Annotated in this window: 103 protein-coding genes, 1 tRNA gene and 1 other RNA gene (2 of these 105 only partly in view); 66 read left to right on the forward strand and 39 right to left on the reverse strand. The window is 67.4% G+C overall.

Going from position 1 to position 112940, the window contains the following annotated elements:
- Both ACAD63_RS03525 and ACAD63_RS03530 read left to right on the forward strand, forming a co-directional pair.
- On the forward strand, positions 1 to 741 hold the 3' portion of the coding sequence (locus ACAD63_RS03525; RefSeq protein ID WP_434033426.1) for a tripartite tricarboxylate transporter substrate binding protein. Its footprint begins 255 nt before the window's first position; the window shows 741 of its 996 coding nt (coding positions 256-996); its start codon lies off the left edge, out of view; it ends in the stop codon at positions 739 to 741.
- Positions 742 to 788: 47 nt separating this feature from the next.
- Entirely contained in the window at positions 789 to 1637 is an 849-nt protein-coding gene (locus ACAD63_RS03530) for a VOC family protein (protein ID WP_434033427.1), read from the forward strand.
- A 54-nt stretch (positions 1638 to 1691) separates the two neighbouring features.
- Here the strand turns inward: ACAD63_RS03530 and dut are convergent, their stop codons facing one another.
- From dut to ACAD63_RS03555, 5 genes are all read right to left on the reverse strand, one after another.
- Positions 1692 to 2186, reverse strand: a complete 495-nt coding sequence (gene dut / locus ACAD63_RS03535; protein ID WP_133092229.1) for a dUTP diphosphatase — start codon at positions 2184 to 2186, stop codon at positions 1692 to 1694.
- A 30-nt stretch (positions 2187 to 2216) separates the two neighbouring features.
- Positions 2217 to 3419: a bifunctional phosphopantothenoylcysteine decarboxylase/phosphopantothenate--cysteine ligase CoaBC gene (gene coaBC / locus ACAD63_RS03540; RefSeq protein ID WP_434033428.1), complete on the reverse strand. Its 1203-nt coding sequence runs from the start codon at positions 3417 to 3419 to the stop codon at positions 2217 to 2219.
- A gap of 122 nt (positions 3420 to 3541) precedes the next feature.
- Entirely contained in the window at positions 3542 to 4072 is a 531-nt protein-coding gene (lspA, locus tag ACAD63_RS03545; protein WP_135705873.1) for a signal peptidase II, read from the reverse strand.
- Positions 4072 to 6972, reverse strand: a complete 2901-nt coding sequence (gene ileS / locus ACAD63_RS03550; protein ID WP_133092226.1) for an isoleucine--tRNA ligase — start codon at positions 6970 to 6972, stop codon at positions 4072 to 4074. The genes lspA and ileS overlap by 1 nt, the downstream gene beginning before the upstream one ends.
- 114 nt (positions 6973 to 7086) lie before the next feature.
- On the reverse strand, positions 7087 to 8082 hold the full coding sequence (locus ACAD63_RS03555; protein ID WP_133092225.1) for a bifunctional riboflavin kinase/FAD synthetase: 996 nt from the start codon (positions 8080 to 8082) through the stop codon (positions 7087 to 7089).
- A 286-nt stretch (positions 8083 to 8368) separates the two neighbouring features.
- Between ACAD63_RS03555 and ACAD63_RS03560 the strand changes: the two genes are divergently transcribed.
- Positions 8369 to 10171 carry an ATP-binding protein gene (locus tag ACAD63_RS03560; protein WP_434033961.1) on the forward strand — a complete coding sequence of 601 codons (1803 nt, stop codon included), beginning with the start codon at positions 8369 to 8371 and terminating at the stop codon, positions 10169 to 10171.
- A gap of 24 nt (positions 10172 to 10195) precedes the next feature.
- Here the strand turns inward: ACAD63_RS03560 and ACAD63_RS03565 are convergent, their stop codons facing one another.
- Positions 10196 to 10855, reverse strand: coding sequence for a response regulator (locus ACAD63_RS03565; protein WP_133092223.1), 660 nt, complete (start codon positions 10853 to 10855; stop codon positions 10196 to 10198).
- Between the two features lie 266 nt (positions 10856 to 11121).
- Between ACAD63_RS03565 and purN the strand changes: the two genes are divergently transcribed.
- From purN to nadC, 6 genes are all read left to right on the forward strand, one after another.
- Positions 11122 to 11790: a phosphoribosylglycinamide formyltransferase gene (gene purN, locus ACAD63_RS03570; protein WP_195431920.1), complete on the forward strand. Its 669-nt coding sequence runs from the start codon at positions 11122 to 11124 to the stop codon at positions 11788 to 11790.
- Positions 11787 to 13199, forward strand: a complete 1413-nt coding sequence (locus ACAD63_RS03575) for an RsmB/NOP family class I SAM-dependent RNA methyltransferase (RefSeq protein WP_133092221.1) — start codon at positions 11787 to 11789, stop codon at positions 13197 to 13199. The genes purN and ACAD63_RS03575 overlap by 4 nt, the downstream gene beginning before the upstream one ends.
- Before the next feature lie 57 nt (positions 13200 to 13256).
- Complete coding sequence (locus tag ACAD63_RS03580; RefSeq protein WP_133092220.1) at positions 13257 to 14648, forward strand: mechanosensitive ion channel family protein; 1392 nt, start codon at positions 13257 to 13259, stop codon at positions 14646 to 14648.
- Between the two features lie 391 nt (positions 14649 to 15039).
- The gene (locus tag ACAD63_RS03585) at positions 15040 to 16230 is read left to right on the forward strand and encodes a DesA family fatty acid desaturase (RefSeq protein ID WP_133092219.1); all 1191 of its coding nucleotides are present in this window, start codon (positions 15040 to 15042) and stop codon (positions 16228 to 16230) included.
- Between the two features lie 126 nt (positions 16231 to 16356).
- A complete protein-coding gene (nadA, locus tag ACAD63_RS03590) occupies positions 16357 to 17511 on the forward strand; it encodes a quinolinate synthase NadA (RefSeq protein WP_195431918.1) in 1155 nt (384 codons plus the stop codon).
- The gene (nadC, locus tag ACAD63_RS03595; protein WP_133092217.1) at positions 17508 to 18371 is read left to right on the forward strand and encodes a carboxylating nicotinate-nucleotide diphosphorylase; all 864 of its coding nucleotides are present in this window, start codon (positions 17508 to 17510) and stop codon (positions 18369 to 18371) included. The genes nadA and nadC overlap by 4 nt, the downstream gene beginning before the upstream one ends.
- Positions 18372 to 18445: 74 nt before the next feature.
- Here the strand turns inward: nadC and nadB are convergent, their stop codons facing one another.
- From nadB to radC, 4 genes are all read right to left on the reverse strand, one after another.
- Positions 18446 to 20038 carry an L-aspartate oxidase gene (gene nadB / locus ACAD63_RS03600; RefSeq protein ID WP_135705867.1) on the reverse strand — a complete coding sequence of 531 codons (1593 nt, stop codon included), beginning with the start codon at positions 20036 to 20038 and terminating at the stop codon, positions 18446 to 18448.
- A gap of 266 nt (positions 20039 to 20304) precedes the next feature.
- On the reverse strand, positions 20305 to 20475 hold the full coding sequence (rpmG, locus tag ACAD63_RS03605) for a 50S ribosomal protein L33 (protein WP_010814980.1): 171 nt from the start codon (positions 20473 to 20475) through the stop codon (positions 20305 to 20307).
- Positions 20476 to 20488: 13 nt separating this feature from the next.
- Positions 20489 to 20722 carry a 50S ribosomal protein L28 gene (gene rpmB / locus ACAD63_RS03610; protein WP_006575661.1) on the reverse strand — a complete coding sequence of 78 codons (234 nt, stop codon included), beginning with the start codon at positions 20720 to 20722 and terminating at the stop codon, positions 20489 to 20491.
- 189 nt (positions 20723 to 20911) lie between these two features.
- Positions 20912 to 21598, reverse strand: coding sequence for a RadC family protein (radC, locus tag ACAD63_RS03615; RefSeq protein ID WP_133092215.1), 687 nt, complete (start codon positions 21596 to 21598; stop codon positions 20912 to 20914).
- Positions 21599 to 21717: 119 nt separating this feature from the next.
- Here radC and ACAD63_RS03620 point away from each other — a divergent pair, with 119 nt between their 5' ends.
- From ACAD63_RS03620 to ACAD63_RS03650, 7 genes are all read left to right on the forward strand, one after another.
- On the forward strand, positions 21718 to 22206 hold the full coding sequence (locus ACAD63_RS03620) for an FKBP-type peptidyl-prolyl cis-trans isomerase (protein ID WP_133092214.1): 489 nt from the start codon (positions 21718 to 21720) through the stop codon (positions 22204 to 22206).
- Between the two features lie 37 nt (positions 22207 to 22243).
- Positions 22244 to 23209, forward strand: a complete 966-nt coding sequence (gene ispH / locus ACAD63_RS03625; protein WP_133092213.1) for a 4-hydroxy-3-methylbut-2-enyl diphosphate reductase — start codon at positions 22244 to 22246, stop codon at positions 23207 to 23209.
- A 586-nt stretch (positions 23210 to 23795) separates the two neighbouring features.
- Complete coding sequence (locus ACAD63_RS03630) at positions 23796 to 24998, forward strand: branched-chain amino acid ABC transporter substrate-binding protein (RefSeq protein ID WP_133092212.1); 1203 nt, start codon at positions 23796 to 23798, stop codon at positions 24996 to 24998.
- A gap of 216 nt (positions 24999 to 25214) precedes the next feature.
- Positions 25215 to 26150 (forward strand): branched-chain amino acid ABC transporter permease, encoded by a 936-nt coding sequence (locus ACAD63_RS03635; RefSeq protein WP_135705865.1) that lies wholly within the window; start codon positions 25215 to 25217, stop codon positions 26148 to 26150.
- Between the two features lie 13 nt (positions 26151 to 26163).
- Positions 26164 to 27321, forward strand: coding sequence for an ABC transporter permease subunit (locus ACAD63_RS03640; protein WP_133092210.1), 1158 nt, complete (start codon positions 26164 to 26166; stop codon positions 27319 to 27321).
- Positions 27322 to 27334: 13 nt separating this feature from the next.
- Positions 27335 to 28111 carry an ABC transporter ATP-binding protein gene (locus ACAD63_RS03645; RefSeq protein ID WP_133092209.1) on the forward strand — a complete coding sequence of 259 codons (777 nt, stop codon included), beginning with the start codon at positions 27335 to 27337 and terminating at the stop codon, positions 28109 to 28111.
- Between the two features lie 32 nt (positions 28112 to 28143).
- Entirely contained in the window at positions 28144 to 28860 is a 717-nt protein-coding gene (locus ACAD63_RS03650; RefSeq protein ID WP_195431914.1) for an ABC transporter ATP-binding protein, read from the forward strand.
- A 276-nt stretch (positions 28861 to 29136) separates the two neighbouring features.
- On the opposite strand, the gene ACAD63_RS03655 is transcribed toward ACAD63_RS03650, so the two are convergent.
- Together ACAD63_RS03655 and ACAD63_RS03660 are read right to left on the reverse strand one after the other, a co-directional pair.
- Entirely contained in the window at positions 29137 to 30324 is a 1188-nt protein-coding gene (locus tag ACAD63_RS03655) for an acetylornithine transaminase (RefSeq protein ID WP_133092207.1), read from the reverse strand.
- 293 nt (positions 30325 to 30617) lie between these two features.
- Complete coding sequence (locus ACAD63_RS03660) at positions 30618 to 31685, reverse strand: CDP-6-deoxy-delta-3,4-glucoseen reductase (protein ID WP_135705864.1); 1068 nt, start codon at positions 31683 to 31685, stop codon at positions 30618 to 30620.
- 9 nt (positions 31686 to 31694) lie between these two features.
- Here ACAD63_RS03660 and ACAD63_RS03665 point away from each other — a divergent pair, with 9 nt between their 5' ends.
- The 11 genes from ACAD63_RS03665 to hutG all read left to right on the forward strand — a co-directional run bounded on the left by ACAD63_RS03665 (position 31695) and on the right by hutG (position 43947).
- On the forward strand, positions 31695 to 32699 hold the full coding sequence (locus tag ACAD63_RS03665; protein WP_195431912.1) for an NAD-dependent epimerase/dehydratase family protein: 1005 nt from the start codon (positions 31695 to 31697) through the stop codon (positions 32697 to 32699).
- Positions 32700 to 33067: 368 nt separating this feature from the next.
- On the forward strand, positions 33068 to 34003 hold the full coding sequence (locus tag ACAD63_RS03670; protein ID WP_371702380.1) for an ABC transporter substrate-binding protein: 936 nt from the start codon (positions 33068 to 33070) through the stop codon (positions 34001 to 34003).
- 30 nt (positions 34004 to 34033) lie between these two features.
- Entirely contained in the window at positions 34034 to 34894 is an 861-nt protein-coding gene (locus tag ACAD63_RS03675; RefSeq protein ID WP_133092204.1) for an ABC transporter permease, read from the forward strand.
- On the forward strand, positions 34891 to 35670 hold the full coding sequence (locus ACAD63_RS03680) for an ABC transporter ATP-binding protein (RefSeq protein ID WP_133092203.1): 780 nt from the start codon (positions 34891 to 34893) through the stop codon (positions 35668 to 35670). The genes ACAD63_RS03675 and ACAD63_RS03680 overlap by 4 nt, the downstream gene beginning before the upstream one ends.
- A gap of 6 nt (positions 35671 to 35676) precedes the next feature.
- Positions 35677 to 36435 (forward strand): histidine utilization repressor, encoded by a 759-nt coding sequence (gene hutC / locus ACAD63_RS03685; RefSeq protein WP_029046008.1) that lies wholly within the window; start codon positions 35677 to 35679, stop codon positions 36433 to 36435.
- Positions 36436 to 36498: 63 nt separating this feature from the next.
- Positions 36499 to 38073, forward strand: a complete 1575-nt coding sequence (hutH, locus tag ACAD63_RS03690; protein ID WP_133092202.1) for a histidine ammonia-lyase — start codon at positions 36499 to 36501, stop codon at positions 38071 to 38073.
- Between the two features lie 40 nt (positions 38074 to 38113).
- Positions 38114 to 39814 (forward strand): urocanate hydratase, encoded by a 1701-nt coding sequence (gene hutU / locus ACAD63_RS03695; protein ID WP_133092201.1) that lies wholly within the window; start codon positions 38114 to 38116, stop codon positions 39812 to 39814.
- A complete protein-coding gene (locus tag ACAD63_RS03700) occupies positions 39811 to 40404 on the forward strand; it encodes a HutD/Ves family protein (protein ID WP_135705861.1) in 594 nt (197 codons plus the stop codon). The genes hutU and ACAD63_RS03700 overlap by 4 nt, the downstream gene beginning before the upstream one ends.
- Positions 40401 to 41675: an imidazolonepropionase gene (gene hutI, locus ACAD63_RS03705; RefSeq protein ID WP_434033429.1), complete on the forward strand. Its 1275-nt coding sequence runs from the start codon at positions 40401 to 40403 to the stop codon at positions 41673 to 41675. Before ACAD63_RS03700 ends, hutI begins: the two co-directional genes overlap by 4 nt.
- Positions 41672 to 43078, forward strand: coding sequence for a formimidoylglutamate deiminase (locus tag ACAD63_RS03710; protein WP_135705859.1), 1407 nt, complete (start codon positions 41672 to 41674; stop codon positions 43076 to 43078). The genes hutI and ACAD63_RS03710 overlap by 4 nt, the downstream gene beginning before the upstream one ends.
- 53 nt (positions 43079 to 43131) lie before the next feature.
- Entirely contained in the window at positions 43132 to 43947 is an 816-nt protein-coding gene (gene hutG, locus ACAD63_RS03715; RefSeq protein WP_133092197.1) for an N-formylglutamate deformylase, read from the forward strand.
- A 31-nt stretch (positions 43948 to 43978) separates the two neighbouring features.
- Here hutG and ACAD63_RS03720 read toward each other — a convergent pair whose 3' ends face one another.
- Positions 43979 to 44722, reverse strand: coding sequence for a M48 family metallopeptidase (locus tag ACAD63_RS03720; RefSeq protein WP_133092196.1), 744 nt, complete (start codon positions 44720 to 44722; stop codon positions 43979 to 43981).
- Between the two features lie 169 nt (positions 44723 to 44891).
- Between ACAD63_RS03720 and ACAD63_RS03725 the strand changes: the two genes are divergently transcribed.
- Complete coding sequence (locus ACAD63_RS03725) at positions 44892 to 45080, forward strand: BrnA antitoxin family protein (RefSeq protein WP_434033430.1); 189 nt, start codon at positions 44892 to 44894, stop codon at positions 45078 to 45080.
- Positions 45081 to 45135: 55 nt separating this feature from the next.
- Here ACAD63_RS03725 and ACAD63_RS03730 read toward each other — a convergent pair.
- Positions 45136 to 45220, reverse strand: a tRNA-Leu gene (locus tag ACAD63_RS03730).
- A 197-nt stretch (positions 45221 to 45417) separates the two neighbouring features.
- On the opposite strand from ACAD63_RS03730, the gene ACAD63_RS03735 reads away from it, so the two are divergent.
- The gene (locus ACAD63_RS03735; protein WP_434033431.1) at positions 45418 to 46344 is read left to right on the forward strand and encodes an alpha/beta hydrolase; all 927 of its coding nucleotides are present in this window, start codon (positions 45418 to 45420) and stop codon (positions 46342 to 46344) included.
- A gap of 31 nt (positions 46345 to 46375) precedes the next feature.
- Here the strand turns inward: ACAD63_RS03735 and ACAD63_RS03740 are convergent, their stop codons facing one another.
- The 4 genes from ACAD63_RS03740 to ACAD63_RS03755 form a co-directional block, all read right to left on the reverse strand.
- Positions 46376 to 47260: an NAD(P)-dependent oxidoreductase gene (locus ACAD63_RS03740; RefSeq protein ID WP_434033432.1), complete on the reverse strand. Its 885-nt coding sequence runs from the start codon at positions 47258 to 47260 to the stop codon at positions 46376 to 46378.
- Positions 47261 to 47305: 45 nt separating this feature from the next.
- Positions 47306 to 48475, reverse strand: coding sequence for an ABC transporter substrate-binding protein (locus tag ACAD63_RS03745; RefSeq protein WP_133092192.1), 1170 nt, complete (start codon positions 48473 to 48475; stop codon positions 47306 to 47308).
- Between the two features lie 65 nt (positions 48476 to 48540).
- On the reverse strand, positions 48541 to 49704 hold the full coding sequence (locus tag ACAD63_RS03750; protein ID WP_135705856.1) for a methyltransferase: 1164 nt from the start codon (positions 49702 to 49704) through the stop codon (positions 48541 to 48543).
- A 111-nt stretch (positions 49705 to 49815) separates the two neighbouring features.
- Positions 49816 to 50757 carry a CysB family HTH-type transcriptional regulator gene (locus ACAD63_RS03755; RefSeq protein WP_135705854.1) on the reverse strand — a complete coding sequence of 314 codons (942 nt, stop codon included), beginning with the start codon at positions 50755 to 50757 and terminating at the stop codon, positions 49816 to 49818.
- Between the two features lie 165 nt (positions 50758 to 50922).
- Between ACAD63_RS03755 and ACAD63_RS03760 the strand changes: the two genes are divergently transcribed.
- The 7 genes from ACAD63_RS03760 to cobA are packed head-to-tail and all read left to right on the forward strand — an operon-like array spanning position 50923 to position 57967.
- Positions 50923 to 51696: a sulfite exporter TauE/SafE family protein gene (locus ACAD63_RS03760; protein ID WP_133092189.1), complete on the forward strand. Its 774-nt coding sequence runs from the start codon at positions 50923 to 50925 to the stop codon at positions 51694 to 51696.
- Positions 51697 to 51724: 28 nt separating this feature from the next.
- Positions 51725 to 53407 (forward strand): nitrite/sulfite reductase, encoded by a 1683-nt coding sequence (locus tag ACAD63_RS03765; RefSeq protein WP_133092188.1) that lies wholly within the window; start codon positions 51725 to 51727, stop codon positions 53405 to 53407.
- Between the two features lie 18 nt (positions 53408 to 53425).
- Positions 53426 to 54022, forward strand: a complete 597-nt coding sequence (locus tag ACAD63_RS03770) for a DUF934 domain-containing protein (protein WP_434033433.1) — start codon at positions 53426 to 53428, stop codon at positions 54020 to 54022.
- The gene (locus tag ACAD63_RS03775; protein WP_133092186.1) at positions 54019 to 54822 is read left to right on the forward strand and encodes a phosphoadenylyl-sulfate reductase; all 804 of its coding nucleotides are present in this window, start codon (positions 54019 to 54021) and stop codon (positions 54820 to 54822) included. Before ACAD63_RS03770 ends, ACAD63_RS03775 begins: the two co-directional genes overlap by 4 nt.
- A gap of 13 nt (positions 54823 to 54835) precedes the next feature.
- Positions 54836 to 55801, forward strand: coding sequence for a sulfate adenylyltransferase subunit CysD (gene cysD / locus ACAD63_RS03780; protein WP_133092185.1), 966 nt, complete (start codon positions 54836 to 54838; stop codon positions 55799 to 55801).
- A gap of 21 nt (positions 55802 to 55822) precedes the next feature.
- Positions 55823 to 57127, forward strand: coding sequence for a sulfate adenylyltransferase subunit 1 (locus tag ACAD63_RS03785; protein WP_133092184.1), 1305 nt, complete (start codon positions 55823 to 55825; stop codon positions 57125 to 57127).
- A 39-nt stretch (positions 57128 to 57166) separates the two neighbouring features.
- Positions 57167 to 57967, forward strand: coding sequence for a uroporphyrinogen-III C-methyltransferase (cobA, locus tag ACAD63_RS03790; protein WP_133092183.1), 801 nt, complete (start codon positions 57167 to 57169; stop codon positions 57965 to 57967).
- An 85-nt stretch (positions 57968 to 58052) separates the two neighbouring features.
- Here the strand turns inward: cobA and ACAD63_RS03795 are convergent, their stop codons facing one another.
- Genes ACAD63_RS03795 through lptF form a run of 3 tightly spaced genes read right to left on the reverse strand, consistent with a single transcriptional unit; the run spans position 58053 to position 60753 of the window.
- Entirely contained in the window at positions 58053 to 58451 is a 399-nt protein-coding gene (locus tag ACAD63_RS03795; protein WP_133092182.1) for a sirohydrochlorin chelatase, read from the reverse strand.
- 8 nt (positions 58452 to 58459) lie between these two features.
- The gene (gene lptG / locus ACAD63_RS03800) at positions 58460 to 59629 is read right to left on the reverse strand and encodes an LPS export ABC transporter permease LptG (protein ID WP_133092181.1); all 1170 of its coding nucleotides are present in this window, start codon (positions 59627 to 59629) and stop codon (positions 58460 to 58462) included.
- The gene (lptF, locus tag ACAD63_RS03805) at positions 59626 to 60753 is read right to left on the reverse strand and encodes an LPS export ABC transporter permease LptF (RefSeq protein WP_133092180.1); all 1128 of its coding nucleotides are present in this window, start codon (positions 60751 to 60753) and stop codon (positions 59626 to 59628) included. Before lptF ends, lptG begins: the two co-directional genes overlap by 4 nt.
- Before the next feature lie 187 nt (positions 60754 to 60940).
- Here lptF and ACAD63_RS03810 point away from each other — a divergent pair, with 187 nt between their 5' ends.
- From ACAD63_RS03810 to ACAD63_RS03820, 3 genes are read left to right on the forward strand one after another with little or no spacing between them, the layout of a single operon-like run.
- Entirely contained in the window at positions 60941 to 62479 is a 1539-nt protein-coding gene (locus tag ACAD63_RS03810) for a leucyl aminopeptidase (protein WP_133092179.1), read from the forward strand.
- A gap of 43 nt (positions 62480 to 62522) precedes the next feature.
- On the forward strand, positions 62523 to 62957 hold the full coding sequence (locus tag ACAD63_RS03815) for a DNA polymerase III subunit chi (RefSeq protein ID WP_434033434.1): 435 nt from the start codon (positions 62523 to 62525) through the stop codon (positions 62955 to 62957).
- Positions 62954 to 63442, forward strand: coding sequence for a hypothetical protein (locus ACAD63_RS03820; RefSeq protein WP_135705846.1), 489 nt, complete (start codon positions 62954 to 62956; stop codon positions 63440 to 63442). The genes ACAD63_RS03815 and ACAD63_RS03820 overlap by 4 nt, the downstream gene beginning before the upstream one ends.
- A gap of 100 nt (positions 63443 to 63542) precedes the next feature.
- Here ACAD63_RS03820 and ilvD read toward each other — a convergent pair whose 3' ends face one another.
- Positions 63543 to 65216 carry a dihydroxy-acid dehydratase gene (gene ilvD / locus ACAD63_RS03825; RefSeq protein WP_195427233.1) on the reverse strand — a complete coding sequence of 558 codons (1674 nt, stop codon included), beginning with the start codon at positions 65214 to 65216 and terminating at the stop codon, positions 63543 to 63545.
- 150 nt (positions 65217 to 65366) lie between these two features.
- Between ilvD and ACAD63_RS03830 the strand changes: the two genes are divergently transcribed.
- Positions 65367 to 66317, forward strand: coding sequence for a LysR family transcriptional regulator (locus ACAD63_RS03830; protein WP_434033435.1), 951 nt, complete (start codon positions 65367 to 65369; stop codon positions 66315 to 66317).
- Positions 66318 to 66358: 41 nt separating this feature from the next.
- Positions 66359 to 67177: a prolipoprotein diacylglyceryl transferase gene (gene lgt, locus ACAD63_RS03835; RefSeq protein ID WP_133092174.1), complete on the forward strand. Its 819-nt coding sequence runs from the start codon at positions 66359 to 66361 to the stop codon at positions 67175 to 67177.
- 19 nt (positions 67178 to 67196) lie between these two features.
- On the opposite strand, the gene ACAD63_RS03840 is transcribed toward lgt, so the two are convergent.
- Positions 67197 to 68249, reverse strand: coding sequence for a M48 family metallopeptidase (locus ACAD63_RS03840; RefSeq protein ID WP_133092173.1), 1053 nt, complete (start codon positions 68247 to 68249; stop codon positions 67197 to 67199).
- A 26-nt stretch (positions 68250 to 68275) separates the two neighbouring features.
- Positions 68276 to 69364: a YjgN family protein gene (locus ACAD63_RS03845; RefSeq protein WP_135705839.1), complete on the reverse strand. Its 1089-nt coding sequence runs from the start codon at positions 69362 to 69364 to the stop codon at positions 68276 to 68278.
- A gap of 805 nt (positions 69365 to 70169) precedes the next feature.
- On the opposite strand from ACAD63_RS03845, the gene ACAD63_RS03850 reads away from it, so the two are divergent.
- The 5 genes from ACAD63_RS03850 (at position 70170) to ACAD63_RS03870 (ending at position 76107) form a co-directional block, all read left to right on the forward strand.
- Positions 70170 to 70877, forward strand: coding sequence for a GntR family transcriptional regulator (locus ACAD63_RS03850; RefSeq protein WP_133092171.1), 708 nt, complete (start codon positions 70170 to 70172; stop codon positions 70875 to 70877).
- 76 nt (positions 70878 to 70953) lie between these two features.
- Positions 70954 to 72453, forward strand: a complete 1500-nt coding sequence (locus ACAD63_RS03855) for a malonyl-CoA decarboxylase domain-containing protein (protein WP_135705837.1) — start codon at positions 70954 to 70956, stop codon at positions 72451 to 72453.
- Between the two features lie 150 nt (positions 72454 to 72603).
- Positions 72604 to 73617, forward strand: coding sequence for a Bug family tripartite tricarboxylate transporter substrate binding protein (locus ACAD63_RS03860; protein WP_135705835.1), 1014 nt, complete (start codon positions 72604 to 72606; stop codon positions 73615 to 73617).
- 44 nt (positions 73618 to 73661) lie between these two features.
- On the forward strand, positions 73662 to 74444 hold the full coding sequence (locus ACAD63_RS03865) for an enoyl-CoA hydratase/isomerase family protein (protein ID WP_133092168.1): 783 nt from the start codon (positions 73662 to 73664) through the stop codon (positions 74442 to 74444).
- 109 nt (positions 74445 to 74553) lie between these two features.
- Positions 74554 to 76107: a malonate--CoA ligase gene (locus tag ACAD63_RS03870; RefSeq protein WP_434033436.1), complete on the forward strand. Its 1554-nt coding sequence runs from the start codon at positions 74554 to 74556 to the stop codon at positions 76105 to 76107.
- A gap of 65 nt (positions 76108 to 76172) precedes the next feature.
- Here ACAD63_RS03870 and ACAD63_RS03875 read toward each other — a convergent pair whose 3' ends face one another.
- From ACAD63_RS03875 to ACAD63_RS03900, 6 genes are all read right to left on the reverse strand, one after another.
- Positions 76173 to 76871, reverse strand: a complete 699-nt coding sequence (locus ACAD63_RS03875) for an SIMPL domain-containing protein (protein WP_135705832.1) — start codon at positions 76869 to 76871, stop codon at positions 76173 to 76175.
- 94 nt (positions 76872 to 76965) lie between these two features.
- Complete coding sequence (locus ACAD63_RS03880) at positions 76966 to 77790, reverse strand: sulfite exporter TauE/SafE family protein (protein WP_135705830.1); 825 nt, start codon at positions 77788 to 77790, stop codon at positions 76966 to 76968.
- A 17-nt stretch (positions 77791 to 77807) separates the two neighbouring features.
- The gene (locus ACAD63_RS03885) at positions 77808 to 78248 is read right to left on the reverse strand and encodes an EVE domain-containing protein (protein ID WP_133092377.1); all 441 of its coding nucleotides are present in this window, start codon (positions 78246 to 78248) and stop codon (positions 77808 to 77810) included.
- A 141-nt stretch (positions 78249 to 78389) separates the two neighbouring features.
- Positions 78390 to 78607: non-coding RNA, 6S RNA (ssrS, locus tag ACAD63_RS03890), on the reverse strand.
- Between the two features lie 304 nt (positions 78608 to 78911).
- Entirely contained in the window at positions 78912 to 79244 is a 333-nt protein-coding gene (locus ACAD63_RS03895; RefSeq protein WP_029046048.1) for a cell division protein ZapA, read from the reverse strand.
- Positions 79241 to 79552, reverse strand: coding sequence for a hypothetical protein (locus ACAD63_RS03900; RefSeq protein ID WP_133092164.1), 312 nt, complete (start codon positions 79550 to 79552; stop codon positions 79241 to 79243). Before ACAD63_RS03900 ends, ACAD63_RS03895 begins: the two co-directional genes overlap by 4 nt.
- Positions 79553 to 80132: 580 nt before the next feature.
- Here ACAD63_RS03900 and ACAD63_RS03905 point away from each other — a divergent pair.
- From ACAD63_RS03905 to ACAD63_RS03935, 7 genes are read left to right on the forward strand one after another with little or no spacing between them, the layout of a single operon-like run.
- On the forward strand, positions 80133 to 82043 hold the full coding sequence (locus tag ACAD63_RS03905) for a TonB-dependent receptor domain-containing protein (protein ID WP_135705828.1): 1911 nt from the start codon (positions 80133 to 80135) through the stop codon (positions 82041 to 82043).
- A gap of 15 nt (positions 82044 to 82058) precedes the next feature.
- Entirely contained in the window at positions 82059 to 83066 is a 1008-nt protein-coding gene (locus ACAD63_RS03910) for a FecCD family ABC transporter permease (RefSeq protein ID WP_135705826.1), read from the forward strand.
- A complete protein-coding gene (locus ACAD63_RS03915) occupies positions 83063 to 83911 on the forward strand; it encodes an ABC transporter ATP-binding protein (protein WP_434033437.1) in 849 nt (282 codons plus the stop codon). Before ACAD63_RS03910 ends, ACAD63_RS03915 begins: the two co-directional genes overlap by 4 nt.
- On the forward strand, positions 83908 to 84540 hold the full coding sequence (gene cobO, locus ACAD63_RS03920; RefSeq protein WP_434033438.1) for a cob(I)yrinic acid a,c-diamide adenosyltransferase: 633 nt from the start codon (positions 83908 to 83910) through the stop codon (positions 84538 to 84540). The genes ACAD63_RS03915 and cobO overlap by 4 nt, the downstream gene beginning before the upstream one ends.
- Before the next feature lie 44 nt (positions 84541 to 84584).
- Positions 84585 to 85625 (forward strand): nicotinate-nucleotide--dimethylbenzimidazole phosphoribosyltransferase, encoded by a 1041-nt coding sequence (gene cobT / locus ACAD63_RS03925; protein ID WP_135705820.1) that lies wholly within the window; start codon positions 84585 to 84587, stop codon positions 85623 to 85625.
- The gene (locus ACAD63_RS03930) at positions 85622 to 86437 is read left to right on the forward strand and encodes an adenosylcobinamide-GDP ribazoletransferase (protein WP_133092158.1); all 816 of its coding nucleotides are present in this window, start codon (positions 85622 to 85624) and stop codon (positions 86435 to 86437) included. The genes cobT and ACAD63_RS03930 overlap by 4 nt, the downstream gene beginning before the upstream one ends.
- Positions 86422 to 87009: a histidine phosphatase family protein gene (locus ACAD63_RS03935; protein ID WP_135705817.1), complete on the forward strand. Its 588-nt coding sequence runs from the start codon at positions 86422 to 86424 to the stop codon at positions 87007 to 87009. The genes ACAD63_RS03930 and ACAD63_RS03935 overlap by 16 nt, the downstream gene beginning before the upstream one ends.
- A 15-nt stretch (positions 87010 to 87024) precedes the next feature.
- On the opposite strand, the gene ACAD63_RS03940 is transcribed toward ACAD63_RS03935, so the two are convergent.
- Genes ACAD63_RS03940 through cobU form a run of 4 tightly spaced genes read right to left on the reverse strand, consistent with a single transcriptional unit; the run spans position 87025 to position 90598 of the window.
- Positions 87025 to 87939 (reverse strand): cobalamin-binding protein, encoded by a 915-nt coding sequence (locus ACAD63_RS03940; RefSeq protein WP_434033439.1) that lies wholly within the window; start codon positions 87937 to 87939, stop codon positions 87025 to 87027.
- A 9-nt stretch (positions 87940 to 87948) separates the two neighbouring features.
- On the reverse strand, positions 87949 to 88968 hold the full coding sequence (gene cobD / locus ACAD63_RS03945; RefSeq protein ID WP_434033440.1) for a threonine-phosphate decarboxylase CobD: 1020 nt from the start codon (positions 88966 to 88968) through the stop codon (positions 87949 to 87951).
- The gene (gene cbiB / locus ACAD63_RS03950) at positions 88965 to 89939 is read right to left on the reverse strand and encodes an adenosylcobinamide-phosphate synthase CbiB (RefSeq protein ID WP_133092154.1); all 975 of its coding nucleotides are present in this window, start codon (positions 89937 to 89939) and stop codon (positions 88965 to 88967) included. Before cbiB ends, cobD begins: the two co-directional genes overlap by 4 nt.
- A complete protein-coding gene (gene cobU, locus ACAD63_RS03955; protein ID WP_135705812.1) occupies positions 89933 to 90598 on the reverse strand; it encodes a bifunctional adenosylcobinamide kinase/adenosylcobinamide-phosphate guanylyltransferase in 666 nt (221 codons plus the stop codon). Before cobU ends, cbiB begins: the two co-directional genes overlap by 7 nt.
- A gap of 72 nt (positions 90599 to 90670) precedes the next feature.
- Between cobU and ACAD63_RS03960 the strand changes: the two genes are divergently transcribed.
- Together ACAD63_RS03960 and ACAD63_RS03965 are read left to right on the forward strand one after the other, a co-directional pair.
- A complete protein-coding gene (locus ACAD63_RS03960) occupies positions 90671 to 92179 on the forward strand; it encodes a cobyric acid synthase (protein ID WP_434033441.1) in 1509 nt (502 codons plus the stop codon).
- A gap of 155 nt (positions 92180 to 92334) precedes the next feature.
- Positions 92335 to 93528, forward strand: coding sequence for a PepSY-associated TM helix domain-containing protein (locus tag ACAD63_RS03965; protein WP_135705808.1), 1194 nt, complete (start codon positions 92335 to 92337; stop codon positions 93526 to 93528).
- Between the two features lie 56 nt (positions 93529 to 93584).
- Here the strand turns inward: ACAD63_RS03965 and panC are convergent, their stop codons facing one another.
- From panC to ACAD63_RS03980, 3 genes are all read right to left on the reverse strand, one after another.
- Entirely contained in the window at positions 93585 to 94433 is an 849-nt protein-coding gene (gene panC, locus ACAD63_RS03970; protein ID WP_135705806.1) for a pantoate--beta-alanine ligase, read from the reverse strand.
- A gap of 179 nt (positions 94434 to 94612) precedes the next feature.
- Complete coding sequence (locus ACAD63_RS03975) at positions 94613 to 95503, reverse strand: segregation and condensation protein A (protein WP_133092504.1); 891 nt, start codon at positions 95501 to 95503, stop codon at positions 94613 to 94615.
- 28 nt (positions 95504 to 95531) lie between these two features.
- Complete coding sequence (locus tag ACAD63_RS03980) at positions 95532 to 95723, reverse strand: DUF3460 family protein (protein WP_029046065.1); 192 nt, start codon at positions 95721 to 95723, stop codon at positions 95532 to 95534.
- A 248-nt stretch (positions 95724 to 95971) separates the two neighbouring features.
- Between ACAD63_RS03980 and ACAD63_RS03985 the strand changes: the two genes are divergently transcribed.
- The 3 genes from ACAD63_RS03985 to bamE are packed head-to-tail and all read left to right on the forward strand — an operon-like array spanning position 95972 to position 102540.
- Complete coding sequence (locus tag ACAD63_RS03985) at positions 95972 to 97789, forward strand: autotransporter assembly complex protein TamA (RefSeq protein WP_434033442.1); 1818 nt, start codon at positions 95972 to 95974, stop codon at positions 97787 to 97789.
- A gap of 28 nt (positions 97790 to 97817) precedes the next feature.
- Positions 97818 to 101933, forward strand: coding sequence for a translocation/assembly module TamB domain-containing protein (locus tag ACAD63_RS03990; protein WP_434033443.1), 4116 nt, complete (start codon positions 97818 to 97820; stop codon positions 101931 to 101933).
- Between the two features lie 58 nt (positions 101934 to 101991).
- On the forward strand, positions 101992 to 102540 hold the full coding sequence (gene bamE / locus ACAD63_RS03995) for an outer membrane protein assembly factor BamE domain-containing protein (RefSeq protein WP_133092501.1): 549 nt from the start codon (positions 101992 to 101994) through the stop codon (positions 102538 to 102540).
- Positions 102541 to 102607: 67 nt separating this feature from the next.
- On the opposite strand, the gene metG is transcribed toward bamE, so the two are convergent.
- Entirely contained in the window at positions 102608 to 104668 is a 2061-nt protein-coding gene (gene metG / locus ACAD63_RS04000; protein ID WP_434033444.1) for a methionine--tRNA ligase, read from the reverse strand.
- Positions 104669 to 104967: 299 nt separating this feature from the next.
- Positions 104968 to 105606: an OmpA family protein gene (locus ACAD63_RS04005; RefSeq protein WP_133092499.1), complete on the reverse strand. Its 639-nt coding sequence runs from the start codon at positions 105604 to 105606 to the stop codon at positions 104968 to 104970.
- A 362-nt stretch (positions 105607 to 105968) separates the two neighbouring features.
- On the opposite strand from ACAD63_RS04005, the gene ACAD63_RS04010 reads away from it, so the two are divergent.
- The 8 genes from ACAD63_RS04010 to ACAD63_RS04045 form a co-directional block, all read left to right on the forward strand.
- A complete protein-coding gene (locus ACAD63_RS04010) occupies positions 105969 to 107141 on the forward strand; it encodes an RNA-guided endonuclease InsQ/TnpB family protein (RefSeq protein ID WP_434033445.1) in 1173 nt (390 codons plus the stop codon).
- Positions 107125 to 108213 carry an iron-sulfur cluster carrier protein ApbC gene (apbC, locus tag ACAD63_RS04015; protein WP_434033446.1) on the forward strand — a complete coding sequence of 363 codons (1089 nt, stop codon included), beginning with the start codon at positions 107125 to 107127 and terminating at the stop codon, positions 108211 to 108213. Before ACAD63_RS04010 ends, apbC begins: the two co-directional genes overlap by 17 nt.
- A 26-nt stretch (positions 108214 to 108239) precedes the next feature.
- A complete protein-coding gene (locus ACAD63_RS04020) occupies positions 108240 to 108788 on the forward strand; it encodes a DUF3305 domain-containing protein (RefSeq protein ID WP_434033447.1) in 549 nt (182 codons plus the stop codon).
- A gap of 22 nt (positions 108789 to 108810) precedes the next feature.
- Positions 108811 to 109446, forward strand: a complete 636-nt coding sequence (locus tag ACAD63_RS04025; RefSeq protein ID WP_434033448.1) for a DUF3306 domain-containing protein — start codon at positions 108811 to 108813, stop codon at positions 109444 to 109446.
- Between the two features lie 99 nt (positions 109447 to 109545).
- Positions 109546 to 111771, forward strand: coding sequence for a 4Fe-4S binding protein (locus ACAD63_RS04030; protein WP_434033449.1), 2226 nt, complete (start codon positions 109546 to 109548; stop codon positions 111769 to 111771).
- Positions 111772 to 111798: 27 nt separating this feature from the next.
- On the forward strand, positions 111799 to 112431 hold the full coding sequence (locus ACAD63_RS04035; protein WP_135705793.1) for a TorD/DmsD family molecular chaperone: 633 nt from the start codon (positions 111799 to 111801) through the stop codon (positions 112429 to 112431).
- 123 nt (positions 112432 to 112554) lie between these two features.
- A complete protein-coding gene (locus tag ACAD63_RS04040) occupies positions 112555 to 112770 on the forward strand; it encodes a formate dehydrogenase (RefSeq protein ID WP_063240102.1) in 216 nt (71 codons plus the stop codon).
- A 69-nt stretch (positions 112771 to 112839) separates the two neighbouring features.
- Positions 112840 to 112940: the 5' end (the start) of a molybdopterin-dependent oxidoreductase gene (locus ACAD63_RS04045; RefSeq protein ID WP_195427250.1), read on the forward strand. The gene runs 2938 nt beyond the window's last position; only the first 101 of its 3039 coding nucleotides appear in the window; its start codon is at positions 112840 to 112842; its stop codon lies beyond the right edge, outside the window.

Raw genomic sequence — 112940 nt, forward strand, 5'->3', positions numbered from 1 at the left:
AGCACCGTGGCGCGCGCCAGGCCTGACGGCAGCACGTTGCTGATGGCCTTCGATACGCACGCCATCAACCCGTTTGCCTACAAGCAGCTGCCCTACGACACCTTCCACGATTTCACGCCGATCTCGCAGCTGGTGCGCTTTCCGCTGGTCATCGCCGCCAATCCCTCGCTGACGGCCGCCAATGTGCGCGAACTGGTGGCATTGGCCAAGGCCAAGCCCGACAGCGTGCGCTATGCCTCGTCCGGCATCGGCAGCCTGAACCAGCTTGCAGCCGAGGCGCTGGCGACCGAAGCCGGCATGCACATGCTCCACGTGCCCTACAAGGGCGGCGGCCCGGCCGTGCAGGCGGTGCTGGCCAATGAGGTCGATCTCTTTTTCAGCAGCTATGCCGCGGTACAAGCGCATGTGGCCGCGCGGACCATCAAGGTGCTGGGCGTGACCGGCACCAGCCGCCTGCGCCAGTTGCCGCAGGTGCCGACCGTGGCCGAGCAGGGGCTCAAGGGTTTTGAAGCTTATTCCTGGATCGGCGTGTTCGGGCCCGCCAACCTGGCCGCGGCAACGGTCACGCGGATCCACCAGGCGCTGGTCGAGTCGCTGCGCCAGCCGCGGGTGGTCGATGCGCTGGCCGCGCAGGGCTTCGAGATCGTCGGCGGCAGCCCGGCCGACCTCGGCAAGCTGGTGCGCCAGGAGCACGACAAGTGGCAGGCCGTGGCGCGCAAGGCCAATATCCAGTTCGAATGACGGCGGCCGGCGCAGGCGCGCCCGCCGCACAGACCGAGGTGATGTCGATGGCAAGCCAAGCGGAAATGTTTGACCATGCGGTGGTGGTGTGTCCCGACCTCGATGCGGGGGCGCAGGCCTGGCAACGGCTCGGCTTTACGCTGACGCCGCGCGGCTACCACACGCTGGGTTCGCAGAACCATTGCATCATGTTGGGGCACGACTACGTCGAGCTGCTGCACGTCACAGCGCCCACCCCCAGCCGCCAGTACTACTGGGACGCGCAGGCGCGCGGCGGCGGCTGCGCGGCAATGTCGTGCAAGAGCGACGACGCCTTCGGCACCGCCGCACGGCTGCGTGCGTCGGGCTGGTACACCTCGGATCCGATCGAGTTCTCGCGCCCGGTGCGGCTGGACGACGGCAGCGAACATCCCGCCACCTTCCGCGTGACCGCGCTCGACGATGCCCCGGGCGCGCGCTATTTCGTCTGCGAGCACCGCACGCCCGAGCTGCTGTGGCGGCCGGAATGGATGTCGCACGCCAACGGCGCCGACAGCATCGCGACCATGTTCCTGGTGGTGGCCCCCGCGCTGGTCGATGCCGCGGCGCGGGCCTATGCGGAACTGACCGGCGGCGAGCTGACGCAGCTGAGCGAGCACGTCAGCAGCCTGGCGCTGGATGACGCCGCGCTAGTGGTCAGCACGCCGCAGGCGCTGGCCTCGGCGACCGGCACGGCGCATGTGCACAGGGAGGTGCCGGGATACGCCGCGATGCGCCTGCGTACCGGCGACCTGGCCGCGGCGCGCGCGCTCTGGCGCAACGCCGGCGTGCCGACCCTCGACCTCGGCCCGCGCGAAACGCTGGTGCCGGCCGAGGCGGCCGGCGGCGTGGCGTTGCTGTTCGAACAGCGCAGCTGAAATGCAAACTGGCGCCACAGGGCGCCAGTCTTCCTTTGCCAGCGTGAATGAGCGTCAGGCCTTGGCGTGATGCACCCCGGTCGAGCCGAAGCCACCGGCGCCGCGCTCGCTGTCTTCGCTGAACTCGTCCACCGTCGTGAAGACCGGCCGCAGCACCGGCACGAACATCATCTGCGCGATGCGCTCGCCCGGCTGGATCACGATCGGCTCGGTGCCCGGCGCGTTGCGGTTCCACACGCTGACCATGATCTGGCCCTGGTAGTCGGCATCGATCACGCCGATCGAGTTGCCCAGCACCAGGCCTTTCTTGTGGCCGAGGCCCGAGCGCGGCACGATGGTCGCGGCCATGTAGGGGTTGCCCATGTGCACGGCGATGCCGGCCGGCACTAATTGCGCGGGCGTGCCCGGGGCGATCGACACCGGCGTGTCGACGCAGGCATGCAGGTCGATGGCGGCGGCCATTTCACTCTGGTAGGCAGGCAGGCCCCATTCGTTCAGGCGGGCATCGAGCACCTTGATTTCGACGGTGGGGTTCAGAGGCTGGGTCATAGACAATCTCGGGAAAATTCGTTTCAACAATCAGGGACGCGCCCGCCCGGGCAGGCGTTGGCCGATTGCGGCAACGAGCTGGCGCGCCAGCGACAGCTTGTCGGCGCGCGGCAGCCGCGTCATGCCGGCGGCATCGAACAGCACGATCTCGTTGTCGTCCAGGCCAAAGGTATGGTGGCCGATATTGCCGACCAGCAGCGGCACGCCCTTGCGCTGGCGCTTCTGTTCGCCGTACTGCTCCAGGTTTTCGCTTTCGGCCGCGAAACCGACGCAGTAGGGCGCATCCGTGCGCGCCGCCACGGTGGCGAGGATGTCCGGGTTCTGCACGAACTGCAGCGTGGGCGTGTCGGTGTCGTTGGCCTTCTTCAGCTTCTGCCGGGCCACTTCGGCGGGGCGCCAGTCGGCCACCGCGGCCACCGCGACGAAGACGTCGGCGCCGGGCAGCTGTGCCAGCACTGCATCATGCATCTGCTGCGCGCTGCGCACATCGGTGCGCACCACGCCGCGCGGCGTCGGCAGGCTGGTCGGCCCGGCCACCAGCAGCACTTCGGCGCCGGCCTCGCGCGCCGCGCGCGCGATCGAGAAGCCCATCTTGCCCGACGACAGGTTGGTGATGCCGCGCACCGGGTCGATTGCCTCGAAGGTCGGCCCGGCGGTGATCAGCACGCGCTTGCCTTGCAGCGGCTTGGGCTGGAAGAAGGCGATGATGTCGTCGAGCAGTTCTTCGGGCTCGAGCATGCGGCCGTCGCCGACCTCGCCGCAGGCCTGGTCGCCGCTGCCCGGCCCCAGGATGGTCACGCCGTCGGCGCGCAGCTGCGCGGCATTGCGCTGGGTTGCCGGCGCTGCCCACATCTGGCGGTTCATCGCCGGCGCCACCAGCAGCGGGCAGTCGCGCGCGATGCACAGCGTGCTCAGCAGGTCGTCGCACAGGCCGTTGGCCAGGCGCGCCATGAAGTCGGTGGAAGCGGGTGCGATGACAATGGCGTCGGCCTCGCGCGAGAGGTCGATATGCGCCATGTTGTTGTCGATGCGGGCGTCCCACTGCGACAGGAACACCGGGCGGCCGGACAGCGCCTGCATCGTCACCGGGGTAATGAAGTGGGTCGCCGCCTCGGTCATGGCCACCTGCACGGTGGCGCCGGCCTTGGTCAGCAGGCGGACCAGCTCGGCCGACTTGTAGCAGGCGATGCCGCCGGTCAGGCCGAGAACGATGTGCTTGCCGCGCAAATCCATGGTGGGGAACCTGGCTGGGGGGAAAGGGAAATGATACCGGGGAAGCCGGCTGGAGGTTTGCTTCCCAAGATGGTTTGCTCCCCTCTCCCGCCCGGCGGGAGAGGGGAACACAATCCGGCAGTTCAGTGCTTCCGCACCCGCCGCAACTCATCCACGATCAGCAGCACCGCGCCGACCGTGATCGCGCAGTCCGCGACATTGAAGGCCGGCCAGTGATACCGGCCCGCGTAGAAATCCAGGAAGTCGACCACGTGCCCGTAGACCACGCGATCGATCACGTTGCCGACCGCGCCGCCCAGGATCAGCGACACGGCGAAGCAGAACAACCGCTGCCCGGTATGCCGATACAGCAGCCACACGATGAACGCCCCGACCACGAGGCCCAGTCCGGTAAAGAACCAGCGCTGCCAGCCGCCGGCGTCGGCCAGGAAGCTGAATGCCGCGCCCTTGTTGTAGACCAGCACCAGGTTGAAGAAGCTCGTGACCGGGCGCGACTCACCGTAAGTGAAGCTGCGCACGATGACGATCTTGAAGAACTGGTCAAGCAGCACCACCAGCAGTGCGAACGCCAGCCACAGCAGCGGCGTGGTGTTGCCCGCGGCCTTGCTGCCGCGGCGCGCCGGCCGGGCGGATCGGGACGTGGTCGATGCCATCAGGCGTGGCTCCTGTGTTCACCGGCGCCGAACAGGTTGCTGTCGCAGCGGCCGCAGAGGGTGGGGTGGTCCGGGTTGTGGCCGACATCGGCGCGGTAGTGCCAGCAGCGCTCGCACTTGGCATGTGCCGACGGCGTTACCGTCACCAGCAGGTCGCCGGCTTCGGGCGCGGCGGTGACCTTGGCCGACGATGTCAGCAGCACGAAGCGCAGGTCGTCGCCCAGGCTCTGCAGCGCCTGCAGCACCGGGCCGCCGGCCTGGATGGTCAGCTCCGCCTGCAGCGACGAGCCGATCTCGCCTTCGACGCGCACCGCTTCCAGTTGCTTGGTGACTTCGGCGCGCACTTCGCGCAGCGTATGCCATTTCTGCAGCAGGTCATCGGCGTCGTCCATTTCCGGCACCGGGTAGTAGGTGCTGGTGAAGATGGTGTCGGTGTGCTCGGTGCCGTGGACAAAGACCTGCCACGCTTCCTCGGCGGTGAACGACAGGAACGGCGCCATCCAGTGCAGCATCGCCTGGGTGATGTGGTACAGCGCGTTCTGCGCCGCGCGGCGGGCCTTGGAGTCCGCCGCCGTGGTGTAGAGGCGGTCCTTCAGCACGTCAAGGTAGAAGCCGCCCAGGTCTTCCGAGCAGAAGGTCTGCAGCTTGGCCACCACCGGGTGGAATTCGTAGGCCTCGTAGTGCGACAGCACTTCCTTCTGCAGCCGGTCGGTCAGCGCGACGGCGTAGCGGTCGATCTCCAGCCATTCCGACGCCGGCAGCGCGTGCTTGCCGTGGTCGTAGTCGGACAGGTTCGACAGCAGGAAGCGCAGCGTGTTGCGGATGCGGCGATAGCTTTCCACCACGCGCTTGAGGATCTCGTCCGAGATCGACAACTCGCCCGAGTAGTCGGTCGAGGCCACCCACAGCCGGATGATCTCGGCGCCCATCTTGTTGGAGATGTCCTGCGGCGACACGGTGTTGCCGACCGACTTGGACATCTTGCGGCCCTCGCCGTCGACGGTGAAGCCGTGCGTCAGCAGCGCCTTGTACGGCGGCTTGCCGTACAGCATCGACGCGGTCAGCAGCGACGAATGGAACCAGCCGCGGTGCTGGTCGGAGCCTTCCAGGTAGAGGTCGGCAAGGCGGCCTTCGGCTGTGTCGGCGGCCGGGTCGTACAGGTCGTCGCGGTGCGAGCCGCGGACCACGGTCCAGTGCGTGGTGCCGGAGTCGAACCAGACGTCGAGCGTGTCGCGGTTCTTTTCGTACTGGCTGGCTTCGTCGCCCAGCAGTTCGGCCGGATCCAGCGTCTGCCAGGCTTCGATGCCTTGCTGCTCGACGCGTTTGGCGATGGCTTCCAGCAGTTCAGGCGTGCGCGGATGCAGCGCGCCGGTTTCCTTGTGCACGAAGAAGGCCATCGGCACGCCCCACTGGCGCTGGCGCGACAGCGTCCAGTCCGGCCGGTTGGCGATCATGTTGTGCAGGCGCTGCTTGCCCCACGCCGGGTAGAACTCGGTGGCATCGATGCCGGCCAGCGCGGTCTCGCGCAGGGTCGGCACGGGCTTGCCGTTCTCCTCGGTCGGATCCACGTCCATGCCCGCAAACCACTGCGAGGTGGCGCGGTAGATGATCGGCGTCTTGTGACGCCAGCAGTGCATGTAGCTGTGGGTGTACTTGTGCGAGTTGAACAGGTTGCCCGATTCCTGCAACGCGTCGACGATCTTGGGGTTGGCATCCCAGATCGACAGCCCGCCGAACAGCGGCAGCGTGCCGGCGTAGACGCCGTTGCCCATCACCGGGCTGATGATGTCGCTGTCGGGCATCCCGTGCGCCTTGCACGACTGGAAGTCTTCCACGCCATAGGCGGGCGCCGAGTGGACGATGCCCGAGCCGGTGTCGGTGGTGACGTAGTCGCCCAGGTAGACCGGCGACAGGCGGTCATATCCCGCGTCCATCTTGGCCAGCGGGTGGTGGAAGCGGATTTCCGACAGCGCGGCGCCGGTTGCGGTGGCGATGACCTTGCCTTCCAGCGCGTAGACCTTCAGCTGCTCCTCGACGCGCTCGGTGGCCAGGATCAGGTAGCCGCGCGGCGTGTCGACCAGCGCGTATTCCACTTCGGGGTGCACGTTCAGCGCCTGGTTGCTCGGGATGGTCCACGGCGTGGTGGTCCAGATCACGATCCAGCCGGGCTTGGCGTTGATCTGGTCGAACGGCACCTTGAAGGCGTGCGCCAGCTTGTCGGCCTCGGCAAACGGGAAGCCCACGTCGATCGACAGGTCGACCTTGTCCTTGTACTCGACTTCGGCCTCGGCCAGCGCCGAGCCGCAGTCGAAGCACCAGTTCACCGGCTTCAGGCCGCGGAACACGTAGCCCTTTTCCATGATCTTGCCGAGCGCGCGCAATTCGTCCGCCTCGTTGCTGTAGTTCATGGTCAGGTAGGGGTGGTCCCAGTCGCCCAGCACGCCCAGGCGCTCGAAGTCCACCATCTGGCGCTTGATCTGCTCGGTGGCGTACGCGCGCGCCTTGGCCTGGACTTCCTGCACCGGCAGGCCCTTGCCGAATTTCTTCTCGATCTGGATCTCGATCGGCATGCCATGGCAGTCCCAGCCCGGCACGTAGACGGCGTCGAGCCCGCTCAGGCCGCGCGCCTTGATGATCATGTCCTTGAGCACCTTGTTCACGGCGTGGCCGATGTGGATATCGCCGTTGGCATACGGCGGGCCGTCATGCAGCACGAACTTCTTCGCGCCCTTGCGCGCCGCGCGGATCTTCTTGTAGAGCTGCTTCTCCTGCCACTGCTTGACCCACTGCGGCTCGCGCTTGGGCAGGTCGCCACGCATGGGGAAGGGCGTGTCGAGCAGGTTGACGGGATACTTGTTTTTCTGGTTCTGATCGGACTTGGCGCGTTTGTCGTCGGACATTTCGATTCTCGGAGCAATTCGTTTGGCGCGCGGCCGGCAGCAGGCCGGGGCGCGCGCGGGAAGACTGGGCGGGGCATGCGAACCGGGCCCGCGCACACTGGCGGGCGCCGGCCGCTAGCTAATTCGGTCGGTGGCGGAGGTAGCGAAGTCGCGGCCGCCGGTGCCCTCGGCAGCGCCGGGCGCGGTCAGGCCGAAGAACCCGCGCGCGTCGGCGCTGTCCTTGGCGATCGCGGCGGTCAGGTCTTCCAGGTTGTCGAAGCGCGCCTCGTCGCGCAGCTTCTTCATGAATTCGACCCGTACCAGCTTGCCGTACAGGCTTTCATTGAAGTCAAAGAGGTGGACTTCCAGCAGCACGCGGCCGGCGTCCTCGATGGTCGGGCGCACGCCGATGCTGGCCACGCCGGGCAGCGGGTGGTCGGCAATGCCGTGCACCTGCACCACGAAGATGCCGTTGACCGCCGGGCGCTTGTGCGAGATGCGCAGGTTCAGCGTCGGGAAGCCCAGGTCGCGGCCCAGCTTGCGGCCGTGGATCACGTGGCCGCTGATGGCATAGCCGTGGCCCAGCAGGCGCCGCGCGTGCTCGAGGTCGCCATCGGCCAGGGCCTGGCGCACCGCCGAGCTGGAAATGCGGATGCCGCCCTCGGAGACCGAGCCCATCTGCTCGACGTCGAAGCCGAACCGGTGCCCGGCGTCCTGCAGGTAGGCGAAGTCGCCCGCGCGCCTGGCGCCGAAGCGGAAGTCGTCGCCGACCAGCAGCCAGCGCGTGTGCAGGCCGTGCCACAGCACGTTTTCAACGAATTCCTGCGGGGACTGGCTGGCAAAGTGGGCGTTGAAGTGCTCGACCACGACGCGGTCCACGCCGTTGCGGCGCAGGCTTTCCAGCTTGTCGCGCAGCAGCGCGATGCGGGTGGGCGCCTTGTCCGGGGTGAAGAACTCGCGCGGATGCGGCTCGAACGTCATCACGCACAGCGGCAGGCCGCGCGCGTCCGCCGCCGCGCGCGCGCGCGCAAGCAGCGACTGGTGGCCGCGATGCACACCGTCGAAATTGCCGATGGTGAGCGCGCAGGGCGCCCGGCTCTCGGCGTTGGGCAGGCCGCGGAAGACTTTCACGGGGACGGCGGGAAATGTTTCGGGTAAAGCGGGCATTATAAGGCGAATGGGTCGGCTTGCCGCTGCCTGCGCCCCCATGTGCGCTAAGCTGCTGTTTTTGTGCTGCATCCGCCTACCCCGGCATGGCGCGATACGGCAAAAGGCGGCATGATATGCACCACTTGTGTGTCACGCCGACGTCACATGCAGCCAAAACGCGCGCGACACGACATTTCTTGCCGCTTTTTCTCGCCTTGCGCCTGCCATCTCAAGCCAGCCACATTTGAACGCGCTGCCCAACCGGTTCCTGTCCCGGCTTCTCCCCCGGCTTCGGCCCCATATACTGCCGCAATCGAGCGGTGAGCTTGACGTCGAGACCCGCGCCAAGCTGATGGCCATCGTGCACAAGAATGCGCCGACCGCCATCGTCGCTTCCGTGCTGCTGCCGGCGCTGACCACGCTGGGATTCTGGGGCGAAGTCAGCCACGCCGCACTGCTGGGTTGGTGCGCGATCATGCTGCTGCTGACCGCGGGCGGCCTGTGGTTCCATGTCGGCTACCAGCGCGACGGGGCCTCGATGAGCCGTTCCGCGCATACGCGCAGGTGGTGGAACAACATGCGCGTGCTGGCGCTGCTGACCGGGGTAACCTGGGGCAGCTCGGCACTGCTGCATTTGTATACGGACTCGGTGGTCTTCTCCAGCGTGCTGTACCTGCTGACGCTGGGCGTGCTGGCCGGCGGCGCGGTATCGCAGGCCCCGGTGCCGTCCAACCTGGTGTACGCCGGCGTGCCGATCCTGGTGCCCAGCATCCTGATGGCGGAGTTCGCCTTCCCCGGCCATGGCGCTTATGTACAGGGCCTGCTGGGGATCTACGCGCTGATGCTGTCGCGCCATGCCTTCAACCTGCAGCTCACGCTGGTCCGCGCGATCCAGCTCGAGGGTGACAGCCGCCGGCTGGCCAAGCAGTTCCAGGAAGAAAAGGAGCGCGCGCTGCATGCCAGCGAAGAAAAATCGCGCTTCCTCGCCGCCGCCAGCCATGACCTGCGCCAGCCGGTGCATGCGCTGGTGATGCTGGTTGAAGCGCTGCGCGCGCGCAACCAGTCGTCGTCGCTGCATCCGCTGGTGGAGCAGGTGGCGGCGGGCACGCAGACCATCGACCTGCTGTTCCGCTCGCTGCTGGACCTGTCCAAGCTGGAAGGGCGCAAGGTCCTGCCGACGCTGGAGCCGTGCGAGCTGGGCGCGCTGATCCGCGACGTGATGAGCCAGTTTGCCGCCGACGCCCGCGAAAGCGGCCTGATGCTGACGCCGCGCGTGCCCGACGAACTGTACGCGATGGCCGAGCCGGTGCTGCTGCGCCGCGCGCTGTTCAACCTGGTGCAGAACGCGTTGCGCTATACCCAGCGCGGCGGCGTGCTGGTGACCGCGCGCCAGCGCCGCAAGCACGTGCGGCTGGAGGTGTGGGACACCGGCGCCGGCGTCACGCCCGAGCACCTGCCCGATATCTTCTCGCCGTACTACCAGGTCAACAACCCGCAGCGCGACCCGTCTCAGGGCCTCGGCCTCGGCCTGGCGATCTTCAAGGAGTGCGTGCGGCTGATGCGCGGCACCTATGGCGTGCGCTCGGTGCCGGGCAAGGGCTCGGTGTTCTGGTTCGCCCTGGCCCCGGTGCCGGCCGAGACCGTCGCCAGCGTGCGCGAGATGCGTGCCATGGCGCAGGCCCAGGAAGCCAAGCCCGACCGGCTGCAGGGCACGGTGCTGGTGGTCGACGACGACAGCCAGATCCGCAAGGCGTGGATCGCGTTGATGGAGGCGTGGGGCATCCACGTGGCCTGCGCCGCGCACGGCGCCGAGGCCGACAAGCTGTTTGCCAAGGGCCTGCGCCCGGACATCATCTTCTGCGACCTGCGGCTGCCGGGCAGCGAGAACGGCCTGGACCTGCTGGAGCGCTGGCAGAACACGCAGCCGCAGGCGCGCAGCGCGCTGCTGACCGGCGACCTGAAATCGGCCGCGCTGGCGGCGGCGGAAGAGGCGGGGTATTTCGTGCTGCCCAAGCCGGTGGACCCGGCGTCGCTGCGGATGCTGCTGCGGCGCTGGCTGCGCCCGGCTTAGGCTGGGGAGGGCAGGCGCGGCGCCTTACTGGCGCAGGCGGAACCGTTCCATCCGCGACATCACCTGCATCCGGGTACGCACGCCCAGGCGTTGCAGGATCGCCGAGACATGCTCCTTGACCGTGTTCTCGGTCAGCCCGAGCCGGCGCGCGATCACCTTGTTCGGCAGGCCTTCGAGCACCAGGGCCAGCACGGACCCCTGGCGCGGCGTCAGGCCCAGCTCGGCCGGCGTAACCGGGATGCCGTGCGCGGGGCCAAACGACTGGGCCCGCCCGTTCAGGGCTTCATCGGTAGGGAAGGAGGTGTCACCCGCCAGCACCTTGCGCACCGCGGCGGTGAAGGCATTGGCATCGAGATGCTTGCCGACGAAGCCGCATGCCGACAGCGCACGGGCGCGGCCGACGATTTCGGGCGTGGCTTCTGCGGACATGAAGATAAAGCGCGCCCCGGGGATCACGGTCTTGAACGACTGCATGGCATCGAAGCCGGTGCCGTCGTTCAGCCAGATATCGAGCAGCACAATATCCGGGCGCAGCCCCTGCTGCAGGCTCGCCAGGGCTTCTCGGGCACTGCCGGCGGCGTGTACCGCGACATCCGGCATGACTTCGGCAAGGAAGGCCGTGGTGCCTGACAAGGCCATAGGATGATCATCGACCACCAACAACGTCGGTGCAGCGTTCGACATGCGAGTTCCCGTCTAATTTCCCGTTTCGTCCTTGTTGTCACCCGCTCGCTTGGAGCACTGTGTCGTGAAAAACCTGCACAGGATTGGCGCGTGGACGTAGCGCCCACTCTAGCAGAGGGGGCGAAGCGTCACAATCCATCAATCGGGGGTATACGGCGCCATCGTCACATGTTAGAGGCATTGCAACTTGTCCGGATCTGGTGAATTAAGTACCTAATGGGTTCGCTTTACCGGAGTTTAGTGCCTCGCCTTGGTAGAATTGCGCGATGAAAAAAATTGTCATCTTGATTTCCGGGCGTGGCTCCAACATGGAAGCCATCGTTCGTGCCTGCGCGGGCGGCGGTTGGCCGGCGCGCGTGGCAGCGGTGCTGTCGAACCGGCCCGATGCCGCCGGGCTGCAGTTCGCGCAGCAGCAAGGCATTGCCACCGGCGTGGTCGACCATCGCCAGTTTCCCGACCGCGCCTCGTTTGATGCCGCGATGGCCGAGGCCATCGATGCCCACGCCCCCGACCTGGTGGTGCTGGCCGGCTTCATGCGCATCCTGACGCCGGGTTTTGTCGACCGCTATGCGGGCCGGCTGCTGAATATCCACCCGTCGCTGCTGCCGTGCTTCCCGGGGCTGAACACCCACAAGCAAGCGCTGGACGCCGGCGTCAAGCTGCACGGCGCCACCGTGCACTTCGTTACCCCGGAACTCGACCATGGTCCGATCGTGATCCAGGCTGCACTTGATGTGCTGCCCACCGACACGCCCGAAAGCCTGGCCGAGCGCCTGCTCGACTGCGAGCACCAGATCTATCCCCGCGCCGTCCGCTGGTTCGTCGAGGACCGCCTGCGACTGCAGGACGGCGTGGTCAACGTTATCAACCCGGCCGAGCCGCAATTGCTGATGGCCATCTCCGCCCATACCCGGGCGGCAGGAGTCGAGGCATGAGCCGCAACCAGGCAGGAACCCGTCCCACCCGTAGCGAGGGCCACGCGCCGCCGCGCGGCAAGAGCAAGGGCAAGGGCAGCCCCATCCGCAAGCCCGCCAACGGCAATGCCGTCCGCGACGGCGCGCCGCGCATGCACGGCGGGCTGCACGCCTCGCATATCCAGCATATCGACCGCCTGCTTGGCAAGGTCATGCTGTTCGCCCGCCCGGCCGATGCCGTGGTGAGCTATTACTTCCGCGAGAACAGCAAGCTGGGCCATCGCGAGCGCGGCATCATCGCCGAGGCCATCTATGCGGTGCTGCGCCGGCGCGTGGAGTTCGCGCAGTTTGCGGAAAGCGGCACCGGCGCCAGCTCGCGCCGCCTGGCGCTGCTGGGCCTGGCGGCCACGCTCGGACGCGACGTGCTGACGCCGTTCCTGCACCCCGAAGAGGCCGAATGGCTGGACCGCCTGACCACGATCGAGCGTTCCAGCCTGGCCCCGCGCGTGCGCACCAATCTGCCCGAATGGCTGTACGACGAGCTGGTGCGCCGCCATGGCGAAGAATTTACCGCGGCACTGGGCGATGCCTGGCTGCGCCCGGCGCCGCTTGACCTGCGCGTCAACCTGGGCAAGACCAGCCGCGATGCGGCGCTGGCCGAGCTGCAATCCGCCGGCCTGGGCGCCGAGCCGACGCCGATGGCGCCCGCCGGCATCCGCATGACCGGCAAGCCCGCGCTGAACCAGCTGCCAATCTTTGTCAACGGCCTGGTCGAGGTGCAGGACGAAGGCAGCCAGCTGCTGTGCAACCTGGTGGCGCCAAAGCGTGGCGAGATGGTGGTCGACTTCTGTGCCGGCGCGGGTGGCAAGACCTTGGCGCTGGGCGCCGCGATGCGCTCCACCGGCCGGTTGTACGCCTTCGACGTGTCGGAAAAGCGCCTGGCCAACCTGAAGCCCCGCCTGGCGCGCAGCGGCCTGTCCAACGTCCATCCGGTCCTGATCGACTCCGAACGCGACGCCAAGATCAAGCGCCTGGCCGGCAAGGTCGACCGGGTGCTGGTGGACGCGCCGTGCAGCGGGCTGGGAACGCTGCGGCGCAACCCCGACCTGAAGTGGCGCCAGACGCCGGAATCGGTGCTGGAGCTGACTGCCAAGCAGAGCGCTATCCTTGAGTCGGCGGCGCGCCTGGTCAAGGGCGGCGGCCGCGTGGTCTACGCCACGTGCTCCGTGCTCGAAGCCGAAAACGAGGCCATCGTGCGCGATTTCCTCGCCGCGCACCCCAACTTCCGCCTGGTTCCGGCCAGCGAGGTGCTGGCCGACCAGAAGATCGAAGTGCCCGCGTTGCCTCAGGATAGCGGCATGTTCGCGCTGTATCCGCATCTGCACCAGACCGACGGCTTCTTTGCCGCGGTGCTGGAACGCACCAGCTGACGCCTGTGGCCGCCGCCCGTCTGCAGCGGACGGCGGCCCTCAACCTGAGTCTCCCCGATGAACGGTGAAACCCTGTCCGGCCTCGGCGGCGAGCTGACGGCCTCCCATTCGATGTTCGGCAAGATGCTGGACGACCTGATCCGCGATGCCGGCGGCCCGGGGTTCTTCTGGCAGCTGCTGGTGCTGGCCGGCTGCCTCGCGGTGGCGTGGCCGCTGGGGCGCTATGTGGTGCACCGGCTCGAGGCGCGCTACGCCAGTTCCAGCTTCTCGCTGCGCTTTGCAGCCGCCAGCCTGGAGCGGGCCATGTTCCCGCTGGCAGGTTGGGTGCTGGTGATGGTCGCGCGCTTCGCGCTGGAGCCATTGATCCCGATCAGCGTGCTGCGGCTGGCGCTGGTGCCGCTGTTCGGTATCACCTCGCTCAATGTCGTCTTCTATATCCTGCGGCGGGTCATGTCCGGCAGCGGGCAGTTGCACGGCATGCTGCTGCTGGTGGAGAAGGTGCTGACCACGCTGGTGTGGATCGGCATGGCGCTTTATGTGCTTGGCGTGCTGTCGGAGGTGGTCGCGTGGATGCAGGACGTGCGCTTCTCGATCGGCGGCAAGCAGAAGATCAGCCTCGCCGACACGCTGATGGCGGGGGTCTGGATCCTGCTGACGGTGCTGGTGGCGATGTGGTTCGGGTCCTGGCTGGAGGAGCGGCTGATGCGCTCGGCCAACCTCGACGTCAACCTGAAGGTGGTGCTGACCCGCATCTCCAAGGCCTTGCTGCTGCTGGTGTCGCTGCTGCTGAGCCTGTCGCTGGTCGGGATCGACCTGACCGTGCTGTCGGTGTTCGGCGGTGCGCTGGGCGTGGGCCTGGGCCTGGGCTTGCAGAAGATCGCGAGCAACTACATCTCGGGCTTCATTATCCTGCTGGACCGCTCGGTCAAGCTGGGCGACCAGATCACGGTGGACAAGTACACCGGCATCGTGTCGCAGATCCGCACCCGCTACACCGTGGTGCGCAACGGCGACGGCGAGACGCTGGTGCCGAACGAGCAATTGGTGGCGCAGTCGGTGCAGAACCATTCATTCTCGAACACCAATGTGCGCGTGGCGACGCGTGTCCAGGCCGACTACAGCGCTGACCCGGAGACCGTGATCGCACTGCTGACCGAATGCGTGCGCGAACTGCCGCGCGTGCTGAAAGACCCGGAGCCGGCGGCCTTCCTGGTGCTGTTTGCGGACAGCGGCATCGAGTACGAAGTCGCGGCCTACATTGCCGATCCACAGAACGGAAAGCTAGGGGTGCAATCCGCGATGAACCGCGCCATCTGGCGCACGCTGCGCGAGCACGGCATTTCGATTCCCTATCCCCAGCGTGAGCTGCGTGTGATGCACGAGACGCCGATGCCCGGACCAGGCGCCCCCAAGGCAAGTACCTTGCCGGAAGCCGCCAACGCCACCTAGACTGTCACCTGAGCGTCACAGGACCGTGCAGATGCCAGCCAAGCGGCGAGTTCGGCACCCCACGGAACGAAAACCGTTGCACCCCGTCCAAATCCGGGAAATAGCGTATGCTTGCGCCCTCGCCAATCCGGTAGAATGCCGGGTTGTCGCGGGTTGAGACATCCCGCTCCCACATCAGACAGCCGCCAGATTGCAGCGGCTCGTACCTTGTCCCGCCTGCCACGGCCGGCGCCAGACTCGCGTGCCAGGGAGCCCGGAGCGACTTCGGGTCCCGAGGCAAGCGCCAGACAGCTATCGCAATCAATAGATTCGCAGCTATTTTTTCTGCGCGTTGTGTGCACCGGCCAGCCGGCCTGCACGGGAAAGTCCTGTTTAACCGACGGAGAACAGTTTGTTCGACACTATTCTTGACTGGGCCGCCAACGGCCTTGCCAATTGGGCCTGGTGGGAGATCGTCATCTACACCCTGGTGATGACGCATATCACCATCGCTGGCGTCACCATCTTCCTGCACCGCTGCATGGCGCACCGGTCGCTGGACCTGCACCCGATCGCCCAGCATTTCTTCCGCTTCTGGCTGTGGCTGACCACCGGCATGGTCACCAGGGAGTGGACCGCGATCCATCGCAAGCACCACGCCAAGTGCGAGACCGAGGACGATCCGCACAGCCCGCAGACCCGCGGCATCCGCAAGGTGCTGCTGGAAGGGGCTGAACTCTATCGCGCCGAGGCCAAGAACAAGGAAACCATCGCCAAGTTCAGCCATGGCTGCCCGAATGACTGGATCGAGCGCAACCTGTACTCGCGCTTCACCTGGCAGGGCGTTGGCCTGATGCTGATCATCGACCTGGCGCTGTTCGGCGTGATCGGCATGTCGGTGTGGGCAGTGCAGATGCTGTGGATCCCGATCCATGCCGCCGGCATCATCAATGGCCTGGGCCACTGGTGGGGCTACCGCAATTACGATTGCGAAGACGCGTCAACCAATGTGTCGCCGTGGGGCCTGATCATTGGCGGTGAGGAACTGCACAACAACCACCACACCTACCCGACCTCGGCCAAGTTTTCGATCAAGTGGTATGAGTTCGACGTGGGCTGGGGCTATATCCGCGCGATGCAGGCGGTCGGCCTGGCCAAGGTCAAGAAGACCCCGCCCAAGGCGCGCCTGGTGGAAGCCCGTCCGGTCGATCACAACACGCTGGAAGCCATCATCGCCAACCGCTATGACGTGATGGCGCGCTACGCCAAGGCCGTCAAGGGTGCGTTCCGCCAGGAACTGGACAAGCTCAAGGAAGGCGGCGTGGCCGAGTACCGCAGCTTCAAGCCCGCCAGCAAGTGGTTCCACCGCGAGGAAACCAAGCTGGCCGCACAGCAGCGCGAGCAGCTGGCGAGCATCGTCGAGCAGAACAAGGCGCTGCAGACCTTCGTCGAAATGCGCCGTGAACTGGCCGCCATCTGGGGCCGTTCCAACCTGACGCGCGAGCAGCTGCTGCAGCAGCTGCAGGCCTGGTGCCACCGTGCCGAGGCCAGCGGCATCCAGGCGTTGCACGATTTCTCGCTGCGCCTGCGCCGCTACGCCTGATACAATTCGGCCGCGCCGTATGGTTTGACAAAGCCCCGCCCATGGCGGGGCTTTTGTTTTAGATAAACTCCCCCATGTTCTGGCCGGCCGCACCCTGTTGGCGGAGGTCTAGAGGAGTACCCGGAGATGACCCCACAATCGATCAAGACCGTCGAGTTCGAGAAGCCGAACCTGGCGGATGCCGAAAACGCCACTGGCGGCAGCTGCGTGGCCCATGCCTGGGCCAAGGTGCCGCCGGTGCTGTCGCCCGATGAGCGGCAGTCGCTGAAGGCGCGTATCCGCCGCTTGCTGAAGGAACGTAATGCGGTGCTGGTGGCGCACTACTACGTCGACGCCGACCTGCAGGACCTCGCCGAAGAAACCGGCGGCTGCGTCTCCGACTCCCTCGAAATGGCCCGCTTCGGCCGCGACCACGAAGCCAAGACCCTGGTGGTGGCCGGCGTGCGCTTCATGGGCGAGACCGCCAAGATCCTCAGCCCCGAGAAGACCGTGCTGATGCCGGACCTGGATGCGACCTGCTCGCTCGACCTGGGTTGCCCGGCCGACGAATTCGCCGCCTTCTGCGATGCGCACCCAGACCGCACCGTGGTGGTGTACGCCAATACCAGCGCGGCGGTGAAGGCGCGCGCGGACTGGATGGTCACGTCGAGCATCGGGCTGAAGATCGTCGAGCACCTGCACGCGCAGGGCAAGAAGATCCTGTGGGCACCCGACAAGCACCTGGGCAGCTATATCCAGAAGCAGACCGGCGCCGACATGCTGCTGTGGCAGGGCTCGTGCCTGGTGCACGACGAGTTCAAGGGCATCGAGCTGGACCTGCTGCGCCGCGAATTCCCCAACGCCAAGATCCTGGTGCACCCGGAATCGCCCGAAAACGTGGTGGCGCAGGCCGATGTGGTCGGCTCCACCTCGCAGCTGATCGAAGCGGCGCAGAAGCTGGACGCGACCGAGTTTATCGTTGCCACCGACAACGGCATCCTGCACAAGATGCGCATGGCCGCGCCTGGCAAGCACTTCATCGAGGCGCCGACGGCCGGCAACAGCGCGACCTGCAAAAGCTGCGCGCACTGCCCGTGGATGGCGATGAATGCGCTGACCAACCTGGCCGAGGTGCTGGAGACCGGGCGCAACGAGATCCACGTCGACCCGGCCATCGGCGTCAAGGCGGTGACCTGCATCAACCGCATGCTCGACTTCGCCGCGGCGCAGAAGCGCAATGTGCGTCCGTCGTCCGACCTGGCGAAGGAACAGGCGCTGTTCCAGGGGATCGGCCCGGCATGAGCGTGAATCCGATTTTCGACAGCTACGGCGCAGCGCTGCACGCAGCGCTGCAAGCCAATGTGCAGGCCGCCATCGCCGAGGATGTCGGCAGCGGCGACCTGACCGGCCTGCTGGTGCCCGCTGGCAAGCCCGCGCACGCGCGCGTGATCGTGCGCGAAGCGGCGGTGCTGTGCGGACAGCCGTGGTTCGATGCCTGCATGCGCGCGGTCGACCCGGCGCTGGAAGTGCGCTGGCTGCAGGAAGAGGGCGCGCGGATGGCGGCGGATTCCGTGGTGTGCGAGATCACCGGCCCGGCGCGCTCGCTGCTGACTGCCGAACGCCCGTCGCTGAACTTCCTGCAACTGCTGTCCGGCGTGGCCACCGTGACGCGCCGCTATGCCGACCTGATCGCCGGCACCCGCGCGCGCGTGCTGGATACCCGCAAGACGCTGCCGGGCCTGCGCCTGGCGCAGAAGTACGCGGTCCGCATCGGCGGTGGCGAGAACCAGCGGCTGGCGCTGTACGACGGCATCCTGATCAAGGAAAACCATATCGCCGCGGCAGGCAGCATCACCGCCGCGCTGCAGGCGGCGCTGGCGCTCGATACCGATGCGTCGGTGCAGGTCGAGGTCGAGTCGCTGGCGGAGCTGGAAGAAGCCCTGGCAGCAGGCGCGAAGTCGGTGCTGATCGATAACTTCACCGTGCCGATGATGCAGGACGCGGTGAAGATCAACCAGGGCAGGGCGCTACTTGAGGTGTCGGGCGGCGTCAATGCCGAGACCATCCGCACTTTCGCCGAGACCGGCGTGGACCGGATCTCGGTGGGCGCATTGACCAAGGACGTGCGCGCGACGGATTACTCGCTGCGTATCATCGGCTGACGCATCGCCAGCCCGAAGCCAAAACGGGGTGGAGCCATCAGGCTCGCACCCCGTTTTTTATTGCTGCGCGGCGCTCAGCGCTTGCGCACGGCGGGCGGTTGCATCACCGTAGGCAGGGCCTTCGGCAGCGAATCCGGATAGTCCCGGCTGAAATGCAGTCCGCGGCTTTCATGCCGCGAGTACGCGCTGTCAACGATCAGCGAGGCCACCTCCACCAGGTTGCGCAGCTCCAGCAGGTCGCGCGTGACGCGGAAATTCGCGTAGTACTCGGCGATTTCCTCGCGCAGCAGGCCGATGCGGTGCTGCGCGCGTTCCAGCCGCTTGCTGGTGCGCACGATGCCGACGTAGTTCCACATCATGCGGCGCAGTTCATCCCAGTTGTGGGACACCACGACTTCCTCGTCGGCATCGGACACGCGGCTTTCGTCCCACGCCGGCAGCGTGATATTGGGTGCGCCGGCCTTGTCCTTCGAGGCGATGTCTTCCGCCGCGGCGCGGCCGATCACCATGCATTCGAGCAGCGAGTTGGAGGCCAGCCGGTTGGCGCCGTGCAGGCCGGTGCAGGCAGACTCGCCCACTGCATACAGGTTGCCGATATCGGTGCGGCCCGCGGTATCGGTGACAACGCCGCCGCAGGTGTAGTGCGCGGCCGGCACCACCGGGATCGGCTCGCGCGTGATGTCGATGCCCAGTTCCAGGCAGCGCGCGTAGATCGTCGGGAAGTGTTCCTTCAGGAAGGCTTCGGGCTGGTGGCTGATGTCCAGGTAGACGCAGTCCAGGCCGCGCTTCTTCATCTCGAAGTCAATGGCGCGCGCGACCACGTCGCGCGGCGCCAGCTCGGCACGCTCATCGTGCTCGGGCATGAAGCGGGTGCCGTCGGGCAGCTTGAGCAGCCCGCCTTCGCCGCGCACCGCCTCGGAAATCAGGAACGACTTGGCATAGGGGTGGTACAGGCAGGTCGGGTGGAACTGGATGAATTCCATGTTCGACACCCGGCAGCCCGCGCGCCACGCCATGGCGATGCCATCGCCGGTGGCGGTGTCGGGGTTGGTGGTGTACAGGTAGACCTTGCCCGCGCCGCCCGCGGCCAGCACCGTATGCGTGGCGGTGAGGGTGTGTACCGCGCCGGTATTGTCGTCGAGCACGTAAAGGCCATAGCACCGGTTGCCCGGGAGTCCCAGCTTGCGTGACGTGATCAGGTCGATCGCGAAATGGTCTTCCAGGATGGTGATGTTCGGATGCTGCGTGGCCTGCTGCAGCAGCGTGCTGACCACCGCGTGTCCGGTGGCATCGGCCGCATGGATGATGCGCCGGCGGCTGTGGCCGCCTTCGCGGGTCAGGTGGAAGCCCAGTTCGGCCTGCTCGTCGCGCGTGAATGGCACGCCGCGGTCGATCAGCCACTGGATCGCCTCGCGCCCGTGCTCCACGATAAAGCGGGTTGCCTCTTCGTCGCACAGTCCTGCGCCGGCAACGAGCGTGTCCTGCGTGTGCTCGTCATGGCTGTCGCCGGAATCCAGCACGGCGGCGATGCCGCCTTGTGCCCAGTCGCTGGCGCCCTGTGTCATGGCGCGCTTGCTGAGAATGACAACCCGGTGGGTGTCGGCCAGTTGCAGCGCGACCGTAAGGCCGGCCAGACCGCTGCCGACGATGGCGACATCGAAATTCATGGTGCGGAGAGAGCGCCGCAGGGCGCCAGGCGGATGGGGGAAACGGCAAAGTCTACACCGTGCGCGCCATACCGTGCACCAGTGCACCGGGCGGGATTGGGCGGTGATCGCGCCGGAAGGGCGCGGCACCGGCCGCGGTGTGCCGAACGGCGCGCTTCCTGCCTTCTGCGGGCGCCAACGTCGCGCGTGGAGCGCCGTAAGCAGAACGAGTGGGCAACAAAAAGCCCCGCAACCGGGCGGGGCTTCTTGTCGGGATACCGGATCAATTACTTGATCTTGGTTTCCTTGTAAGCGACGTGCTTGCGAGCGACGGGATCGAACTTCATGATCTCCATCTTCTCCGGCATGGTGCGCTTGTTCTTGGTCGTGGTGTAGAAGTGACCCGTGCCTGCGGTCGATTCCAGCTTGATCTTGTCGCGGCCGCCCTTGCTTGCCATGATGTGCTCCTAATTAGACTTCGCCGCGTGCGCGCAGGTCTGCGAGCACGGAGTCGATGCCTTTCTTGTCGATCAGGCGCAGGCCGGCGTTCGAGACGCGCAGGCTCACCCAGCGGTTTTCGGATTCAACGAAGAAACGACGATTCTGCAGGTTGGGCAGAAAACGGCGCTTGGTCTTGTTGTTTGCGTGGGAAACGTTGTTGCCGACCATCGGCGCTTTCCCGGTCACTTGACAGACGCGTGCCATGAAGCACTCCTAAATCTTATTCGTGGACAATGTTCGCAACAGATCAACAAAAGGCGCGCGGGCCCGGACTGCAGCGGTTGGGACTTCAGTGAAACGTAAATTATAGACCGGAATCCTCCGGCGAATCAATGCCTGCCGTACGATGACGGCAGCATGTGTTGTGTCTCGTCCAGCACTGTGCCGCAGGCGTCACAGTCCCGGCAGGCATTCGCAACCGTCAGCCAGCGAACGGATTTCCTGGCCGGCCACGATGAAATGGTCGAGCAGATGCACGTCGATGAGTTCGAGCGTCCTTGCCAGCTCGCGAGTCAGGTGCACGTCGCTCTGGCTGGGCGCGGTGGTGCCGGAAGGATGGTTGTGCGCCACGATCACGCCCGCCGCATTATGCACCAGCGCCTGGCGCGCGACCTCGCGCGGATACACCGCAGTGCGCGTCAGGGTGCCCCGGAACAGTTCTTCGCAGGCAATCATGCGGTTGCGCGGATCGAGGAACAGGCACAGGAAGACTTCGTGCGGCAGCGATGCCAGCGTCAGGCGCAGGTAGTTGTGCACCGCCGCGCGCGAGTCGAAGCCGGTCGGCAGCCTTAGGGATTCGGCCAGCGCGCGGCGCGCCAGTTCGGGGATGGCCTGCAGCTGTGCGTATTTGGCAACGCCCATGCCCTTGATGCCAGCCAGCGCGCCGGGTTCGGACGCGAACAGGGCGGTCAGCGAGCCGAAGCGGTGCAACAGCTCGCGGGCGAGGTCGACGGCACTTTTGCCAGCCGCGCCGATGCGCAGGAACACCGCCAGCAGTTCGGCGTCTGACAGGGCGGCGGCGCCGCATTCCAGCAGTTTTTCGCGCGGCCGCTCGCAGGCGGGCCAATTGGCTATGGTCATGGGCGTTCAGGGTTTGGACCGCCGGCCGGAGACTGGAAGGGTAGAAGGGGTATACGCTTCGGCACGGCGAGCGATGGGCCAGTCGAATACAATACGGGTTGTTCCTCGGTTGATCACCCATGAATTTGCAAACTTTCGCGTCGGAAGCCGACGGCGGCACGGCTGGCCGCAAGACTGTCCTGGCCGACTCTTTCCTGACCCTGCACTACAGCATCTCGCTAGAGAACGGCACCGAGGTCGTCAGCACCTTCGACGACAAGCCCGCCACGCTGCTGCTCGGCCAGGGCCAGCTCGCGCCCACGCTGGAGCAGGCGCTGCTGGGCATGCCGGAAGGCGAGCGCATGACTTACCGTCTCGCTCCGGAGCACGCGTTCGGGCCGCGCAATCCCGAACTGCTGCAGTGGGTGTCGCTGGCCACGCTGCGCGAGAACAGCTCGTTCGAGGAAGACTACAGCCCGGGCGACCTGGTCGAGTTCAACGCGCCCGGCGGCGGCAAGTACGCGGGCGTGCTGAAGGAAATCGGCGAGACCGCGGCGCTGTTCGACTTCAACCATCCGCTGGCCGGGCAGACCATCCTGTTCGACGTGCAGCTGATCGGCATCCTCTGATTGCGCCAACGTGCCGACTCCTGTCCAGATACGCAGCATGCCTGACCTGACCACCGCACCCGACGCCGAGATCCTGATGGCCCAGCCGCGCGGCTTCTGCGCAGGCGTGGATCGTGCCATCGAGATCGTCGAGCGCGCGCTCGCGCGCTTCGGCGCGCCGATCTACGTGCGCCATGAAATCGTGCACAACGCCTACGTGGTGGCGGACCTGCGCAGCAAGGGCGCGGTGTTCGTGCGCGAGCTGGACGAGGTGCCCGCCGGCGCCACCGTCATCTTCAGTGCGCACGGCGTGTCGCGCGAAGTGCGCGAGGACGCCGCCAAGCGCGGCCTGCACGTGTTCGACGCAACCTGCCCGCTGGTGACCAAGGTGCATGTCGAAGTCAGCAAGATGCGCGCGGAAGGCTGCGAGATCGTAATGATCGGCCATCGCGGCCACCCGGAGGTCGAAGGCACCATGGGCCAGGCCAACAGCGGCATGGTGCTGGTCGAGACGGCCGACGACGTCGCCAGGCTGCAGATCGCGGACCCGGCGCGGCTTGCCTTCGTGACCCAGACCACGCTGTCGGTGGACGAGACCCGCGAGATCGTCGCCGCGCTGAAGGCGCGCTATCCGCAGATCCGAGAGCCGAAGAAGCAGGATATCTGCTATGCCACGCAGAACCGCCAGGACGCGGTCAAGTTCATGGCGCCGCAGGTCGAGGTGGTGATCGTGGTCGGCAGCCCCAACAGCTCCAACTCCAACCGCCTGCGCGAACTGGCGCAGCGCCTGGGCGTGCCGGCCTATATGGTCGATGCGCCGGAGCAGGTGCGCCCGGAATGGATCGCCGGCAAGCGCCGCATCGGCCTGACCGCCGGGGCCTCGGCGCCCGAGGCGCTGGCGCAGTCGATCGTCGATCGCCTGCGCGCGCTCGGTGCGCGCCAGGTGCGGGCACTGGAGGGCATCGAGGAAAACATGGCGTTCCCGCTGCCGCGCGGCTTGATGCCGGCCAGCGTCGCCGCCTGAACGGCAGCGGGCCGGCCCGCATCTCGATACGCCGATGACAAAAGCGCCGCGCAATGCGGCGCTTTTTTTTTTGCGCTTGCCTGCGCGGTCGCGATTCATGGGCTTATGACGCGCAATGCACATTATCGGTGCAATGCGATCGGTGCATGTATAACCCGCGTGTTTGGCGAACAGACAAATAGGGGTAATCCCCGTAACTGGGGTTTTCCCTATTATGGTGCGGCGCTACATTCTGCACATTAGAGATTGGTGCGCCGCATTTGAAATGAAATGCCTAATTAATTAAGGCCTATTATAGTGGCGCAGCCCGCGCCTAATGCCGCCCGCCAGGCGGTGCAGGCACGATTCTTGTAAGTATGTGGGACGGCCCCGCCATGTGAGCGGGAATTGCCCCAATTTGTGCATTGGGGAAATTCCCTAGCTCATTTGCAGGGTAAATCGGTCGACTTGTTGCGTCGCGTATTGCATCTGCAAAGAAAGGGGATACAATGCGCGCGTTTCAAATTGAAACTAAACAAAGGCGGTCCAGGGAAACGTCCGGGAGGCGTTGCAAATCCCTGTTTTTGTGAATCCTAGGAGATCACTCATGCAAATCACGTTTGCCAAGATTCTGCCGATCGCGGCCGCAGTGGCGCTGGTAGCAGCTTGCGGCAAGAAGGAAGAGAAGCCGGCGGATGCGGCCTCTTCGGCGCCGGCCGCAGCAGCCCCTGCCGCGGGCGGTGGCGAGACCGTCGTCAAGATCGGCCACGCGGCCCCGCTGACCGGCGGTATCGCGCACCTTGGCAAGGACAACGAAAACGGCGCCCGCCTGGCCGTGGAAGAAGTCAACAAGGCCGGCCTCGAGGTCGGTGGCAAGAAGATCAAGCTGGAACTGGTCGGCGAAGACGATGCCGCCGATCCGAAGACTGGCACCTCGGTGGCACAGAAGCTGGTCGACGCCAAGGTCGTGGCCGTGGTCGGCCACCTGAACTCGGGCACGTCGATCCCGGCCTCCAAGATCTATAGCGATGCCGGCATCGTGCAGATCTCGCCGTCGTCCACCAACCCGGACTACACCAAGCAGGGCTTCAAGACCACCTATCGCGTGGTGGCCACCGACGCACAGCAGGGCCCGGCACTGGCCAACTATGCCAGCAAGACCCTCCATGCCAAGAGCGTGGCGATCGTCGACGACGCCACCGCCTACGGCAAGGGCCTGGCCGACGAGTTCGAGAAGACCGCCAAGGCGGCCGGCGTGAACGTGGTGGCACGCGAGGCCACCAACGACAAGGCTACCGACTTCAAGGCCATTCTCACCAAGATCAAGGGCAAGAAGCCTGACGTGATCATGTACGGCGGCATGGACGCCACCGGCGGCCCGTTCGCCAAGCAAGCCAAGGAACTGGGCATCGGCGCCAAGATCGTCGGCGGCGACGGCGTCTGTACCGACAAGGTGGCCGAGCTGGCCGGCGATGCCGTGACCAACATCATCTGCTCCGAGGCCGGCCTGGCCCTGTCGAAGATGGAGCAGGGCGCGGACTTCTCCAAGCGCTACCAGGCACGCTTCAACGCGCCGGTGCAGATCTACGCGCCGTTCACCTATGACGCGGTGATGGTCATCGTCGACGCCATGAAGCGCGCCAACTCGACCGAACCGGCTGCCATCCTGGCCGAAATGCCCAAGACCAACTACAAGGGCGTGATCGGCAACATCGCCTTCGACGAGAAGGGCGACATGAAGGAAGGCACCATCACGCTGTACGAGTACAAGGACAAGAAGAAGTCCGTCCTTGATGTCGTGAAGATGTAATCAGGGCTTACCGGCCCATCCGAACGGCACCGTGAGTATTTTGCGGTGCCGTTCTTTTTAGCCTCGCCTAATGTAGAAGCATCCTTACCCTGGATGGAGCATGGCGGGCCGCTTACCAGCAACGCAACCTCGGCAACCTTACCCATCACCACATCAATGTCCCTCCCCCGGCATCCACACCATGCCGTCAGGTAAGGGACTGAAGCAGGAGTTTTCATGGATATCCTTATCCAGCAGATCGTGAACGGTCTGGTGCTCGGCAGCATCTATGCGCTGATCGCACTGGGCTACACCATGGTCTACGGCATTCTGGGGATCATCAACTTCGCCCACGGCGATGTCCTGATGATCGGCGCGCTGACCGCCCTGTCAGCGATTCTTGGCCTGCAGAAGTTCGCCCCCGGCTTGCCCGAATGGCTGACGCTGGTCATTGCGACCCTGGTCGCGATGCCGGTCTGCGCAATACTGTCTTACTCGATCGAGCGAATCGCTTACCGGCCCTTGCGCAATGCGCCACGGCTGGCCCCGCTGATTACCGCGATCGGCGTGTCCATCATCCTGCAGACGATGGGCATGCTGATCTGGTCGCGCAACCCGCTGACCTTCCCGCAACTGCTGCCGTCGGAGCCGATTGATATCGGTGGAACCGGCGCCACCATCACCGGAAAGGAAATGGTCATCATCGGCCTGGCCGTGATGGTGATGTCGGGCCTGCTGGCACTGGTGAACCGCACCAAGCTCGGCCGCGCCATGCGCGCCACCGCCGAGAACCAGAAGGTGGCCGGCCTGATGGGCGTGAACCCCAATTTTGTCATCTCCGCCACCTTCATGATCGGCGCCACGCTGGCGGCGCTGGCCGGCGTGATGATGGCCACCAACTACGGCAACGCCCACTTCTACATGGGCTTCATCCCGGGCCTGAAGGCGTTCACCGCCGCGGTGCTGGGCGGCATCGGCAACCTTGCCGGCGCGATGGTCGGCGGCATGCTGCTGGGCCTGATCGAGGCGCTGGGTGCCGGCTATATCGGCGACCTGACCGGTGGTGTGTTCGGCTCGAACTACCAGGACGTCTTCGCCTTCATCGTACTGATCACTGTGCTCGTCTTCCGTCCGTCCGGCATCATGGGCGAACGCGTGGCGGACCGCGCCTGAGGAGAGCGAATCCATGAATACCCCGATTCCATCCACGGCCGCCGTCGCGGCTCCGACGAAGGTGCCGGCCAAGACCCTGGCCGCGCTGATCGGCTTCCTGGTGGTCGCGCTGTGCGCACCGTTCATCGTCCAGACCCTGGGCGGCAACTACTGGGTCCGCGTGCTGGACTTTGCGCTGCTGTACATCATGCTGGCGCTGGGCCTGAACATCGTGGTGGGCTTTGCCGGCCTGCTTGACCTGGGCTATATCGCGTTCTACGCGGTCGGCGCCTACCTGATGGCTTTGCTCGGCTCGCCGCACCTGGCGAACCAGTTCGAGTGGATCCACCAGCTGTTCCCTACCGGCATCCATTTGTCGATGTGGTTCGTGTTGCCGATCGCGATCCTGGTGGCCGCCACGTTCGGCGTGCTGCTGGGGGCGCCGACGCTGAAACTGCGCGGCGACTACCTCGCCATCGTGACGCTGGGCTTCGGCGAAATCATCCGCATCTTCATGAACAACCTGGACCGTCCGGTGAACATCACCAACGGGCCCAAGGGCATCACCGCGGTGGACCCGGTCCATATCTTCGGCTTCGACTTCTCCAAGTCGCACGAGATCTTCGGGCTGAAGTTCACGCCGGTGTTCATGTACTACTACCTGCTGGTGTTCCTGGTCATCGTGATCGTGTTCGTGTGCCTGCGTTTGCAGACCTCGCGCATCGGCCGGGCCTTCGTCGCTATCCGCGAGGACGAGATCGCCGCCAAGGCAATGGGCATCAACACCCGCAATATCAAGCTGCTGGCCTTTGCCATGGGCGCGTCGTTCGGCGGCGCCTCTGGCGCGGTGTTCGGCGCGTTCCAGGGCTTCGTGTCGCCGGAATCGTTCACGCTGTGGGAATCGATCTACGTGCTGGCCATCGTGGTGCTCGGCGGCATGGGCCATATCCCGGGCGTGATCCTGGGCGGCGTCCTGCTGGTGGGCTTCCAGGAGCTGCTGCGCGTGGTGGCGGAGCCGATGCAGACCGGCTTGTTCGGCCATGTGATTGTGGATGCCGAAGTCCTGCGCCAGCTGCTGTTCGGCCTGGCCCTGGTTGGCGTCATGCTGTACCGCCCGGCAGGCATCTGGCCGTCGCCGCGCAAGGAAGACCGCCCGGTGGTGCGCCGTGCGGGCAGCGTGGGCCGTTTCTGACCAGGAGGACAACATGAGCAACAACGATTTCCTCCTGTCGGTACAGGGGGTCAACAAGCGATTCGGCGGCCTGCAGGCACTGTCCGAGGTGGGCCTGCAGATCAAGCCGGGCGAGATCTATGGCCTGATCGGCCCCAACGGCGCCGGCAAGACCACCTTCTTCAACGTGATTACCGGGCTGTACACGCCGGATTCGGGCGAGTTCGTGCTGGGCGGCAAGCCCTACCAGCCGACCGCCGTGCATGAGGTGGCCAAGGCCGGCATCGCGCGCACGTTCCAGAACATCCGCCTGTTCGGCGAGATGACCGCGCTGGAAAACGTGATGGTGGGGCGGCACGTGCGCTCCAAGGCCGGGCTGTTCGGTGCGATCTTCCGGCCGCCTTCGGTGCGCCGCGAGGAAGAGGGCATCGAGGACATGGCGCATGACCTGCTCGACTACGTTGGCATCGGCAAGTACGCCAACTTCACCGCGCGCAACCTGTCGTACGGCCACCAGCGCCGGCTGGAGATCGCCCGCGCGCTGGCGACCGAGCCCAAGCTGCTGGCGCTGGACGAGCCGGCCGCGGGCATGAACGCGACCGAGAAGGTAGAGCTGCGTGGCCTGCTCGACAAGATCAAGAACGACGGCAAGACCATCCTGCTGATCGAGCACGACGTGAAGCTGGTGATGGGCCTGTGCAACCGCCTGACCGTGCTGGACTATGGCAAGGTGATTGCCCAGGGCCTGCCGCACGAGGTGCAGAACAACCCCGCGGTGATCGAGGCATACCTCGGCACCTCGGCGCACTGATGGCGGGAGGGAAAGCAATGACACAGCCAGCAATGAAACAGACAGTACTGAAGATCTCCGGCCTGAAGGTCGCGTACGGCGGCATCCAGGCCGTCAAGGGCATCGACCTGGAAATCCAGGACGGCGAACTGGTCACGCTGATCGGCGCCAACGGCGCCGGCAAGACCACCACCATGAAGGCCATCACCGGCCTGCAGGGCTGGGCCGGCGGCGACGTGGAGTACATGGGCAAGTCGATCAAGGGCGTGCCCAGCTACACGCTGCTCAAGCAGGGGCTGGCGATGGTGCCGGAAGGCCGCGGCGTGTTCGCGCGCATGACCATCACCGAGAACCTGCAGATGGGCGCCTACACGCGCAACGACGAGGCCGGCATCAAGGCCGACGTCGACCGCATGTTCGGCATCTTCCCGCGCCTGAAGGAACGCGCCAACCAGTTGGCGGGCACCATGTCCGGCGGTGAGCAGCAGATGCTGGCGATGGCGCGCGCGCTGATGAGCCAGCCCAAGGTGCTGCTGCTGGACGAGCCGTCGATGGGCTTGTCGCCGATCATGGTCGACAAGATCTTCGAGGTCGTGCGCGATATCTCGGCGCAGGGCGTGACCGTGCTGCTGGTCGAGCAGAACGCGCGCCTGGCGCTGCAGGCAGCGCACCGCGGCTACGTGATGGAGTCCGGGCTGATCACCATGAGCGGTGACGCCAAGCAGATGCTGGACGATCCCAAGGTGCGGGCCGCCTACCTGGGCGAGTAAAGGCGTCGGCAAGGTCGAGTGGTTTTGGGTGCTCCCAAGCCGCTCGAACTGGCCTAAACAAGGTGTTCCCCCTCATGGGGAGAGGGTTGGGGTGAGGGGCGGGCTAGCAAGGCACCACGCCGAGCGAAGCCAACGGTTCTAAACCCGCGAGCATCAGCTTTTGACGCTCCTGCCCTCACCCCCGGCCCCTCTCCCGCAAGCGGGAGAGGGGAGCAAACCTGCCAGTGTGCAAGGTTTGCAGCAGCCCTCACGCCTCGCTTACGCGAGGCTTTTTTGTCAGGCCAGCTTCTTCAGCAGCGTGCGCAGCATGCCGATCATCTGGTCGATCTCTTCGCGCGTGACGTTCAGCGCCGGCATGAAGCGCAGCAGGTTGGCGCGCGGCGCGTTCAGCAGCAGGCCTTGCGGATCCATGTCGCGGGCTTCTTCCACCAGTTGCGGGCCGATGTCCTTGTCCAGCAGCAGGGCGCGCAGCAGGCCTTCGCCACGCTCGCCGCCCAGGCCGAACTCGGCCGACAGCGCCAGCAGCTGCTCCTTCAGGTATTCGCCCTTGGCCTTGACGTCATCCAGGAAACCCGGCGCGGTCAGCTGCTCGATCACTGCGCTGCCCACCGCGGTCATCAGCGGGTTGCCGTTGTAGGTGCCGCCCTGGTCGCCGGCCTCGAAGCTGGCGACTTCGGCCTTGCACAGCAGCGCAGACAGCGGCACGCCGCCGCCGATGCCCTTGCCCAGCGTCATGATGTCCGGCTCGACGCCCGACAGCTCGTACGCGAACAGCGTGCCGCAGCGGCCGCAGCCGGCCTGCACTTCATCGACGATGAACAGCAGCCTGTGCTTGTCGGCCAGTGCGCGCAGGCCCTGCATGAACTCGCGCGTGGCGGGGATCACGCCGCCTTCGCCCTGCACCGGTTCCAGCATGATGCCGACGGTCTTGTCGGTGATCAGCTTCTCGACCGAGGCCAGGTCGTTCAGCTCGGCCTTGGGGAAGCCCGGCACCTGCGGCGCGAAGATGGTGTCCCAGCCGGCCTTGCCCGACGCGCTCATGGTGGCGAGCGTGCGGCCATGGAAGCTGTGGTCCATGGTGATGATCTCGTAGGCGCCGTTCTTGTGCTTGCGGCCCCATTTGCGCGCCAGCTTGATCGCACCTTCGTTGGCTTCGGCGCCGCTGTTGGCGAAGAAGACTTTGTCGAAGCAGCTGTTATCGGTCAGCTGTTTGGCCAGGCGCAGCATCGGCTCGTTGTAGAAGGCCGGGCTCGGGTTGATGATCTTCTTCGACTGCTCGACCAGCGCGTCGATCATGCCCTGGTTGGAGTGGCCCAGGCAGTTGACAGCCCAGCCCTGCACAAAGTCCAGATATCGCTTGCCGTTGTGGTCCGTCAGCCAGGAGCCCTTGCCTTCGGTGAAGACGAGCTCGGGCCGGTTGGTGATGTACATCAGGGATTGGACGGGAAACTCAGCAAATGCCATGGCGGACTCCAGGGGTCGGCTTTAAACGATGGACGGACAAGCAGGAAAAAAGCGGAAAAGCGCGGAAAAACAAAAAGCCACGGGGGTTGCCCGTGGCTCGTTGACCTGAACAGACGCAGTCGACGGTCAGCCGCGCGGCACCCCAGCGGGGAGCGACGTACGGAAGCTGCGGCGTCGGTTGAAGGTCGTATGCATGCGGGCAAATATAAGGCGCATGGGCCCGGGTGTCAAAACCAATTTTGGCGGACCCGGGCATTGTTGCGCTGGCGGAACGGCGTGCCGGCCCGGGCGGGTCAGGCAGCGGGTGCTGCCGGCGTGGCCGGGTGCATGTCGGCCTCGGAGGTGAACGAGTCGGCGAAGAACGCGTCTTCGTGCAGCTTGCACTGGCGGGTGAAGTCGCCGCGCGCGGCGTTGATCATCACCGGCGCGCCGCAGGCGTAGACCTCGTGGCCCGACATGTCGGGATGGTCGGCGATCACCGCCTGGTGGACGAAGCCCGTGCGGCCCTGCCAATTGTCTTCGGGCAGCGCGTCGGATACCACCGGCACGTACCTGAAGTTGGGCAGGTCGCGCGCCCATTGCTCGGCCAGCGCGTGCATGTACAGGTCCTTGGGCCGGCGGCCGCCCCAGTACAGCGTCATCGGGCGCGTGATGCCGGTGTAGGCGGCATGCTCGACGATGGCCTTGATCGGGGCGAAGCCGGTGCCGGAAGCCAGCAGGATGATCGGGGCGGTCGATTCCTCGCGCAGGAAGAAGCTGCCCAGCGGGCCTTCGAAGCGCAGGATGTCGCGTTCCTTCATCGCCGGGGCACCTTCCTTGGCGCCGAAGACATAGTCGGTGAAGGCGCCGCCCGGCATATGGCGGATATGCAGTTCGATCGGACCGTCCTCGTGCGGCGGCGTGGCGATCGAATAGCTGCGGCGCTTGCCGTCGCGCAGCAGAAATTCCACGTACTGGCCGGCCAGGTACTGCATGCGCTCGGTCGCGGGCAGCTGCAGCTTGATGGCGATCACGTCATCGGCCAGCCGCTCCAGCGAGGTCACGCGGCACGGCACCTTCTTGATCGGGATGTCGCCGGCGCCGTGGACTTCGCGGCATTCGATGGTAATGTCGGACGACGCGTTGGCGCAGCAGAACAGCGCGCGGCCCTCGGTCTTTTCCTGCGCGGTCAGCGCGGCCGGGGCGTGGTCGCCCTGCACGATGGTGCCTTCCAGCACGCGGCCCTTGCACGAGCCGCAGGCGCCGTTCTTGCAGCCGTAGGGCAGGCCGATGCTGTGGCGCAGGGCCGCGCCGAGGATGGTTTCGTCCGCGGCCACTTCGAACTTGTGGCCACTGGGCATGACGGTTACTTGATAAGCCATAATCGGTCTATGAGCCAAATTCAGTCGATGCTGCAGCCCTCGCGCCTCCCGCTCCTGCCGGCTTTACCAGTTTTGCCGGTCCCCAGCCGCCGGCTGGGTCGTCCGCGCCTGTTGATCGTCGGGTGCGGGGATGTGGGGACGCGCTGCCTGCGAATCCTGTCGTCGCGCATGCGCGTGTTTGCCGTCACGTCGCAGCCGGCGCGCCGCGCCGAACTGCGCGCCGCCGGTGCGGTGCCGCTGGTGGCGGACCTGGACCGGCCGGTGACGCTGGCGCGGCTGCGCGGGCTGGCCACGCAGGTGCTGGACCTGGCGCCGCCGCCCGGTCAGGGCGAGGGCGATCCGCGTACGCGTGCCTTGCTCGCCGCCTTGCGCCGCAAGGCCTGGCGGCAGGGCGGCACGCCTGGCGGCGAGCCCGCCATTCTACCCGACCGGGGCCTTCGCCGCCGTGCCTTTGTCTACGCCAGCACCTCGGGCGTCTACGGCGACCGGCAGGGCGCGCGGGTGTCGGAATTTCATGCCGTGCGGCCGCAGACGGCGCGCGCGCGCCGCCGCGTGGCCGCCGAGGGGGCGGTGCGCGCCTTTGGCCGCGATGCCGGCTGGCGCACCAGCATCGTGCGCATCCCGGGCATCTATGCCGCCGAGCGGCTGCCGGTGGCCCGGCTCAAGCGGGGCACGCCCGCGCTGGTGCCGCAGGACGACGTCTACACCAGCCATATCCATGCCGACGACCTGGCTCGCATCATGGTTGCCGCGCTGGTCCGCGGCCGGCCGCAGCGGGTGGTCCATGCCAGCGACGATACCGAGCTGCGTATGGCCGACTACTTCGACCTCGTTGCCGATCGGCGCGGCCTGCCGCGGCCCCCGCGTATTACGCGCGGCCAGGCGCGTGAAGTGATTGAGCCGACGCTGCTGAGCTTCATGAGCGAGTCGCGCCGGCTCGACAACCGCCGCCTGAAGCGCGAGTTGCGGCTGCGGCTGCGCTTTCCCACGGTCGCTTCCTTCTTCGACGCCTGAGCGCGCCCGCGGTCGCGCCCCGTGCCCCTGGCACGGGGTTTGCTCATCCTGGCGTCACTTCAATCCTGTCTATACAGCAACACTTCTGGCGTGCCAACGTGGTGCTTTCCGCACCTACGGCAAGCCGCAGCACCGTTGTGGTGGTTGATGCCTCCGCGCCGTCCAGCCGATTTCCGCGGTGATGTGACGTCTAACCCCTCGGGGGAAGCCCTACATTGACTTGTATATACAGGCATTGTTTAATGCCCGAAAACGAGCGCGCCACAAGCATGGCCTGCCGTCGACGGACACACCAAAGGAGCGTTTCGATGAGGATGGAAAGCCGCATGCAGGGCAGGATTCAAGGCAGGATTCGTGGCCGCAAGGCAATGCAGGCCGCGCTGTTTGCCGCGGCAGTCACCATGGCAGGCGCCGGCCACGCGCAGACCACCAAGGTCACGCTCGGCATGAGCGGCTGGACCGGCTTCGCGCCGCTGACGCTGGCCGACAAGGCAGGCATCTTCAAGAAGAACGGTGTCGAGGTCGACATCAAGATGATCCCGCAGAAGGACCGCCACCTGGCGCTGGCCGCCGGTGCGATCCAGTGCGCGGCGACCACGGTCGAGACCCATGTGGCCTGGAACGCCAACGGCGTACCGATCACCCAGATCGTGCAGCTCGACAAGTCCTACGGCGCCGACGGCCTGGCCGTGCGCGGCGACGTCAAGACCTTTGCCGACCTGAAGGGCAAGACCATTGGCGTCGATGCGCCGGGCACCGCGCCGTACTTCGGCCTGGCCTGGATGCTGAAGAAGAACGGCATGTCGCTGAAGGACGTCAAGACCACGACGCTGTCGCCGCAGGCGGCGGCGCAGGCGTTCGTGGCCGGCCAGAACGACGGCGCCATGACCTACGAGCCCTACCTGTCCACCGTCCGCCAGAACCCGGACAAGGGCAAGATCCTGGCGACCACGCTGGATTACCCGATGGTGACCGACACGCTGGGCTGCGCGCCCAAGTGGCTCAAGGAGAACCCCAAGGCGGCGCAGGCGCTGGTCGACAGCTACTTCGAGGCGCTCGAGATGATCCAGAAGGAGCCGGCGAAGGCTAACGAAATCATGGGTGCCGCAGTCAAGCAGACCGGCGAGCAGTTCGCCAAGTCGGCCGCCTACCTGCGCTGGCAGGATCGCGAGGCCAACAAGAAGTTCTTCTCCGGCGAACTCGCCAGCTTCAGCAAGGAAGCGGCGGGCGTGCTGATGGAAATCGGCGTGATCCGCCAGGTGCCCGACGTGACGGCGTTGTATGACGCGCGTTTCCTCAAGTAAGCAGAGCAGTCGCAAGGAGGCGTGAACGTCATGACGCAAGCCCGAATCGGTTCCCACGCGCCCGCAGCGGTGTCCGCCCCCCCGGCGGCACCGGCGCGCCGGCGCCATCCCTGGCTGGCACCGCTGGTGCCGGTGCAGCCCAATACCCGCTGGATGCTGGGCCTGTCTTTCTTCGTGCTGTTCTTCGGCGTGTGGGCCGTGGTGACGCTGGGCGGCTTCGTGCCGCGCACGTTCCTGGCCGATCCGCTGACGATGGCCAAAGAGGGTCTGATCCTGTTCACCGAGCACAACTTCATCGGCGACATCGGCATGACGGTGTGGCGCGTTGTAGGCGGCTTCGTGCTGGCGGCGGTGCTGGCGGTGCCGCTGGGCATCTTCATGGGCGCGTACAAGGCGGCCGAGGCGTTCTTCGAGCCCTTTGTTTCGTTCTGCCGCTACCTGCCGGCGTCGGCCTTCATCCCGCTGCTGATCCTGTGGGCCGGCATCGGCGAGACCCAGAAGCTGCTGGTGATCTTTATCGGCTCGTTCTTCCAGATCGTGCTGATGGTGGCGGTGGCGGTCGGCGGCGCGCGCAAGGACCTGGTCGAGGCCGCCTACACGCTCGGCGCCAACAGCGCCGGCATCGTGCGCCGCGTGCTGATCCCGGGCGCCGCGCCGGAAATCGCCGAGATCCTGCGGCTGGTGCTGGGCTGGGCCTGGACCTACGTGATCGTGGCCGAGCTGATCGGCTCGTCGTCGGGCATCGGGCACATGATCACCGACAGCCAGGCGCTGCTCAATACCGGGCAGATCATCTTCGGCATCATCGTGATCGGCTGCATCGGCCTGGTCTCCGACCTTGTCTTCAAGCGCGCCAACCAGCGCCTGTTCCCGTGGAGTTCGATCCAATGAGCGCACTGTCCATCCAGCAGGTCTCGCGTACCTTCTCCAACCCGCGCGGCGGGAAGACGCTGGCGCTGCAGCCGGTCGATTTCGAAGTGCGCGATAACGACTTCGTCACCATCCTGGGCCCGTCGGGCTGCGGCAAGTCCACGCTGCTGCGCATCGTGGCCGGGCTGGACACGCCTTCCACCGGCCGCGTGCTGCTCGACGGCCAGCCGGTCTCCGACCCGGGCGCCGACCGCGGCATGGTGTTCCAGTCGTACACGCTGTTCCCGTGGCTGACGATCGAGCAGAACGTGCGCTTCGGCCTGCGCGAGCGCGGCATGAGCGCGGCGGAGCAGAAGGAGCGCAGCGACTTCTTTATCCAGCGCGTGGGGCTGCGCGGATTCGAGCACCATTACCCGAAGCAGCTGTCGGGGGGCATGCAGCAGCGCACCGCGATCGCGCGGGCGCTGGCCAACGATCCCAAGATCCTGCTGCTCGACGAACCGTTCGGCGCGCTCGACAACCAGACCCGCGTGCTGATGCAGGAGTTATTGCTCGGCATATGGGAAGCGTCGCGCAAGACGGTATTATTCGTGACCCATGATATCGACGAGGCCATTTTCATGGCCAACCGGGTGGCGGTGTTTTCCGCCAGGCCGGGCCGGATCAAGAGCGATATCGCGGTCGATTTTCCGCATCCGCGCCATTACACGATCAAGACCTCTCCGGAGTTTTCCGCGCTCAAGGCGCGGCTGACCGAGGAAATCCGCGCCGAGGCCATTGCCGCGGCCGAGCACTGAAACGCCATGAACCACGCCGTCGGCTCCGCCACCCCAGCTTCCTCTCCCACCGCGCTCTACCAGCAGGTGAAGGAGTACATCGCCCGCCAGATCCAGAGTGGCGCGTGGCAGCCGGGCGACCGGGTGCCGTCGGAGCAGGAACTGGTGAACCGCTTCGGCGTCTCGCGCATGACCGTCAACCGGGCCCTGCGCGAGCTGTCGGAGCAGGGGCGGGTGGTGCGCGTCGCCGGCGTCGGCACCTTCGTCGCCGAACACAAGCCGCAGTCCACGCTGCTGTCGGTGGTCAACCTGCAGGACGAGATCCGCATGCGCGGGCATGACTATGCCTGCGACGTGATCCTGGTCGAGCGGGTGTCGGCGTCGATCGAGGTGGCGGCCGCGCTGGAGCTGCACACCGGAGAGTCCGTGTTCCATTCGGTCTGCGTGCATCGCGAAGATGGCGTGCCGGTGCAGCTGGAAGACCGCTACGTGAACCCGCGCGTGGCGCCGGACTTCATCGGCCAGGACTTCAGCGCGACCCAGCCCGGCGAATACCTGTTGCGCCACGTGCCCTACGATCAGGTAGAGCACGTGGTCGATGCCATTGCCGCCACGCCGGAGCAGGCCGCGCAACTGGAAATGCCGCCAACGCAACCTTGCCTGATGCTGACCCGCCGCACCTGGACCAATGGCGTGCCAGTGACATTCGTTCGTTGCCTGCACCCGGGCAACCGTTACCGCCTCGGCAGCCGATTCCGCGCCGACGGCAATCCCGCTTTCGGCTGATCCGCGCGAGGGTCAGCCATTGCTTCAATTTTTATCCTAAGCTGTATAGACAGGAACATACAAATGACTGCGAGCCAACACGACCAAGCCTCCCGCCCGCTGCTGACCTTGCAGCCGGGCCAAGTCACCCTGGCCGACCTGCGCCGCATCTACCGCGGCGAAGTGCGCGTGGCCATGGCCGATTCCGCCTGGCCCGGCGTGCGCGCCGCGCAGGCCACCGTGCAGGACATCATCGACGCCGACGCCGTGGTCTACGGCATCAATACCGGCTTCGGCAAGCTGGCGCAGACCCGTATCCCCAACGACAAGCTGGCGCAGCTGCAGCGCAACCTGGTGCTGTCGCACAGCGTCGGCACCGGCCCGGACCTGGCCGAGGATACGGTGCGCCTGATCCTGGCCACCAAGGCGGTCAGCCTGGCGCGCGGCCATTCCGGCGTGCGTCCGGAATTGATCGAGGCATTGCTGGCGCTGGTCAACCACGGCGTGACGCCGTGCATCCCGGCCAAGGGTTCGGTCGGTGCCTCGGGCGACCTGGCGCCGCTGGCGCATATGTCGTGCACGCTGATCGGCGTGGGCGACGTGCTGGTCGACGGCAAGCGCGTGCCGGCAGCCGAGGGCCTGGCCCGTGCCGGCCTGAAGGCGTTCGAGCTGGGCCCGAAGGAAGGCCTGGCGCTGCTCAACGGCACGCAGGTGTCGACCGCGCTGGCACTGGCCGGCTTGTTTGCCGCCGAAGACACCTTTGCCGCCGGCCTGGTGGCGGGCGCCCTGTCGCTGGAAGCGATCAAGGGCTCGGTCAAGCCGTTCGACGCCCGCATCCATGAAGCCCGCGGCCAGGCCGGCCAGATCGCCGTGGCCGGCGCCGTGCGCGCGATGCTGGATGGCAGCGAGATCGTCGATTCGCACAAAACCTGCGGCCGCGTGCAGGACCCGTATTCGATCCGTTGCCAGCCGCAGGTGATGGGCGCTTGCCTGGACAACCTGCAGCACGCCGCGCGCATCCTGCAGATCGAGGCCAATGCCGCGTCGGACAACCCGCTGGTGTTTTCCGAGCAGGGCGACGTGGTCTCCGGCGGCAACTTCCACGCCGAGCCGGTGGCCTTTGCCGCCGACATCATTGCGCTGGCGATCGCCGAGATCGGTGCGATTTCCGAGCGCCGGCTGGCGCTGCTGCTCGATACCGGCCTGTCGGGCCTGCCGCCGTTCCTGGTGCGCGACGGCGGCCTGAACTCGGGCTTCATGATCGCGCAGGTGACCGCGGCCGCGCTGGCCTCGGAGAACAAGTCGCTGGCGCATCCGTCCAGCGTGGACAGCCTGCCGACCTCGGCCAACCAGGAGGACCATGTGTCGATGGCCACCTACGGCGCGCGCCGGCTGGGCGACATGGCGGCCAACACCGCGGTAGTGGTCGGCATCGAGGCGATGGCAGCGGCGCAGGGTATCGAGTTCCACCGCCCGTTGAAGTCATCGCCGCTGGTGGAGCAGGAACTGGCACGTATCCGTGCGCGGGTGGATTTTGTGGAAGGCGACCGCTACCTGGCGCCGGATATCGAAGCGATGAAGCAGTGGGTGGTGCAGGGGGATGCGGGGGCGGGGTGGCCGCAGGCGGTTCGGGAAATCTTGCCGACCAACGCTGGTTGATTGGAGCGCGTCACAAGCGCCAACGAAGGAGAACAAGCACATGAACGCCAACGAAAGCCAATTCATCCAGCGCGGCCAGCGCGAAATCCGCGCCCCGCATGGCACCCAGCTGCACTGCAAGAACTGGCTGATCGAAGCTGCCTACCGCATGATCCAGAACAACCTGGACCCCGACGTGGCCGAGCGCCCGCAGGACCTGGTGGTGTACGGCGGCATCGGCAAGGCCGCGCGCAACTGGGAATGCTTTGACGCCATCCTCGACAGCCTGCGCCGCCTGGGCGAGGACGAATCGCTGCTGGTGCAGTCGGGCAAGCCGGTCGGCGTGTTCCGCACGCACCCCGACGCGCCGCGCGTGCTGATCGCCAACTCCAACCTGGTGCCGCACTGGGCCACCTGGGACAAGTTCAATGAACTGGACCGCGCCGGCCTGATGATGTATGGCCAGATGACCGCGGGCTCGTGGATCTACATCGGCACGCAGGGCATCGTGCAGGGCACGTATGAGACCTTTGTCGAAGCCGGCCGCCAGCACTACGACGGCGACCTGTCGGGCAAGTGGATCCTGACCGCGGGCCTGGGCGGCATGGGCGGCGCGCAGCCGCTGGCCGGCGTGCTGGCGGGTGCCTGCGTGCTGGCGATCGAGTGCCAGGAATCGCGCATCGACTTCCGCATCCGCACGCGCTACCTCGACAAGAAGGCCACCACGCTGGACGAGGCGCTGGCGATGATCGCCGAGGCCACGGCAAAGAAAGAAGCCATCTCGGTCGGCCTGCTTGGCAATGCCGCCGACATCGTGCCGGAGCTCGCCAAGCGCGCGCAGGCCGGCGGCATGCGTCCGCATATCGTTACCGACCAGACCTCGGCGCACGACCTGGTCAACGGCTACCTGCCGCAAGGCTGGACGGTCGAGCAGTGGGAAGACGCACGCAAGCGCGATCCCAAGTCGGTGGAAGCCGCCGCGCGCCCGTCGATTGTCAAGCACGTGCAGGCCATGCTCGACTTCCAGAAGATGGGCGTGCCGACGGTCGACTACGGCAACAACATCCGCCAGGTGGCGTTCGATGAGGGCGTGCACAATGCCTTCGATTTCCCGGGCTTCGTGCCGGCCTATATCCGCCCGCTGTTCTGCCGCGGCAAGGGCCCGTTCCGCTGGGTCGCGCTGTCGGGCGATCCCGAGGATATCTACAAGACCGACGCCAAGATGAAGGAGCTGTTCCCCGAGGACAAGCACCTGCACCGCTGGCTCGACATGGCGCACGACCGCATCGCCTTCCAGGGCCTGCCGGCGCGTATCTGCTGGGTTGGCCTGGACGAGCGCCACCGCGCCGGCCTGGCCTTCAACGAGATGGTGAAGTCCGGCGAGCTGAAGGCGCCGGTGGTGATCGGCCGCGACCATCTGGACTGCGGCTCGGTGGCGTCGCCCAACCGCGAGACCGAAGCGATGCGCGACGGTTCCGACGCCGTGTCCGACTGGCCGCTGCTGAACGCGCTGCTCAATACCGCCGGCGGCGCCACCTGGGTCAGCCTGCACCATGGAGGTGGCGTGGGCATGGGTTTCTCGCAACACTCCGGCGTGGTGATCGTCTGCGATGGCACCGATGCAGCAGCCAAACGCATCGAGCGCGTACTGTGGAACGACCCGGCCACCGGCGTGATGCGCCATGCCGATGCGGGATACGACATCGCCATCGCATGCGCGCAGGAAAAGGGCCTGAACCTGCCGATGGTGAAGGGCGTATGAGGACGTTCACGCTCGCGGCCATCGACCCGACGCGCTGGAAGAATGGCGGCGGCAACACGCGCGAGATCGCGGTGTGGCCGCCGGGTGCCGGCATGGATGACTTCGTTTGGCGCCTGAGCGTGGCCGATATCGAAGCCGACGGCCCGTTCTCCGCCTTTCCCGGCATCGACCGCCAGATCGTGCTGCTCGACGGTGCCGGTGTTGTGCTGCGCGCCGACGACGGCAGCTTCAGCCATCGGCTGGTCCAGCCCGGCGCACCGTTTGCCTTCTCTGGCGACACCGGCCTGCAGTCGGCATTGCTCGACGGCCCCACGCGCGACTTCAACGTGATGACGCGGCGTGGCCGCTGCCGCGCGCGCGTCGACGCCTTCCGCCAGGGGTTTGCCATCAGCACCGGCGCCGATACCGTTTGCCTGCTTGCCGTGTCCGGCACCTGGCTGGCGCAGGACGCGCAGCCGGCCGTAGCGCTGGACGCGGGGCAGGGCGTGCTGTATCCCGCCGGCGAACCCGCTGGCCGGCAAGCCTTCGCGCCAGGCGCCGGCGACGCGCTGTGCCTGTGTGTCACGCTGGAAATGGAGTCCGATCAATGACGCTGCCTTCCGTACCTGGCACCGCCAGTGCAGCCAATGCTGCCAGCGCCGACGGTGTCTGGCACAACTGCCACCTGTTGCCCGACGCCGACCCGGCGCGCGCCATCCGCGATGCCGCGCTCGTGGTCGAGCAAGGCCGCATTGCCTGGCTTGGCGCCGCGGCAGAATTGCCGCAGTCCTACCGCGACCTGCCGCGCCACGACGCCAACGGCGCGTGGATCACGCCGGGACTGGTCGATTGCCACACGCACCTGGTCTACGGCGGCCAGCGCGCCGACGAGTTCGCGATGCGGCTCGCCGGTGCCGGCTATGAAGAAATCGCGCGCGCCGGCGGCGGCATCGTCTCGACCGTGCGCGCCACCCGCGACGCCGACGAAGACACGCTGTTCGCGCAGGCCGCCGCGCGCCTGCAACCGCTGCTCGCCGAAGGCGTGACCGCCATCGAGATCAAGTCCGGCTATGGCCTCAGCCTGGAAGCCGAGCGCAAGCAGCTGCGCGTGGCGCGTCGCCTGGGCGAGCAGTTCGGCGTCGCGGTGCGCACCACCTTCCTCGGCGCGCACGCGCTGCCGCCCGAGTACGCGGGGCGCGCCGACGACTACATCGACCTGGTGTGCGGCAGCATGCTGCCGGCGCTGGCCGAAGAAGGGCTGGTCGACGCCGTCGATGCCTTCTGCGAATCGATCGGCTTCTCGATCGCGCAGACCGAACGCGTTTTCGATGCCGCTGCGCGCCACGGCCTGCGCGTCAAGCTGCACGCCGAGCAGCTCAGCAATCTCGGCGGCGCGGCGCTGGCCGCACGCCATCGCGCACTGTCGGCGGACCATCTCGAGCATCTCGACGAGGCCGGCGTCGCCGCGATGGCGGAAGCCGGCACGGTCGCGGTGCTGCTGCCCGGCGCCTACTATTTCCTGCGCGACACCAACCTGCCGCCGATCACGCTGCTGCGCCAGTACGGCGTGCCGATGGCGATCTCTACCGACCACAATCCCGGCACGTCGCCGGTGACGTCGCTGCTGCTGATGATGAATATGGCCTGCACGCTGTTCCGCCTGACGGTGCCCGAAGCGTTGGCCGGCGTGACGCTGCATGCGGCGCGCGCGCTGGGCGCATCGGATCGCCATGGCAAGCTGGAAGCGGGGCGAGAGGCCGACTTCGTGCTATGGCGCGTCGATTCGCCGGCGGAGCTGGCGTACTGGTTCGGCCGCAATCCCGCCTTGACGGTCGTGCGGCAAGGGCGCGTATATCCGGCGCAAGCGGAGGCACAGCCATGAGCGCATCGCAGCTGTTCGCAGACTGGGCCCTGCTGCCCGAAGGCTGGGCGCGCGATGTGCTGCTCGCCTGGGACGAGCAGGGCCGCCTGACCACCGTGCAGGCCGGTGCCGCCGCAAATGCCGGCGTGCCGCGCGCCGCGGGCCCGGTGCTGCCGGGCATGCCCAACCTGCATTCGCACGCATTCCAGCGTGGCTTTGCCGGCCTGACCGAATACCGCAGCCGCCCGCAGGGCGACAATCCCGCCGGCGCCGATTCGTTCTGGAGCTGGCGCACGCTGATGTACCGCTTCGCGCAGCGGATCTCGCCCGACACGCTGGAAGCCATCGCCACCCAGCTCTACATCGAGATGCTGCGCGCAGGCTATACCAGCGTGTGCGAGTTCCACTACGTCCACCACGACGCCGACGGCAAGCCCTACGCCGATGCCGCCGAGATGTCGCTGCGGCTGCTGCGCGCGGCGCAGCGCACCGGCATCGGCATGACGCTGCTGCCGGTGCTGTACCAGACCGCCGGCTTCGGCGGCAAGCCGCCGCTCGCCGAACAGCGCCGCTTCCTGCACAACACCGACGCCATGCTGCGCCTGCTGGAGCGGCTGTCGCCCGTGTGCGCGCAGGCCGGCGCGCGTCTCGGCCTGGCGCCGCATTCGCTGCGCGCTGTGCCCGAAGACAGCCTGCTGCATGCGCTGGCGGGGCTGAAGGCGATCGACGCGCAGGCGCCGGTCCATATCCATATCGCCGAGCAGCAGCGCGAAGTCGACGACTGCATCGCGTGGTCCGGCACGCGCCCGGTGACATGGCTGTTCGATCATGTCGACGTCGACGCGCGCTGGTGCCTGGTGCACGCCACGCACATGGACTGGGACGAGCGCCGGCGCCTCGCGCATAGCGGCGCCGTGGCCGGCATCTGCGCGACCACCGAAGCGAACCTCGGCGATGGCGTGTTCGAGGCGGCGCCTTACCTCGCGCAGCACGGCGCGTGGGGTATCGGCTCGGACAGCCATGCCAGCGTCAGCGTGGCCGAGGAACTGCGCCTGTTCGAATACGGCCAGCGGCTGGGCCTGCAGCAGCGCAACGTGCTGGCCTCGGATACCCACCTGCAGGTGGCCGACCGCCTCTATCTGGAAGCCGTGGCGGGCGGCGCACGCGCCAGTGGCCGCGGCGTGGCCGGGCTGGCGCCTGGCCAGCAGGCGGACTTCGTGGTGCTGGACGGTGCGCACCCGACGCTGACCGGCCTCGACGGCGCCCAGGCGCTGGCCACCCACGTGTTTGCGAACCACGGTCATGAGACACTAGCGGAGGTCCGCACCGCCGGCCGCAGCCGCGTGCAGCATGGCGCGCATGCGCTGCAGTCCGAAGCGGCCCGGCAGTTCATCGCCGCCCGCGCCAGCCTGCTGGCCGACTGATACGCGACAAGTACGCGACAAATACGGGCACCGCCCAACGCATTGCAAAGAACATGTCCTTCTCCACCGATACCCCCGCCTTCACCCTGCATCGCGGCACGCGCCCGCTGCTGGTATCGATGCCGCACGTCGGCACGCACCTGCCGGCTTCGGTCTCTCAGCGCCTTACCGCCGAGGCGCGCACCGTGCCCGATACCGACTGGCACCTGGAACGGCTCTACGGCTTTGCCCGCGAGCTGGGCGCCTCGGTGCTGGTCGCCACGCATTCGCGCTATGTGGTCGACCTGAACCGCCCGCCCGACAATGCCAACTTGTATCCCGGCCAGGACACCACCGGCCTGTGCCCGGTCGACACCTTTGACAAGACGGCGCTTTATGCCGATGGCAGCAACGGCCCCGACGATGCGGAAATCGCCGCACGCCGCGACGCGATCTGGCGCCCATACCATGAAGCGCTGGCGGCGGAACTGGCGCGCCTGAAGGCCGAGCACGGCACCGTCGCCCTGTGGGACGCGCATTCGATCCGCTCGTTGCTGCCGCGCTTCTTCGAAGGCAAGCTGCCGGATTTCAACCTCGGCACGGCCAATGGCGAGAGCTGCGACGCGGGGCTCGCGAACCAGCTGCTCGAGCTGGCGAGCGCGGTGCCCGGCCATACCGCGGTGCTCAACGGCCGCTTCAAGGGCGGCTATATCACGCGCCAGTACGGCAAGCCGCAGGATGGCGTGCACGCGGTGCAGCTCGAGCTGTCGCAGTGTGCGTATATGAGCGAGACATACCCGTTCGCCTACGATGAGGCGCGGTCGGCGGCGCTGCAGCCGGCGCTGCAAGGCATGCTGGCCACGGTGCTCGCGTTCGTCGAATCGCGGTAAGGCGCCAGGCGGGGCGCGTCAGGCAGCGCGCTCAGCGCCCGCCAGCCAGGCGATCTTCGATATGCTTGGCGCGCTCCAGCGAGCCGGGGTGCGTGCTGAGCATGCTCGACTTCCCGCCGTCAAGCTGCGACATCTTGCGGAACGCCGACGCCAGCGCCTGCCGGTTGGCGCCGTTCTTGGTCAGCAAGTTGAAGGAGTAGTCGTCCGCAGCGGTTTCCTGGCGCTGCGAGAACTGTGCATTGACGAACGTCTCCGCCAGATCCCCGATCTGTGAGGACGACAGCGCGGTCAGCGAAGCAATGCCGGTAGATCCCAGCAGGCCGCGCGCAGCGGCGGTGGAGTAGGCCACCTGCATCGCCGCCTTGGTATGGCCCAGCGCCACATGGCCGATCTCGTGTCCGACCACGCCGCGCACCTCGTCGTCGCTGAGGAAGTCCATCAGCCCGCTGTACACGCGCACGCATCCATTGGCCATGGCCCATGCGTTGATGTCCTTGGTCACGTAGACCTTGGCATTGAGCGGCAGCCCGGTATTGCCAAGCCCGTTCATCACATTCGCGAGCCGCCTGGCGTAGGTGCTGTCGGGCGGGGCAATGGTGTTCTTCTGGTCCATTTCCGCGCACGACTGGTCGGACAGCGTCTTGACGTTGGTGTCCGACAGCGTGGCGGCGGTGAACAGGCTGCCGCCTGCCTGGGTCAGGTTTTCCACATTTGCGCCGGCGCAGCCGGCGAGCAGGGCGGCGCAGGCGAGGGCGGGTAGGGTCGGTCGGTTCATGGTGGCTCCTGTTGACGGGATGGCAATGCCATAGGATAGGAAGCCAGGCGCAGGGGCACCAGTGGGCGCTGTCCGACACCTTTCAAGGCTTTAGCCGAAAGGAGTCGCGGGTATAAGTGACGTGATTGGCTGGTGATGCAGAGCTAATTTCGTACGTACAAAAACACTGTTGTCTGACAAGCTCGTCAAGCGAGGGCGCGGCCGTCCGCGCGGTACCACGAAGACAGCCACCACGGTGCGACTCGATGACGATGTCCTGGAAGCCCTGAAGGCGAGCGGGCCACGTTGGCAAACACGGCTCAACGTATTGGTTCGCGATTGGCTGAAAATGCACAAGCTCGACGAAATCGAGGTTTGAGCATGAGCCCCGGGCCGCCCATCATGTGGACGACTGATTGCTTTGGAGGGAAATGTGGTGCCCGGGGTCGGACTCGAACCGACACGCCTTGCGGCGGGGGATTTTGAGTCCCCTGCGTCTACCTGTTTCACCACCCGGGCAGGTGTGACGGCATCGGAACCGATGCCGGGCTGAGCCGGCGATTATGCCGCAATTCCCCCCGGCCGACAACCGGCCGCCGTGGCGATGGTAATGGCCCCGATAACTTGTGCATGGCGATTGCGGTTAGCATCGCCGTCACCGCGTGCATCACCGACGCCGCGCCAAACCAGTCCCGACCCCGCACCCACCGACCGCCATGACCGACCAAGCCTCGCTGGCGAGCCTCGCCAGCCTGCCCTCGCAGGACCCCGTCTTCTACGACCGCGAATACAACAACCGAGCCAATGTGCCGGACAACCCGGCGCATATGGCGCGCTGGGGTGAATGGTCGGCGCGGGTGCGCGAGCGCGGTGGCTTTATCGCGGACCTGAGCTATGCCGATGCAGGCTCGCGGCATCCGCAGGATCAGACGCTGGACTATTTCCCGGCGACGGCGCCAGCGGATGACGGCGCGGCGCCGCCGCTGCTGGTGTTCGTCCACGGCGGCTACTACCGCGCGCTCGACAAGCGCGACCACAGTTTCGTCGCCAGCGTGCTGCCGGCGCTCGGCGTGTCGGTGGCCGTGGTCAATTATTCGCTGGTGCCGTCGGTGACGGTGCCCGACATCGTGCGGCAGGTGCTGCGCAGCGTGGCGTGGCTGTACCGGCAATCCGGCGTGCTGGGACATGACCCGCAACGGCTGTTCGCCGCCGGGCATTCCGTCGGCGGCCACCTGGTGGCGATGCTGATGGCGGCACGCTGGCCGCAATTGGCGCCAGACCTGCCCGCGGACCTGGTCCGGGGCGGGCTCTCGGTCAGCGGGCTGTACGACATGGAGCCGCTGCGCCGCGCCGCGTTCCTGCAATGCGACCTGCGGCTATCGGAAGACGATGTGACGCGGTTGTCGCCGGCGTACATGGCGCCAGCCACCGCCGCGCCGCTGGCGCTCGCCGTGGGCGAGCTGGAAGCGGCCGAATACCACCGCCAGCATGCGCTGATGCGGGCGGCGTGGCCCGCCAATGTCGGCAGTCCGGCAGCGAGCGATCTCGTGCTGCCGGGCTGCCATCACTTCAATGTGCTCGACGGCTTCAATGATGCCGACAGCGCGCTGGTACGCGCCGTCCTGCGCCTGACAGGCACCTGAGCAGGCACCTGAGCAGGCACCTGAGCGGCCCTCAGCCCTCCAGCACGCGCAGCAGCGACGAGGTATCGTCCTTGCCCCAGCCGTTGGCCATCAGCGTGCGCAGCTGCGCCGAGGTGGCCTGCATCGCCGGCAGGTCCAGGCCGATTTCCTCGGCGATAGCGCGCGCCAGCCCGAAGTCCTTGTCGTGCAGCCGCGCCTCGATGCCGGCGGTGAAATTGCGCGACACCATCTTGGGCCCCATCAGGTCGAGCATGCGGCTGCCCGCCATGCCCGTCGACATGGCCTGCAGCACGCGGCCGGTATCGACGTTCTGCGCCGAGGCAAAGCGCATGGCTTCGGCGATGCCTTCGATATTGACCACCTGCGCGATCTGGTTGCACAGCTTGGCGACCTGGCCGGCGCCGTTGTCGCCGATATGCGTGATGGTCGTGCCCAGCAGCTCCAGCAGCGGCAGCACGCGTTCCAGAACGTCGAGCTTGCCGCCGACCATGATGGTCAGCTTGCCGGACGCGGCGGCCATGGTGCCGCCGGAGACCGGGCAGTCGAGCGCCTCGAGGCCGCGCTCGGCCAGTGCCGCGGCGATCTCGCGCGTGACCACCGGCGAGATGGTGCTGTGGTCGACGCATACCGTGCCGGGGGCCGCGCCGTGGATCACGCCTTGCTCGCCCAGCAGCACTTCGCGCACGTCTTCGGACGAGGTCACGTTGGTGAAGACGACGCTGGCGCCGCGCGCGGCCTCGGCGGGCGTGAAGAACGGCTCCGCACCCATGGCGCGCGCCGCTTCGGCGGCCTCGGGGCGGCGCACGAAGGCGCGCACGGTGTGGCCGGCGGCCAGCAGGTGGCGGACCATGTGCGAGCCCATGGCGCCCAGGCCGATGAAGGCAACGGTGACGGAAGGAGTGGAAGTGGTGGTCATGATGCGATGCTTCCTTTCAGAAGGCCGGGTTCGGCGGGCGCTGGGCTACTTGTCGCCCGCATAGGCGAACTTGCCGTTGCGGATCACCCCCATCACGCGCGAACGCTGGTCGAAGCCCTGGTGGTCCTTCGCGTTCAGGTTCAGCACGCCGTTGGGGATGGTGAGATTGGTGGTGGATTCGAGCGCGTCGCGCATGGCGGCGCGGAATTCGCGCGTGCCGGGCTGGGCGCCGGTCTTGAGCGCGCGGCGCGCGGCATCGTCCAGCAGCAGCCACGCGCCCCAGGCGTCGCCGGCAAACTGCGTCACGCTGTCGGCGCCGTACTTGCCCTCGTAGCGGTTGACGAAGTCCAGCGCGACCTTGCGCACGGGGTGGTTCTCGGGCAGCTGGCGCGCGACCACGACCGGGCCGGTCGGGAACAGCGTGCCTTCCACGTCCTTGCCGCCCATGCGCAGGAATTCCCAGGTGGCGATGCCGTGGGTCTGGTAGACCTTGCCCTTGTAGCCGCGCTCGCCCAGCGTCTTCTGCGGCAGCACCGAGGGCGTGCCGGCGCCGGCGATCAGCACGGCGTCGGGGTTTGCCGCCATCAGCTTGAGCACCTGGCCGGTCACCGAAGTATCGTTGCGCGAGAAGCGCTCGTTGGCGACGACCTTGATCTTGCGCACTTCGGCCAGCCTGGAGAACTCGCGCCACCAGCTTTCGCCATAGGCGTCGGCAAAGCCGATGAAGCCGACCGTCCTGATGCCGTGGTTGCTCATGTACTCCGTCAGCACGGTCGCCATGTGCGAGTCGTTCTGCGGCATCTTGAAGGCCCAGCGGCGCTTGGCGTCGGTCTGCGGCTCGACGATCGACGCCGACGCGGCCAGCGCCACCATCGGCGTCTCGCCCTCGGACACGGCGTCGAGCGCGGCCAGCGCAGTCGGCGTGATATTGGGGCCGACGATCACGTCGACCTTTTCCTCGGAAATCAGCTTGCGCACATTGCGCACCGCCGCGGCCGGGTCGGAGCCGTCGTCCAGGATCACGTAGTGCGCCTTCTGGCCGCCCAGCGTCTGCGGCCACATCAGCACGGTGTTCTTGGAGGGGATGCCGATCGAGGCCGCCGGCCCGGTGGTGGACACGTCGATGCCGACGCGGATATCGGCCAGCGCGGCGGCGCTGGCGCCAAGCAGGGTGGAAAGTACGATGGCGGGCAGCAGGCGGGGCAACTTCGGCATTTGTCTCCTCCAGTCTTATTTGTGACGGGAAGGATAGCCGAACTCCGCCTGCAAGGGCACGCGCGTCAGCGCACGCCCAGGCGCCACAGCGAAGTCACCTCGGCCGAGCGCGCCGCATGCAGCGGATCGCTGGGGTCCGCGGCGCGCGGATGACGCGGGCGGATATCGGAGCGGCCCAGCACCTTCAGCCCGGCGGCCTCGATCCAGCCTTCGAGCTGCTCGCGCGGGCGCAGGCCCAGGTGCTCCGCCAGGTCGGATAGCAAGAGCCAGCCTTCGCCGCCGGGTTCCAGGTGGGCGGCCAGCCCATCGAGGAAGCCGTGCAGCATGGCGCTGTCCGGATCGTAGACGGCGCGCTCGACCGGCGAGCTGGGCCGGGCCGGCACCCACGGCGGGTTGCACACCACCAGCGGCGCACGGCCTTCCGGGAACAGGTCGGCCTGCACGATCTCGACGGCGCCGGCATAGCCGAGCTGGCCGATGTTCTCGCGTGCGCAGGCCAGCGCACGCGGGTCCTGGTCGGTGGCGACGATGCGCTGCACGCCGCGCCGGGCCAGCACCGCGGCCAGCACGCCGGTGCCGGTGCCGATGTCGAAGGCCAGCGTTTTCGACGGCAGCGGCTCGGCGGCGACCAGGTCGACATACTCGCCTCGCACCGGCGAGAACACGCCGTACCAGGGATGGATGCGGTCTTCCAGCGCCGGGATTTCCACGCCTTTCCTGCGCCATTCATAGGCGCCGATCATGCCCAGCAGCTCTCGCAGCGACGCCACATAGGGCTCGCCCGCCGGACCGTAGACCTGCTCGCAAGCTTCGCGGACATCGGGCGCGCGGCGCAGCGGCACGCTGTGGTCGGCCTCGAACGGCAGCAGCAGCATGCCCAGCGTGCGGGCGCGCTGCGACTGCGCCAGCCGGTGCAGGTGGAACGCCTCGGTGGCGGAGCCGGGCGCGCCCTTGGCCTTCTGGCCTGGCCGGCTGGCCTTCTTGGGCTTGCGCTCGGTGCGCCGCGCCATGGCGTTGAGCAGCTGGCGCGCGTTCTGGAAGTCGCCGCGCCACAGCAGGGCAGTGCCCTCGCAGGCTAGCCGGTAGGCGGTGTCGGCGCTGGTGGTGTCGTCGGCGACCACCACGCGGCGCGGCGGCGGGTTGCCGGCCTCGGAGCGCCAGGCGGCGCTGCGCTCGGTGCCGTCCTCGGTCCAGTGGATGCGGGGCAGTTCGCTGGTGGCTTCGCTCATGGGTTCGCTCATGGGTTTGCTCACAGCGCCTCCGGCCGGCGCGGCGTGACGGATTGGGAATGCATATTGGGTTCTGCTTCTTATATAGAGAGAGGCGGCGGGCTGCCGCGCTCAGAGTTCGTAGGCTTCGTGCTCGCCCGACATGGCCTGTTCGACCAGCTTGCGGTTCAGCGTCGGCGAGAACAGCTCGATAAAGGTGTAGACAAAGCTGCGCAGGTAGGCCCCCTGCTTGACCGCCAGGTGCGTCACATTGCTGCCGAACAGGTGCCCGGCCGAAATCCCGCGCAGGTTTCGGTCGCGCTCGGCATCATAGGCCACGCCGGCGACGATGCCCACGCCCAGGCCGATCTCCACGTAGGTCTTGATCACGTCGGCGTCGATCGCCTCGAGCACGATGTCCGGCTTCAGGTGGCGCAGCTCGAAGGCCTTGTCGATCTTGGGCCGGCCGGCAAAGTTGGGATCGTAGGTGATCAGCGGGTAGCCCATCAGGTCTTCCAGCGCCAGGTGCTTCTTGTCCAGCAGCGGATGATCGGGTGGCGTAATCACCATATGTGTCCACTGGTAACCCGGCAGCGACACCAGGTTCTTGTCGTCGGTGATGCCTTCCGTGGCGATCCCGATATCGGCCTGGTCATGCAGCAGCATGTCGGCGATCTGCGCCGGGTTGCCCTGCTGGATCGACAGCCGCACCTTGGGGTAGCGCTTGGTGAACTCGCCGATCACCCGCGGCAGCGCGTAGCGCGCCTGGGTATGGGTGGTGGCAATGGTGAAGTTGCCCTGGTCCTGCGCGGCATAGTCCATGCCGACCCGCTTCAGGCTCTCGACCTCCTGCAGGATCTTCTCGACCGAGGTCAGGATCCGCCGCCCGGGCTCGGTCAGGCTGCGGATGCGCTTGCCATGGCGCGTGAAGATATCGACACCCAGCTCTTCTTCCAGCTCGATGATGGCCTTGGACACGCCGGGTTGTGACGTATAGAGCGCTTTAGCGGCTTCGGTCAGGTTGTAGTTCTGCCGGACGGCCTCGCGCACGAAGCGAAACTGGTGCAGGTTCATATAACTCGGGTCGTATAAACAAACAACTTCTTATTAGTTTGAGGTATGAGGCCAGTTTATTACGATTCTCGAACTTTGTTAATGAACGTCCTGCCCTCAGTGCGTCCGCTCGCAGCCCCCGGATTGTGATGCGAGCCTCACGGGCCAGGGCCCACCGAGTCCCTCATGTCGCTGGCCTATACCGTTTCCGGTCTGTTTGTAGGCGTCCTCGTCGGTCTGACCGGCGTGGGTGGGGGCTCGTTGATGACGCCGCTGCTGACGCTGCTGTTCGGCTTTTCGCCGGCGACCGCGGTCGGCACCGACCTGGCCTTCGCGGCCATCACCAAGGGTTTCGGCACTATCGCGCACCGTGCCCACGGCCATGTGCAGTGGCAGGTAGTGCGGCGCCTGTGCATCGGCAGCCTGCCGGCGGCGGTCGTGGCGATCCTGGTGCTCAAGAGCGCCGGCGAGCTCAACGCCCAGTGGCTGCACGCGATCCGCGTGACCATCGGCGTGTCGGTGCTGCTGACCGTATTGTCGCTGCTGTTCCGCAAGCAGATGCTGGCCTGGCTCGAGCGCAACCCGCGCTTCCAGCTGCACGGCCGCACCCAGGTCATCGCCACCATCGTGGTCGGCGCGGTCATCGGCGTGCTTGTGACGGTGTCGTCGATCGGCGCCGGCGCGGTTGGCGCCACGCTGATCCTGCTGCTGTATCCCCATATGAAGCCGGCCGAAGTCGCCGGCACCGATATCGCCTACGCCGTCCCGCTGACGGCGCTGGCCGGGCTGGGCCACGTGTGGCTCGGCACCGTCAACTGGAATTTGCTGCTGGCGCTGCTGGTGGGTTCGATCCCCGGCATCTGGCTGGGCGCGCAACTGTCGCGGGCGCTGCCCGAACGGCTGGTGCGTGCCGCCCTGGCGACCACGCTGACGCTGGTCGCCATCAAGCTCGTTTCCTGAATTCAACGAATACTGAACGGACCCCGCCATGTATCAGTACGACCAATACGACCAGCGCATCGTCAACGAGCGCGTCGCCCAGTTCCGTGACCAGGTGCGCCGCCGCCTGTCGGACGAGCTGACCGAGGAAGAATTCCTGCCGCTGCGCCTGCAGAACGGCCTGTACATGCAGCGCCATGCCTACATGCTGCGCGTGGCGATCCCGTACGGCCTGCTGTCGTCGACGCAGCTGCGCAAGCTGGCCCACATCGCGCGCGAATACGACCGCGGCTATGGCCACTTCTCCACCCGCCAGAACATCCAGTACAACTGGATGGAGCTGGAGCGCGTGCCCGACGTGCTGGCCGAGCTGGCCAGCGTCGAGATGCACGGCATCCAGACCTCGGGCAACTGCGTGCGCAACATCACTACCGACCACTTCGCCGGCGTTGCGCCGGACGAGTCGGTGGACCCGCGCGTGCTGGCCGAACTGCTGCGCCAGTGGAGCACGTTCCAGCCGGAATTCGCCTTCCTGCCGCGCAAGTTCAAGATCGCGATCTCGGCCTCGAAGGATGACCGCGCCGTGGTGCAGATGCATGACATCGGCATCTACGCCTACAAGAATGCCGACGGCGAAACGCGCCTGCGCATCCTGGCCGGTGGCGGCCTGGGCCGCACCCCGATCCTGGGCTCGGTGATCAAGGAAGACCTGCCGTGGCAGCACATGCTGACCTACGTCGAGTCGGCCATCCGCGTGTACAACCGCTATGGCCGCCGCGACAACAAGTACAAGGCCCGCATCAAGATCCTGGTGAAGGCCATCGGCGTGGAGAAGTTCGCGCAGGAAGTCGAGGAAGAATGGCAGCACAGCAAGGACGGCCCGGCCACGCTGACGCAGGTCGAGTTCGACCGCGTGGCCCAGTACTTCACGCCGCCCGCGTATGAAAAGCTGGCCGACACCGACGCCTCGTACGAAAACCACCTGCTGGAAGACAAGGCGTTCGCGCGCTGGGTCAGCCGCAGCGTGCACGGCCACAAGGTGCCGGGCTACGCCGCGGTGACGCTGTCGACCAAGCCGGGCCTGGCCTCGCCCCCGGGAGATGCCACCGACGCGCAGATGGAAGCCGTGGCGGACTTCGCCGACCAGTTCGGCTTCGGCGAGCTGCGCGTGGCGCACGAGCAGAACCTGGTGCTGCCGGACGTGAAGAAGCAGGACCTGTACGCACTGTGGCAACTGGCGAAGAAGGCTGGCCTGGCCACCCCGAACATCGGCCTGCTGACCGACATCATTGCCTGCCCGGGCGGCGACTTCTGCTCGCTGGCCAACGCCAAGTCGATCCCCATCGCGCAGGCGATCCAGGACCGTTTCGATGACCTCGACTACGTCTACGACCTGGGCGAGATCTCGCTGAACATCTCGGGCTGCATCAACGCCTGCGGCCACCACCACGTCGGCAACATCGGCGTGCTGGGCGTCGACAAGGACGGTTCGGAGTGGTACCAGGTCACGCTGGGCGGCGCGCAGGGCAACCAGACCGCGCTGGGCAAGGTGATCGGCCCGTCGTTCAGCGCCGAGGAAATGCCCGAGGTCGTGACCCGCATCATCGACACCTTCGTGGCCAACCGCATCGAAGACGAACGCTTTATCGAAACCCTGTCCCGCATCGGCATCGCCCCGTTCAAGGAGCGCGTCTATGCCGACAAGCAGCCGCGCGAGCGCGCCGAAGCCTGAGGACCGGAGAGACTGAACATGGCAAAGATCATTCAACTGCAACGCCAGGATGCAACGGGCAGTGCGAACGTCACCCCGGTGATCGTCGAAGACAACTGGACCGTGCTGCGCGCCACTGAAGAGCAACCGCTGACCGAAGAGCGCATCGCCGCCGCAGTGCAAAGCCAGGACGCCGTGCTGTTCCCGCTGCCGGTGTGGAAGGCCAATGAAGCGCTGCTGGCCGGCCGCGACGCGGCCCGCACCGGCGTGTGGCTGGCGCCGGAAGACGAGCCGGGCGATGCCGCCGCGTACTTCGACCGCGTGTCGCTGGTAGCGGTGGACTTCCCGGTGTTCCGCGACGGCCGCGGCTTCTCCACGGCCTACCTGCTGCGCACCCGCTACAAGTGGGAAGGCCAGCTGCGCGCCGTCGGCGACGTGCTGCGCGACCAGCTCAACTTCATGAAGCGCTGCGGCTTCGATGCCTTCGCGGTCCGCGCCGACAAGAACATCGACGACGCCATCAAGGGCTTCACCGAGTTCACCGTGACCTACCAGGCTTCGGTCGACGAGCCGCTGCCGCTGTTCCGCCGTGCCCGCACCGAAGGCGGCGCCGTGCAGCCGAAGGCGACGGCATGAGCACGGTGCTGAGCGATATCGCGGTGGTCGATGCCAGTGCGGTGTCGGGACTGCGGCCGCCCGCGCTGTGGGTGGCGCCGGAATACACCGGCAGCATCGAAGCGCTGGAACAGAAGGAGCGCGAGCTGGGCGAGCGCCTGGCCGGCATCGCCGCGCGTTTCTACCGCGCGCGCTTTGCCTCCAGCCTGGCTGCCGAAGACATGGTGCTGACCGATGCCATCCTGCGCGGCACCCCCGCCGTGCGCGCCGGCATCCGCGTCTTCACGCTGCAGACCGGGCGCCTGCACGCCGAGACGCTGGCGGTGCTCGACAAGGTGCAGTCGCACTACGGCTACAGCATCGAGCAATACACGCCGGACGCCGAGGCGGTCGAGAACTACCTGAAGAAGCACGGCCTGAACGCCTTCTACGACAGCATCGACCTGCGCAAGGAATGCTGCGGCATCCGCAAGGTCGAGCCGCTCAACCGCGCGCTGTCGCACGCCGACGCCTGGCTGACCGGCCAGCGCCGCGAGCAGGCCGTGACGCGCGCCGAGCTGCCGTTCGAGGAAATGGACGACGCCCGCGGCATCCCCAAGTTCAATCCGCTGGCGGACTGGAGCGAGGCCGAAGTGTGGGCCTACCTGAAGCGCCACGACGTGCCGGTCAACGACCTGCACGCCAAGGGCTATCCCAGCATCGGCTGCGAACCCTGTACGCGTGCGGTACGCGCGGGCGAGGATGTGCGCGCGGGACGCTGGTGGTGGGAGAGCAAGGACTCGAAAGAGTGCGGGCTCCACGAACAGAACATCAAGCATTGAGGCCGGTACAAAAATGGGCATCATGAACGACATCGCAGAAGCCACCTCCAGTGTGGCGCACCTGTTGCAGGTACAGAACGACCATCTCGACCGCCTCGAAGCGGAATCGATCTACATCATCCGCGAGGTGGTGGCCGAGTGCCGCAACCCGGCGCTGCTGTTCTCCGGCGGCAAGGACTCGATCGTGATGCTGCACCTGGCGCTGAAGGCCTTCCGCCTGGGCGACCGCAAGATCGAGCTGCCGTTCCCGCTGGTGCATATCGACACCGGCCACAACTACCCGGAAGTGATCGAGTTCCGCGACCAGCGCGTGGCCGAACTGGGTGCGCGCCTGGTGGTGGGCCATGTGGAAGACTCGATCAAGCGTGGCACCGTGCGCCTGCGCAAGGAAACCGATTCGCGCAACGCGGCGCAGGCCGTGACGCTGCTGGAAACCATCGAGGCGCACAAGTTCGACGCGCTGATGGGCGGCGCCCGCCGCGACGAAGAGAAGGCCCGCGCCAAGGAACGCATCTTCTCGTTCCGCGACGAGTTCGGCCAGTGGGACCCGAAGGCCCAGCGCCCCGAGCTGTGGAGCCTGTACAACGCCCGCATGGCGCAGGGCGAGCAGATGCGCGTGTTCCCGATCTCGAACTGGACCGAGCTGGACGTGTGGCAGTACATCGCCCGCGAAAACCTGGCGCTGCCGCCGATCTACTACGCGCACCAGCGCGAAGTGGTGCGCAAGAACGGCCTGCTGGTGCCGGTCACGCCGATCACGCCCAAGCAGGACGGCGACGTCAGCGAAGTGCTGTCGGTGCGCTTCCGCACCGTCGGCGACATCAGCTGCACCTGCCCGGTGGCCAGCGTTGCCGATTCGCCGGAAGCGATCATCGCCGAGACCGCGGTGACCGAGATCACCGAGCGCGGCGCCACCCGCATGGACGACCAGACGAGCGAAGCCTCGATGGAGCGCCGCAAGAAGGAAGGCTACTTCTAAGCCGCAGCAAAGGATTCAGACATGACTCACCAAGCAACTCATCAAGGCCTGCTGCGCTTCATCACCGCCGGCTCCGTCGACGACGGCAAGAGCACGCTGATCGGCCGCCTGCTGTACGACAGCAAGGCCGTGCTGTCCGACCAGCTGACCGCGCTGGCCAACGCCAAGAACAAGCGCACCGCGGGCGAGCAGATCGACTTCTCGCTGCTGACCGACGGCCTGGAAGCCGAGCGCGAGCAGGGCATCACCATCGACGTGGCCTACCGCTACTTCTCGACCGCGCGCCGCAAGTTCATCATCGCGGATACGCCGGGCCACGAGCAGTACACCCGCAACATGGTCACCGGCGCCTCCACCGCGCATGCGGCCATCGTGCTGGTCGATGCCACGCGCGTCACCGTCAATGACGGCCGCGCCGAACTGCTGGCGCAGACCAAGCGCCACTCGGCGATCCTGAAGCTGCTGGAAATCCAGCACGTGATCGTCGCCGTCAACAAGATGGACCTGGTTGATTACAGCGAGCAGCGCTTCAACGAGATCCGCACCGCCTATACCGAACTGGCCGAGCAACTGGGCCTGAAGGACGTGCGCTATGTGCCGGTCTCCGCGCTGCGCGGCGACAACATCGTGCACGAGAGCGACGCCATGCCGTGGTACCAGGGCGAGCCGCTGCTGCCGCTGCTGGAAGAGCTGCCGGTGGAAGAAGCCGCGCCCGAGGATGACGCCGCGCTGCGCTTCCCGGTGCAGCTGGTGATCCGCCAGGACGGTTCGCAATCGGACGATTTCCGCGGCTATGCCGGCCGCGTGGAAGCCGGCACCGTGCGCGTCGGCCAGAAGCTGCGCGTGCTGCCCGCCAACCGCGAAGCGGTGGTGGCCGAAGTGCTGACACCGAATGGCGCCGCTGAATCGGCCAACGTCGGCGACACGGTCACCGTGCGCCTGGCCGAGGACGTCGATGTGTCACGCGGTGACATGTTCGTTGCCGCCGACGCGACCGCGGCGTCGGCCAAGAAGCTGCAGGCCGACCTGTGCTGGTTCGACGACGAGTCGCTGAACCCGTCGCGCAAGTACGTGCTCAAGCACACCACGGCCAGCGTGTTCGCGCGCGTGTCGGCGGTGGACCGCGTGCTGGACGTGCACACGCTGTCGCACGAGACCGGCCGCCACGACATCCGCCTGAACGATATCGGTTCGGTGCAGATCTCGCTGCAGAAGCCGATCGTGTGCGATGCCTACGGCGATAATCCGGCAACGGGCGCCTTCGTGCTGATCGACGAGGCGACCAACCACACGGTGGCCGCAGGCATGATCCGTGCGTTCTCCTGATCGGTAATCAACAGGAACACGGCGGACGAGGGGCTGGAGATGGGCAAGCAGGCACGGAAGACTTACGGCAAGGTGTACCTCATCGGGGCAGGCCCCGGTGCGGCAGACCTCATTACGGTGCGTGGTGCACGGCTTTTGGGCGAAGCCCAGGTGGTGCTGCACGATGCACTGGTGTCGCCGGAGATGCTGGCCTGGTGTCCGCAGGCGGAACTGGTCGAAGTCGGCAAGCGCTGCGGCCAGCGCTCCACCGCGCAGCTGTTCATCAATCGCCAGATCGTCGACCTGGCCGGCAAGTACGAGCGCGTGGTGCGCCTGAAGGGCGGCGACCCGATGCTGTTCGGCCGCGCCGACGAGGAACTGCAGGCGCTGGAAGCGGCCGGCATCGAATATGAGGTGGTGCCCGGCATCACCGCGGCGCTGGCGGCCGCGTCGGCCATCGGCAAGCCGCTGACCAGGCGCGGCGTGTCGCGCAGCGTGGCGTTTGCCACGCAGGCCAAGGCGGCGGACGGCGAGGGTTCGCCCGATATCGAAGCCGCGGTCAGGGCCGACACGCTGGTCTACTACATGGGCCGCGACCAGGCCGCCTCGATCGCCGCGCAACTGATCGCGCACGGCAAGCCCGCGTCGACGCCGGCATGGGTGGTGGAAGCCGCCACCACGCCGCGCCAGCGCAGCCGCGAGTTCACGCTCGGCCAGATGGCGGCCGGGGAAGCGGCGGCATGGATTGACCCGGTGCAACCCAGCTTGCTGATGATCGGCGCCGCGCTGGCCGCGCGCGCGACGGAGGCGCCGCGGGAGGACGTGGGCGTGACTGAAGTGCGCACGCCGCGCGCTGCCTGAGCCACAAGCGCACGCCAGAATGACAAAGCCCCGTGCCGGTATGCCGGCACGGGGCTTTTTTCATTGTTTCGAGGCAAGGTGCCGCTCAGGGCTGTGCGCGATCCGCGCCCGGCAGCGACGCCATGCAGTAAGCCGCGATCGCATCCAGCACCGCATCGGACTCGCCGACCGCGGCCGCGCAGTGAAGCTGCAGGCCAGGATGGGCCTGCCGGCACTGGTCGAGAAGGGCAGGCAGGTCGCGCCGGATATGGCCGCCCTGGCCAAAGAACACCGGCACCACGGTGACCTCGGCCACGCCGCCCGCGGCAAGTTCCGCCAGCGTATCCGGCAGCAGGGGCGACATCAGTTCCAGGAACGACAGCCGCACTTCGCAGCCGGGCAGGGCGGCAACCAGCTTCTGCTGCAGCCGCTCGAACGGCTCGCGCCAGCGCGCATCGCGCGCGCCGTGTGCGAACAGGACCAGGGCACGACCGGAAGCTGCCATGGCCGTCCTCAGTGCCGGTCGACCCAGCGCAGCGCCAGCAGCGCCACCGTCAGGTAAAGCGTGCCTGGCACCAGCGCGGAGATGATCGGCGGCCAGGTATGCAGCAGGCCGACGTGCGAGAACAGCGTATTCGACAGGTGGAACGACAGCCCCAGCATGATGCCGCCGAACACCTTCACGCCCACCGCCCCGGCACGCGCGTGCAGGTAGGCAAAGGGCAGGGCCAGCGCCACCATCACGAACAGCGTCAGCGGGTAGATCACCTTTTTCCAGAACGCGATCTCGTAGCGCTGCGTGTCCTGCTTGTTGTCGCGCAGGTGGCGGATATAGCGGAACAGGTCCAGCGTCGACATCCGCTCCGGCGTCACCAGCAGCACCGACAGGATCTGCGGTGTCAGCTCCGAGTGCATCGCCACGCGCGGGAATTTGAGCTGCTCGGCGCGGAAATCCGGCGCCAGTGCATCACGCGGCGGCGCGGGCTTGGCCGGATCGGCCTGCGGCATCAGCTCGGTAAAGCGCGTCTCGCTGACCCCTTGCAGTTCCCACGCCTGGCCGCCCTGGTAGCGGCCTTCGTTGGCCACGCGGATCACGCGCAGGCGGTATTGCGGGTCGAATTCGTAGATGGTGATGCCGGTGATGGTCTGGTCCGGGCGCAGCCCCGCCACGTTGACGAAGCGGGTGATCTCGCCGCCGCCGGCCGGATCCTGGTCGCGGTCCTTGACCCAGACGCCGGAACGGAAGCCCGCCGATACCGTCGCGCCGATCGCCTCGAGCTTGAGCTTCTGCGCATACTGCTCCGCGCGCGGGCCGATGAACTCGCCGAAGAGAAAGGTCACGATCGCCAGCGGCACCGCCAGCTTGAACAGCGAGAACAGCGCCTGCCGCGTATTCAGGCCGGCGACACGGAAGATGGTGAACTCGGACTGGCTGGCCAGCTGCGAGAACACGTAGATCGCACTGATCAGCACCGCGATCGGCAGCACCTCGTAGACCCGGGTAGGGGCCTGCAGCAGCACGTGGAACAGCGCCACCAGCGAGGTGTACTGGGCGTTGACGTTCTCCAGCTCGTTGAGCATGTCGAAGAACACGAACAGCGACAGCACCGCGAACAGGATGAAGGCGAACACGCTATAGACCAGCCGCCCGAAGTAGCGTTCATAGACGCGCAGGATCCTCATGCCTGGCTCCCGCTGGTGGCGGCATTGCGCCGTTTCAGGCCGAACACGGCGCGCCAGCCGCCCAGGCTGCGGTTCTGCCGGTAGCGGAACAGCATCAGCGCCCCCAGGAACACCGTCAGGTGGATCGGCCACCAGGCCAGCCAGAACGGCACCGAGCCGTTGCGCACCCAGGACTGCGTCAGGTTGACCAGGTTGCTGTAGGTCAGGTAGATCAGCACCGCGAACACCAGCGGGGTATAGCGGCCCAGGCGCGGGTTCACATAGGCCAGGGGGATCGCGATCATCACGAAGTTAAACGCCAGGATCGGCAGCGAGATACGCCAGATCAGCTCGCCCAGGTTCTCGCGCGTGGGGTTGCGGATCAGCTCGATGGTGTCGCGGCTCTTGGGCGGCAACTTGGCCTCGGACTCGGGCGGCTTGCTGTCCACCTTGACCGCGTAGCGTTCGAACTCGACGATGCGGTAGTCGATCTGGCCGGGCGTGCCGGAATAGCGGCGGCCGTTCTCCATCACCACCAGGCGGTCGCCATTGGGCATGGTCTCGAACTTGCCCTGGTGCGCCAGCGCCACGCCGATCTTGTCGGCCTCGGCATTGGCGACGAAGACATTGCGCGCGAACTTCATGCCGGGGTCCATGCCCTCGATGAACAGCACGTAGTTGGCCTTGGCCGGCTCGATGAAGCGGCCGGCGGCGATCATCGACATCACCCCGCGCTGCTCGAAGCGGTCGCGGAACAGCGCGCTCTGCTGGTTGGCCCACGGCCACGCGAACATGCCCAGCAGCAGCGCCAGCACGATGAACGGCGCGGCGAACTGCAGCACCGGCTTGACCAGGTCGCGCAGCGAGATGCCGGCCGAGAACCACACCACCATCTCCGAATCCTTGTACCAGCGCGTGAGCACGATCAGGGTCGAGATAAACAGGGTGGCCGACAGCAGGATGGACAGGTAGCCGATGGTGGCCAGGCCGATCAGCATCAGCACGTCGTTGGGACTGGCCTTGCCGTTGGCGGCCAATCCCAGGATGCGGATCACGAGCGACGTGAGCATGAAGGTCAGCATCACCAGGAACACCGCCCCGGCGGTGTAGGCGAGCTCGCGTCGCAGGGCTTGTTGAAGGATCATGCGGGTTCGGTTCCGGGCTGCCGGCCGGAGCGGGCGATGTGCCGTGCGAGGTGCCTGGCAGAACAGCGGGCTGGCAGCACAACTGGCTGTCAGCGTGGCCGGGGCGTATCAGCGGCGGCAGGTCGCGGGGTAAAAATCGCGGATAATGGAGGCTTTCGTGTCTAACGAGCCCCTGGAAGGAAGCGCGATGGAATTTAGCACAAAAGCCCTTGATTTGAGCAAAGCCGGCCAAAATGGTTTCCTGGCGACCAAGACCGACTGCCTCGTGGTCGGCCTGTTCGAGGGCCAGAACCTGGCCGGCGTGGCCAAGGCGCTGGATACGGCCACCAAGGGCTTGGTGGCGCGGCTGGTCAAGCAGGGCGACTTCGAAGGCAAGCGCGGCACCCACCTGATGTTGCACGAAGTGGCCGGCGTCGGCGCCGCGCGCGTGCTGCTGGTGGGCCTGGGCAAGGAAGCCGAGTTCTCGGACAAGGCCTTTGCCGACGCCGTGCGCACCGCGGTGCGTGCCTTGTCGTCCACGCGCGCCACCACCGCGCTGTGGTGCCTGGCGCAGCAGGCGCCGCAGCAGCGCGACGTTTCGTGGGCCATCATCAGCACCATCACGCTGGTGCGCGACGCCGGCTACCGGTTGCTCGAGCGCCACCCCGGCCTGAAGCGCGCCAATGCCAACGGCAAGCCCAACGGCGCCGACAAGTCATCGCTGCGCAAGGTCGTGATCGCGGTCGACAGCAGCGACGCCCGCGCCGCCACCCAGGCCGCTGTGCGCGGCACCGCCATCGCCAACGGCATGGAAGTGACGCGTGACCTGGGCAACCTGCCGTCCAATATCTGCACCCCGACCTACCTGGCCAATGCCGCGCGCAGCATCGCCAAGCGCCACAAGCTCAAGGCCGAAGTGCTGGGCCGCAAGCAGATCGAGGCGCTCAACATGGGCGCCTTCCTGGCCGTGACCAAGGGCAGCGAGGAGCCGCCGCAGTTCATCGTGCTGCGCTATGACGGCGCCGGTGCCAAGCAGGCGCCGGTGGTGCTGGTGGGCAAGGGCATCACCTTCGACACCGGCGGCATCTCGCTCAAGCCGGGCGAGGGCATGGACGAGATGAAGTACGACATGTGCGGCGCCGCCTCGGTGCTGGGCACCATCCAGGCCGTGGCCGAGATGGGCCTGAAGCTCAACGTCGTGGCCGTGGTGCCGACCTGCGAGAACATGCCCAGCGGCGTCGCCACCAAGCCGGGCGATGTCGTCACCAGCATGTCGGGCCAGACCATCGAGATCCTGAACACCGACGCCGAGGGCCGCCTGATCCTCTGCGACGCGCTGACCTACGTCGAGCGCTTCAAGCCGGCCGCGGTGATCGACGTGGCCACGCTGACCGGCGCCTGCATCATCGCGCTGGGCCACCAGAACAGCGGCCTGTACTCGCGCTCCGACATGCTGGCCGACCAGCTGCTGCAGGCCGGCCGCCATGCCATGGATACCGCCTGGCGCATGCCGCTCGATGACGAGTACCAGGACCAGCTCAAGTCCAACTTCGCCGACATGGCCAATATCGGCGGGCGCCCGGCGGGCAGCGTGACCGCGGCCTGCTTCCTGTCGCGCTTTACCGAGAAGTACGACTGGGCCCACCTGGACATCGCCGGCACCGCCTGGAAGAGCGGTGCGGCCAAGGGCGCCACCGGCCGCCCGGTGCCGCTGCTGACGCAGTTCCTGATGGACCGCGCGGCCTGACGGCAGCAGTCAGCCACCCCGGCAACGCAAGCAGCAAACGCCCATGACGCGCATCGACTTCCACAGCAACGTGCCGGACCCGCTCGGCTATGTCTGCCGGCTGGTCCGCAAGGCCTACGGCGCCGGCCAGAAGGTAGTGATCCACGGCACGCCGGCGCAGCTGGCGGACCTGGATGCGCGCCTGTGGACCTTTTCGGCGCTGGATTTCCTGCCGCATTGCGGGCTTGAACACCCCAATGCGGCGGTCACGCCGATCCTGCTGGCCGCCACCACCGAAGGCGTGCCGCACCACCAGCTGCTGATCAACGTGTCCGACCAGCCGCCGGCGCAATTCGCCAGTTTCGAACGCCTGATTGAAGTGGTGGGGTCCGGCGACGCCGCCCGCGAAGCCGGCCGCCAGCGCTACCGCTTCTACCGCGAACGCGGCTATCCGCTGACGCATCACGATATCGGCCAGCCCAAGGGAGACGCAGCATGAGCGAACGCACCACATCGCGGGTGATTCCGCGGCCGGGGCCCAACGACAGCATTCCGCTGCTGACGGAGGTGGTCGAACTGCCGGATGCGGAATCGGCGGCGCAGCCGCAGGCCGCTACGCAGGAGGGCGTCATCGATACCTTCGGCATGGCCGAATCCGGCATGGTCATGCATGTGGGCGATACTGGCGATAGCGCGGAGCCGCAGGCCGAAGCAGCGGCGCCGCAAGCCCCGGCAGGGGCGACCGATCCCGGCGAGGACGACCTGCGCGCCATGCGCAGCGAGCTGCTGTCGCGCGTGATGCTGCGCTTTCGCACCGAGTGGCCGCAGGTGGTCGAGGCCCATACCGAAGCCACGCTGCAGGCGCGGCTGGCGCCGCTGACGGCGCAGCTCGCCAGCGAGCTGACGCAGTCGCTGGAGGCCCGGCTGGTGGAGTGGCTGGACGCCACGCTGGAGGAGATCGAGCGGACGCCGGGCGGGGATTGAAGCGAGCCGTCGCCCCCCTTGGCGCGGCCGGCATGCAAGACGCATCAGCCAACAAAAAAGCCCGCGGGATTGCGGGCTTTTCTCATCCGGCAAGTGCGCCTCAATCCGTCACTGCACCCTTGCTGGCCGTCGACGCCAGCTTCGAAAACTTCGCCAGCACCCCACGCGTATAGCGCGGCCCCGGCGCCTTCCAGTCGGCACGCCGCTTCGCCAGCTCTTCCTCCGGCACGTTCAGCTGCAGCAGCAGCTTGTGCGCGTCGATGGTGATCGAGTCCCCTTCCTGCACCAGCGCGATCGTGCCGCCCACCGCCGCCTCAGGCGCGACGTGGCCGACCACCATGCCCCAGGTACCACCCGAAAAGCGGCCATCGGTGATAAACCCGACCGACTCGCCCAGTCCCTTGCCGATGATGGCCGAGGTCGGCGCCAGCATTTCCGGCATGCCCGGGCCGCCCTTGGGGCCGAGGTAGCGCAGCACCAGCACGTCGCCGGCGTTGATCTTGTCGGCCAGGATGGCTTCCATCGCGCTCTGCTCGTCCTCGAACACGCGCGCCGGGCCGGTGATGACCGGGTTCTTCAGCCCGGTGATCTTGGCGACGGCGCCTTCCTCGGCCAGGTTGCCCTTCAGGATGGCAAGGTGGCCTTCCTTGTAGAGCGCTTTTTCGATCGGCAGGATCACATCCTGGTCGGCACGCGGGGTGTCTGGCACGTGTTCGAGTTCTTCGGCCAGCGTGCGGCCGGTAATGGTCAGGCAGTCGCCATGCAGCAGGCCGGCCTTGAGCAGGATCTTCATGACCTGCGGGATGCCGCCCGCCTTGTGCAGGTCGGTGGCCACGTATTGCCCCGAAGGCTTCAGGTTGCAGATCACCGGCACCTTGCGGCGGATGCGCTCGAAGTCCTCGATGGTCCATTCGACTTCCGCCGAATGCGCGATGGCGAGGTAGTGCAGCACCGCGTTGGTCGAGCCTCCGGTGGCCATGATCAGCGCCACGGCATTCTCGATCGACTGGCGCGTGATGATGTCACGCGGCTTGATGTCCTTCTTGATCGCCTCGACCAGCACGCGCGCAGATTCCGCCGCGCTGTCGACCTTCTCCTGGTCCGGGTTGGCCATGGTCGACGAGTACAGCAGCGACATGCCCAGCGCCTCGAACGACGAACTCATCGTGTTTGCGGTGTACATGCCGCCGCACGAGCCGGTAGACGGGCAGGCGTGCTGTTCGACGCCCTCGAAGTCTTCCTGGCTCATGCGGCCGGCGGTGAATTCGCCTACGGCTTCGAACGACGACACGATGGTCAGGTCCTTGCCCTTCCAGTTGCCCGGCTTGATGGTGCCGCCATAGACATAGATGCCCGGCACGTTGGTGCGTGCCAGCGCGATCATGCCGCCGGGCATGTTCTTGTCGCAGCCGCCGATCACGACCACGCCGTCCATCCACTGGCCCTGCGCCGCGGTCTCGATGCAGTCGGCGATGACCTCGCGCGAGATCAGGGAGTACTTCATCCCCTCGGTGCCCATCGACATGCCGTCCGAGATGGTCGGCGTGCCGAACACCTGCGGGTTGGCGCCGGACGCCTTGACCGCGTCGATCGCCGCGTCGGCCAGGCGCTGCAGGCCGGCATTGCACGGCGTGATCGTCGAGTGACCGTTGGCGATGCCCACCATCGGCTTGTCGAAGTCTTCCTTCTTGTAGCCGAGGGCGTAGTACATCGAGCGGTTGGGGGAACGCGCCACGCCTTGGGTGATGTTCTGCGAGCGTTTGTTGAATGCCATGGTGGGTCTCCGGGGGATGTCCGGCGCCGCGGAGTTGTGCGCTGTCACGCGGGCAGCCGATGTTGTGCCGGAAAGCATGCCCCTTGCATTTTGGAGTGTCAAATATATTATTTTCCCTCTATTGAGTCGAAAAAAATATCAGGAGGCGTCTTGGACCTGCGTCAGCTGCGTTACTTCGTCACCGTGGCGGAAGAGCTGCATTTCGGCCGGGCCGCACAACGGCTATCGATGACACAGCCGCCGCTGTCGCAGCAGATCCAGGTGCTGGAGGAGGAACTTGGCGTGCCGCTGTTCGTGCGCACGCGGCGCTCCGTGGCGCTGACACCGGCCGGCGCGCAGTGGCTGCCCGAGGTGCGGCGGGTGCTGGCCGATGCCGCGGCCCTGCCCGGGCTGGCGCAGCGGCTGGCGCGGGGCGAGCTGGGTTCGCTGTCGCTGGCCTTCGTCAGCACCGCCGACTACGGCATCCTGCCTGACCTGCTGCGGCGGTTCCGGGCGCGTCATCCGGAGGTGCAACTGCAGTTGCGCGAGGCCACCAGCGACGTCCAGCTCGAAGCGCTGCTGGAAGGCGCGATCGACGCGGGCCTGGTGATCCGGCCACAGCTGCCTGCGATGCCGCCCGGACTGGCCTACCTGCCGCTGGTCAGCGAACCGCTGGTGCTGGCAGTCGCCGACGGCTGGCGGCCGGCAGGCGGGCTCGCGCAGGACGGCAAGGTATCGCTGCGCGAGGCAGCATCCGAACCGCTGATCATCTTCCCGCGCCGAAGCGCGCCGGCGTTTTATGACATCATTACGGGCTACTATGCGCGCGAGGGCCTGGTGCCGGCGATCGCGCAGGAAGCCATCCAGATGCAGACCATTGTCAGCCTGGTGTCGGCTGGCATGGGCGTGGCGCTGGTGCCGGCATCGCTGTGCAACCTCCGGCGCACCGGCGTGTCGTACCTGGCGCTGCGCGAGTCCGGCCCGCAGATCGAGACCGGGCTGGCCTGGCGCGACGGCGGCAGCGCCGGCGTCGCGCCGGTGCTGCGGTCGTTCATCGAGATTGCCGGCGCACTGGCCACCGAGGCCACCGAGGCCACCTTAGCCGCCGCGGCGCCGCGCTGAGCGCGCGGCCGGCCCATACCGATAACTTTATTCACGCCAACATGCTGATCCATCCCCAGTTCGACCCGGTTGCCATCCACCTGGGCCCGCTTGCCATCCGCTGGTACGGGCTGATGTACCTGGCCGGGTTCATCATGTTCCTGTGGTTCGGCCGCCTGCGCATCCGCCAGCCGCACATGGCGGCCAAGGGCTGGACCACGCGCGACCTCGACGACATGCTGTTCTTCGGCGTGCTGGGCGTGATCCTGGGCGGGCGGCTGGGCTATGTGCTGTTCTACAAGCCGACGTACTACCTGTCGCACCCGATGGAAATCTTCAAGGTGTGGGAGGGCGGCATGGCCTTCCACGGCGGCTTTCTCGGCGTGATCGTGGCCATGTGGCTGTTCGGCAGGCTGCGCCGCCGCCACTGGATGGAGGTGACCGACTTCATCGCACCGATGATCCCGTGCGGGCTGGCCGCCGGCCGCATCGGCAATTTCATCAACGGCGAGCTGTGGGGCCGCGCGACCGACCTGCCCTGGGGCATGATCTTCCCGCAGGCGGGCGACAACATCCCGCGCCATCCGTCGCAGCTGTACCAGTTCGCCGGCGAAGGCGTGGCGCTGTTCATCATCCTGTGGCTGTTCGCGCGCAAGCCGCGGCCGATGGGCGCGGTCTCGGGCGTGTTCCTGATCGGCTATGGCGCGTTCCGCTTTGCCGCCGAATTCGCGCGCGAGCCGGACAGCTTCCTGGGCCTGCTGGCGCTGAAGATGTCGATGGGGCAGTGGCTGAGCGTGCCGATGATCCTGGCCGGCATCGCGATGGTGATCTGGGCCTACCGGCGCCAGCCGGGCGCGGGCGCGCCGCAGCCGGCGGCCTGAGCCAAGGCGCCGCGGGCGGTTACTTTCCGGCGCGGCGCAGTGCGTCGATGCGCGCCTGCGTATGCGGGTGCGTCGACAGGAAGTCCTGGCCGCGCTCCGGTGCGGTCTCCGGTGCCGACGATGCCGACGATGCCGACGATGGCGCGCCGGCGCCCGCACGATGTTCCAGCTTGACCAGCACATCGGCTAGCGCCGCGGGCGGCAGGCCATTGCGCTGCATGACCTCGATGGCAAAGTCGTCGGCCTCGCGCTCGTGGTCGCGCGAGTAGCGCAGCGTCAGCATGGCGGCCGGCACGCCCGCCAGTACGGTCGAGATATCGCCGAACAGGTAGGCCGACAGCGCACCCAGCGCCGAGGCCTGGATGACCTGCTGCAGGCCGTGGCGGCGCGCCACGTGGCCGGCTTCGTGCGCCAGCACCCCCATCATTCCGGCGCCGGTGCCGGCCAGGCCGACCAGTTCGTCGGTGACTACGATGGTGCCGCCGGGCAGCGCCAGGGCATTGGCGCCGATTTCACCGCCCTGGCGGAACAGGATCTGGTAGTCGTGCCCCGCGTCGGGCGGCCGCCTGAGCGCGGCAAAGCCCTGGCGGATGCGTTCCTGCTCGGCCTGCGGCAGCTGCGTCGGCTTGACCACGCCGTTGTCCAGGCTCGCCAGCGTCAGCCTGCCCAGATGGGCCTCCACTTCCGCCGGCACCGTGCGCGCCATCACGCCCGCGCCCCACGGCAGCAGCACGTAGTAGCCCAGCACCAGCACCGCCACCAGCGCCGCCACCGCCATCCCCGCCAGGCGCCAGCTGTTCTGCGCGCGAGACACCAGCCCTTCGCGATGGCCGGTGGCGGCCAGCATGTGGTCGAAGGCGGCGTGGTCGTTGATTTCGCAGAAGGCGCCGTCGGCGAACGTGACCAGCCGCGGCGCGCGCCGTACGCGTTCGGATACGCGCACATCGGACAGCGCCGCGCGGCGCAGTTCGGCGCCGCTGTCGTCGCGCAGCACCGCCTGCTGCGCTTCCACGGCCAGGGTTGCCGGATGCGCACGCGAGGTGCGGCCATCGAAGAAGGTGACTGGGATCATGGTGCTGACGCTACCGGGCGCTGCAGTCAGAGCGCGATGTCGATGTCGTACCAGTCTACTGCTGCATCGCCGAGCGCACCGACCTGCTGCACCTCGCCGGCGACAAAGCTGTCGAGCGGGCCGGCGGCCAGCATGGTCACGCTTTCGACCCGGTAACGCGTAGCGCGCACCCGCGCGAAAGGCAGGTACAGGCCCAGCGTGAGCGCGATGGCGATCAGGTTGGTGACGAAGATAAAGATCATGCGGCCCGCGCCGACCTGGCAGCGGAACGCGTGCTGGGCGAGCGTGGTGTGGCTCCATACGACGTTCTGCAGGCGCGCCATCAGGTAGGGGCTGACCGCCAGCAGGCCCAGGTAGAAACCGGCAATCGCGAAGCCGAGGATCGCCGCGGCGGCGAGGCCCTTGGTCCCCGGTGCCACCACCGCGCCCAGGACAAAGCTGAGCACGATGCCGGCGACAGCCGTGGCCAGCACCACGCCGAACGCCCGCAGGTAGACGCCGTAGAACTCGCCGGCGCCGGCGGCAAAGCCGAATGGCGCCGTGCCGAAGCGCGTGTTGCGGTGCTGGTACTGCTTGAAACGCTGGTGCGCCAGCGGGCCGAGCAGCCCCAGCGTGAACACCGCCGCCAGCGGCCACAGCACGAATACCTTGTAGGCCTCGGCATCCCCGCCGGTAAAGGCAAAGCGCAGGCCGCGGTAGCTGGAATTGGCCATGCGGAAGCGCAGCGAGCGCACCAGCAGCAGCGGGAACACCGCCAGCAGCGCCACCAGCATCGCCAGCGCGAGGAAGGGCGATACGTTCGAGGCCAGCTGGAACGCAAGGGCGAGGCCGAACACGATGGCGCGGCCTTTCAGGATCGCCGAGGGCTTGCCGTGGTAATCGAAGCTGGCCCCGTCGAGCCGGGTATTGCGATAGAAGTACTGCAGCGTGCGCACCTTGGCCCATGCGGAATAGATGCCGAAGGTGACGATGGTCAGCAGTACATTAACAATCCAGATACGGAAATATTCCGATCCGGACCCGGTGAAAGACAGGCGCAGAGGTTGCGGTGACGCCGGCTCCGTGTCAAAGGCCGCGGACGAAGAGAACGTGAAATCGCTGCTGCCGGCGTGCATGAGGGAAGCTCCCGGGAAAATGGAAATGCGGATTGGCCAATGGAACGCGGCAAAAGACCCTGCGCGCTTGTATCAGATATGCAACCATTTGAAATCAGGCCATTGCGATGCGCGCGGCACATTCTCGCATCGATAAATTAAGACCGCGGCACATTTTGCATATGCAATTGCCGACAGTCGGGTTTGCCTGGTTGGCGCCATGGGAAAACCCTCGTAACAATCGAGAAACATCCTGTTACACTGATTGTAATCTGTAACAAGTTTCGGATGCGTGCCATCAATAAATTCAAGGACTTAGATCCACTGGCACGGTAATCGCTAACGATGCTGTTACAAGATGAGCGGCAAGCCACAGTCGCCACGGAAGCGTTCAGGGAGGGTCCACACGGACCACTGGGGGCGGATGCTTCACGCCACAGAACAGGGCAACGGGAAAATCCGCGCGCAAGCGCGTTTCGAGGGGGGCGCCGGGCCAGCGCCAGGTTTGAATGATGACCCACGCAGCGGATACGAACCTATTCGCAGGCGATGCAAGCAGTTCAGTAGTCCTTTCAGGCGCGGGCGTTTCTTTGCAGGGAGGCATGGAAACGCCCGCCGCACCTCCTTCTCGCCACGCAGGCGCCATTCACGCGCTTTCTTGCGCGCTTCCTCGCACGCTTTCTCCGACGCCTGATTCCGTATTGATCCCGTATTCTGCAGTGCAACATCGAAACCGCTTGTATCGTTGCCGCCCTAATCCATAATTATGAATTATGGCGACCGGGACGCATGGTTCCGGCCACGGATTCCTCAACCGGGGGTGGCAATGCGCATCGTCCAGCAGGCGCTGTACCTCGAAGTCGCAGACCGGCTGCGCGCAATGATCGATGCCCATACGCTGACCCCCGGCGCCTGGATCGATGAAAGCGCGATGGCCGAGTCGCTCGGCATCTCGCGCACGCCGCTGCGCGAAGCGCTGAAGGTGCTGGCTGCCGAAGGGCTGGTCCGGCTCGAGCCGCGCCGCGGTTGCTTTGTCAATAAATTGTCCGAGCAGGACCTGGACGAGATCTTCCCGCTGATGGCGCTGCTCGAAGGCCGCTGCGCCTACGAGGCCGCGCGCAACGCCACGCGGGCCGACCTGGACGCGCTTGACGGCCTGCACGCCGACCTGGCCCGCTATGCGCAGGCTGGCGATATCGATGCCTATTACGAAACCAACGCGCAGATCCATGAGGCGATCCAGCGCCTGGCCGGCAACCGCTGGCTGTCGGGGCTGATCAGCGACCTGCGCAAGGTGCTGCGGTTGTCGCGCCACAAGAGCCTGAAGTTGCCCGGCCGCATCCACGAGTCCTGCGCCGAGCATCTGTCGGTGTTCGCCGCGCTCAAGGCGCGCGACCCTGAAGGCGCCGAGGCGATGATGAAGACCCATCTGCTGCGCCAGCGCGCGGCCCTGCAGGCGCTCGACCATGCCGCCGGCGCGGCCCAGCCGACCCGGGCGCCGCCGCCACTGCGCGTGGCCGGCGGCGACGACTAGCGGCCCGCGCCCCACGCTTTACGCCGCAGCATGGCAAGTCCTTTACGTTCCGATCGATGCACAAGGCAGGTACCGCATGAACTCCTTCGACACGGGTGACCGGAAAATCAGCGCGCCGCTGGGCGAGAGCGAGCCGGCCGGCAGTAATTTCCTGTCGCGGCTGGGCCGCTGGTGGGGCCGCAAGGGCGAGGCCGAGGCCGCGACCAAGGCAGCCAACGGCGTGGCGCACGCCGACGGCGAGGTGCCGTTGCCAACGCGCGTGGCGCGGCGACAGCGCGAGCAGTTGCGGCTGTGCTTCGATGCCCGCCTGACCGACGGTGCCGCCAATGCCGCTGCGCAGGCGTGGCAGGCCGAGTACGAGGCCGCGGGCGAGGCCACCCGGCGCGCCATGCTGGAGTTGCTTGCGGAGGTCGCCGGCAGCAGCGGCGAAAAGGCCGCCGACGCCAAGGGCGAGGGCAAGGGTGACACAAAGGGTGAAGCCAGGGGTGACACAAAGCCCGACGGCAAGGCAGGCCATTCCGGACTGACCCACGCCCTGTCCAGCGCCCGCATCCGCTTCTTCAAGCGTTTGGCCGCGCTCCACGGCCAGCGCGGCAGCAGCGCCTGCGGGCTGCACTTCCTGATCCAGCTGCGCGCCGACATGCTGCGCTGGCAGCGCCGGGTGCCGGGGCTGCGCGTGCTCGACGACGACCTCGAGGCGCTGTTCTCCAACTGGTTCGACGTGGGCCTGCTGGAACTGCAGCCGATCACCTGGGACTCGCCCGCCTCGCTGCTGGAAAAGCTGATCCGTTATGAGGCCGTACACGAGATCGCCTCGTGGACCGACCTGCGCAACCGGCTCGACTCCGATCGCCGCTGCTACGCCTTCTTCCATCCGCGCATCCCGCGCGAGCCGCTGATCTTCGTCGAGGTCGCGTTCGTCCCCGAGATGGCCGCCAATGTCCAGACATTGCTCGACGAGGCCGCCCCGCTGGAAGACCTGCGCCGCGTAAAGTGGGCCATCTTCTACTCGATCAGCAACACGCAGGCCGGCCTGCGCGGCGTCAGCTTCGGCAATTTCCTGCTCAAGCGCGTGATCGAGGAACTGCAGCGCGAATTTCCCAAGGTCAAGCAGTTCGCCACGCTGTCGCCGATTCCCGGGTTTGCCGACTGGCTGCGCAAGCAGGACGCCGAGGCGATCTCTCGCGCGCTCGGCGACAAGCGCCTGGCGCGCTGGCGCGAGCGCCACGGCGAGGCGCCGGCCGACGGGGCAGGGTGGCTGGCGGCGCTGTCGCCCGAAGCGCCCGCCGATGCCGACCCGCTGACGCGCGATACCGCGATGGCGCTGGCCGCGCATTACCTGGTGCGCGAGCGCCACCAGGCGCTGCCGGCGGACCCGGTGGCACGCTTCCATCTCGGCAACGGCGCCTGTGTCGAGCGGCTCAACTGGGCCGCCGACCTGTCGCGCAAAGGCCGAAGCCAGAGCTGCGGCATGATGGTGAATTACCTTTACGTGCCCGAGGCGCTGGATGACAATCTGGCACGCCTGGGTGCAGGCAACCCGCGCATCGGCCGTAGCGTCGGGAAGCTGCTGTGACCCTGGTCCGGTCACGGGGATGGCCCAGCACAGCGCGGCGCCGTGCGCCGCGTTTCCTTGTCGGGACCTTGCAGTAGAGCCGTGCCACAGCACCTGCGCGTGGCAATTCAGATCGACTTTCCGCAGAAAAGAGAGAGAGGAGACAGCAACATGAATCGTCGTCAGTTCAGCCTGGCCGCCTGCGCGCGCGCAGCGGGCATGGCACTTGGCGTGGCCGGCATCGGCGCCGCCACGCTGTTCGCGGCACCCGCCGCCCATGCCGATGCCTGGCCGTCCAAGCCCGTCACCGTGATCGTGCCGTTCCCGGCCGGCGGCGGCACCGATGCCTTTGCGCGCCCGCTGACCGCGCAGCTGTCCAAGCAGCTGGGCAAGCAGTTCGTGATCGACAACCGCGGCGGCGCGGGCGGCACGGTCGGGGCCAGCATCGCGGCCAAGGCCGCGCCGGACGGCTACACCGTGTTCATCGGCGGTGCGCACCATGCGATCGCGCCGTCGTTCTACAAGAAGCTGGACTACGACATCGAGAAGGATTTCATCCCGGTGACGGTGATCGCCCAGCCGCCGCAGGTGATAGTGGTCAATCCCAACCGCGTCAAGGCCAATACGCTGCAGGAGCTGATTGCCTACGCCAAGGCCAATCCCGGCAAGCTCAACTACGGCTCGGCCGGCAACGGTTCGGCCCACCACCTGGCGGGCGAGCTGTTCAAGATCCAGACCAAGACCTTCATCACCCATATCCCGTACAAGGGCGCCGGCCCCGCATTGTCCGACCTGATCGCGGGCCAGGTCGACCTGATGTTCGACGGCCTGGGCTCGTCGGCGCAGCATATCCGTGCCGGCCGCATCAAGGCGCTGGCGGTGGCATCGAGCAAGCGCTCGGCGGCCTTCCCCAATGTGCCGACCGCGGCCGAGGCCGGGGTGCCTAACTACGAGGTCTCGACCTGGTATGCGATGTGGGTGCCCAAGGGTACGCCCAAGGACATCGTCGACCGCCTGTACGCCGAGACCGAGAAGGCGCTGAACACGCCGGAAATGAAGCAGGTCTGGCTCAACAACGGCTCCGAGACACCGGTCTTCACGCAGGAGCAGTTCGCGCAGTTCCAGCGTGCCGAGATCCGCCGCTGGGCGCAGGTGGTGCAGCAGTCCGGCGCCAAGATGGATTGACGCGTCATCATGTCGAAGTCCGATCCATGCAACGGAGCGGGGCGATGAGCGGTACCGTCGTCTTTGCCTCCCAGGGCACCACTGCCACCGTCACGCTGTCGCACGCCGGCAAGCTCAACGCCATCTCCGCGCAGATGTGGCGCGAGCTGGCGGCAGGCTTCACCCGCCTGGCGGCCGACTCCGCGCTGCGCTGCGTGGTGGTGCGCGGCGCCGACGGCAACTTTGCCGCCGGCGCCGACATCGCCGAGTTTCCCGCCGAACGCGGCGACGAGGCTGCGGTGCGGCACTACCACATGGCCACCATCGCGCCGGCGCTGGCCGCCGTGGCGCAATGCCCGCACCCGACCGTGGCGAAGATCGAGGGCGTATGCGTAGGCGGCGGCCTGGAGATCGCATGCCATTGCGACCTGCGCATCGCCGCCTCGGACAGCCGCTTCGGGGTGCCGATCAACCGGCTCGGCTTCCCGATGGCGCCGGGCGAGCTGCAAGGCCTGCTGGCGCTGGCGGGGCGCGCCGCAACGCTCGAGATCCTGCTGGAAGGCCGTGTCTTCGACGCCGCCGAGGCGCATGCCAAGGGCCTGTTGACGCGCGTGGTGGAGCCAGGCGCGCTGGCCGCCGAAGTCGATGCCGCGGTGCGCCGCATTGCCGCCGGCGCACCCGCCGCGGCGCGCATCAACAAGGCCACCATCCACCGCCTGGCGCCGATGCCGGCGCCGCTGTCGCCGGCCGAGCTCGACGCGCACTTCGCCTATGCGGAAGGCGCCGACCATGCCGAGGGCGTGGCCGCCTTCCTGGCGCGCCGGCCGCCGCAGTTCCGGGGAGAGTAGTCCGGCAAATCTGCCAGAATGCGGGATTGCCATGCCCGCACCATCTGGCATCGGGGGCCATGCCCCTGCGTGACCCATACCGTTCCAAGCCTTTCGTTCGATCCACACCATGAACGCCAACCTGTTCGCCCTGTTCGAAACCCGCTTTCCCGCGGACCGCACCGCCTGCTGCATCGAGACCCACGACGGCCTGTACTACAGCTGGGACGACCTCGACCGCGCCACCGCCAAGCTGGCCAACCTGCTGGGCTCGCTGAACCTGCCCGAAGGCGCGCGCGTGGCCGTGCAGGTCGAGAAGTCGCCCGAGGCGCTGTTCCTGTATCTGGCCACGCTGCGCGCGGGCTACGTCTACCTGCCGCTGAATACCGCTTACCAGGAGGCGGAGATCGACTATTTCGTCGGCAACGCCGAGCCGTCGGTGGTGGTGTGCAGCAGCAAGAATTTCGCCTGGGTGTCCAAGGTGGCTTTCCGCCACGGCGTCAACCACGTCTTTACGCTGGACGATGACCGCAGCGGCTCGCTGCTGGCACGTGCGGCCGGCAAGGACGACACCTTTGCCACCGTCGCGCGCGCGGACGACGACCTCGCCGCCATCCTCTACACCTCGGGCACCACCGGCCGCAGCAAGGGCGCGATGCTGACGCACCGCAACCTCGCGTCCAACGCGCAGACGCTGCACGAATACTGGGGCTGGCGCAGCGACGACGTGCTGCTGCACATGCTGCCGATCTTCCACGTGCACGGCCTGTTCGTGGCCTCGCACGGCGCGCTGCTGGCCGGCGCCAAGATGATCTGGGCGCCCCGGCTCGACATGGCGCAGGTGCTGAAATTCCTGCCGCGCTCGACCGTGATGATGGGCGTGCCGACCTACTACGTGCGCATGCTGCAGGAGCCGCGCTTTGACGACGACACCTGCCGCCGCATGCGGCTGTTCGTGTCGGGCTCGGCGCCGCTGCTGCTGGAAACCTTCGACGCCTTCCGCGAGCGCACCGGCCATACCATCCTGGAGCGCTACGGCATGAGCGAGACGGTGATGCTGGTGTCCAACCCGTATGACTCCGCGCTGGGCGAACGCATCGGCGGCACCGTCGGGATGCCGCTGCCGGGCGTGTCGGTGCGCGTGGTCGATGGCGATGGCAACCCCTGCGCGCCGGGCGAGATCGGCAATGTCGAGGTCAAGGGCCCGAACGTGTTCCATGGCTACTGGCGCATGCCGGAGAAGACCAGGGAAGAGTTCACCGGGGACGGCTGGTTCAAGACCGGCGACGTCGGCCGCTTTGGCGGCGCCATCGTCAGCCAGGCGGGCGAGCGCCAGGTGCCGGACAGCTACCTGACCATCGTCGGCCGCAGCAAGGACCTGATCATCTCGGGCGGCTACAACGTCTACCCGAAGGAAATCGAAAGCTTTATCGACGAGATGCCGGGCGTGGCCGAGAGCGCGGTGATCGGCGTGCCGCACGCGGACTTCGGCGAGGCAGTGGTGGCGGTGGTGGTGACGAAGCCGGGCGCGGAGATCGATGAGTCGGCGATGATCGGCACGCTGAAGGGACGCATCGCCAATTTCAAGGTGCCCAAGCGCGTGCACGTGGTGGACGAACTGCCGCGCAATACGATGGGGAAGGTGCAGAAGAACGTGTTGCGGCAGCAGTTTGCAACGCTCTGACGTTCCAGGGCATGCTGCCTCTCCCGCTTGCGGGAGAGGCAGCATGCAAGCGGTGGCTCACCGGCTTACTTCAGCATCTGCACCGACCCGTTCACCGATACCGTCACCTGCGTCTTGCCGCCTTCCACCGGCACCGGCACCGCGGCATCGGCCATCATCGCCTTGGCTGCGCCATACATGCGCGGCATCGGCGGCACCACGCCGCTTTCGCTCACGTTGACCTCCCGGATGGTGTAGCTGTTGTAGCCGAACAGCTTGGTGCTCGACTGCGCCTTGTTGCGGAACGTTGCCACCGCCTGTTCGGCCAGCCTGGCCTCGGCCGCTTCGCGCGCTTCGCGCGACAGCGAGAAGGCGATGTTCTGCACCTGCATCTGGCTGGCCAGCTCGCCTGCCAGCTTCGATACCGCCGGGAAATCGCGCGACTTCAGGATGACCTCGGAGCGCCCGCGCCACGTGCTGATGCGGCCGTTGCGGTCGGTGCTCGGGTGGATGGTGAAGCCGCCCGATTCCGCGGTCACGCCCTGCGTGCGCTTTGCCTGTGCCAGCACGGCCTGGGTGCGCGTGGACAGCGCCGTCGAGATCGCCGTGGGCTCCGCGCCTTCCTGTTCGGCGGCCAGCGTCAGTTGCACGATGTCGGTCGGCACTTCGCTCATTGCCTGTGCTGACAGCGACAGCACGCCGGACGGCGTCTCGGCCGGCCCGCCATGCGCCGAAGCGACGATGGCGGTGGTGCCCAGCAGGGTGGCGGCAAGCCATTGTTTCATCTTGTTCTCCCGAAAAAACGTAGTGGCTGTCAGACGGAACCGGCGCCTGAAACGTTCCGCGAGATTGCAAACGAATGTTGCGGACCCGGTGCCCTCAGAACGCCTGCCAGGCCTTCCACAGCATGTAGGACGCCAGGCACAGCAGCAGCACCGCAAAGGCCTTGCGCAGCTGCCCGACATCCATCTGGTGCGCGGTGCGCGCCCCCAGCGGCGCGGTCAGCATGCTGGCCGCGACAATGACGAGCATCGCCGGCAGGTAGATGTAGCCGATCGATCCCGGCGGCAGTCCCGGCATCTGCCAGCCGCTCCAGACATAGCCCGCCACGCTGGCGGCAGCGATCGGGAAGCCCAGTGCGGCCGACGTCGCCACCGCGTTGTGGATCGGCACGTTGCACCAGGTCATGAACGGTACCGAGACAAAGGCGCCGCCCGCGCCGACCAGGCTCGACAGGAACCCGATCACGCCGCCCGTGCCCAGCATGCCCGCCGCGCCCGGCAGTTGCCGGCTCGGGGCGGGTCGGCGGCTGCGCAGCATCTGCAGCGCGGAAAACCCGACAAACACGGCAAAGGCAAGCGACAGCCAGCTGGTCTTGAGCGCGGCAAAGACCTTGCCGCCCCCGATCATGCCGCCGAGCACGATGCCCGGTGCCAGCGCCAGCACCACCGGCCAGCGCACCGCGCCGCGCTTGTGGTGCGCGCGCACCGACGACAGCGACGTGAACAGGATGGTGCCCATCGAGGTGGCGATCGCCATATGGACAATGGCTTCCGTGGGAAAGCCCAGCGCGCTGAACAGCAGCGTCAGGAACGGCACCATCATCATGCCGCCGCCGACGCCGAGCAGCCCGGCGCAGAAGCCGGTAAAGGCGCCAAGGGCCAGCAGCGCAGGGACCAGCACCGGCAGGGTAGCAAGCTGCATGGGTCAGCGCGCCGGTGTCAGCGCATCAGCTTGCCGGTAATGAAGCGCCATTCCGCCGGCGTGACCGGCGTGATCGAGAGCCGGTTGCCACGGCGCAGCACCACCATGTCGGCCAGTTCTTCATGCTCGCGCAGCGCGGCCAGCGAAATCAGCTCGCTCTTGCGCTCGAAGCGCACGTCGACCAGCAGCCAGCGCGGCGTATCGGGCGTCGACGCGGCGTCGTAGTACGGGCTCTTGGCATCGAACTGGGTCGGGTCGGGGTAGGGCGTGGAGCAGACCTCGGCCAGGCCGGCAATGCCGGGCTCGGGACACGACGAGTGGTAGAACAGCACGCCGTCGCCGATCTGCATGGTGTCGCGCATGAAGTTGCGCGCCTGGTAGTTGCGCACGCCGGTCCACGGCAGCGTCCCCTCGCGGGCGAGGTCGTCGATGCTGGCCTCGTCCGGTTCCGATTTCATCAGCCAATACTGGCGGGCGCGTTTGTTCGGGGTCGGGCTCACGGCGCGGTTCGAGGATGAAGGAGTCGGAGTGCGCGGGCGAGGCCCGCGCGCGTGCGCAAAGAAAAAAGGCGATGGTTCAGAAAACCACCGCCTTTTTAGGGGGTCCCCGCCTCGGCCGCTGGGTCGGCATCCTGAACCCAAGTGAGGTTCAGAGTGGCTGCGGAAGTCGCATTTCGGGTACATCATCCACTCAGGGAGTCCAAGCCAGGCCCGGACTATGAATGCGACGACGCGCTCGCCCACGCGACATGATCCCGCACCATGCAATGCATATCGGTTCAAGGAGTTTATGACCCTCACGAACCAGGCAGGGAAACTGTCAAACGTCTGACGCTACAACCGCTTCGACCGGCCGGGTAGGTGACCTGCCTGCGGGATGTCAGACGTTTGCCGTTTCTAACTAGGATGGGATGAAAACGGCGGCCGGGCGCGATAACCTGGCCAGTCAGCTGCACTTTTGTGGTGCCTCGTGCAGTCTGGCTACACTATACACCGCGTCGCAGGCCTTACCAAGTCCACACGCGCGTATCGTTACATTTTGCGCGACAGCGCGGCATCCGCTGCACATCCCTCCATTTTCACGGTATATAAGGCTGCCCGGCTGGGTTTCAACCGGCCCGTTCAGCCCCGCGTGCCGGTACCCACGTGCGCGTATTGCCGCAACGCTTCGTCGGCGCGTTCGTTCAGTTCGCGGATGCGCGCGTGGATGGCCTCGACCGGGATCGTGCCTTCGGCCTGCTGCTTGCGCTGCAGGGCCAGCAGATCGGACGCGATCGAAATCGCGGCCATCACCGCCACGCGCTCGACGCCCTTGGCGGCAATGCCGTTGCGCAGCTTGTTCATCTGCGTGTCGACCAGTGCCACGGCCTCGAGCAGCGCGGCCTCGTTCTCGGGCGCGATGGCAAAGCGGTACGGCTGGCCGGCGATATTGACTTCGACTTGCTTGTTGCTCATGCGTGTTCTCCGGAGGCCTTGTGCGGCTCTGCCGCGGCGCCCTCGCCCAGCAGGTCGAGCTGGCGCGTGTCGCTGGCGGTCGGCAGCTTGTCAAGGATGGACTGGATGCGCAGCTGCGCTTCCTCGATCTTGATGTTGAGCAACTCGCGGTCGGCTGCCATGGCCTCGCGCTCGCTGCGCAACTGCGCGGCTTCACCCTCCAGCCGGGCGATCTCGTCGCGCAGCCGCTGGTTTTCCGCCGCCAGGGTGTCCGCATGGTGCAGCACGCGCCCGATCTTCGCGGCCAGTTGTTCGAGTTCGTTGAGCATAGGGCCTGTCATGATGGGATAAAGGTCAGGTAACGCGATTCTAGCCGATGCGCCGCCGCGCACAATGCGAAGGAAAGCGTTTGTGACCGGGTACCTGCATGGAAGTTGCAGCCTTCTGCACCCAAAACCACGGCAGAGTTGTGACAAAACACTACGGGCGCCGCGTTGACTCGGGTAGCGAAACTCCCTACACTCGCGCACGTTCCAGGTGCTCGCCCTTTTCGTCCCTGGCGAAAGGGCAGTTCAACGGGAAACAGGGAGCCTTGCCGGCCGCGCGCCGGACGGGCCAACCTGTGCTGCCCCCGCAACGGTAAGCGACCGCGTGCGCATCCGCCAGCGCCAGCCACTTCCGCAGCCAGCTGCCGGAAGGGCCGCCGGCAACGACCGGGATCCGATCCCGGCCACATGTCCACGCAGGACCGGCCGCACGCCACTGAACCTCGGGTTCGGGAAGGCGCCGGTTCCGAGTCGCCAGCCCGGATACCGGCCTGAACGCGGGCTGCCGCCCGTGCGCGGCACGCCTCATCGCCATATGGTCCGCGGGGGAACGGGCCCGGCCGTTCCTACCTAGTCCTGCATCATGCGTTCATCGCTCCACAGGTCGACCCGCCCGGCAGCAGCCCCGGCGGTGCGTCCGCTCGTGCCCGCAACCTCGTCTGCGATTGCGGCAGCCATTGCCTCGTTCACCCTGGTCCCGGCCACCTCGTTCGCGCAAGCCGCCGACAGCGGCACCGCCCAGCAACTGGCCCCGGTGGTGGTGACCTCCACCCGCACCGCGCAATCCATTACCGAGGCACTGCCGCACACGACGGTGGTGACGCAGCAAGATATCGTCAACTCGCAGGCGCCCGACCTGCGCACGCTGCTGCGCAACCAGGCCGGCGTGGAGCTCACCGCCAATGGCGGCATGGGCACCAACACCTCGCTGTTCATGCGCGGCGCCAACTCCAACCAGACGCTGATCCTGATCGATGGCGTGCGCGTGTCGTCGGCCAGCAGCGGCACCGCGCAGCTGGCCAATATCCTGCCCGACCAGATCGACCGGATCGAGGTGGTACGCGGCAACGTGTCGGCGCTGTACGGCTCGGACGCGATCGGCGGCGTGGTGCAGATCTTTACCAAGAGCGGTGCGGGCCAGGCCCCGGCGGCCAATGCGTCGGTGGAGTACGGCAGCAACAACACGCGCCAGGGCACGGTCGGCTACGGCGGGCAGGTGGGCGATACCTCGTTCAACTTGACCGGATCGGCGTTCAAGACCGATGGCTTCTCGTCGATCAATACGCAACAGGCGCCGCGCGCCAACCCCAACGACAACCCCTACGAGAACCAGAGCGTGTCGGGCCAGGTGAAGCACCGCTTCACGCCCGACTGGGATGCGGGCTTCAGCGGCTACTACTCGAAGAGCAAGCTGTCGTTCGACAGCGCCTTCGGCCGCCCGACCGACGACAACCGCACCAACAGCGAGCTGTACACGCTGTCGGCCTTCGTCAACGGCAAGGTCGGCGCCGACTGGACCACGCACTTCAAGCTGTCGCAGAGCGCGGACAACAGCGACACCTTCCTGAACGGGCGTCCCAACGGCACCTTCAACACCCGCAACCGCCAGTTCAACTGGCAGAACGAGTACGCGGTCGCCGCCAACCACACGCTGCTGTTCGGCACCGACTACCTGCAGCAGGAACTGGTCTCGAGCGCCTACGGCGCGCCCACGCGCAACGTGTTCTCGGTGTTCGGCGGCTACGACGGGCGCATCGGCAAGCACCAGCTGCAGCTCAACGCGCGCAACGACCATTATTCCGACTTCGGCAACCAGGGCAGCTTCTTCGCCGGCTACGGCTATAACGTGACCGATGCGTTCAAGCTGATCGCCAGCGTCAGCAACGCCTTCCGCGCGCCGACCTTCAACGAGCTGTACTTCCCCAACTTCGGCCAGCCCAACCTGCAGCCGGAGCGCGCCAAGTCGGTCGAGGCGGGCGTGCAATACACCACCGCCACGGCGGGCCTGCTGCGCGTGACCGCGTTCGAGACCCGTTACGACGACCTGATCGTGTCGGCGCTGCAGCCCAACGGCATGTTCCTGGCAGAGAACGTCAACAAGGCCAAGGTGCAGGGCATCGAGGCGTCGTGGCGCGCCACCGTGTACGGCACCGACGTTGGCGCCAGCGTGACCTTCCAGAACCCGGTCGACGAGCAGAACGACACCCAGCTGCTGCGCCGCGCGCGACGCCACGCCGCGCTGGACGTGGGCCGCAACTTCGGCAACTGGCGCTTCGGCGGCGAATGGCTGGTATCGTCGTCGCGCATGGACGCCGGTTCGCGCCGCCTGGGCGGATACGGTATCGTCAACCTCAACGCCCGCTACAACATCGACAAGCAATGGTTCGTTGCCGCCCGCGTCGAAAACCTGTTCGACAAGGACTACCAGCTCGCTTACCCCTACAACACGCAGGGGCGCGCGGGCTTCATCACGCTGGGCTGGCGCCAGCGATGAGCGCACGGGCGCGCCATGTCTGAGTTCCGGCGCGCCCTGGCGGTGTGGCTGGCGCTTGCCGTTGCGTCAGCCGCAGTCTTCGCGGCCTCGCTCGCGCTGGGCAGCGTATCGCTCGATGCGCGCGAGCTGTGGCAGGCGCTCAGCGGTGCCGACACTGGTACCGCGGGCGCCATCGTGCGCGAGCTGCGCCTGCCGCGCGCGGCCGCGGCCTTTGCCTGCGGCGGCCTGCTGGCGCTGTCCGGCGCGCTGATGCAGGTGCTGCTGCGCAACCCGCTGGCCGAGCCCTATGTGCTGGGCGTCTCCGGCGGCGCGTCGGTCGGCGCCTTGCTGGCGATGCTGGTGCTGTCGCCGTGGTGGGGCGTGCAGACGGCCGCCGCCGTCGGCGCGCTGGGCTCGATGCTGCTAGTGGCAACGCTGGCACGGCGCGACCTGCTGCACCCGCAGGTGCAGGGCGGCCATCGCGAGGCCGGCGCGCGCCTGCTGCTGACTGGCGTGATCATGGCCGCGGGGTGGGGCGCGGTGATCACGCTGATCCTTGCCGTGGCGCCGGAATCGCGGCTGCGCGGCATGCTGTTCTGGCTGACCGGCGACCTGGGCGGCACCGCCAGCTACGGCGGCGCGCTGGCGACGATGATCGTCGCGCTGCTGCTGGCCATGCCGATGGCGCGCGCGCTCAACGTGATGCTGCTGGGCGAGACCGTGGCGCAGTCGCTGGGCGTGCGCGTGGGCCGGGTGCGGCTGCTGACCTTCCTGCTGGCTTCCGTGTGCATTGCCGTGGCCATTACCACGGCCGGTTCGATCGGCTTTATCGGCCTGGTCGTGCCGCACCTGGTGCGGCTGGCATGGGGCAACGACCAGCGCCTGCTGCTGCCGGCGGCGGTGTTGCTGGGCGGTGCGCTGCTGATGGCGGCCGACCTGGTCGCCCGCACCGTGATCGCACCGGCGCAGCTGCCGGTGGGCGTGATCACGGCACTGCTGGGTGTGCCGACCTTTCTCTACCTGCTGCTGCGGAGGCCGCGATGAACGCGAGCGCCGACTGGTCGCTGCCGCTAGCCGCCTGCCCGGTGCTGGCGCTGCGCGACGTGCGGCTGCGCACCGGCCAGCGCGTGCTGGTCGATGACCTGACGCTGGACATCGGCCCCGGCCAGCTGTGGTGCATCGCCGGGCCCAACGGCGCCGGCAAGTCCACGCTGATGACCGCGTTGGCGGGCCTGCGCCACGTGGACGGCGGCACTGTCGAGATCGACGGCAAGCCTGCCGTGCAAGTGGCGCCGTCGGCGCTGGCACGCCAGCGTGCCTACCTGCCGCAGGCGGTGCACGATACGTTCTCCATGTCGGTGCTCGATGCGGTGCGCGTAGGCCGCCACCCGCACCTGTCCGGCTGGGGCTGGACCGGGCGCGAGGACGACCGTGTGGTGCACGACACCATCCGCGCCATGGATATCGAGGCACTGGCGGCCCGCGACGTGCTGACGCTGTCCGGCGGCGAGCGGCAGCGCGCCTCGCTCGCCGCGGCGCTGGCGCAGCAGGCGCCGCTGCTGCTGCTCGACGAGCCGGTCTCGCACCTCGACCTGCGCCACCAGATCCTGGTGCTGGAGCAGCTTGCCGCGCTGGCCCGCGCCGGTCGCCATGCCATCGTGGTGATCCTGCATGACCTGACGCTGGCGCTGCGCTACGCCACCCACGCCTTGCTGATGGCCGAGGACAGCACTGCGCTGCATGGTCCGGCGGCACAGGTACTCACTCCCGAACATTGCTCCCGCGCGCTGCGCACCCGCATCGTCAGCGTCAGCGACGGCGTGCATACTGCACTGATTCCCGATGGCGCCACGGCGCCGCGATTCTTTACGCAAGGCCCGAGTAAATGACCGATTCTCACAATCCCGCCACCGACGACCCGGAGCGCGACGCACGCCACAAGGCGCGCATGGTGCGCAAGAAAGAAGTGATCGACGCCAAGATCGCCGCCGCGCAGGACGAGCGCGGCGTGATCGTGATCACGACCGGCAACGGCAAGGGCAAATCCAGCTCCGGCTTCGGCATGGTGGTGCGCGCGCTCGGACACGGCATGCGCACCGGCGTGGTCCAGTTCATCAAGGGCGCGCGGCCGACCGGCGAAGAGATGTTCCTGCGCCGCTTCCCCGAGGAATGTGCTTTTCACGTGATGGGCGAGGGCTATACCTGGGACACCCAGGACCGCGCGCGCGACGTGGCCAAGGCCGAAGCCGCGTGGGAAGTGGCCCGCGGCATGCTGCGCGACCCGGCCGTCGGGCTGGTGCTGCTCGATGAACTCAACATCGCGCTCAAGCTGCACTATCTTGATGTGGATCGGGTCATTGCCGACCTGCGCGCACGCCCGCCGATGCAGCACGTGGTCATCACCGGCCGCGGCGCGCCGCCGGCGCTGGTGGAGGCGGCCGATACCGTCACCGACATGACGCCGGTCAAGCACGCCTTCCAGCAGGGCATCAAGGCGCAGCGCGGCGTGGAAATGTAGCCCCGAGTGTTTCCCACGATCCAGACCTCAAGAACCACAGCATCATGCAGTTTCCCGAAATCGCTCCCCTCGACAACACACTGCGTCCCGTGCTTCAGGCCGCCATCGACGACAAGACCAAGCCGCTCGGCGCGCTCGGCCGGCTCGAGTCGCTGGCGCTGCAGCTGGGGCTGATCCTCGGCACGCAGCGCCCCGTGCTGCAGCGGCCGACGGTGATCGTCTTTGCCGCGGATCACGGCGTGGCCGACGCGGGCGTCAGCGCCTATCCGGCCGAGGTCACCGCGCAGATGGTCAGGAATTTCCTGGCCGGCGGCGCGGCGATCAATGTGTTCTCGCGCCAGCACGGTATTGCGCTGGAAATCGTCGACGCCGGCGTGCGCGTGCCGCTGCCGGCGGCACCCGGGCTGGTCAACTGCCGCATCGCCGACGGCACCCGCAACTTCGCGCAGGAACCGGCGATGACGCCGGAACAGGCCGCGGCGGCGATGACCGCCGGCATGGCGCGCGTGCTGCGACATGCCCAGCAGGGCTGCAATGTGATCGGCTTCGGCGAGATGGGCATTGCCAATACCTCGGCGGCCGCGTGCCTGATGCAGCGGCTGACCGGGCTGCCGCTGGCGGACTGCATCGGCCGCGGCACCGGGCTGGACGATGCCGGGCTGGCGCGCAAGCGCGAGGTGCTGGAAGGCGCCCTCGCGCTGCACCCTGATGCGCAGGCGCCGCTCGATGTGCTGGCGACGTTCGGCGGCTTCGAGATCGCGATGATGGCTGGCGCCTTTCTCGCCGCCGCGGCCAGCCGCATGGTGATCCTGGTCGATGGCTTTATCGCCACGGCCGCGCTGCTGGTGGCGCAGCGCATCGACCCCAACGTGCTGCAGTACTGCGTGTTCACGCATTGCTCGCACGAGCGCGGCCACCGCGCGCTGCTGGACCACTTTGGCGCCGAACCACTGCTGGCGCTGGACCTGCGCCTGGGCGAGGGCACCGGCGCGGCGCTGGCGTGGCCGCTGCTCGCGTCCGCGGTCGCGTTCCTCAACGAGATGGCGACCTTCAGCGGCGCCGGCGTCAGCACGGCCTCGGCATGAGTGTGCCGTCCGACCCCGCGCCCGCGCCGGCCGGCTTCGGCGGCGAGCTGCGCTATTTCTTTACCGCGCTGGGCTATTTCACGCGTGTGCCGCTGCCTGGCTGGCTGGCGCGATGGGTCGGATTCGAGCCGCATTACCTGCATGCCGCGGCGCGTTATTTCCCGCTGGTGGGCCTGCTGGTCGGCGGCGCCGGTGCGCTGGTTACATGGGGCGCGCTGCAGTGGTGGCCGGTCGGCGTGGCGGTGCTGCTGGGAATGGCGGCCACGCTGCTGCTGACCGGCGCCTTCCATGAGGACGGCCTGGCGGACTGCGTCGATGCCTTCGGCGGCGCATGGCAGCGCGAAGACGTACTGCGCATCATGCATGACTCGCGCATCGGTGCGTTCGGCGCCATCGCGCTGGTGGTGGCGCTGCTGCTCAAGTGGCAACTGCTGGTGGCGATCGGCACGCAGCACGGTGCGGCGGTATTGCTGGCGGTGCTGGTGGCAGCGCACGCCGCCAGCCGCGCGATGGCGGTCAGCTATCTCGCCACGCTGCAGTACGTGCGCCCGGAAGGCAAGGCCAAGCCTGTGGCGCAGCGGCTCGCCGGCGCGGGGCTGGGGTTCGCGCTGTTGTGCGGGGTGGTACCGCTGTGGCTGGTATCGCCATCGTTCTTTGCGGGCGCCGTGGCTGCGCTGCTAGTGTTGCGCGTGCTGCTCGGCCGCTACTTCGTGCGCCGCATCGGCGGCTATACCGGCGATTGCCTCGGCATGGCCCAGCAGTGCGCGGAGACCCTGATCTACCTGGTGGCATCGGCATGGACCTGGTCCTGATCCGCCATGCGCAGCCCGAGGTGGCTGCGGGCACCTGCTACGGCTGCCTCGACCTGCCGCTGGTGTCGCCACTGATGCCGGTTGCCGCGCAGATCGTGGCGGGCCTGCCGGCGCCCGCGCGCATCGTCAGCAGCCCGCTGGCGCGTGCGCTCGGGACCGCGCAGGCGCTGGTGCAGACCTTGCCGGCCGGCGTGCCGGCTATTCCGGCTATTGCCACCGAACCGCTGTTGCGCGAACTGGACTTCGGCAGCTGGGAAGGCGTACCGTGGGACGAGATCGACCGCGCCGCGCTCGACCAGTGGGCCGCGGACCTGCTGCATGCGCGCCCGCATGGCGGCGAGTCGCCGGCGCAGGCGATGGCGCGCGTGGCCGGCTGGGCCGACGCGCTCGATGTGCGGGACGATTGCTGCGTATGGGTGGTCGGCCATGCCGGGCCGATGCGCATGCTGGCCGCGCACTGGCTCGGCGTGCCGCTGGCGGTGACGGTCAACTGGGCGCTGGGCTTCGGCGCGAGCTGCCGCTTCCGGCTGGGTGCGGATGGGGCGCGGCTCGAATGGTGGAACCGGACATAAAAACGCGGTGGCTGATCAGCGCGCCGGGCGCCGGCTGCGCGCCACGTCGAGGTCCTTGCAGATCTGCTCGATGCCTTGCACCACGCGCGGACCGGCGCGGTTGACCAGGTCGCCGTCGATCACGAACAGGTTGTTGCGCGCCACCGCGGTGATTTGCTTCCAGCGCTGCCACATCGCGTAGTCGGGCAGCGGCTGGTCCGAGCGCGTGGCGCCCATGCCCGCGGTCAGCATTGCTTCCGGATTGCCCGCCACCACCGCCTCGACCGATACCGTCGGCACCAGTGGCGTCTCGGCCCCGAACAGGTTGCGACCGCCGCACAGCGCCAGCATGTCGCTGACCAGGTGCTGGCCGTTGAGCGTCATCAGCGGCTGCTGCCAGACCTGGTAGAACACGGTCACCGGCGGCCGTGCCGCGTAGCTCTTGCGCAGCGTCTCCACCTGCTGGCGGAAGCTGTCGGCGGCGCGCCGCGCGGTGGCTTCCGTGCCCAGCAGGGTGCCCAGCTTCTCCACGTTTTCCGGGATCGATGCCAGCTTGCGCGGCTCGCTGTAGAACAGCGGCAGGCCCAGGGCGCGCAGGCGGTCGGTCTGCTTCTGAGCATTGCCATGGCGCCAGACCACGATCAGGTCCGGCTTGAGCGCGGCGATGCGCTCCAGGTCCAGCGCCTTGTTGTCGCCCACGCGCGGGATGTCGCGCGCCTGTGGCGGGTAGTCGCTGTAGTGGACCGTGCCGACGATGCGGTCGCCGCCGCCGGCGGCAAAGATCATCTCGGTCACGTGCGGCGCCAGCGAGATCACGCGGCGTGCCGGCTGCGCCAGCGTGATGGTCTGGCCGGCATCGTCGACCACCGATACGGCGGCCTGCGCCGCGGGTGCGGCAAGCAGGGCGGTGGCGGCCAGCATCGGGGCAATGGCGAATTTCAATGCGTACATGGCGAGGTTTCAGGCGGTCACCGCGGCCAGCGCGGCATCGAGCCGCTGCCAGCAGGCCGGCCGGTCGGGCGGCAGGCCCAGGCGCAGGCTCGGCAGGCAGCCGCCTGCGGCGTCGAAATATCGGGTCCAGACGCCATGGCGCGCCAGCGCTTCGTGCAGCGCCAGCGCCTCGGCATGCGGTACCCAGCAAAACAACGGGTGCACGACAGCGGTCAGCCCGTGGCGCGCCAGCAGCGTGCCGAGCCGCGCGCCGGACAGGCCCAGTTGCGCACGGTTGGCTTCCTGCCACTGGCGGTCCGCCAGCGCATGCCGGGCGACGGCGCGCGCCGGCCCCGAGACGGTCCAGTGGCCCAGCCGCTCATGAAGCGCATCGAGCAACGGCCGGCGCGCCAGCACGAAGCCGCAGCGGATACCGGCGAGACCGTAGAACTTGCCGACCGAGCGCAGCACTACCAATCCTTCAGTGCCGCTGTGGGCGGCGACCGATGCCGCGGGCAGGCAATCGATGAAGGCTTCATCGACCAGCAGCGTGCCGCCGCGACGTGCCAGCGCGGCATGCCAACGGAGCAGCATTGCCGCCGGCAGCAGCCGGGCGGTGGGGTTGTTGGGATTGACGACGACCAGATGGTCGAGCGTATCGGCAAGGTCCGCGCGAGTGAAGTCCGCTTCGTCCAGCAGCACCACTGTATGTCCGGCTGCGGCGAACGCGGGCGCGTACTCGCTGTAGCCGAGCGCGGCAATGCCGACGCGCCCCGGCCGCAGCAGGCCTGGCAGCGTGCGGATCGCGGCCTGCGAGCCGGCCACCGGCAACGCCTGCGGCGCGCCGAAGGCGTGTGCGGCCAGCTCGGCAAGCCCATCCCCGTCCTGCGGCAGCCGCTGCCACGCGGAAGCGGGCAGCGCCGGCACGGGGTAGCCGTCGGGATGGATGCCGGTGGACAAGTCGAGCCAGTCGGCTTCGGCACGGCCGTAGCGGCGTACCGCGGCCAGCAGGTTGCCGCCATGGCGGATCGGGGGAAGGGCAGGGCTCACGTCGGTGCGGACACGGCAAGAACGGCCAGCGCGCTGGCGCCCGCAAGCGCCAGCCACAGCCACAAGGTACGTTGCACCAGCCGCAGGCACGCCATCACGTGCTCGGCCTGCGGTGCGCTGCCGGCACCCAGCGGCGGACGTTGTTCCAGCTCGCCGTGATAGCGCGCCGGTCCGCCAAGCTGCACGCCGACCGCGCCGGCGCCCGCCGCCATCACCGGTCCGGCATTGGGGCTGGACCATGCCGGCGCCTGCGTGCGCCAGCAGCGCAGCGCCTGTGTGGTGGCGCCCAGCAGCGCGTACGACAGCGCGGTCAGCCGCGCGGGAAGCAGGTTGAGCGCATCGTCGAGGCGCGCCGCCGCCCAGCCGAAATATTGCAGCCGCGGCGTGCGGTAGCCCCACATCGCATCGAGGGTATTGGCCAGCCGGAACACGATCACCGCGGGCGCGCCGCCGAGCAGGAACCAGAACAGCGCGCCGAAGACCGCGTCGTTGCCGTTCTCCAGCGCCGATTCGCAGGCGGCGCGCGCCAGCGCTTCGGCATCGGCATCGGCGGTATCGCGCGAGACGATGCGTGCGGTGAGCGTCCGTGCGGCTGGCAGGTCGGACGCAGCGAGGGCGCCGGCAATCGGGGCGATATGCTGGTGCAGGCTGCGCGCGCCGAGCGCGGCGTACAGCGCGATGGCATGCAGCACCAGTGCCGCGAGCGAATGCCAGCGTGCCGCCGCATCGACCAGCCACCATGCGAGCGCAGCCGGCGCCAGCACCAGCACGCACCAGCAGGCAAGGCCCGCCAGGCGCTGCCGCCATGGCGCGCCGCGGCGTTGGGGATCGTTGCAGCGTCGTTCGAGGGCTGAAGCGAGGCGGCCAAAGCCGACCAGCGGATGGAAGCGGCGCGGCTCGCCCAGCCACCGGTCAAGCAGAACGCCGGCCAGCGCCGCGGCCACGCAAGCCGGCCAGGCCTGCATCAGCATGCGGGATCGGCGCCCTTGACCGGGACCGGGATGCCCGCCACCAGCAGCCGCACGCGGTCCGCGGCGGCGGCCAGCTTCTGGTTCAGGCGTCCCAGTTCATCGACGTAGAAGCGGGTGATCGCGCCCATCGGCACCACGCCGAAGCCGATCTCGTTGGAGACCAGTATCACGTGGCCGGGCAGCGTGGGCAGCGCGGTCAGCAGCGACTCGATCTCTTCGGTGAAGGCATCGGGCGGCGTGATCACGCCATGATCGGGATAGCTGCGGCCGTCGGGGAAGAGCAGGTTGTTCATCCACAGCGTCATGCAGTCCACCAGGATGCAGCCGTCGTGGCGCGCATTGGCATAGAGCGCATCGGCCAGCCGCACCGGCTCTTCCACCAGGCGCCAGTCGACGGGACGGCGGGCGCGGTGCAGCGCGATGCGGACTTCGAGTTCCTGGTCGGCCCGTGCGGGATCCTGGCGCGCGGTGGCGATATACGTGACCGGCCCGCCGGTGATGCCGGCGTGGTCGCTCGCCAGCTGTTCGGCGTAGTGGCTCTTGCCGGAGCGCGCGCCGCCCAGCACCAGCGTCAGCTGCCGCGCGCCGGATGCGCCGGCCGCAAGCGGCTTCTCCGCACTGGCGGTAGCGGGTTCAGGGGCGATGGCCGGGGTTTCCATCCGCGTATTGTAGCCGCCGCATCCGACCCTCGCATCCCGCCATCGCATGAAGGCCGATGCGATAATTCGCCGATGTATACCGATTCCCCGCTTTCCTTGCCGCCGGGTGCCCTGCGCGGCACGCTGATGGTCCAGGGCACCACCTCCGATGCCGGCAAGAGCACCGTGGTCGCGGGGCTGTGCCGCGTGCTGGCGCGCGCCGGCACGCGCGTGGCGCCGTTCAAGCCGCAGAACATGGCGCTGAACAGCGCGGTGACCGCGGACGGCGGCGAAATCGGCCGCGCGCAGGCGCTGCAGGCGCAGGCCGCGCGGCTGGCGCCCCATACCGACATGAACCCGGTGCTGCTCAAGCCCAGCAGCGACACCGGCGCGCAGGTGATCATCCATGGCCGCGCGCGGCTCGACCTCGATGCCCGCGCCTACCACGCCTACAAGCCCGAGGCGATGAAGGCGGTGCTCGCCTCGCACGCGCGGCTGGAACAGGCCTATGACGTGGTGCTGGTGGAAGGCGCCGGCAGCCCCGCCGAGATCAACCTGCGCGAGCGCGATATCGCCAACATGGGCTTCGCCGAGCGGGTCGATTGCCCGGTGGTGCTGGTCGCCGATATCGATCGCGGCGGCGTGTTCGCGCACCTGGTCGGCACGCTCGATTGCCTGTCTGACAGCGAACGCGCGCGCGTGACCGGCTTCATCATCAACCGCTTCCGCGGCGATATCAGCCTGCTCGAGCCGGGTCTCGACTGGCTCACCGCACGCACCGGCAAGCCAGTGTTCGGCGTGCTGCCGTACCTGCACGGCCTGCACCTGGATGCGGAGGACGCCATCATCGGCACCCAGGCCACCAGGTCCGGGGCGCAGCGGCTGCGCGTGATCGTGCCGGTGCTGCCGCGCATCGCCAACCATACCGACTTCGACGCGCTGCGCGCCCATCCGCAGGTAGACCTGCAGTTCATCGGGCCCGGCATGCCGGTCCCGCCTGCCGACCTGGTGGTGCTGCCCGGCAGCAAGAGCGTGCGTGCCGACCTGGCGTTCCTGCGCGCCAACGGCTGGGAGGCGGCGCTGCAGCGGCACCTGCGCTACGGCGGCAAGCTGGTCGGCATCTGCGGCGGCATGCAGATGCTGGGCCGGCAAGTGCATGACCCCGACGGCCGCGAAGGCCCTGCCGGCAGCAGCGCGGGCCTGGGCTGGCTCGACTACGAGACCACGCTCGCCGCCGAGAAGCAGCTGCGCCAGGTCAGCGGGCGGCTGGCGGATGCGGACGCGCCAGTGCGGGGCTACGAGATCCATCTGGGCGTTACCACCGGCGCCGGGCTGGAGCGGCCCGCGCTGTGGCTCGACCGCGGCGACGGCACCATGCGCCCCGACGGCGCCTGCTCGGCCGATGGCCAGGTCATGGCGACTTATGTCCACGGCCTGTTCGACGATCCGGCCGGCTGCCAGGCGCTGCTGCACTGGGCAGGACTGGATGGCGCGCAGGCAGTGGACCTCGATGCGCTGCGCGAAGCGTCGATCGAGCGGCTTGCCGACACCCTGGCGGCGCACCTCGACCTGGGGGCAATGTTCGCGCCGCTGCAACGCTGAGCAGTCGTTGCGGATCCGCCATTGCGCGGATCGTGCCGTCTCCGCGCAACTTCTCCCTGTTAGAATCGCGAATCTTTCGCATTTGCATTCCGTCGCGATATGGCTTTCGGGTCATATCGAGCACGCTGCAGCGTCTCAAATACACAACACAAGCCATGGTCACCGGCCGCCTGCGCGTCGTCCTCGTCAAGCTGCATCTCTATATCGGGCTGAGCCTCGGCCTGCTTTTTGTCCTGTTGGGCCTGACCGGCATGGCCATCGCGTGGCGCGATGAGCTCGATGCCTGGCTCAACCCGGACCTGCTGGTTGCGTCGGCGCCCGCCAGTGGAATCGTTACGCCGGCTACCGTCCAGGCCGTGACCGAGCGCCTGGCCGCGCCGCCGTATGGCCGGCCCAACCTGCTGATGCTGCCGACCCACGACGAAGGCGTCTTCATCGCCTGGTATCCGGTCAAGGGGCCGGAGGGCGTGGTACCGGGCCGCTCGCGGCAGGTGATGGTCGATCCGGTGACGCTGGCGGTGAAGGGCGAGCGCGTGTGGGGCGAGCCCGGCGTCTCGCGCCGGCTACTGCTGCCCACGCTGTTCCACCTGCACCGTTACCTGCTCAGCGGCGAGACCGGCAAGACCATCACCGGCGTGGCGGGCATGATGTTGCTGCTGACCACGCTGGTGGGCGTGGCGGTGTGGTGGCCCAAGACGAAACTGCGCGCATGGGCGCAGGCGTTCCGGATCAGCCATGGCGGCTCGTGGCCGCGCTTCAACTATTCGCTGCACCGGGCCGGCGGCATCCTGGCGGCGCCGGTGCTGGCCATCCTTGCCTTTTCGGGCTGGTACCTGAACCTGCCGAAATGGGTGACGCCGATCGTGGCGGGGGTGATGACGGTGACACCGCCGGCCAAGCATGTCTCGGCCCCGCATGCGCCCGATGCCCGCCCGCTCGACGCAGGCCAGATCATGGCGGCGGCGCAGTCCCAGTATCCCGACGCGCGCATCACCCGCATCAGCTTCCCGCGCAAGCCGGGCGACGCCTTCGAAGTGCGGCTGCGCCAGCCGGACGAGGTGCGCAAGGACAGCGGCGCGACCCGGCTCTGGCTCGACGCCTGGACCGGGACGCGGCTGGGCGCGAAGGACCCGCACGACGCGCCCGCCGGCGACACGCTGCTGAACTGGCTGTTCCCGCTGCATACCGGCGAGGCGTTCGGCCTGCCGGGGCGGATCTTCATCACGCTGTTCGGGCTGGCGCCGCTGGCCTTTGCCCTGACCGGCGTGCTGATCTGGTGGAAGCGGCGGCGCGGGCACCGCCGCCATGTCGTGAAGACGGCGCAGCGCTCAGCCATGCGCCGGGCATGAAAAAAGCAGGCCGGCGGCCTGCTTTTTTTGCGAAACCCGCTAACCCGCGCCCGCGCTCAGATTTCCAGGTTGTCGATCAGGCGGGTCGCGCCCAGCTTGGCTGCGGTCAGTACCACGAGCGGCTCGCCGGCAACAAATTCCTCGTGCGTCGGCGCCTGCAGGTTGCTGCGCTTGCGGATCGACACGTAGTCCGGCTTCCAGCCGCGCTTGGCCAGCGCTGCCACGGCATTGGCCTCCACCGCCAGCAGGTCGGCGCCGGCGCGGTCGCTGCCCAGCACCGTGTCGCGCACCTCATGCAGCGTGCGGTACAGCACCGGCGCCTCGGCGCGCTCGTCCGGGCTCAGGTAGCGGTTGCGCGACGACAGCGCCAGGCCGTCTTCGTCGCGAATGGTCTCGGCCGGGATGATGTCGATCGGCAGCGCGAATTGCTGCACCATGCGGCGCACGATCATCAGCTGCTGGTAATCCTTCTTGCCGAACACCGCCACGCGCGGCTGCGCGCACGAGAACAGCTTCATCACCACCGTGCATACGCCCTTGAAGAAGCCGGGGCGGAACTCGCCTTCCAGGATGTCGCCCAGGTCGTGCGGCGGCTCGACGCGGTATTCCTGCGGCACCGGGTACATATCGCGCTCGGAGGGCGCAAACAGCACATAGACGCCTTCCTTCTGCAGCTTCTCGATATCGTCCTGCAGCGTGCGCGGATACTTGTCGAAATCCTCGTTGGGGCCGAACTGCAGGCGGTTCACGAAAATCGACGCCACCACCGGGTCGCCGTGCTGCCGCGCCAGGCGCATCAGCGACAGGTGGCCTTCGTGCAGGTTGCCCATGGTGGGGACGAAGGCAGCGCGGTTCTGGCCGCGCAGCTGGTCCCGCAGCTCTTGGATGGAGGAAATGACTTTCATCTGGCTAGGTGTGCTGTCGTGAGGGTGTGACCCGTGGCGCCGGTCTCCGGGGGGCGGCGCCGTGACATGCCGGGCCTTCGGGGCGTTTTGCCTTCCTGGCGCTTTTTGGGCCTATTGTGCCGGCTGTCGGCGGATTGTAGATCAAGTGGGACGGGGGCGGACCCTGCCGCAAGGGTGGGTCAGGAAGGGCTGTACGCCAATCGCACATAAATTGGCGCGAACGGCTCGGCCTGGGTGATCTCGACCAGCGACTCGCGCGACAGCTCCAGCATGGCGATAAAGTTGACCACCACCACCGGCACGCCCTTGCCCGAGCGGATCGCGTCCTCGAACAGTTCCGAGAACTCCATGAAGCGCGCATGCTGCAGCCGGCGCAGGATCTGGCTCATGTGCTCGCGCACCGATAGCTCCTCGCGCGAGATCTTGTGGTGCTGGTTCAGCTTGGCGCGCTTGAGCACGTCGGCCCAGGCGGCCTGCAGGTCGATAGTCTCGACTTCGGGGAAGCGCGGCGCCAGGCTCTGCTCGATATAGACCTGCGAGCGCAGGAAGTCGCGGCCAAGCTGCGGCACCGTGTCCAGGCGCTGCGCGGCCAGCTTCATCTGCTCGTACTCCAGCAGGCGGCGCACCAGTTCGGCGCGCGGGTCCTCGGCGTCTTCGTCGCTGTCGGCCTTCTTGACCGGCAGCAGCATGCGCGACTTGATCTCGATCAGCATGGCCGCCATCAGCAGGTATTCCGCCGCCAGCTCCAGGTTGGTCTTGCGGATCTGCTCGATATACGACAGGTACTGTCGCGTGACCTGCGACATCGGGATGTCGAGGACGTTGAAGTTCTGCTTGCGGATCAGGTACAGCAGCAGGTCCAGCGGGCCTTCGAACGCTTCCAGGAAGATTTCGAGCGCATCGGGCGGGATGTATAGGTCCTGCGGCAGCTTGAACAGCGGCTCGCCGTACAGGCGCGCGAACGCCATCCCGTCGACCATGTCGGCGGGACCCGCGGGCCCGGCAAGGTTGTCGGCAGCGCCGGCGACCGCGGCGGGCAGCGGCAGCTTGTCCTGGTCGGCTGTGCTCATCGCCGGTGGCAGGGCGCGCTGGCGGGGATCAGTTGTCCTGGGAGTAGACGTATGGCTTCTGGGCCACGCGCGACGCCTGGGCGCGGGCGCGCTCTTCCAGGTCGATCGGCGCCTTGTCCCACAGCAGGGCGCGGCCGTCGCGCTGCTCGGCTTCGAGCGTCGGGCGCTCTTGCTTGAGCTGCTTCAGGAACTGGGTGATCTCGGATTCGTACATGGCCATGGTGAAACCGTATGCGCCGCTTGGGGCGTGTAATGGATGCAGTGGGGCAGGATTTTACAGTATCGGCCCGGCGCGGGGTCGCATTTGGCCCCCGGCCTGCTTTCCGGGGGTAGGAAGATTCCGGACGCAGCGCGGTGTGTGGTCAAATACCGACTTCGTATGTGTGGACAAACGGCGATGCCGCGAGACACCGCTATCACCGCTAAACCTGCTGACACCGCGTCCGGGGCGCCCGGCGACTTCAACGGATGACGATCGACCGCACCGGGGGGACGGATACGGCACATCCCGCGCCGCTGCCCTGGCGGGCGCGCGCGGCCGCGTTCGCGCTCGCCGCGCTGCTGATGATGCTGCTGCCGGCCGGTGCCGCGCTCGGCGCCTACAAGGTCGAGGTCGAAGCCCCCAAGCCGATCAAGGAGATGCTCGAAGAGCACCTGGACCTGTCGCGCTACAAGGACCGCACCGACCTGTCGCAGGACCAGTTCGACTACATGGTCGAGACCGTGGGCGAGCAGGTGCGCCAGTTCACCTCGACCGAAGGCTATTTCGATCCGACCACCACCACCCGCGTGGAGGGCGAGGGCGACAAGCGCGTGGTCCACGTCACGGTCGACCCTGGCGCGCGCACGCTGATCCGCAATGTCGATGTCCAGGTGACCGGCCCGGCGGCGACGCGCTCGCCCGAGCAGGTGGCCGAGATACAGGCCAAGTGGGGCCTGCCGGCGGGCGACCCGTTCCGCCAGGCCGACTGGGACAAGGCCAAGGAAGACGCGCTGATGACGCTGCAGAGCCACAACTACTACGGTGCGCGGCTGGCAGCGTCGCAGGCGCGGGTGGAGCCCGACGAGCTGCGCGCCGACCTGTCCGCGCACTACGCCAGCGGGCCGGCCTACCTGCTGGGGCCGCTCAAGGTCCGCGGCAACCGCCGTTACCCGGAAGAGATCGTCTACAACGTCAACCCGCTCAGCGAGGGCGAGCCGTACCGCGTCGAGCGGCTGCTCGAGCTGCAGCGCGCGATCCAGAACCAGCCGTATTTCTCCAACGTCCAGGTCGACCTGGAGCCGCCGCCGGATGCCGACAAGGCGCCCGACGGCGTGGTGACCGCGCCGGTGTCGGTGCGCGTGCGCGAATACCCGGTGCACCGGCTCAACAGCGGCGTCGGCTTTACCACCGATACCGGCGCACAGGTGGAAGGGCGCTATTCCTACTACAACCTGTTCAACCGCGCCTGGACCTTCGACTCGCAAGCGCGGATCGAACAGAAGCGGTCCTACCTGTTCGCCGAGGCGGCGATGCCGCCGTCCCGCGGCGCCTACCGCAACAGCGTGTACAGCAGCTACGAGCGCACCATCGATCTCGAGAACACCGATACCACCAGCCTGCGCGCGGGCCTGAAGCGCTCGCGCTCGCGCGAGAAGTACGACGTCACCACGTCGCTCGACTTCTACTATGACAAGCTGCTGCCCGAGGGCCAGGCGGCCCAGATCAGCAAGGCGCTGGTGCCGGCCTTCGCCTGGACCCGGCGCGATGTCGACAACCCGGTGTTCCCGCGCCGCGGCAACGTGATTAGCACCCAGGTCGGCGTGGCCGCGCGGGGTTTCCTCAGCGATGCCACCTTCCTGCGCCTGTATGGCCGTATCCGCCAGTACATCCCGGTGGGCAAGCGCGACCTGGTGGTGGCGCGGCTGGAACTGGGCGCCGACCTGACCGGCGACAGTTCGAGCCAGATCCCGGCAACGCTGCGCTTCCGCGCCGGCGGCACCGATTCGATCCGCGGCTACACCTACCAGTCGATCGGCACCCCCAGCGGCTCCAGCATCCTGCCGGCCAAGTATCTCGGCACCGGCAGCCTGGAGTACCAGTACTGGTTCAAGCCGGACTGGGGCGTGGCGGTGTTCTGGGACCTGGGCACGGCCGCCGACAACCTGCGCGGCGTGACGATCTACAACGGCGTGGGCGTCGGCGTGCGCTGGCGCACGCCGGTGGGCCCGCTGCAGCTGGACGTCGGCTACGGCATCCAGGAACAGCAGTTCCGGCCGCATATCTCGCTGGGGGTGGCGTTCTGATGGCCGCCCGCGCGCCTGGGATGCCGGCATGAGCGCCCACGACCTGCCCGACGTGCCCGGCGAGGGCACGCCCACTGAGCCGAACCCGCCCGCACCGCGCAAGCGCCGGCGCGTATGGCGCGCGCTCGCCTGGCTGGTCGGCGTGCTGGTGTTGCTGGTGGTGGCGCTGGTCGGCGCGGGCGTGGCGGCACTGGGCACCGAGGCCGGCACGCGCCACCTGTGGACGCTGGCGACTCGGCTGTCGGCCGGCATGCTCAGCGGCCGGCTCGAAGGCGGCACGGTGGCGCATGGCCTGCGGCTGCGCGACGTGGTCTTTGCCAGCGGCCAGACCCGCGTGACGGTGGACCGCGTCGATGGCAGCTGGGCCATGACCTGGCAGCCGCGCCGCCTGCACTTGGACTACCTGCGCATCGGCAAGGTCGAGGTCCGGCTGGGCCCGTCAGAGCCGAGCACCGAGCCGGCGCAGATGCCGAAGTCGCTGGAACTGCCGCTGGCGATCGACGTCGACGCGCTGACCCTGGAGCGGCTGGCGCTGCTGCAGGGCACGTCACCCGCCGCCGAGCCGATGGTGTTCGCCAACCTGTCCGGCGCGCTGCACAGCGACGGCCAGCACCACCGCGTCAGCGTGGACAAGCTGGAGACGCCGTACGGCAAGCTTGCAACCAACGCCCAGATCGGCGCACGCGCGCCATTCCCGCTCAGCGCCGAGGCGCTGCTGGAGGCGAGCTGGCAGAAGGAGTCCTTTGCCGTCAACGCCACCGCCAGGGGCACGCTCGAAGCCTTGCGCGCCGAGCTGCAGGCCAACGGCGACCGCATCCATGCGCGCGCCGGCGCCGACCTGACGCCGTTCGGCAAGGTGCCGTTTACAAACCTGCTGGTCGATGGCGAGCGCATCAACCCGCGGCTGTTCAGCCCCACCGCGCCGCAGGCCGACCTGACGGTGCATGCCGAGCTGCGGCCGGTGGATGGCGCGGCGGCGACCCCGGCGCCGCCTGCCGCATCCGCACCCTCCGCATCCGCACCCGCCGCGGTGCCGCCGCCCGCGCCGCTTGCCGTGGCAGGCGACATCGAGATCCGCAACCTTGAAGCCGGCCTGCTCGACAAGGAGCGCCTGCCCGTGCATTCGGTGCGCGCCCACGTCGAACTGAGCGAAATGGCGCAGGCCATCAGCAACCTGCGCGTGGCGCTGACCGGCAAGGCCGAAATCACCGGCGGCGGCTCGCTGCGCGATGGGCGCGGCGGCTTCGACCTTGACGTGCACCGGCTCGACCCCGCGGCGCTGCATGGCTCGCTCACCAGCGCCAGCCTGTCCGGCCCGGTGGTGCTGCGCATGGAGCCCGGCCGGCAGAGCGTGGCGCTGGACCTGTCCGGCGCTGCGCTCAAGCTGTTCGCCGACGCCAGCATGGACGCCGACACCGTCACGCTGGGCGCGCTGCGCGCGACCGTCGGCCCCGGCGTGCTGAGCGCGGAAGGCAAGCTCGGCCTGAAGGACAGGCAGCCGTTCAGCTTCAAGGGCAAGCTGGCGTCATTCGATCCGTCGCGGCTGGCCAAGGTGGCCGCGGGCCGTATCAACGCTGACTTCAGCGCCAGCGGCGAGATTGCCCCGGTGCTTGGCGTGGCGCTGGATTTTGCCGTGCACGAGAGCGAATACGCCGGCCTGCCGATGACCGGCGGTGGCAAGGTGCGGCTCGCCGGCGAGCGGCTGCTGCCAAGCGAAGCGGCGCTCAATATGGCCGGCAACCAGGCCAACCTGCGCGGCAGCTTCGGCGCGCGCGGCGACCAGCTCAGGCTGGCGGTCGACGCGCCGCAGCTGGAGCGGCTCAAGTTCGGCGTGGCCGGCAAGCTCAAGCTCGATGCCACCATCACCGGCACGCTGAAGAAGCCCGAGGTGGTGGCCGACTACAACGCGCAGGCACTGGAAGTGGGACCGCACAAGGTGGCCAGCGCCAGCGGCCGCGCCGAGGTGCGTGGCGGGCTGGACGGACCGCTGTCGGTGCAGCTGGCCGCGCGCGACTACCGCGGGCCGCAGGCCAGCCTCAGCACGCTCGACGCGACCCTCAACGGCACCCAGGCCAACCACGCCTTCGACGTCAAGGCCGCCGGCACCCTGAACCGCCGGCCGCTGCAGCTGGCGCTGGCGGGGCAGGGCGCATGGAAAGGCAAGGAGGGCTGGAACGGCACCATCCGAACGCTGGAAGAGCGCAGCACCGTCAACCTGCGGCTGGCCGCGCCGACACAGCTGCTGGTCGCCGACCAGCGCGTGCGCCTGGGCGCCACGCGGCTGCTGATGGACAACGCCACGCTCGCCATCGACAGCTTCGACTGGGACCATGGCCGCATCCGCAGCCAGGGCACGCTGAACGGCCTGCAGGTCGGCCACGTGCTCGAACTGATGGAAACCATCACCGGCGAGAAACCGCCGGTGCGCTCCGACCTGGTCATCGACGGCCGCTGGAACCTGGCGCTGGCCGAGACCGCGAGCGGGTTTGCCGAAGTGCGCCGGCGCAGCGGCGACCTGTCGGTCAATGCCGGCCGCGGCTTTACCACCATGGGCCTGGGCGAAACCAGCCTGCGCGCCGAGGCGGGCGGCAACCGCATCGCGCTGCGCGGCGGCATGGTGTCGGGGCGCATCGGCAAGGTGGTGGTCGATGCCTCGGCCGGGCTGGTGCAGGAACAGGGCCTGCAGACGGTGGGGCCGGCATCGACGCTGGCGGGCACCGTCACGGTCGATGTGCCGCGCCTGAAGTCGCTCGAGGCGCTGACCGGGCCGCAGTATGCCTTCGACGGGCGCCTGGCCGCGGCGCTGCGGCTGGGCGGCACGGTCGGCGCGCCGCTGCTGGCCGGCACCATCGATGGCGACAATCTCGCCGTCACGCTGTATGACATCGGCCTGCGCCTGACCGACGGCACCGTGCGCGTGGCGCTGGACCAGAACACGGTGGAACTGAAGCACGTCGAGTTCCACGGCGGCGACGGCAAGATCACCGCCACCGGCAACGTCAAGCTGGGGGAGGCCGATCCCAACCTGACCGGCAAGATCGTCGCCGACAAGCTGCAGCTGTTCGCCAGCCCGGAACGCACGCTGGTGGTGTCGGGCGATGCCAGCATCGCCAACGAAAACAAGCAGGTCGTGATCCGCGGCAAGTTCCGCGTCGACCGCGGCCTGTTCGACCTGCCCAAGGCCGGCGCGCCGGTGCTGGGCGACGACGTGGTGGTGATCCGCCGCAAGGACCAGCGCGCGGTCAAGACCGCCGCGACGCCGGTGGTGCCCGAGACCAAGCCGGCGAGCAAGTTCAGCCCGGTGATCGACCTGACCGTCGACCTGGGCAACGACTTCCGCTTCCGCGGCGCGGGCGCCGACCTGCTGCTGGCCGGCCAGCTCGGGGTCAAGAGCGAACCGCTGGTGCCGCTGAAGGCCATCGGCACGGTGCGCGTGACGGATGGCACCTACGAGGCCTTCGGCCGCAAGCTGGACATCGAGCGCGGTATCATCAACTTCAACGGCCCGATCGACAACCCGAACATGAACATCCGCGCCATGCGCCGCAACCAGGAAGTGGAGGCGGGCGTCGAGGTGACCGGCACGGTGCGGCTGCCGCGCGTGCGGCTGGTGTCGGAGCCCAACGTGCCCGACGAAGACAAGCTGTCGTGGCTGATGTTCGGCTACGGCGCCGAAAGCGCCGGCGCGGGCCAGCAGCGGGCGCTTGGCGGCGCCGCGCTGGGCGGGGCGGCGCTCGGCATGATCGGCGGCAAGGCGGGCAAGGGCATCGTCTCGCATTTCGGCATCGACGAATTCTCGATCGGGCCCAGCACCGCGGGCCTGAACGACCAGCAGGTGGTCAGCATGGGCAAGGCCATTACCGACCAGATCGCGGTGGGCTACGAACAGAGCCTGACCTCGGCCTCCAACGTGGTGAAGCTGACCTGGCAGTTCTCGCGGCGTTGGTCGCTGATTGCCAAGGGCGGCTCCATCAACGGATTGTCGGTCTTGTTCAACCGCCGCTTCGACAGCTGGGCGATCCTGTTCTCGGGCGCCTCGAACCGCCGCGGCACCAGCAGGAGCCAGGATGACGGCCAGATACTCGATCCGGAAAGCGCGGCCGCGGCCGCTTCGGCAGTCATTGCCGAGCCCGTGCGCCGCTGAAGCAAGCGCCACCCACCTACGCCCCGCCAACTACGCGTCGCCGCGACGCCTTGCCGCCATGGGACTGATTGCCTCTGTGCTTGCGCTGTTCGGCTGCGACCAGCGCAAGGTCGATGAAGCGATGAACAAGGCGGGCGAAACCGCGCGCAACACCTGGAACGCGATCAAGCCCGACAGCCAGCTGTTCAAGGGCATCGTGCCCGGCCAGTCCACCGAGGAAGAGCTGCGGCGCCAGGCCGGCAAGCCCGAGATCGTCTGGGAAGAGGCAGACGGCGGCCGCCGGCTGGAATACCCGCGCGGCCCCGAGGGCACCACCACGTGGATGGTCACCATCGGCGCGGACGGCAAGGTCGCGCGCATCGAGCAGGTGCTGACGCCGGAGAATTTCGCGCGCGTGCGCGCCGGCATGAGCAAGGACGATATCCGCCGCCTGCTGGGCAAGCCGACCAAGGTCGAGGCCTTCGCGCTGAAGAAGGAAGAAGTGTGGGGCTACCGCTGGATGGAGACCTCGACCGACAAGGCCTTCTTCAATGTGCATTTCAACAGCGATGGCACCGTGACGACGACTTCGCGCAGCGACGATCCGTCGAAGATGCAGGGCGGCTGACACCACCTCGGTGCAAAAAAAAAGCGGCCGCCCGAAGGCCGCCGCCGCTTCCTGCGCGCGATCCGCTTCAGCGAATCCGCATGCCCGGCACCGCTCCGCTGTGCGGCTCCAGGATGTACAGGCCCGGCGCGGCCTTCTCATCAGCCGCCGATGCCGCCAGCACCATGCCCTCGGACATCCCGAACTTCATCTTGCGCGGTGCCAGGTTGGCCACCACCACGGTCAGCTTGCCGACCAGCTGCTCGGGCGCGTAGGCCGACTGGATGCCCGAGAACACGTTGCGGGTCTTGCCTTCGCCCAGGTCCAGCGTCAGCTGCAGCAGCTTGTTCGAGCCTTCGACCTTCTGGCATTCCACAATCCTGGCCACGCGCAGGTCCACCTTGGCGAAATCGTCGATGGTGATGGTCTCGGCCACCGGCTCGATCGACGCTGCCGCGGCAGCGGGCGCCGCCGTGGCCTGCAGCGATTCGCGGTTGGCCGCCAGCAGTGCGTCGACCTGCTTGGCATCGACGCGCGTCATCAGGTGCTGGTAGGCCTGCACCGGGTTGGCCGCGGACAGCTGCTTGTCGATGGCGCGCCAGTCAAGCGGCTCGACGTTCAGGAAGCGTTCGACGCCGGCGGCCACGTTCGGCACCACCGGCTTCAGGTACACCGTCAGCAGGCGGAAGGCTTCCAGCGACACCGAGCAGGCGGCGTGCAGCGCGGCGCGCTTGCTTTCGTCCTTGGCCAGTTCCCACGGCTTCTCGGTGTCGACGAAGGCGTTGACCGTGTCGGTCAGTTCCATCACCTGGCGCAGCGCCTTGCTGTACTCGCGTGCTTCATACAGCTGCGCGATCTGCGGCGCGGCCTGGCGCAGCTGCTCCAGCAGCGGGTGCGCCAGCGCGGCCTCGTCGACCTTGCCTTCGAAGCGCTTGACCAGGAAGCCAGCCGCGCGGCTGGCGATATTCACGTACTTGCCGATCAGGTCGCTGTTGACCCGGGCGATGAAGTCGTCCAGGTTCAGGTCCAGGTCTTCCATGCTCGCATTGAGCTTGGCGGCGAAGTAGTAGCGCAGCCATTCCGGGTTCATGCCGGTGTCGATGTAGCTCTGCGCGGTGATGAAGGTGCCGCGCGACTTGCTCATCTTGGCGCCGTCCACCGTCAGGAAGCCGTGTGCGAACACATTGGTCGGCGTGCGGTAGCCCGAGAAGCGCAGCATTGCCGGCCAGAACAGCGTGTGAAAGTACAGGATGTCCTTGCCGATGAAGTGGTACTGCTCGGCGGTGGAGTGCGGGCCGACCCAGGCGTCGAAGTCGATGCCGCGCTGCTGCGCCAGGTTCCTGAAACTGGCGTAGTAACCGATCGGCGCGTCCAGCCACACATAGAAATACTTGCCGGGAGCGCCGGGGATCTCGAAGCCGAAGTAGGGCGCATCGCGCGAGATGTCCCAGTCCGACAGGGTCGAGGCCTCGCCTTCGCCGCCCAGCCATTCCTGCATCTTGTTGGCGGCCTCGGGCTGCGCCAGGTCGGCCACCCATTCGCGCAGGAAGGTCTCGCAGCGCGGATCGGACAGCTTGAAGAAGAAGTGCGTCGACGACTTGCGCACCGGCGTGGCGCCCGAGACCACCGAGTAAGGGTTCTTCAGGTCGGTCGGCACATAGGTAGTGCCGCAAACCTCACACGAGTCGCCGTACTGGTCCTTGGCCCCGCACTTGGGGCATTCGCCCTTGATGAAGCGGTCCGGCAGGAACATGTTCTTGACGGGGTCGAAGAACTGCTCGACATCGCGCTGGGCGATCAGGTCCTCGGCCTTCAGGGCCAGGTAAATCTTCTCGCACAGCTCGCGGTTTTCATCCGCGTCGGTGCTGTAGTAGTTGTCGAATGACACCAGGAAGCTGTCGAAATCGCGCTTGTGCTCGGTCCAGACGCGGTCGATCAGCTGCTTGGGGGTGATGCCTTCCTTCTCGGCGCGCAGCATCACCGGGGTGCCGTGCGTGTCGTCGGCGCCGACGTAGTAGACCTCATTGCCCATCATGCGCTGGAAACGCACCCAGATATCGGTCTGGATGTATTCCACCAGGTGGCCGATATGGATCTGGCCGTTGGCATAAGGCAGGGCGGATGTGACGAGGATGCGACGTGCGGTCATAGACGAAGAGCCGGTCAGGGGCGGGGAATATCAGTGGCGACGGCGCTGCGCGCGAGGCGGGCGCGTGCCGGGGAGGGGCTATTTTAGCAACGTAGTGCCGCGGATGCGCCGGTTCCGCATGGCGGAATCCGCTGAAATGGCACAGGCCATTCCCTGCAAACGGCCCAAAAAAAGCGCCGGTCAGTGCCGGCGCAGCTTTCCACAACGGAAAAGGAGGAGAAATCAGGTACCGCCCGGGAGGTCAGCCACCCATCGCGAGCCAGCAACGGTGGCAAGCGGTACCTGTTTCTATGACTGGGTCACCCTTGAATTGGTTTCAAAAAAATTTCGACGCGGCGATTTTGTTGCCGGCCGGCCTCGGTGGCATTGTCTGCAACGGGCTGGGCCTGGCCCCGGCCCTCGGCCGTCAGGCGGTTCCGTGCGACGCCGCGGTCACCCAGGTAGCTCGCCACGCTCTGGGCCCGGCGCTGCGACAGTTGCATGTTGTAGCTGGGATTGCCGGTGCTGTCGGTATGGCCCACGACGTTGGCACTGACATCCTGGTGCTGGCCCAGCGTCTGGGCGACCTGGTCGAGCACGGAGCGGAACGACGGCTTGATGCTGGCGCTGTCGGTATCGAAGGTCACCTGGCTGGGGATGTTCACCTTCAGCGAGCCGTCCGGCTGCTCGGTGATCTGGGTGCCGGTGCCGGCGGTGTCCTTGTTCAGCTTGCCGCGGATGGCATTCCAGTTGTAGCCGGTCGCACCGCCGACGGCTCCGCCCACGGCCGCGCCGACCAGCGTGCCGGTGGTATTGCCGCCGATCAGGTTGCCAAGCCCCGCGCCCACCGCGGCGCCTACGCCGGTACCGACCGCCGTATGGGTCTGCTGTTCGGTGGCGCAACCCGCGGCCAGCAGGGTGGCAGCGGCGAGCGAGACAGTGACGAGCTTGATCTTCATGCTTTCTCCTTCTGATATTCCCGTAATGTTCCTGGTACCGCATGCGGATGGTAACCGCAAGGCGATACCGCAGATAACCCTTTGTGCGCGTTGGCGGCGGCGCGGCCGGCGCGATGGCCAATGCCCGGGTGCCTGTCCGCCCAACCGCACTACAATATGGATATGGCGGCGCGCGCACAAGTGCAAGGTTGTGAGATTTGTAAATGTCTGTAATCCCACACCTGGCACAGGGGAGTTGGCCGCTCTTCTCGGACTCCCATTGACCATTGCCTCAGATTCGCTACTTTCACTCCCAGCCTTTCATGGCGGGAAGTGAAAGGAGCGGCGTCGCCAGGTGGCATTCCAACGTTAGAATGAGCGGCATGATTCTCGTCTACCGCTACCGGGTCAAGTCGCTCAACGGCCTGCTCAACAGGCAGAGCCGAGCGGTGAACTTCGTCTGGAACTTCTGCAATGACACGCAGAAGCACGCGCTCAAATGGGGTAAGAAGTGGCCGAGCGGGTTCGATCTGAATGTGCTGACCACTGGCAGCAGCAAGGAACTCTGTATCCATTCCGGCACCGTCAATGCGACGTGCGAGCAGTACGCTAAATCGCGCAGCCAGCATCGCCGTACTTATCTGCGATACCGCGGCAGGAAGTGCCTGGGCCGGGTGCCCCTGAAGGGCCGCGATCTGAAACGAGAAGGCGAGGCGTTTCGCTTTGCCGGCAATAGCTTCCGCGTGTTCAACAGCCGCCCGTTGCCTGAAGGCAAGATCAAGGACGGCACAAACTTTGCGCAGGATTCGCGCGGGAACTGGTTTCTCAACATTGTGATCGAGATTCCTGATGTGCCGGCACGCCCGATTCAAGCTGGCGTCGGCATCGACCTTGGCTTGAAGGACTTCGCGACGCTCTCGACCGGCGAGAAGTTTTTCAATGACCGGTTTGGCCGGCATGCCGCCGAACGACTGGCCAAGGCGCAGCGTGCGCGAAAGCACAAGCGGCATATCGCCAAGCTGCATGCCAAGGTGGCGAATTCCCGCGCCGACTTCCAGCACAAGCTTGCGCTCGACCTCGTCCGCCGCTTCGATTACATCGCAGTTGGCAACGTGTCGGCTGTGAAACTCGCCAGGACCAAGATGGCGAAAAGCGTCTATGACGCATCCTGGTCGTCCTTCCGGGCCAAGCTCCGCTACAAAGCGATTGCGCACGGGGCCACCTTTGAGGAAGTGAACGAAAGCGGTTCTACCCAGTCCTGTTCGGCGTGCGGTTCGAAAGACAGCACGACGCGGCCGAAAGGTATCGCAGGACTGCGAATAAGAGAGTGGACCTGTAGTAGCTGCGGTGCCGTGCATGACCGTGATACTAATGCTGCGCTGAACATTCTCCGATGCGGACGTGCATCGCCAGCTGTGGGAATCCCCTTCCTTAGGCAGGGGAAGACGTCAAACTTTGATACATTAGGTGCCAGTCCAGCCGGTGGCGCCGGCCGTACGGGCCATCCCCCACATTCAGAAAAACCAAGCGGAGTTTGTCTTGAGCGTCAGCACTGAGCAGGTCACCGAAGCCCTGCGCACCGTCATCGACCCCAACACGGGCAAGGACCTGGTTTCCACGCGCTCGGCCCGGAACATCCGGGTCGACGGCGGCGAGGTTTCGCTGGAAGTTGAACTCGGCTATCCCGCCAAGAGCCAGCTGGACCCGATCCGCAAGCTGGTGGTTGCTGCGGTGCGGCAAGTGCCGGGCGTCACCAACGTCAGCGTGGCCGTGACCATGAAGATCGTCGCTCACGCGGTGCAGCGTGGCGTCAAGCTGCTGCCGGGCGTGAAGAACGTGATTGCCGTCGCCTCGGGCAAGGGCGGGGTGGGCAAGTCCACCACCGCCGTCAACCTGGCGCTGGCGCTGGCCGCCGAGGGCGCGCGCGTGGGCATGCTCGATGCCGATATCTACGGCCCCAGCCTGCCGATGATGCTCGGCATCGACGGCCGTCCCGAATCCACCGACGGCCAGACCATGGAGCCGCTGGAGGGCCACGGCGTGCAGGCCAACTCGATCGGCTTCCTGATCGAGCAGGACAACCCGATGGTGTGGCGCGGGCCGATGGTCACCTCGGCGCTGGAGCAGCTGCTGCGCCAGACCAACTGGCACGACCTCGACTACCTGATCGTCGACATGCCACCGGGCACCGGCGATGTCCAGCTGACGCTGTCGCAGAAGGTGCCGGTCACCGGCGCGGTGATCGTCACCACGCCGCAGGACATCGCGCTGCTCGACGCCAAGAAGGGCCTGAAGATGTTCGAGAAGGTGGGCATCCCCATCCTCGGCATCGTCGAGAACATGGCGGTGTACTGCTGCCCGAACTGCGGCCACGTCGAGCATATCTTCGGCCAGGGCGGCGGCGAGAAGATGTGCGCCGACTATGGCGTGGAGCTGCTGGGCAGCCTGCCGCTGAACCTGCAGATCCGCGAGCAGGCCGATTCGGGCCGTCCCACCGTGGTGGCAGAACCGGACAGCCCCGTGGCCGAGCTGTACCGCGGCATCGCGCGCAAGGTGGCGATCAAGGTCGCCGACAAGGCGCGCGACATGACCAGCAAGTTCCCGAGCATCGTCGTGCAGAACACCTGAGCGCGCGGCTTGCCGCGCCAGCAGCCATGGAAGCCGAAACCACGCCCTTGCCACAGTCGCCGCCACGCGGCGCCCGTCCCGCCGTCACCATGGCGGTGGTGATGCGCAAGGTGGCGCTGGCCAGCCGTTGGCAGCCATGGAAATGGCAGCTCGACGCGGTGCTGCCGGACCTGGGCGAGTTCGGCACGCACGCGGTCTGCCTGGAACACGATGAACACGGCGCGCGCTGGCTGTATCCCGGCTTCGAGGTCGAGCTGTTCCGCGACCAGGGCGAGGGCTATTATCTGAACCTGACCTCGACCACGCCATGCTGGTTCGTGCTGTGGCGCATGCCCGAGGACGAGGACGGCGGCGGCACCGGTGAAGACGCCCACCCCGTGCCGATGACGGTCACGCTGTCGTACAACGAAGCCGGCCGCTGGCTCGACGCCGGCGAGATCGTCGAGAACGTGCCGCTGGCACCGGAGCAGCGCGACTGGCTGCAGGCCTACGTCAACGAGCATTACCGGCCCGAGCCGAAGCAGCGGCGCCGGCCCGAATCCTTCAAGGCGCCGCAGGACCGCGCGCGCTACTGACCTTGCTGTTTCGCATACGCCGATGAGCGATTCGTCCTTCCTGTCACGCTGGTCGCGCCGCAAGGCCGCGGTGCGGGAGGGCGTGGCCGTGCCGGCGGAGCCGCTGCCGCCTGCCGAGGCATCACCGTTGCCCGTGCCACCGCAGGCTGCGACCGCGGTGCCGGAGGCCGGCCCGGAAGTCCCGCTGCCGACCCTGGCCGACGTGGCGGCGCTGCGTCCCGGCGACAATATCGCCCGCTTCGTCGCGCGCGGCGTCGATGAATCGGTCAAGCGCGCCGCGCTCAAGACGCTGTTTGCCGATCCGCATTTCAATGTGATGGACGGCCTCGACACCTACATCGACGACTACGGCAAGCCCGACCCGATCCCGCCCGTGATCCTGCGCCAGCTGCGCCAGGCCGAGTCGCTGGGGCTGTTCGAGCCGACCGACGAGGAGCGGGCGGCAGCCCAGGCGGCCGCAGCCGCCGCACAGCCGGACGCACAAGTCGCCGCACAACCGGACGATGTACCGCCGGCGGCGCCCGCAGTGGCCAGCGACCCGGCTGGCGCTACGGACATACCCGCATCCTCCGAAACGCCGCCGCCGGTGGCCAGTCAAAGCGCAAAACAGGGCCCGCAAGGCCCGCAAGGTCCGCAAGATCCGGATAAGTGCGCGTAGCCCCACCGGGCAGCGCAGCCTACAATAGGCTTCCCCACAATCCGCCGGGCCGCAGACCCTCGCAAGAAGGACGTCCGGTCCGGTCAGCACGCATTCGCCATGCCGACGCTGATCTGCAATTGCAACGACACCATGCCGCTTGACGGGGCGGCGCTGTCGGAAGCCAGCCAGGGCCCGCAGCAAGGCCAGCAACAAGACAAGCAACAAGACAAGCAACAAGGTCCGCTCAAGGTCCACCACCTGCTGTGCCGGCGCGAAATCGGCGCCTTCACCGCCGCACTGGACGGCACCGACGATGTCATCGTGGCCTGCACGCAGGAGCGCGCGCTGTTTACCGAAGTTGCCGCGCAGACCGCCCAGGGCCAGGATGGCCGCCCGGTGGTGACCGCCCCGGTCCGCTTCGTCAATATCCGCGAGACCGGCGGCTGGTCGCAGGGCGCGCGGCGCGATCCCCGGACCGCCAATGCCAAGATCGGCGCGCTGCTGGCGGTGGCCGCGTTGCCCGAGCCGGAGCCGGTGCCCGTGGTCGACTACCGCTCCGACGGCTCGGTGCTGGTGCTGGGCCCAGGGCAGCGCGCGCTGCCCTGGGCGGAACGGCTCGCGGCCATGCAGCTCGAGGTCACGGTGCTGCTGACGGGCAGCGCGCCGGGCGAGGGCGCTGCCGCACAGCCTTTCGGACGTACCTATCCGGTACATAGTGGACGGCTGTCCGCGCTTGCCGGCTGGCTCGGCGCCTTCGAGGCCAGCTGGGAAACCGGCGCGGGACGCAGCAACCCGATCGACCTGGACCTGTGCACCCGCTGCAATGCCTGCATCGATGCCTGCCCGGAAGACGCGATCGATTTCAGCTATCAGATCGACCTGTCGCGCTGCCGCTCGCACCGCGACTGCGTGCGCGCTTGCGGCGCTGCCGCGGCCATCGACTTCGACCGGCCGCAAGGCACCATGGAAGGCCGCTTCGACCTGGTCTTCGACCTGTGCGACCAACCCGCCTTCACCATGCACCAGCCGCCGCAAGGCTACCTGCATGCCGGCGCCGACCCGGCGCGGCAGCAGGCGCTGGCGTTGACGCTGGCGGGCCTGGTAGGCGAGTTCGAGAAGCCGAAATTCTTCCGCTACAAGGACAGCCTGTGCGCGCATGGCCGCAACCAGACCACCGGCTGCACGGCTTGTATCGACATTTGCTCGACCCGGGCGATCCAGTCGCGCTGGCATGACGGCAAGGGCCGCATCGAGGTCACGCCCAACCTGTGCATGGGCTGCGGGGCGTGCACCACGGTGTGCCCCAGCGGTGCCATCAGCTACGGCTATCCCGGCCCGGAGACGACCGGCACTCGCCTGCGTACGCTGCTGGCCGCCTACCGGCAGGCCGGCGCGCGCGACCCGGTCGTGCTGCTGCACGGCGAGGAATATGGCACGCCTGCCTTGCTGGCGCTGGGCCGCGCCGCGCGCGCGGGCCGTGCCGCCGGCGTGCCCGCCAATGTGATGCCGCTGTCGCTGTTCCACCCGGCCGCGGCCGGGCTGGAGCTGTGGCTGGCTGCGCTGTGCTGGGGTGCCAGCCGCGTGGCGGTGCTGCTCACCGGCGATGAGGCGCCGCAGTACCGCACCGCGCTGCGCGAGCAGATGGAAGTCGCCCGCGCATTGCTGGCGGGACTGGGTTATGACGCCGACGTGCTGTCCCTGGTCGAGGCGGCAGATACGCCCACGCTGGATGCCGGCCTGTCCGCGTTGCGTCCGGGCCGCAATGCGCTGCCGCCGGCGCCGTTCGGCGCCGTTGCGGCCAAGCGCGAGATGCTGGACTTCGTGTTCGACCACCTGGTGCGCCACGCGCCGGTGCCCGCCGACATCGTGCCGCTGCCGGCGGCCGCGCCGATTGGCGCGATTGCTGTCGATACCGGCAAGTGCACCTTGTGCATGGCGTGCGTCGGCGCCTGCCCGTCGCAGGCCCTGCGCGACAACCCCGAGCGCCCCGTGCTGAGCCTGATCGAACGCAATTGCGTGCAGTGCGGCCTGTGCGAAAAGACCTGCCCGGAAGATGCGATTACGCTGGTGCCGCGCCTGCTGGCCGGCGAAGCCGCGCGCCGCCCGGTCACGCTCAACGAGTCCCAGCCGTTCCATTGCGTGCGCTGCGCCAAGCCGTTCGGCACGGCGCAGATGGTGGAATCGATGCTGGTCCGGCTGGCCGGCCACCCGGCATTTTCCGGCGCCGCCGCCGAGCGGCTGAAGATGTGCCCGGATTGCCGCGTGATCGACATGATGGAGCACGAGAGCGGGACCATGAGCGGGACCATGAGCGGCACTGTGAGCGGCACCACGCTGCGCTGAGCCTCCATCGACACAATTCATCACGACATGACAGATTTCCAGCCGATCCAGCTCACCGCGGCACCGCACGCCGACGATGCCGAGGACACCGCCCGCGCCGACCTGTACGGCCTGCTGGCCACGCTGTTCTATCGTGCGCCCGATGCCGCGCTGCTGCACCACATCGCGGCCAACCGCGCCGTCGGCGAAGATGCCGATACGGTACTGGGCAAGGCGTGGAATGCGTTGTGCGCTGCAGCAGCCGAGACCACGGCGGCGGAGGTTGAAGAGGAATACCGGCAGCTATTCGTCGGCGTGGGCCGGCAGGATGTGTTCCTGTATGGCTCGTTCTACCTGACCGGCTTTCTCAACGAGCGTCCGCTGGTGGCGCTGCGCGAAGACCTGGCCCGCTATGGCCTGGAGCGCCACGACGGCGTCAGCGAGACCGAGGACCACATCGCCACGTTGTGCGAGGTGATGCGCTTCCTGGTGGCTGGCGAGGACCTGTCGGTGTCCAACCTCGGCGAGCAGCAGCGCTTCTACGCGCAGCACCTGCAGCCCTGGGTCGAGAAATTGTGCGATGCGGTGATCGCGCACCCGCAGGCGCGTTTCTATCGCGGCGCCGCCGGGTTGCTGGCCGCGTTCGCCAGTGTCGAGGCGCTGGCGCTGGAGATGAACTAAGGACCGCAGGTCAGGAAAAACCCTTGCATATCATGGTCTTTCCTGCAAGATGCTTCTAGAATATGCATAACAACGCATAACGGCGAAAACCATCGGGCTTTGACAGCCGAGGAGCCCCCCCACATGAGAGAGAAGCCAACCCGGGTCGCGCGCCGCTCATTTCTCGCGGGCGCTGGAGTTGTGGCTGCCGCAACGGGTGCGGCAGCGCTGACAGCGCGTGGGCCGGCACTACCGGACCAGGCCGCCGCTCTGCCGGAACCCGCCGACACCCCGTCGGACAGCAAGGGCTACCGGGTCTCAGAACACATTCGCAAGTACTACCGGACCACACTGGTGTAAGTGCCAGGGCGGCGTGGTTCGCCGCGCCGCCAGCAAACGGACGGCTCTCGTCCGCATCTGAGGTGAGACATGATCTTGACCCGCAAACGCGCGGCGCAGGGCGCATCCGCCCGCCTCGCTGACGGCCTCGCCAACCGGCACGATCCTGCCGGCGCGCAAGCCGGAACCGG

Source organism: Cupriavidus sp. a3, from assembly GCF_051015765.1.
In the GTDB taxonomy this organism is placed as follows: Bacteria; Pseudomonadota; Gammaproteobacteria; order Burkholderiales; family Burkholderiaceae; genus Cupriavidus; species Cupriavidus oxalaticus_A.

Excerpts from the sequence above, each read along its gene's own strand:
- ACAD63_RS03530 (WP_434033427.1), top strand. The coding sequence starts at position 789 with ATGGCAAGCCAAGCGGAAATGTTTGACCATGCGGTGGTGGTGTGTCCC.
- dut (WP_133092229.1), bottom strand. The coding sequence starts at position 2,186 with ATGACCCAGCCTCTGAACCCCACCGTCGAAATCAAGGTGCTCGATGCC.
- coaBC (WP_434033428.1), bottom strand. The coding sequence starts at position 3,419 with ATGGATTTGCGCGGCAAGCACATCGTTCTCGGCCTGACCGGCGGCATC.
- lspA (WP_135705873.1), bottom strand. The coding sequence starts at position 4,072 with ATGGCATCGACCACGTCCCGATCCGCCCGGCCGGCGCGCCGCGGCAGC.
- ileS (WP_133092226.1), bottom strand. The coding sequence starts at position 6,972 with ATGTCCGACGACAAACGCGCCAAGTCCGATCAGAACCAGAAAAACAAG.
- ACAD63_RS03565 (WP_133092223.1), bottom strand. The coding sequence starts at position 10,855 with ATGTCGAACGCTGCACCGACGTTGTTGGTGGTCGATGATCATCCTATG.
- purN (WP_195431920.1), top strand. The coding sequence starts at position 11,122 with ATGAAAAAAATTGTCATCTTGATTTCCGGGCGTGGCTCCAACATGGAA.
- ACAD63_RS03575 (WP_133092221.1), top strand. The coding sequence starts at position 11,787 with ATGAGCCGCAACCAGGCAGGAACCCGTCCCACCCGTAGCGAGGGCCAC.
- ACAD63_RS03580 (WP_133092220.1), top strand. The coding sequence starts at position 13,257 with ATGAACGGTGAAACCCTGTCCGGCCTCGGCGGCGAGCTGACGGCCTCC.
- nadA (WP_195431918.1), top strand. The coding sequence starts at position 16,357 with ATGACCCCACAATCGATCAAGACCGTCGAGTTCGAGAAGCCGAACCTG.
- nadC (WP_133092217.1), top strand. The coding sequence starts at position 17,508 with ATGAGCGTGAATCCGATTTTCGACAGCTACGGCGCAGCGCTGCACGCA.
- nadB (WP_135705867.1), bottom strand. The coding sequence starts at position 20,038 with ATGAATTTCGATGTCGCCATCGTCGGCAGCGGTCTGGCCGGCCTTACG.
- rpmG (WP_010814980.1), bottom strand. The coding sequence starts at position 20,475 with ATGGCAAGCAAGGGCGGCCGCGACAAGATCAAGCTGGAATCGACCGCA.
- rpmB (WP_006575661.1), bottom strand. The coding sequence starts at position 20,722 with ATGGCACGCGTCTGTCAAGTGACCGGGAAAGCGCCGATGGTCGGCAAC.
- radC (WP_133092215.1), bottom strand. The coding sequence starts at position 21,598 with ATGACCATAGCCAATTGGCCCGCCTGCGAGCGGCCGCGCGAAAAACTG.
- ACAD63_RS03620 (WP_133092214.1), top strand. The coding sequence starts at position 21,718 with ATGAATTTGCAAACTTTCGCGTCGGAAGCCGACGGCGGCACGGCTGGC.
- ispH (WP_133092213.1), top strand. The coding sequence starts at position 22,244 with ATGCCTGACCTGACCACCGCACCCGACGCCGAGATCCTGATGGCCCAG.
- ACAD63_RS03630 (WP_133092212.1), top strand. The coding sequence starts at position 23,796 with ATGCAAATCACGTTTGCCAAGATTCTGCCGATCGCGGCCGCAGTGGCG.
- ACAD63_RS03635 (WP_135705865.1), top strand. The coding sequence starts at position 25,215 with ATGGATATCCTTATCCAGCAGATCGTGAACGGTCTGGTGCTCGGCAGC.
- ACAD63_RS03640 (WP_133092210.1), top strand. The coding sequence starts at position 26,164 with ATGAATACCCCGATTCCATCCACGGCCGCCGTCGCGGCTCCGACGAAG.
- ACAD63_RS03645 (WP_133092209.1), top strand. The coding sequence starts at position 27,335 with ATGAGCAACAACGATTTCCTCCTGTCGGTACAGGGGGTCAACAAGCGA.
- ACAD63_RS03650 (WP_195431914.1), top strand. The coding sequence starts at position 28,144 with ATGAAACAGACAGTACTGAAGATCTCCGGCCTGAAGGTCGCGTACGGC.
- ACAD63_RS03655 (WP_133092207.1), bottom strand. The coding sequence starts at position 30,324 with ATGGCATTTGCTGAGTTTCCCGTCCAATCCCTGATGTACATCACCAAC.
- ACAD63_RS03660 (WP_135705864.1), bottom strand. The coding sequence starts at position 31,685 with ATGGCTTATCAAGTAACCGTCATGCCCAGTGGCCACAAGTTCGAAGTG.
- ACAD63_RS03665 (WP_195431912.1), top strand. The coding sequence starts at position 31,695 with ATGAGCCAAATTCAGTCGATGCTGCAGCCCTCGCGCCTCCCGCTCCTG.
- ACAD63_RS03670 (WP_371702380.1), top strand. The coding sequence starts at position 33,068 with ATGCAGGCCGCGCTGTTTGCCGCGGCAGTCACCATGGCAGGCGCCGGC.
- ACAD63_RS03675 (WP_133092204.1), top strand. The coding sequence starts at position 34,034 with ATGACGCAAGCCCGAATCGGTTCCCACGCGCCCGCAGCGGTGTCCGCC.
- ACAD63_RS03680 (WP_133092203.1), top strand. The coding sequence starts at position 34,891 with ATGAGCGCACTGTCCATCCAGCAGGTCTCGCGTACCTTCTCCAACCCG.
- hutC (WP_029046008.1), top strand. The coding sequence starts at position 35,677 with ATGAACCACGCCGTCGGCTCCGCCACCCCAGCTTCCTCTCCCACCGCG.
- hutH (WP_133092202.1), top strand. The coding sequence starts at position 36,499 with ATGACTGCGAGCCAACACGACCAAGCCTCCCGCCCGCTGCTGACCTTG.
- hutU (WP_133092201.1), top strand. The coding sequence starts at position 38,114 with ATGAACGCCAACGAAAGCCAATTCATCCAGCGCGGCCAGCGCGAAATC.
- ACAD63_RS03700 (WP_135705861.1), top strand. The coding sequence starts at position 39,811 with ATGAGGACGTTCACGCTCGCGGCCATCGACCCGACGCGCTGGAAGAAT.
- hutI (WP_434033429.1), top strand. The coding sequence starts at position 40,401 with ATGACGCTGCCTTCCGTACCTGGCACCGCCAGTGCAGCCAATGCTGCC.
- ACAD63_RS03710 (WP_135705859.1), top strand. The coding sequence starts at position 41,672 with ATGAGCGCATCGCAGCTGTTCGCAGACTGGGCCCTGCTGCCCGAAGGC.
- hutG (WP_133092197.1), top strand. The coding sequence starts at position 43,132 with ATGTCCTTCTCCACCGATACCCCCGCCTTCACCCTGCATCGCGGCACG.
- ACAD63_RS03720 (WP_133092196.1), bottom strand. The coding sequence starts at position 44,722 with ATGAACCGACCGACCCTACCCGCCCTCGCCTGCGCCGCCCTGCTCGCC.
- ACAD63_RS03735 (WP_434033431.1), top strand. The coding sequence starts at position 45,418 with ATGACCGACCAAGCCTCGCTGGCGAGCCTCGCCAGCCTGCCCTCGCAG.
- ACAD63_RS03740 (WP_434033432.1), bottom strand. The coding sequence starts at position 47,260 with ATGACCACCACTTCCACTCCTTCCGTCACCGTTGCCTTCATCGGCCTG.
- ACAD63_RS03745 (WP_133092192.1), bottom strand. The coding sequence starts at position 48,475 with ATGCCGAAGTTGCCCCGCCTGCTGCCCGCCATCGTACTTTCCACCCTG.
- ACAD63_RS03750 (WP_135705856.1), bottom strand. The coding sequence starts at position 49,704 with ATGAGCGAAGCCACCAGCGAACTGCCCCGCATCCACTGGACCGAGGAC.
- ACAD63_RS03755 (WP_135705854.1), bottom strand. The coding sequence starts at position 50,757 with ATGAACCTGCACCAGTTTCGCTTCGTGCGCGAGGCCGTCCGGCAGAAC.
- ACAD63_RS03760 (WP_133092189.1), top strand. The coding sequence starts at position 50,923 with ATGTCGCTGGCCTATACCGTTTCCGGTCTGTTTGTAGGCGTCCTCGTC.
- ACAD63_RS03765 (WP_133092188.1), top strand. The coding sequence starts at position 51,725 with ATGTATCAGTACGACCAATACGACCAGCGCATCGTCAACGAGCGCGTC.
- ACAD63_RS03770 (WP_434033433.1), top strand. The coding sequence starts at position 53,426 with ATGGCAAAGATCATTCAACTGCAACGCCAGGATGCAACGGGCAGTGCG.
- ACAD63_RS03775 (WP_133092186.1), top strand. The coding sequence starts at position 54,019 with ATGAGCACGGTGCTGAGCGATATCGCGGTGGTCGATGCCAGTGCGGTG.
- cysD (WP_133092185.1), top strand. The coding sequence starts at position 54,836 with ATGGGCATCATGAACGACATCGCAGAAGCCACCTCCAGTGTGGCGCAC.
- ACAD63_RS03785 (WP_133092184.1), top strand. The coding sequence starts at position 55,823 with ATGACTCACCAAGCAACTCATCAAGGCCTGCTGCGCTTCATCACCGCC.
- cobA (WP_133092183.1), top strand. The coding sequence starts at position 57,167 with ATGGGCAAGCAGGCACGGAAGACTTACGGCAAGGTGTACCTCATCGGG.
- ACAD63_RS03795 (WP_133092182.1), bottom strand. The coding sequence starts at position 58,451 with ATGGCAGCTTCCGGTCGTGCCCTGGTCCTGTTCGCACACGGCGCGCGC.
- lptG (WP_133092181.1), bottom strand. The coding sequence starts at position 59,629 with ATGAGGATCCTGCGCGTCTATGAACGCTACTTCGGGCGGCTGGTCTAT.
- lptF (WP_133092180.1), bottom strand. The coding sequence starts at position 60,753 with ATGATCCTTCAACAAGCCCTGCGACGCGAGCTCGCCTACACCGCCGGG.
- ACAD63_RS03810 (WP_133092179.1), top strand. The coding sequence starts at position 60,941 with ATGGAATTTAGCACAAAAGCCCTTGATTTGAGCAAAGCCGGCCAAAAT.
- ACAD63_RS03815 (WP_434033434.1), top strand. The coding sequence starts at position 62,523 with ATGACGCGCATCGACTTCCACAGCAACGTGCCGGACCCGCTCGGCTAT.
- ACAD63_RS03820 (WP_135705846.1), top strand. The coding sequence starts at position 62,954 with ATGAGCGAACGCACCACATCGCGGGTGATTCCGCGGCCGGGGCCCAAC.
- ilvD (WP_195427233.1), bottom strand. The coding sequence starts at position 65,216 with ATGGCATTCAACAAACGCTCGCAGAACATCACCCAAGGCGTGGCGCGT.
- lgt (WP_133092174.1), top strand. The coding sequence starts at position 66,359 with ATGCTGATCCATCCCCAGTTCGACCCGGTTGCCATCCACCTGGGCCCG.
- ACAD63_RS03840 (WP_133092173.1), bottom strand. The coding sequence starts at position 68,249 with ATGATCCCAGTCACCTTCTTCGATGGCCGCACCTCGCGTGCGCATCCG.
- ACAD63_RS03845 (WP_135705839.1), bottom strand. The coding sequence starts at position 69,364 with ATGCACGCCGGCAGCAGCGATTTCACGTTCTCTTCGTCCGCGGCCTTT.
- ACAD63_RS03850 (WP_133092171.1), top strand. The coding sequence starts at position 70,170 with ATGCGCATCGTCCAGCAGGCGCTGTACCTCGAAGTCGCAGACCGGCTG.
- ACAD63_RS03855 (WP_135705837.1), top strand. The coding sequence starts at position 70,954 with ATGAACTCCTTCGACACGGGTGACCGGAAAATCAGCGCGCCGCTGGGC.
- ACAD63_RS03860 (WP_135705835.1), top strand. The coding sequence starts at position 72,604 with ATGAATCGTCGTCAGTTCAGCCTGGCCGCCTGCGCGCGCGCAGCGGGC.
- ACAD63_RS03865 (WP_133092168.1), top strand. The coding sequence starts at position 73,662 with ATGAGCGGTACCGTCGTCTTTGCCTCCCAGGGCACCACTGCCACCGTC.
- ACAD63_RS03870 (WP_434033436.1), top strand. The coding sequence starts at position 74,554 with ATGAACGCCAACCTGTTCGCCCTGTTCGAAACCCGCTTTCCCGCGGAC.
- ACAD63_RS03875 (WP_135705832.1), bottom strand. The coding sequence starts at position 76,871 with ATGAAACAATGGCTTGCCGCCACCCTGCTGGGCACCACCGCCATCGTC.
- ACAD63_RS03880 (WP_135705830.1), bottom strand. The coding sequence starts at position 77,790 with ATGCAGCTTGCTACCCTGCCGGTGCTGGTCCCTGCGCTGCTGGCCCTT.
- ACAD63_RS03885 (WP_133092377.1), bottom strand. The coding sequence starts at position 78,248 with ATGAAATCGGAACCGGACGAGGCCAGCATCGACGACCTCGCCCGCGAG.
- ACAD63_RS03895 (WP_029046048.1), bottom strand. The coding sequence starts at position 79,244 with ATGAGCAACAAGCAAGTCGAAGTCAATATCGCCGGCCAGCCGTACCGC.
- ACAD63_RS03900 (WP_133092164.1), bottom strand. The coding sequence starts at position 79,552 with ATGCTCAACGAACTCGAACAACTGGCCGCGAAGATCGGGCGCGTGCTG.
- ACAD63_RS03905 (WP_135705828.1), top strand. The coding sequence starts at position 80,133 with ATGCGTTCATCGCTCCACAGGTCGACCCGCCCGGCAGCAGCCCCGGCG.
- ACAD63_RS03910 (WP_135705826.1), top strand. The coding sequence starts at position 82,059 with ATGTCTGAGTTCCGGCGCGCCCTGGCGGTGTGGCTGGCGCTTGCCGTT.
- ACAD63_RS03915 (WP_434033437.1), top strand. The coding sequence starts at position 83,063 with ATGAACGCGAGCGCCGACTGGTCGCTGCCGCTAGCCGCCTGCCCGGTG.
- cobO (WP_434033438.1), top strand. The coding sequence starts at position 83,908 with ATGACCGATTCTCACAATCCCGCCACCGACGACCCGGAGCGCGACGCA.
- cobT (WP_135705820.1), top strand. The coding sequence starts at position 84,585 with ATGCAGTTTCCCGAAATCGCTCCCCTCGACAACACACTGCGTCCCGTG.
- ACAD63_RS03930 (WP_133092158.1), top strand. The coding sequence starts at position 85,622 with ATGAGTGTGCCGTCCGACCCCGCGCCCGCGCCGGCCGGCTTCGGCGGC.
- ACAD63_RS03935 (WP_135705817.1), top strand. The coding sequence starts at position 86,422 with ATGGACCTGGTCCTGATCCGCCATGCGCAGCCCGAGGTGGCTGCGGGC.
- ACAD63_RS03940 (WP_434033439.1), bottom strand. The coding sequence starts at position 87,939 with ATGTACGCATTGAAATTCGCCATTGCCCCGATGCTGGCCGCCACCGCC.
- cbiB (WP_133092154.1), bottom strand. The coding sequence starts at position 89,939 with ATGCTGATGCAGGCCTGGCCGGCTTGCGTGGCCGCGGCGCTGGCCGGC.
- cobU (WP_135705812.1), bottom strand. The coding sequence starts at position 90,598 with ATGGAAACCCCGGCCATCGCCCCTGAACCCGCTACCGCCAGTGCGGAG.
- ACAD63_RS03960 (WP_434033441.1), top strand. The coding sequence starts at position 90,671 with ATGTATACCGATTCCCCGCTTTCCTTGCCGCCGGGTGCCCTGCGCGGC.
- ACAD63_RS03965 (WP_135705808.1), top strand. The coding sequence starts at position 92,335 with ATGGTCACCGGCCGCCTGCGCGTCGTCCTCGTCAAGCTGCATCTCTAT.
- panC (WP_135705806.1), bottom strand. The coding sequence starts at position 94,433 with ATGAAAGTCATTTCCTCCATCCAAGAGCTGCGGGACCAGCTGCGCGGC.
- ACAD63_RS03975 (WP_133092504.1), bottom strand. The coding sequence starts at position 95,503 with ATGAGCACAGCCGACCAGGACAAGCTGCCGCTGCCCGCCGCGGTCGCC.
- ACAD63_RS03980 (WP_029046065.1), bottom strand. The coding sequence starts at position 95,723 with ATGGCCATGTACGAATCCGAGATCACCCAGTTCCTGAAGCAGCTCAAG.
- ACAD63_RS03985 (WP_434033442.1), top strand. The coding sequence starts at position 95,972 with ATGACGATCGACCGCACCGGGGGGACGGATACGGCACATCCCGCGCCG.
- ACAD63_RS03990 (WP_434033443.1), top strand. The coding sequence starts at position 97,818 with ATGAGCGCCCACGACCTGCCCGACGTGCCCGGCGAGGGCACGCCCACT.
- bamE (WP_133092501.1), top strand. The coding sequence starts at position 101,992 with ATGGGACTGATTGCCTCTGTGCTTGCGCTGTTCGGCTGCGACCAGCGC.
- metG (WP_434033444.1), bottom strand. The coding sequence starts at position 104,668 with ATGACCGCACGTCGCATCCTCGTCACATCCGCCCTGCCTTATGCCAAC.
- ACAD63_RS04005 (WP_133092499.1), bottom strand. The coding sequence starts at position 105,606 with ATGAAGATCAAGCTCGTCACTGTCTCGCTCGCCGCTGCCACCCTGCTG.
- ACAD63_RS04010 (WP_434033445.1), top strand. The coding sequence starts at position 105,969 with ATGATTCTCGTCTACCGCTACCGGGTCAAGTCGCTCAACGGCCTGCTC.
- ACAD63_RS04020 (WP_434033447.1), top strand. The coding sequence starts at position 108,240 with ATGGAAGCCGAAACCACGCCCTTGCCACAGTCGCCGCCACGCGGCGCC.
- ACAD63_RS04025 (WP_434033448.1), top strand. The coding sequence starts at position 108,811 with ATGAGCGATTCGTCCTTCCTGTCACGCTGGTCGCGCCGCAAGGCCGCG.
- ACAD63_RS04030 (WP_434033449.1), top strand. The coding sequence starts at position 109,546 with ATGCCGACGCTGATCTGCAATTGCAACGACACCATGCCGCTTGACGGG.
- ACAD63_RS04035 (WP_135705793.1), top strand. The coding sequence starts at position 111,799 with ATGACAGATTTCCAGCCGATCCAGCTCACCGCGGCACCGCACGCCGAC.
- ACAD63_RS04040 (WP_063240102.1), top strand. The coding sequence starts at position 112,555 with ATGAGAGAGAAGCCAACCCGGGTCGCGCGCCGCTCATTTCTCGCGGGC.